87 protein-coding genes and 5 pseudogenes (1 of these 92 running past the window's edge) are annotated in these 115,343 nt (G+C 64.9%); 43 read left to right on the forward strand and 49 right to left on the reverse strand.

All coding sequences use genetic code 11. The features are described 5' to 3' along the window. Positions 1–287: 287 nt before the first annotated feature. Entirely contained in the window at positions 288–2,087 is a 1,800-nt protein-coding gene (locus AAGA68_13995; protein MEM9386172.1) for a helix-turn-helix domain-containing protein, read from the reverse strand. A gap of 173 nt (positions 2,088–2,260) precedes the next feature. On the opposite strand from AAGA68_13995, the gene AAGA68_14000 reads away from it, so the two are divergent. Beyond that, a complete protein-coding gene (locus AAGA68_14000) occupies positions 2,261–3,454 on the forward strand; it encodes a 50S ribosomal protein L11 methyltransferase (GenBank protein MEM9386173.1) in 1,194 nt (397 codons plus the stop codon). Positions 3,455–3,503: 49 nt separating this feature from the next. Here AAGA68_14000 and hutH read toward each other — a convergent pair whose 3' ends face one another. Both hutH and AAGA68_14010 read right to left on the reverse strand, forming a co-directional pair. Continuing rightward, a complete protein-coding gene (gene hutH, locus AAGA68_14005) occupies positions 3,504–5,063 on the reverse strand; it encodes a histidine ammonia-lyase (GenBank protein MEM9386174.1) in 1,560 nt (519 codons plus the stop codon). A gap of 14 nt (positions 5,064–5,077) precedes the next feature. Continuing rightward, positions 5,078–6,466, reverse strand: a complete 1,389-nt coding sequence (locus AAGA68_14010; protein MEM9386175.1) for a formimidoylglutamate deiminase — start codon at positions 6,464–6,466, stop codon at positions 5,078–5,080. 79 nt (positions 6,467–6,545) lie between these two features. Here AAGA68_14010 and hutI point away from each other — a divergent pair, with 79 nt between their 5' ends. The 4 genes from hutI to AAGA68_14030 all read left to right on the forward strand — a co-directional run bounded on the left by hutI (position 6,546) and on the right by AAGA68_14030 (position 10,638). After that, entirely contained in the window at positions 6,546–7,766 is a 1,221-nt protein-coding gene (gene hutI, locus AAGA68_14015; protein ID MEM9386176.1) for an imidazolonepropionase, read from the forward strand. A gap of 3 nt (positions 7,767–7,769) precedes the next feature. Beyond that, the gene (locus tag AAGA68_14020) at positions 7,770–8,552 is read left to right on the forward strand and encodes a UTRA domain-containing protein (protein ID MEM9386177.1); all 783 of its coding nucleotides are present in this window, start codon (positions 7,770–7,772) and stop codon (positions 8,550–8,552) included. After that, positions 8,549–10,246 (forward strand): urocanate hydratase, encoded by a 1,698-nt coding sequence (gene hutU / locus AAGA68_14025; protein MEM9386178.1) that lies wholly within the window; start codon positions 8,549–8,551, stop codon positions 10,244–10,246. Before AAGA68_14020 ends, hutU begins: the two co-directional genes overlap by 4 nt. Before the next feature lie 125 nt (positions 10,247–10,371). Continuing rightward, on the forward strand, positions 10,372–10,638 hold the full coding sequence (locus AAGA68_14030) for a DksA/TraR family C4-type zinc finger protein (protein MEM9386179.1): 267 nt from the start codon (positions 10,372–10,374) through the stop codon (positions 10,636–10,638). Positions 10,639–10,659: 21 nt separating this feature from the next. On the opposite strand, the gene AAGA68_14035 is transcribed toward AAGA68_14030, so the two are convergent. Continuing rightward, positions 10,660–11,271 carry a hypothetical protein gene (locus AAGA68_14035; GenBank protein MEM9386180.1) on the reverse strand — a complete coding sequence of 204 codons (612 nt, stop codon included), beginning with the start codon at positions 11,269–11,271 and terminating at the stop codon, positions 10,660–10,662. Between the two features lie 270 nt (positions 11,272–11,541). Here AAGA68_14035 and yghU point away from each other — a divergent pair, with 270 nt between their 5' ends. The 3 genes from yghU (at position 11,542) to AAGA68_14050 (ending at position 14,881) form a co-directional block, all read left to right on the forward strand. Continuing rightward, a complete protein-coding gene (gene yghU, locus AAGA68_14040; GenBank protein MEM9386181.1) occupies positions 11,542–12,414 on the forward strand; it encodes a glutathione-dependent disulfide-bond oxidoreductase in 873 nt (290 codons plus the stop codon). 258 nt (positions 12,415–12,672) lie between these two features. Beyond that, positions 12,673–13,650 carry a glutathione S-transferase family protein gene (locus AAGA68_14045; GenBank protein ID MEM9386182.1) on the forward strand — a complete coding sequence of 326 codons (978 nt, stop codon included), beginning with the start codon at positions 12,673–12,675 and terminating at the stop codon, positions 13,648–13,650. Positions 13,651–13,696: 46 nt separating this feature from the next. Next, a complete protein-coding gene (locus AAGA68_14050; GenBank protein ID MEM9386183.1) occupies positions 13,697–14,881 on the forward strand; it encodes a Bcr/CflA family efflux MFS transporter in 1,185 nt (394 codons plus the stop codon). Here AAGA68_14050 and AAGA68_14055 read toward each other — a convergent pair. Genes AAGA68_14055 through AAGA68_14090 form a run of 8 tightly spaced genes read right to left on the reverse strand, consistent with a single transcriptional unit; the run spans position 14,878 to position 25,636 of the window. Continuing rightward, a complete protein-coding gene (locus AAGA68_14055; protein ID MEM9386184.1) occupies positions 14,878–16,470 on the reverse strand; it encodes a hypothetical protein in 1,593 nt (530 codons plus the stop codon). The two genes, AAGA68_14050 and AAGA68_14055, sit on opposite strands and share 4 nt — an antisense overlap. Then, entirely contained in the window at positions 16,467–18,620 is a 2,154-nt protein-coding gene (locus AAGA68_14060) for a hypothetical protein (GenBank protein ID MEM9386185.1), read from the reverse strand. Before AAGA68_14060 ends, AAGA68_14055 begins: the two co-directional genes overlap by 4 nt. Positions 18,621–18,646: 26 nt before the next feature. Beyond that, a complete protein-coding gene (locus AAGA68_14065) occupies positions 18,647–19,912 on the reverse strand; it encodes a BatA domain-containing protein (GenBank protein MEM9386186.1) in 1,266 nt (421 codons plus the stop codon). Positions 19,913–19,927: 15 nt separating this feature from the next. Continuing rightward, complete coding sequence (locus tag AAGA68_14070; protein ID MEM9386187.1) at positions 19,928–20,833, reverse strand: DUF58 domain-containing protein; 906 nt, start codon at positions 20,831–20,833, stop codon at positions 19,928–19,930. Between the two features lies 1 nt (position 20,834). Then, entirely contained in the window at positions 20,835–21,830 is a 996-nt protein-coding gene (locus AAGA68_14075; protein MEM9386188.1) for a MoxR family ATPase, read from the reverse strand. Positions 21,831–21,857: 27 nt separating this feature from the next. After that, on the reverse strand, positions 21,858–22,556 hold the full coding sequence (locus tag AAGA68_14080; GenBank protein ID MEM9386189.1) for a DUF4159 domain-containing protein: 699 nt from the start codon (positions 22,554–22,556) through the stop codon (positions 21,858–21,860). Between the two features lie 50 nt (positions 22,557–22,606). Beyond that, positions 22,607–23,968 carry a TldD/PmbA family protein gene (locus tag AAGA68_14085; protein MEM9386190.1) on the reverse strand — a complete coding sequence of 454 codons (1,362 nt, stop codon included), beginning with the start codon at positions 23,966–23,968 and terminating at the stop codon, positions 22,607–22,609. Between the two features lie 39 nt (positions 23,969–24,007). After that, positions 24,008–25,636 (reverse strand): TldD/PmbA family protein, encoded by a 1,629-nt coding sequence (locus AAGA68_14090; GenBank protein MEM9386191.1) that lies wholly within the window; start codon positions 25,634–25,636, stop codon positions 24,008–24,010. A gap of 271 nt (positions 25,637–25,907) precedes the next feature. On the opposite strand from AAGA68_14090, the gene AAGA68_14095 reads away from it, so the two are divergent. From AAGA68_14095 to AAGA68_14110, 4 genes and pseudogenes are all read left to right on the forward strand, one after another. Next, positions 25,908–27,173 (forward strand): hypothetical protein, encoded by a 1,266-nt coding sequence (locus tag AAGA68_14095; GenBank protein ID MEM9386192.1) that lies wholly within the window; start codon positions 25,908–25,910, stop codon positions 27,171–27,173. Continuing rightward, positions 27,170–27,781, forward strand: a complete 612-nt coding sequence (locus AAGA68_14100) for an ABC transporter ATP-binding protein (GenBank protein ID MEM9386193.1) — start codon at positions 27,170–27,172, stop codon at positions 27,779–27,781. Before AAGA68_14095 ends, AAGA68_14100 begins: the two co-directional genes overlap by 4 nt. A 1,152-nt stretch (positions 27,782–28,933) precedes the next feature. Then, a complete protein-coding gene (locus AAGA68_14105; protein ID MEM9386194.1) occupies positions 28,934–30,910 on the forward strand; it encodes a hypothetical protein in 1,977 nt (658 codons plus the stop codon). A gap of 156 nt (positions 30,911–31,066) precedes the next feature. Then, positions 31,067–31,894, forward strand: a pseudogene (locus tag AAGA68_14110) (IS630 family transposase). A gap of 220 nt (positions 31,895–32,114) precedes the next feature. On the opposite strand, the gene AAGA68_14115 reads toward AAGA68_14110, so the two are convergent. After that, positions 32,115–33,029 (reverse strand): hypothetical protein, encoded by a 915-nt coding sequence (locus tag AAGA68_14115; protein MEM9386195.1) that lies wholly within the window; start codon positions 33,027–33,029, stop codon positions 32,115–32,117. A gap of 125 nt (positions 33,030–33,154) precedes the next feature. Further along, the gene (locus tag AAGA68_14120; protein ID MEM9386196.1) at positions 33,155–33,775 is read right to left on the reverse strand and encodes an alpha/beta family hydrolase; all 621 of its coding nucleotides are present in this window, start codon (positions 33,773–33,775) and stop codon (positions 33,155–33,157) included. A 211-nt stretch (positions 33,776–33,986) separates the two neighbouring features. On the opposite strand from AAGA68_14120, the gene AAGA68_14125 reads away from it, so the two are divergent. Then, positions 33,987–34,388: a hypothetical protein gene (locus AAGA68_14125; protein ID MEM9386197.1), complete on the forward strand. Its 402-nt coding sequence runs from the start codon at positions 33,987–33,989 to the stop codon at positions 34,386–34,388. Positions 34,389–34,505: 117 nt separating this feature from the next. Here AAGA68_14125 and AAGA68_14130 read toward each other — a convergent pair whose 3' ends face one another. The 4 genes and pseudogenes from AAGA68_14130 to AAGA68_14145 all read right to left on the reverse strand — a co-directional run bounded on the left by AAGA68_14130 (position 34,506) and on the right by AAGA68_14145 (position 37,689). After that, the gene (locus tag AAGA68_14130) at positions 34,506–35,237 is read right to left on the reverse strand and encodes a hypothetical protein (protein MEM9386198.1); all 732 of its coding nucleotides are present in this window, start codon (positions 35,235–35,237) and stop codon (positions 34,506–34,508) included. Positions 35,238–35,406: 169 nt separating this feature from the next. Continuing rightward, positions 35,407–35,592, reverse strand: a pseudogene (locus AAGA68_14135) (pirin-like C-terminal cupin domain-containing protein). 207 nt (positions 35,593–35,799) lie between these two features. Next, entirely contained in the window at positions 35,800–36,606 is an 807-nt protein-coding gene (locus AAGA68_14140) for a WecB/TagA/CpsF family glycosyltransferase (GenBank protein ID MEM9386199.1), read from the reverse strand. Positions 36,607–36,645: 39 nt separating this feature from the next. After that, on the reverse strand, positions 36,646–37,689 hold the full coding sequence (locus AAGA68_14145; GenBank protein MEM9386200.1) for a DUF3187 family protein: 1,044 nt from the start codon (positions 37,687–37,689) through the stop codon (positions 36,646–36,648). 11 nt (positions 37,690–37,700) lie between these two features. Between AAGA68_14145 and AAGA68_14150 the strand changes: the two genes are divergently transcribed. Continuing rightward, positions 37,701–37,949: a GlsB/YeaQ/YmgE family stress response membrane protein gene (locus tag AAGA68_14150; protein ID MEM9386201.1), complete on the forward strand. Its 249-nt coding sequence runs from the start codon at positions 37,701–37,703 to the stop codon at positions 37,947–37,949. Between the two features lie 57 nt (positions 37,950–38,006). On the opposite strand, the gene AAGA68_14155 is transcribed toward AAGA68_14150, so the two are convergent. The 3 genes from AAGA68_14155 to AAGA68_14165 are packed head-to-tail and all read right to left on the reverse strand — an operon-like array spanning position 38,007 to position 41,287. Then, positions 38,007–39,359 carry a M24 family metallopeptidase gene (locus AAGA68_14155; GenBank protein MEM9386202.1) on the reverse strand — a complete coding sequence of 451 codons (1,353 nt, stop codon included), beginning with the start codon at positions 39,357–39,359 and terminating at the stop codon, positions 38,007–38,009. A gap of 32 nt (positions 39,360–39,391) precedes the next feature. Continuing rightward, entirely contained in the window at positions 39,392–40,339 is a 948-nt protein-coding gene (gene rarD, locus AAGA68_14160) for an EamA family transporter RarD (protein MEM9386203.1), read from the reverse strand. Positions 40,340–40,399: 60 nt separating this feature from the next. Further along, on the reverse strand, positions 40,400–41,287 hold the full coding sequence (locus AAGA68_14165; protein ID MEM9386204.1) for an alpha/beta hydrolase: 888 nt from the start codon (positions 41,285–41,287) through the stop codon (positions 40,400–40,402). Positions 41,288–41,376: 89 nt separating this feature from the next. Here AAGA68_14165 and AAGA68_14170 point away from each other — a divergent pair, with 89 nt between their 5' ends. Further along, the gene (locus AAGA68_14170; GenBank protein MEM9386205.1) at positions 41,377–43,404 is read left to right on the forward strand and encodes a UvrD-helicase domain-containing protein; all 2,028 of its coding nucleotides are present in this window, start codon (positions 41,377–41,379) and stop codon (positions 43,402–43,404) included. A 4-nt stretch (positions 43,405–43,408) separates the two neighbouring features. Here AAGA68_14170 and AAGA68_14175 read toward each other — a convergent pair whose 3' ends face one another. The 4 genes from AAGA68_14175 to AAGA68_14190 form a co-directional block, all read right to left on the reverse strand. After that, positions 43,409–45,277, reverse strand: a complete 1,869-nt coding sequence (locus tag AAGA68_14175) for an AMP-binding protein (protein ID MEM9386206.1) — start codon at positions 45,275–45,277, stop codon at positions 43,409–43,411. 45 nt (positions 45,278–45,322) lie between these two features. After that, complete coding sequence (locus AAGA68_14180) at positions 45,323–47,059, reverse strand: hypothetical protein (protein MEM9386207.1); 1,737 nt, start codon at positions 47,057–47,059, stop codon at positions 45,323–45,325. Positions 47,060–47,213: 154 nt separating this feature from the next. Next, positions 47,214–47,849 carry a hypothetical protein gene (locus tag AAGA68_14185; protein MEM9386208.1) on the reverse strand — a complete coding sequence of 212 codons (636 nt, stop codon included), beginning with the start codon at positions 47,847–47,849 and terminating at the stop codon, positions 47,214–47,216. Between the two features lie 36 nt (positions 47,850–47,885). Beyond that, positions 47,886–48,215: a DUF2834 domain-containing protein gene (locus AAGA68_14190; GenBank protein MEM9386209.1), complete on the reverse strand. Its 330-nt coding sequence runs from the start codon at positions 48,213–48,215 to the stop codon at positions 47,886–47,888. A 111-nt stretch (positions 48,216–48,326) separates the two neighbouring features. On the opposite strand from AAGA68_14190, the gene AAGA68_14195 reads away from it, so the two are divergent. The 12 genes and pseudogenes from AAGA68_14195 to AAGA68_14250 all read left to right on the forward strand — a co-directional run bounded on the left by AAGA68_14195 (position 48,327) and on the right by AAGA68_14250 (position 65,317). Further along, positions 48,327–49,154, forward strand: a complete 828-nt coding sequence (locus AAGA68_14195) for a helix-turn-helix transcriptional regulator (GenBank protein ID MEM9386210.1) — start codon at positions 48,327–48,329, stop codon at positions 49,152–49,154. A gap of 465 nt (positions 49,155–49,619) precedes the next feature. Next, a pseudogene (locus AAGA68_14200) lies at positions 49,620–51,592 on the forward strand (thiamine pyrophosphate-dependent enzyme). A 21-nt stretch (positions 51,593–51,613) separates the two neighbouring features. Beyond that, positions 51,614–51,832: a hypothetical protein gene (locus AAGA68_14205; protein ID MEM9386211.1), complete on the forward strand. Its 219-nt coding sequence runs from the start codon at positions 51,614–51,616 to the stop codon at positions 51,830–51,832. Then, on the forward strand, positions 51,829–51,993 hold the full coding sequence (locus AAGA68_14210; GenBank protein MEM9386212.1) for a hypothetical protein: 165 nt from the start codon (positions 51,829–51,831) through the stop codon (positions 51,991–51,993). Before AAGA68_14205 ends, AAGA68_14210 begins: the two co-directional genes overlap by 4 nt. Then, the gene (locus AAGA68_14215; GenBank protein MEM9386213.1) at positions 51,986–53,062 is read left to right on the forward strand and encodes a Rieske 2Fe-2S domain-containing protein; all 1,077 of its coding nucleotides are present in this window, start codon (positions 51,986–51,988) and stop codon (positions 53,060–53,062) included. Before AAGA68_14210 ends, AAGA68_14215 begins: the two co-directional genes overlap by 8 nt. Next, positions 53,059–53,814, forward strand: coding sequence for a hypothetical protein (locus tag AAGA68_14220; protein ID MEM9386214.1), 756 nt, complete (start codon positions 53,059–53,061; stop codon positions 53,812–53,814). The genes AAGA68_14215 and AAGA68_14220 overlap by 4 nt, the downstream gene beginning before the upstream one ends. Positions 53,815–54,319: 505 nt before the next feature. Continuing rightward, positions 54,320–57,286: a TonB-dependent receptor gene (locus AAGA68_14225; GenBank protein ID MEM9386215.1), complete on the forward strand. Its 2,967-nt coding sequence runs from the start codon at positions 54,320–54,322 to the stop codon at positions 57,284–57,286. 673 nt (positions 57,287–57,959) lie between these two features. After that, positions 57,960–59,957, forward strand: a complete 1,998-nt coding sequence (locus tag AAGA68_14230; protein ID MEM9386216.1) for a nucleoside-diphosphate sugar epimerase/dehydratase — start codon at positions 57,960–57,962, stop codon at positions 59,955–59,957. Beyond that, positions 59,954–61,504, forward strand: coding sequence for a capsule assembly Wzi family protein (locus tag AAGA68_14235; protein ID MEM9386217.1), 1,551 nt, complete (start codon positions 59,954–59,956; stop codon positions 61,502–61,504). The genes AAGA68_14230 and AAGA68_14235 overlap by 4 nt, the downstream gene beginning before the upstream one ends. 110 nt (positions 61,505–61,614) lie before the next feature. After that, a complete protein-coding gene (locus AAGA68_14240; protein MEM9386218.1) occupies positions 61,615–62,829 on the forward strand; it encodes a DegT/DnrJ/EryC1/StrS aminotransferase family protein in 1,215 nt (404 codons plus the stop codon). Positions 62,830–62,961: 132 nt separating this feature from the next. Further along, positions 62,962–64,257, forward strand: coding sequence for a homogentisate 1,2-dioxygenase (hmgA, locus tag AAGA68_14245; GenBank protein MEM9386219.1), 1,296 nt, complete (start codon positions 62,962–62,964; stop codon positions 64,255–64,257). A gap of 466 nt (positions 64,258–64,723) precedes the next feature. Then, positions 64,724–65,317: pseudogene (locus AAGA68_14250) on the forward strand (sugar transferase). A 4-nt stretch (positions 65,318–65,321) separates the two neighbouring features. Here the strand turns inward: AAGA68_14250 and AAGA68_14255 are convergent. Next, positions 65,322–66,257, reverse strand: coding sequence for a hypothetical protein (locus AAGA68_14255; protein ID MEM9386220.1), 936 nt, complete (start codon positions 66,255–66,257; stop codon positions 65,322–65,324). A gap of 219 nt (positions 66,258–66,476) precedes the next feature. Between AAGA68_14255 and AAGA68_14260 the strand changes: the two genes are divergently transcribed. Then, the gene (locus AAGA68_14260) at positions 66,477–67,097 is read left to right on the forward strand and encodes a putative 2OG-Fe(II) oxygenase (protein ID MEM9386221.1); all 621 of its coding nucleotides are present in this window, start codon (positions 66,477–66,479) and stop codon (positions 67,095–67,097) included. A 51-nt stretch (positions 67,098–67,148) separates the two neighbouring features. Here the strand turns inward: AAGA68_14260 and AAGA68_14265 are convergent, their stop codons facing one another. Then, complete coding sequence (locus tag AAGA68_14265; GenBank protein ID MEM9386222.1) at positions 67,149–67,931, reverse strand: methyltransferase; 783 nt, start codon at positions 67,929–67,931, stop codon at positions 67,149–67,151. A 106-nt stretch (positions 67,932–68,037) separates the two neighbouring features. Then, positions 68,038–69,024 (reverse strand): FAD-dependent oxidoreductase, encoded by a 987-nt coding sequence (locus tag AAGA68_14270; GenBank protein MEM9386223.1) that lies wholly within the window; start codon positions 69,022–69,024, stop codon positions 68,038–68,040. Between the two features lie 368 nt (positions 69,025–69,392). Here AAGA68_14270 and recQ point away from each other — a divergent pair, with 368 nt between their 5' ends. Beyond that, positions 69,393–71,255 carry a DNA helicase RecQ gene (gene recQ, locus AAGA68_14275; GenBank protein ID MEM9386224.1) on the forward strand — a complete coding sequence of 621 codons (1,863 nt, stop codon included), beginning with the start codon at positions 69,393–69,395 and terminating at the stop codon, positions 71,253–71,255. Positions 71,256–71,696: 441 nt separating this feature from the next. After that, a complete protein-coding gene (locus AAGA68_14280; GenBank protein ID MEM9386225.1) occupies positions 71,697–72,362 on the forward strand; it encodes a hypothetical protein in 666 nt (221 codons plus the stop codon). Positions 72,363–72,451: 89 nt separating this feature from the next. On the opposite strand, the gene AAGA68_14285 is transcribed toward AAGA68_14280, so the two are convergent. Next, on the reverse strand, positions 72,452–73,681 hold the full coding sequence (locus AAGA68_14285) for an alpha/beta fold hydrolase (protein MEM9386226.1): 1,230 nt from the start codon (positions 73,679–73,681) through the stop codon (positions 72,452–72,454). 137 nt (positions 73,682–73,818) lie between these two features. On the opposite strand from AAGA68_14285, the gene AAGA68_14290 reads away from it, so the two are divergent. The 5 genes from AAGA68_14290 to AAGA68_14310 all read left to right on the forward strand — a co-directional run bounded on the left by AAGA68_14290 (position 73,819) and on the right by AAGA68_14310 (position 81,514). After that, on the forward strand, positions 73,819–74,955 hold the full coding sequence (locus tag AAGA68_14290) for a transporter substrate-binding domain-containing protein (protein MEM9386227.1): 1,137 nt from the start codon (positions 73,819–73,821) through the stop codon (positions 74,953–74,955). Positions 74,956–75,176: 221 nt separating this feature from the next. Then, positions 75,177–76,103, forward strand: coding sequence for an ABC transporter ATP-binding protein (locus AAGA68_14295; GenBank protein ID MEM9386228.1), 927 nt, complete (start codon positions 75,177–75,179; stop codon positions 76,101–76,103). Beyond that, positions 76,100–76,861 carry an ABC transporter permease gene (locus AAGA68_14300; protein ID MEM9386229.1) on the forward strand — a complete coding sequence of 254 codons (762 nt, stop codon included), beginning with the start codon at positions 76,100–76,102 and terminating at the stop codon, positions 76,859–76,861. The genes AAGA68_14295 and AAGA68_14300 overlap by 4 nt, the downstream gene beginning before the upstream one ends. Positions 76,862–76,966: 105 nt before the next feature. Continuing rightward, positions 76,967–79,321, forward strand: a complete 2,355-nt coding sequence (locus AAGA68_14305) for an Ig-like domain-containing protein (GenBank protein ID MEM9386230.1) — start codon at positions 76,967–76,969, stop codon at positions 79,319–79,321. Between the two features lie 282 nt (positions 79,322–79,603). Beyond that, positions 79,604–81,514: an Ig-like domain-containing protein gene (locus AAGA68_14310; GenBank protein ID MEM9386231.1), complete on the forward strand. Its 1,911-nt coding sequence runs from the start codon at positions 79,604–79,606 to the stop codon at positions 81,512–81,514. Between the two features lie 30 nt (positions 81,515–81,544). Here the strand turns inward: AAGA68_14310 and AAGA68_14315 are convergent, their stop codons facing one another. From AAGA68_14315 to AAGA68_14330, 4 genes are read right to left on the reverse strand one after another with little or no spacing between them, the layout of a single operon-like run. After that, positions 81,545–82,981, reverse strand: a complete 1,437-nt coding sequence (locus tag AAGA68_14315; GenBank protein MEM9386232.1) for a M20/M25/M40 family metallo-hydrolase — start codon at positions 82,979–82,981, stop codon at positions 81,545–81,547. Positions 82,982–83,003: 22 nt separating this feature from the next. Beyond that, entirely contained in the window at positions 83,004–84,173 is a 1,170-nt protein-coding gene (locus tag AAGA68_14320) for a lipocalin-like domain-containing protein (protein ID MEM9386233.1), read from the reverse strand. A gap of 12 nt (positions 84,174–84,185) precedes the next feature. Beyond that, complete coding sequence (locus AAGA68_14325; protein MEM9386234.1) at positions 84,186–86,735, reverse strand: FtsX-like permease family protein; 2,550 nt, start codon at positions 86,733–86,735, stop codon at positions 84,186–84,188. Then, a complete protein-coding gene (locus AAGA68_14330) occupies positions 86,732–87,427 on the reverse strand; it encodes an ABC transporter ATP-binding protein (GenBank protein ID MEM9386235.1) in 696 nt (231 codons plus the stop codon). The genes AAGA68_14325 and AAGA68_14330 overlap by 4 nt, the downstream gene beginning before the upstream one ends. Positions 87,428–87,487: 60 nt before the next feature. On the opposite strand from AAGA68_14330, the gene AAGA68_14335 reads away from it, so the two are divergent. Genes AAGA68_14335 through AAGA68_14345 form a run of 3 tightly spaced genes read left to right on the forward strand, consistent with a single transcriptional unit; the run spans position 87,488 to position 91,340 of the window. Beyond that, positions 87,488–89,446, forward strand: coding sequence for a DUF3604 domain-containing protein (locus AAGA68_14335; protein ID MEM9386236.1), 1,959 nt, complete (start codon positions 87,488–87,490; stop codon positions 89,444–89,446). Positions 89,447–89,452: 6 nt separating this feature from the next. Further along, a complete protein-coding gene (locus AAGA68_14340; GenBank protein ID MEM9386237.1) occupies positions 89,453–90,316 on the forward strand; it encodes a peptidylprolyl isomerase in 864 nt (287 codons plus the stop codon). Continuing rightward, positions 90,303–91,340, forward strand: coding sequence for a HupE/UreJ family protein (locus tag AAGA68_14345; GenBank protein MEM9386238.1), 1,038 nt, complete (start codon positions 90,303–90,305; stop codon positions 91,338–91,340). The genes AAGA68_14340 and AAGA68_14345 overlap by 14 nt, the downstream gene beginning before the upstream one ends. A gap of 21 nt (positions 91,341–91,361) precedes the next feature. Here the strand turns inward: AAGA68_14345 and queC are convergent, their stop codons facing one another. The 13 genes and pseudogenes from queC to AAGA68_14410 all read right to left on the reverse strand — a co-directional run bounded on the left by queC (position 91,362) and on the right by AAGA68_14410 (position 101,114). Next, positions 91,362–92,057, reverse strand: a complete 696-nt coding sequence (gene queC / locus AAGA68_14350; GenBank protein ID MEM9386239.1) for a 7-cyano-7-deazaguanine synthase QueC — start codon at positions 92,055–92,057, stop codon at positions 91,362–91,364. Beyond that, positions 92,054–92,746 (reverse strand): 7-carboxy-7-deazaguanine synthase QueE, encoded by a 693-nt coding sequence (gene queE, locus AAGA68_14355; protein ID MEM9386240.1) that lies wholly within the window; start codon positions 92,744–92,746, stop codon positions 92,054–92,056. The genes queC and queE overlap by 4 nt, the downstream gene beginning before the upstream one ends. A gap of 8 nt (positions 92,747–92,754) precedes the next feature. Next, positions 92,755–93,528 carry a tol-pal system protein YbgF gene (ybgF, locus tag AAGA68_14360; GenBank protein ID MEM9386241.1) on the reverse strand — a complete coding sequence of 258 codons (774 nt, stop codon included), beginning with the start codon at positions 93,526–93,528 and terminating at the stop codon, positions 92,755–92,757. Then, positions 93,518–94,078, reverse strand: coding sequence for a peptidoglycan-associated lipoprotein Pal (gene pal / locus AAGA68_14365; protein ID MEM9386242.1), 561 nt, complete (start codon positions 94,076–94,078; stop codon positions 93,518–93,520). The genes ybgF and pal overlap by 11 nt, the downstream gene beginning before the upstream one ends. Before the next feature lie 110 nt (positions 94,079–94,188). After that, positions 94,189–95,520 carry a Tol-Pal system beta propeller repeat protein TolB gene (gene tolB, locus AAGA68_14370; GenBank protein MEM9386243.1) on the reverse strand — a complete coding sequence of 444 codons (1,332 nt, stop codon included), beginning with the start codon at positions 95,518–95,520 and terminating at the stop codon, positions 94,189–94,191. A gap of 12 nt (positions 95,521–95,532) precedes the next feature. Further along, positions 95,533–96,468, reverse strand: a complete 936-nt coding sequence (tolA, locus tag AAGA68_14375) for a cell envelope integrity protein TolA (GenBank protein ID MEM9386244.1) — start codon at positions 96,466–96,468, stop codon at positions 95,533–95,535. Between the two features lie 19 nt (positions 96,469–96,487). Next, complete coding sequence (gene tolR / locus AAGA68_14380; protein MEM9386245.1) at positions 96,488–96,949, reverse strand: protein TolR; 462 nt, start codon at positions 96,947–96,949, stop codon at positions 96,488–96,490. Continuing rightward, entirely contained in the window at positions 96,939–97,658 is a 720-nt protein-coding gene (tolQ, locus tag AAGA68_14385; GenBank protein ID MEM9386246.1) for a protein TolQ, read from the reverse strand. The genes tolR and tolQ overlap by 11 nt, the downstream gene beginning before the upstream one ends. After that, positions 97,658–98,062 carry a tol-pal system-associated acyl-CoA thioesterase gene (gene ybgC, locus AAGA68_14390; protein ID MEM9386247.1) on the reverse strand — a complete coding sequence of 135 codons (405 nt, stop codon included), beginning with the start codon at positions 98,060–98,062 and terminating at the stop codon, positions 97,658–97,660. The genes tolQ and ybgC overlap by 1 nt, the downstream gene beginning before the upstream one ends. Beyond that, the gene (gene ruvB / locus AAGA68_14395; protein MEM9386248.1) at positions 98,059–99,108 is read right to left on the reverse strand and encodes a Holliday junction branch migration DNA helicase RuvB; all 1,050 of its coding nucleotides are present in this window, start codon (positions 99,106–99,108) and stop codon (positions 98,059–98,061) included. Before ruvB ends, ybgC begins: the two co-directional genes overlap by 4 nt. Before the next feature lie 37 nt (positions 99,109–99,145). After that, positions 99,146–99,739: a Holliday junction branch migration protein RuvA gene (gene ruvA, locus AAGA68_14400; protein MEM9386249.1), complete on the reverse strand. Its 594-nt coding sequence runs from the start codon at positions 99,737–99,739 to the stop codon at positions 99,146–99,148. A gap of 110 nt (positions 99,740–99,849) precedes the next feature. Continuing rightward, a pseudogene (gene ruvC, locus AAGA68_14405) lies at positions 99,850–100,335 on the reverse strand (crossover junction endodeoxyribonuclease RuvC). A 38-nt stretch (positions 100,336–100,373) separates the two neighbouring features. Continuing rightward, positions 100,374–101,114 carry a YebC/PmpR family DNA-binding transcriptional regulator gene (locus AAGA68_14410; GenBank protein ID MEM9386250.1) on the reverse strand — a complete coding sequence of 247 codons (741 nt, stop codon included), beginning with the start codon at positions 101,112–101,114 and terminating at the stop codon, positions 100,374–100,376. A 242-nt stretch (positions 101,115–101,356) separates the two neighbouring features. On the opposite strand from AAGA68_14410, the gene AAGA68_14415 reads away from it, so the two are divergent. Both AAGA68_14415 and AAGA68_14420 read left to right on the forward strand, forming a co-directional pair. Then, positions 101,357–103,528: a bifunctional (p)ppGpp synthetase/guanosine-3',5'-bis(diphosphate) 3'-pyrophosphohydrolase gene (locus AAGA68_14415; GenBank protein ID MEM9386251.1), complete on the forward strand. Its 2,172-nt coding sequence runs from the start codon at positions 101,357–101,359 to the stop codon at positions 103,526–103,528. Positions 103,529–103,618: 90 nt separating this feature from the next. Beyond that, complete coding sequence (locus AAGA68_14420) at positions 103,619–104,071, forward strand: YHS domain-containing (seleno)protein (protein MEM9386252.1); 453 nt, start codon at positions 103,619–103,621, stop codon at positions 104,069–104,071. A 10-nt stretch (positions 104,072–104,081) separates the two neighbouring features. Here the strand turns inward: AAGA68_14420 and lpdA are convergent, their stop codons facing one another. Genes lpdA through AAGA68_14435 form a run of 3 tightly spaced genes read right to left on the reverse strand, consistent with a single transcriptional unit; the run spans position 104,082 to position 109,667 of the window. Continuing rightward, a complete protein-coding gene (lpdA, locus tag AAGA68_14425; GenBank protein ID MEM9386253.1) occupies positions 104,082–105,512 on the reverse strand; it encodes a dihydrolipoyl dehydrogenase in 1,431 nt (476 codons plus the stop codon). 58 nt (positions 105,513–105,570) lie between these two features. Further along, a complete protein-coding gene (gene odhB / locus AAGA68_14430) occupies positions 105,571–106,788 on the reverse strand; it encodes a 2-oxoglutarate dehydrogenase complex dihydrolipoyllysine-residue succinyltransferase (protein ID MEM9386254.1) in 1,218 nt (405 codons plus the stop codon). Beyond that, positions 106,785–109,667, reverse strand: coding sequence for a 2-oxoglutarate dehydrogenase E1 component (locus AAGA68_14435; protein ID MEM9386255.1), 2,883 nt, complete (start codon positions 109,665–109,667; stop codon positions 106,785–106,787). The genes odhB and AAGA68_14435 overlap by 4 nt, the downstream gene beginning before the upstream one ends. Before the next feature lie 246 nt (positions 109,668–109,913). Here AAGA68_14435 and AAGA68_14440 point away from each other — a divergent pair, with 246 nt between their 5' ends. The 3 genes from AAGA68_14440 to AAGA68_14450 all read left to right on the forward strand — a co-directional run. Further along, positions 109,914–111,284: an MFS transporter gene (locus AAGA68_14440; protein ID MEM9386256.1), complete on the forward strand. Its 1,371-nt coding sequence runs from the start codon at positions 109,914–109,916 to the stop codon at positions 111,282–111,284. A gap of 320 nt (positions 111,285–111,604) precedes the next feature. After that, positions 111,605–112,492 (forward strand): hypothetical protein, encoded by an 888-nt coding sequence (locus AAGA68_14445; GenBank protein ID MEM9386257.1) that lies wholly within the window; start codon positions 111,605–111,607, stop codon positions 112,490–112,492. Between the two features lie 235 nt (positions 112,493–112,727). After that, positions 112,728–115,343, forward strand: part of the annotated coding region (locus tag AAGA68_14450) for a cadherin domain-containing protein (protein MEM9386258.1) (this coding region is incomplete at its 3' end). 1,325 nt of the annotated region lie beyond the right edge of the window; 2,616 of its 3,941 annotated nt are in view.

Here is a 115,343-nt window from a genome sequence, read left to right on the forward strand (position 1 = left end):
GACCCCAACACTCGGAAAACGCCGGCCTCAACCCTGAGAACGCCTCACAGGCACTCGCTCAGCTGCGGTCAACGCCCTACGATCTCATCTCAGGGGCTCAACGCCACACCTCATGAATAAAGCAGGCTAGTGTCCTGAGTTGGAAGTTCGTTGATGAATTCACACGCGAGTTTTTGTGCCTGAGCGCGGCGCGAGGACGAGCGTGGCAGGTCCCACGGGAGGAGGAGCAACGTGTTCAGGGGCGAAAAGGTGCCGCGAATTCATCAACGAACTTCTAACTCAGGACACTAGGCACTTTGATCGACCGCACCCTTGCAGCTAGCGTTCGCGTAGCGCGCCCTGCGCGCATGAATGCCTGCCGTGATGCGGGGATCGTCCACCCCTTGCAGGAACATCTCGTCGATCGTCTCGTTCAGGCGCCGCAGGCCCTCACCGCATTCGCCGAGCTCGATCAACACCGCCCCGTACACGCTATTGGCTCTGTAGCGCAGCCAGTCCGGGGCATCCCCGCGCTGCTCCAGTACGGCCATGGCCTGGCGCACCTGCGCATGAGCCGCTTCGGGCTGGCGCGCGCTGATCAGCGCATCCGATAAGTTGAGTCTGAGGGTACTCAGACCGAGCACATTGCTCGCGTCCTTCGCTCGCACGTGTTCGATCACCTCGGCATAGAGCGCCGCCGCCGCGGCTGAATCCCCTGCGCTCTCCAGCGATCCGGCTAACTCCACCCGGGCGTGAATAAGCTGCGAATTCGCATCTGGGTAGTGCTGCTCGAGTAGGCTCACGATCCGCGCGTACACACGACTGGCAGCGTCGTGGTCGCCGCGCTTCGAGAGCAGCAAGGCGCGTTGGGTGAGCACGGGCGCCAGGCGCCGATCTCCCTCGCCGTACAGGCGTTGCGCGCTGGCGAGCAGGGAGGCGAGCAGCGCCTCGGCTCGCACGTATTCGCCACGGGCGGTAGCGACCCGGGCCGTCGCGGTTTGCAAGGAGAGCACAAATGCCTCATCGCGCGCGGATTCGCTCGTCGCCAGACTCAGTGACTGCTCGTACAACGCTGCCGCTCGGCTGAGGTCGTTGCCGAACTCCATCAAGCCACCGTGGATACTCAGGATTTCCGCCCGCTGCCGATCGTCGATACGCCTGTTGCGAAGCCACTGCGCAGCCTCGATGAGCATAGCTCGCGAATCGTTGATGCCCTGGCCGACCATGCTGGTCACCCGCGCCAGTCCCGTGAGCGCTTGCGCCATCGTCAGCGGATCCGGTGTTGGAAGCGATGCTCGCTGTAAGCTCAAGCTCTGTTCGAACGCGCCGCCAGCCCCCTCCCAATCTCGCAGGCACATCAGTGCTTCCCCGATCGCGAAGAGCTGGCGACTCTTCACATGCGGCGCCAAGCTGGGGTCGTCCCACACCTCCTGGCGCCGCCGCGCGAGCGCTGACACGCCCCCGTCGGGCTCCTCTGCAGTCGCGCGAAGGGCCTCCATGAAGATGGACGCTGACCGGTCGTCGGTGGTGTCGCGCGTCGCTAGCTCGCGACGATCACCCTGCAGAGCTTGACCGATCGCCAGCAGAGCCAGCACGCAGGTCAAGGCCGCCCTCATCACAGGCGCGCCGCGCCACCCGGACAAACGCCATCCATGCGGCCTCGGCACGGTCGCCGCCCCGGGCACATCGCTAGCCGCCACACCGACGGCGGTGATGATGGACGCCACGGCGTCGGCACCTTCTATCGGCTCGAGAAGCGGCGGCTGCATGAGGCAGTAGCCTTGGCCGCGAACGGTTCGAATGTAGCTAGGGTGCTTGCTCGAACAGCCCAGGGCGCGGCGAATGCTGCCGATGTGGTGGGAGAGCGCAGCGCGATCGCGATGCCCCTCCTGCGCCAGGCAGAGAATCTCGTGCATCCGTGCTCGCGACACCACCTGTCCGAAGTGTTCGGCTAGCTCGACGAGCGCCGCGATTTGACGCTTCGAAAGTTCGGTGTGCGTGCCATCGGCGGCTACTACGCGTAGGAGGGCCGGTTCTATCCAGCACTCACCAATAGCGAACGAATGATGTGCGAGTGCATCGCGCGCCGACCGCTGCTGCCTTACCATGCCTTAGCTCCAGTGCGTCTCAATCGACGATACCGCACAACTCAACGTGCGCTCAAAGTATCTAAGCCTCTTGCTAGGCATCGGTTGAGCTGAAGTTGAGAAGTTGCTGAAAAGGGTGGAGTGCATATTGCTGAGGGCCTTCCGCCAGCTCTAGCGTGTGGAGGGTTGTCGCCTTGCAACCGGAAGTTGTGCGCTTGGATACCAGTCCCCTGCAGCTGGCCACGCCAGCATGGTCAGCGCCGTCACCATCCTGTGCAACCCCTGACGAGGCGGTGGCGGCCCTGCACCAGTACGTCGCCAACGGCGACACCGCAAAAGCGCTCGCCGTGGCTGATCAGGCGGTGCGCACATGGCCGGCCCACGTTCCCCTGTTGCTCGCGGCGGCAAACCTCGCGAAACGCGTGGGGCGCAGCGTCGCGGCCTACCACCTGTTGCAAGCCGCGGAGCGCTCGGGCAGCGCGCAGGCGGCGACGGAACGTCGCATCCTCGTCAACCAGTGCGCCCCGCACTGGCACTTTCGAATGATGAACGACGAGGTCCGCAACCAGGCCTACGATCGCGCCCTGCTCCACTACGTCAACGACGACTCGATCGTGCTCGACATCGGCTGTGGCGCAGGGCTGCTGTCGATGATGGCGGCCCGAGCCGGTGCTCGCCACGTTTACGCTTGCGAAGTGTCCGAACTGATGGCCGACCAGGCCCGGGCCATCATGCGCAACAATGGCTTCGCCGAGCGCATCACCGTGATCAATCGCCTGTCGAACCACCTGAAGGTCGGACGAGAGCTGCCAGAGAAGGCTGACATCGTCGTGGCCGAAGTGTTCGATACGGGGCTTCTCGGCGAGAACGCCCTGCGCACCTTCGACCACGCGCGGGAGCACCTGCTCAAACCCGACGGTCGCATCCTGCCACTGAGCGCATCGGTGCAAGCGGTGCTGCTGGAGAGTGAGCTGCTGCGCAAGGAGGCCGTGACCACGCGTTGCTGCGGATTCGACGTCACCTCCCTCAACGCACTTGCGCCACCCTACGTACAGGCCCGCCTAAGCGCATTCCCACATCACGTGCTCAGCGAACCACTCACGGTGGGGCACTATGGATTCCAGCGTTCGATCGACGCCAACGACTCCCGCCTCGTCGAGTTCGAGGCCACGCGCGCAGGCACCTGCCATGGCGTCGCCTTCTGGTTCACGCTGGATTTCGGCCAGGGGATCACGATGTCCACGGGGCCGGAGAACCGGTGGAACTGCTGGATGCAGGCGGTATCCGCGTTCGAGTCACCGGTCAGAGTACAGGCGGCGGAACGAGTGCGGGTACGCTACGCCGAACTGAGCAATCAGCTCCTGCAGTTTTCACCCGCATCGTCTTGAGCCGCGAAGGGCACTTCTCCGCGTGCTGAGGATAGGCTCGGCGAGTGACTTAGCGTAGCGCCGGCAAGCAAGCAGCCAGCGCCTCGATACGGAGCAACGCACCCTCGCGCACGAGTTCGCCCACCGCGCCGATATCACCCGCAAGGTACCTATCCTCTTCCAGCCGAGCGGAACGGCTGCGCACGCAAGCCACCACCTCGCGCAGGGAATCGCTGGTGAGCACGGGGGCACGGAACTCTACCCCTTGGGCCCCTAGCATTAGTTCCACAGCGATGATATTCGCTAGGTTTTCGTTCATGCGCTGCAGGCGGCGTGCCGCATGGCAGGCCATGGACACATGATCTTCCTGATTTGCGCTGGTCGGTGTCGAGTCGACGCCGCAGGGGTTCGCCAAATGGCGGTTCTCCGCCATCAGCGCGGCGCAAGTCACCTCGGCGATCATGAACCCTGAGTTCAGGCCCGGCGCGGGCGTGAGGAATGCGGGCAGTCCAAAGCTCTGCGCGGGATCTACGGTGATTGCGATCCGGCGCTCCGTGATCGCCCCGATCTCGGCGATCGCGAGCGCGACCTGATCGGCCGCCAGTGCCACCGGCTCCGCGTGGAAGTTACCGCCAGAAATGATGCGATCTTCCTCGACCACTACGATCGGGTTGTCGGTGACCGCGTTCGCCTCGACTTCCAGGGTCTGCGCCACCTGGCGCAGCTGATCCATCGCCGCCCCCATTACCTGCGGCTGGCACCGAATGCTGTAGGGGTCCTGCACGCGGTCGTCTTCTTCGCGGTGCGACTCGCGAATGGCCGACCCGGCGAGCAGAGCACGCAGGCACTGCGCCGCATCGGCCTGTCCCCGCAGGCCGCGCAGGGCTTGGATCGTCGGGTGAAACGGGGACGTGGAGGCCATCAGCGCGTCCGTGACCAGGGCTCCGGAGATCAACGCCGTCTGCGCCAGATGCCATGCATCGAACAGTCCTGCCAGCGCCAGAGCCGTGGATACTTGGGTGCCGTTAATCAGCCCAAGGCCCTCCTTAGGCCCGAGGACCAGGGGCGAGAGGCCCACGGACGCCAGGGCCGCGGCGCCCGCCATGCGCTCGCCGTCCACCCACGCCTCTCCCTCGCCGATCATCACCGCCGCCAGGTGCGCCAACGGCGCCAGATCGCCAGACGCCCCCACTGAGCCCTGAGCGGGGATCACCGGCAGAAGATCTCGACGCAGGAAGGCCTCCAGCATCTCGAGCATTGCCCAGCGCACACCCGAGGCGCCGCGGCCGAGAGAGATGAGCTTGAGCGCGACGATCAGGCGCACCACGGGCGCTGACATCGCCTCGCCGACGCCGCAGCAGTGGGACAGCACCAGGTTTCGCTGCAGCTCGGCGGTCTGCTCCGCGGGAATACGCACGCTGGCCAGCTTGCCGAAGCCGGTGTTGACGCCGTACACGGGCGTGCTGGCCGTAGCGGCGCGCTGCACGATCTCGTGCGCGGCCTCGACGGCGGGGCGGGCACGCTGATCGAGGCCTCGCACGACCGCAGGCTCGCGGTAGATACGCTCCATCTGGGGCAGGGTCGTCTCGCCCGGCTTCAGCACGATCGCGTTGAGTGCGGTGGAAGACATCGGCGCGTTCTACCTTACGTCGTTGCAAGCTCGGCCATCACCGAGCGAAAGCGATCGGCAATTGGCTCCTCATCAGCATGGCGACCAGCGCTTACGACCTGGCGACCACCTACCCAAACGTCCATCACGAGCGAGTCATTGCCCGAAAACAACCAGCGATCCAGCCAGAGATCGCCGCGAGCGCCGGCCAGTCGCGGATGATCCCCGTCCAGGGCGACGAAATCGCCACGCATCCCAGGCGCGATCGCGCCGGCCAGGCGACCGCACGCCGCGCTGCCATCGCGTGCCGCCTGGCCGTACAGCGCCGCGCCCGTACTGCTGCCCTCCTGCGCCATCACATTGCGCGCCTGCAGGCGCAGGCGTTGCCCGTACTCGAGCCAACGCAGCTCCTCCACGGGATCGACGCAGATGTTGCTGTCCGAGCCGATGCCCCAGCGGCCGCCGGCCCCCTGGTAGGTGGGCGCGTCGAACATCCCGTCACCGAGGTTGGCCTCAGTCGTGGGGCACAGGCCCACGCGCGCGCCGGCGGCCGCCAGCGCTTCGCTCTCGGACTTGATCATGTGGGTGGCGTGGATCAGGCACCACTGCCGATCGACGGGATACCGCTCTAGCAACCACTGCACGGGCCGTTCGCCGCACCAATCCACACACGCGCGAACCTCGGCCTGCTGCTCGGCAATGTGCACGTGCACGGGCCCATCACCGAGCGCTTGGCGCGCCTCCAGCATACGGGTCAGCAGTGCGGGAGACACCGCCCGTAGGGAATGTGGCGCTAGCCCAAAGTGGGCGTCGGCATCGTGGATCAGCGCCCGGCGAGTCTGTTCGACCAGCACCAGGTAGTCGTCCAAGCTGTTGACAAAGCGCGCTTGCGCGCCGCTTGTCGGGGCTTCGGCGAACCCGCCGTAGCAATAGAGCACCGGTAGGGCGCAGAAGGCGATGCCGGCGGCGCGGGCCGCGCGATAGCAGCGCAGCGTCATCTCCGCGCGTTGGGCGTAGGGCTGACCGTCGCCAGCGTGGTGCACGTATTGAAACTCCGCCACGCACGTGTAGCCGGCCTTCAGCATCTCCACGTAGAGCTGGGCAGCGATCGCTTCCAGCTGCGGCGGGGTCAGGCGCCCGAGGTAGCGGTACATCGCCTCACGCCAGGTCCAGAAGCTGTCCTCTGCGGCGCGGTCCCCTTGCGCGCGCTCGGCCATGCCGGCCATGGCGCGCTGATGGGCGTGGGAGTGGAGGTTGGCGATGCCGGGCAACAGCACGTCCACCGACCAGGTGGCCTGGGCCTCGCCCGGGGCTTGCCCGGTGGTCACCTCGGTGATCGCGCCGGCATCGTCGAGCCTCACCGACACGGCGCAAGCCCAACCGTCGGGTAGGAGTGCTTCGCCCGCCCAGATCGTCTTCGCCACGATGCCCTTCAACGTACGTTGCCCAGATTGCGAGATGAGCGTACAGTAAGTTGTATATACATGTACAGCCCACGTGCGGATGCCCACTCTGTTACTCACAAACGCCACCTTGGCGTGCTTAGATACAGCCGATGGCTACGGCCTCGCCGCGCGTGGGGCACTGCTGATCGAGGATGAGCGGATTGCCTGGGTAGGCGCCTCAGACGGCGCCCCATCTGCGGATGAGATCCTCGACTGCGAGGGGCGCCTGCTCAGCCCCGGACTGATCGACTGCCACACACATCTGGTGTACGCCGGCGATCGCACGCGCGAGTTCGAAATGCGCCTCGAGGGCGCGAGTTACGAGGCGATCGCCCGCGCTGGCGGCGGCATCGCCTCCACCGTGGCCGCTACCCGTGCAGCGAGCACCGATGAGCTCATCGCCCAGTCCCTACCGCGCCTAAGGGCACTGATAGGCGAAGGCGTGACCACCGTCGAGATCAAGTCGGGCTACGGCCTCGATCGGGAAACCGAGCTACGCATACTGGAGGTGGCGGGACGCCTCGGCGAGCGCGCCGGCGTGCGCGTGCAGCGCACCCTACTCGCCGCCCACGCTGTGCCCCAGGAGTACCGCGGTCACCCGGACGCCTACATCGACTGGGTCGCGGGCGACCTGTTGCCCGAGGTCTTGGCTGCAGGACTTGCCGACGCCGTCGATATCTTCATCGAAGGCATCGGGTTCAACACAGAGCAAGCCGAACGCCTCTTCAACGCCGCCGCCCACCTCGGCGTAGCGGTCAAGGCGCACGCCGAGCAGCTGAGTGACCAGGGCGGTGCGCGGCTTGCCGCAAGGTATCAGGCGCTGTCTGTCGATCACCTCGAGTACCTAACGGAAGAGGACGTCGCTACACTCGGCCCTGGGGGCCCCGTCGCCGTACTTCTGCCCGGCGCCTTCCTCACCCTTGGCGAAACCCGTCGCCCCCCGATCGACGCCCTGCGTCGCCACGGCGTGCCCATGGCCGTGGCGACCGATGCCAACCCAGGCTCGTCACCGATCTTCTCCCTGCTCGACGCCATGCACCTCGCCTGCGCTCTGTTCCGCATCACCCCCGCAGAGGCCCTGCGCGGGGTGACGGTCAACGCCGCCAAAGCGCTTGGGCTAGAGCAGGAGGTCGGCGTGCTGTGCGCTGGTCACCGCGCCGACCTCGTCCTGTGGCAGGTGACTGATCCCGCTGCCCTCAGCTACGGGCTTGGGATGAATCCCGTCGACGGCATCGTGCAGAGCGGGCGGTGGCGTCAGCGGCCGCGGAAGGCCGCGTAAGCCATGCATCCCGCGCAAGATCTCCTCCGCGCCGTCGACAAGAACGCGCCCGCCCCGATCTACCGACAGATCAAAGTGGCGATCGAGGACAAGATCCGCAACGGCGCGTGGCGCGCCGGTGGCAAGCTGCCGTCGGAGAACGAACTCGTGCTGCACTTGGGCGTTAGCCGCATGACCGTCAATCGGGCCCTGCGCGAACTTGCCCTGGAGGGGTTGGTCACCCGCGTACACGGCGTCGGGTCCTTCGTCGCGGACGTGCCCCGCCACGCCAGCCTGATCGAACTGCGCGACATTGCCCATGAAAGCGCGGACCGAGGCCACGCTCACAGCACGCGCGTCGTGGCATTGGGTGAGCGGATCGCCTCGGCAGAAGTCGCCCAGCAACTCGAACTCAGCGCCGACGCCTCGCCTGAGTTGCACTATCTGGAGGCCGTGCACTTTCAAGATGGGTTGCCCATTCAGCACGAGGCGCGCTACGTAAACCCAGCCCTCGCCCCGGGGATGCTGGAGCAGGACTTCACGCGGATCACCAGCACCGCCTGGCTGCTGGCCGGTGGCCAGCCCGATGAGATGGAGCACGTGGTAAGCGCCACCCAAGGCACGCCTGCCCTGCGTGAGGCTCTCGGTCTCGCCCCCGAACACGCGCTGCTTCAGCTTTCCCGTCGTACCTGGCGCGCGGGGCAGGTGGTGACTTGGGTCACCCTCACCTACCCCGGCGATCGCTACCAGCTCGCCGCTCGCTACGCGACCAATACCTTCCGCAAGATCGAGGAGTCTCCCCAATGAGCACCGGTGCCCATCCCTCAAGCAGTGCCCAACACCCGGCCCGCGTGGTGCGCGCTCCCCGCGGCAGCGAACTGACCTGCCGAAGCTGGCTCACGGAAGCGCCCTATCGCATGCTGCAGAACAATCTGGACCCACAAGTGGCGGAGAACCCGGACGAGCTCATCGTCTACGGCGGTATCGGGCGGGCGGCGCGCAACTGGGAGAGCTTCGATCACATCCTCGAGTGCCTGCGCAATCTCGCGGATGACGAGAGCCTATTGATTCAATCAGGTAAACCGGTCGGGGTCTTCCGTACGCATGCGGACGCCCCACGGGTGCTCATCGCCAACTCCAACCTGGTGCCCCAATGGGCGAACTGGGAGCACTTCCAGGAGCTCGATCGCAAGGGCCTCGCCATGTACGGGCAGATGACCGCTGGCTCCTGGATCTACATCGGCAGCCAGGGCATCGTGCAGGGCACCTATGAGACCTTCGTCGAGGCCGGTCGCCAGCACTTCGGCGGCGACACGCGAGGGCGTTGGATCCTCACCTGCGGCTTGGGCGGTATGGGCGGCGCGCAGCCCCTCGCCGCCACCATGGCCGGCTATAGCATGCTGTGCATCGAGTGCGATGAATCCCGTATCGACTTCCGCCTGCGCACGGGCTACCTGGACCGCCGCGCCGGCTCCGTCGACGAGGCCCTCCAGCTGATCGACCAAGCTCGCGCCAGGGGTGAGCCCGTCTCCGTGGGCCTCGCCGGCAACGGCGCCGAGCTCTTGCCGGAGCTGGTCGATCGCGGCGTGAAGCCGGACCTGGTGACCGATCAGACCTCGGCCCACGACCCCGTGAACGGCTACTTGCCCGCGGGGTGGAGCATGGCCCAGTGGCAACAGATGCGTCGCGAGCAGCCGGAGACCGTCGCTCGCGAGGCGCGTCGCTCGATGGCCGTGCACGTGCGCGCCCTCCTCGCCTTCCACGACCAAGGCATCCATACCGTTGACTATGGCAACAACATTCGCCAACAGGCCTTCGACGAGGGCGTGCACAGCGCCTTCGACTTCCCGGGCTTCGTCCCCGCCTACATCCGCCCCCTGTTCTGTCGGGGTGTCGGGCCGTTCCGCTGGGTGGCCCTATCCGGTGATCCCGAGGACATCTACCGCACGGATGAGAAGGTGAAGGAGCTGATCCCCGACGATCCGCACCTCCATCGCTGGCTGGACATGGCCCGCAAGCGCATCCAGTTCCAGGGCCTACCGGCGCGCATCTGCTGGGTAGGCCTCGGCGATCGCGATCGCCTCGGCCTCGCCTTCAACGAGATGGTACGCAAGGGCGAGCTCAAGGCGCCGGTGGTGATCGGCCGCGACCACCTGGACTCGGGGTCCGTGGCAAGCCCGAACCGTGAGACCGAGGCCATGCTCGACGGCTCCGACGCCGTGTCCGACTGGCCCCTACTCAACCTGATGCTCAGCACCGCCAGCGGCGCCACCTGGGTGTCCCTGCACCACGGCGGCGGCGTCGGCATGGGCTACTCGCAACACGCGGGCCTGGTCATCTGCTGCGATGGTACGGAGGCCGCGGACGAGCGCCTGCGCCGCGTACTGTGGAACGATCCTGCCTCGGGTGTGATGCGTCACGCCGATGCGGGCTACGACATTGCCAAACGTTGCGCACGCGAGCACGACTTGAAATTGGGCGCGATCGACCTGACGTCCTGAGTACCAGGCGGCGGCCGAGGGTCCGCCGACATCCCTGCTCGCAACTGCGTGGCGAGAGGGAGACTGATTGGCGCCAAGCGCGACTTGCGCTTGGGCCACTTCGAGACGAACGAGAGGTAAGCCCAGTGGCCGGTGGATGGGCGCGAGATGGCGCCGAGCAAGAACAGATCGACGCCACCGTCAACGACGCGATCAAGCGCGCGCGCAGTGAGCTCAGCCACGGCGTGAGCGCCACCCATTGCGAAGACTGCGGTGATGCCATCCCCGAACGTCGCCGGGAGGCCATCCGTGGCGTACGGCGTTGCGTGCGCTGCCAGGAAGAAGAGGACCAGCGCCGCGGCGCTACGAGCGGCTACAACCGCCGCGGCAGCAAGGACAGTCAGCTGCGGTAATCAGCCACCCGCTGCCCACGGCTAGTGCGCGCAGCGGAATCCTCGCTCGCCAATCTTGTCGCTACCGAACGTCGCCACGTAGTTCCATTGCGCCTGGCGGCAGATCGCCTCGCCCGGCACCTGACGGACGGCACCGCGACGAGTGGCAGGACGCGTGTCCTGAGCGGCGTTCTGCGCCCACTCCCACGTGCCTTCTATCGTCTCTAGCTCCGCGCGCTCGGCGTGTCGACAGCTCATCTGCCATTCGATCACACGTGGAAGGCGCATGCCCACGTCACCGCAGATGGCCTCTGCCTCGCGCCATCCACTTGGCGCAAAGGCCTCTCGAGCGATGACCCACCCGGGATCGCCGGGCTCACAGTTGCCCCCTCGCGTGTGGTCGTCCGCATCGTGCACGTCGAACGCGACGCTGCCGCGAACGAGACACACCTCGGTAAAGTTCAGCGGAAAACTTCGCCTCGGAATGACATTGCGATAGCCCCCGATGGTGGCGGCGGCCAGGTGAATCTCCTGCGGGGCAGAAGCGGTAGCTGGCAGATCGCCAGCCGAAGCGATGCTAATGGTCGCAAGCGCGAGCCACCAGCGCGCACGCCGGCCATGCCGACGTCCTCCATCGAGGGGGATTTGCAGCATTGTTGTTCTCCTTGGGGCACCCCGTTGCACTGTCACAAAAGTGTAATATTTGTAGCCCCGTTGCCGTTCCCTGTCAAGGGACCGCGCCGAATTAGCTGTAAAATTAGGGTTTTCCAGGAGTCACCGAGTGAAGTCCATAGGTCTATCGACAGCGTCACAATTCCCACATGTGAGCACCCGATCCCTCGACGACTGCCGAAGCGCTTGCACTTGCTGCAACCGCACCCTACTTATGCATGACCTCTTCAGCCCCCTCAGGAGCCCCCTGCGATGAGCGACACCAAGCCCTACACCCCTGCCGCCGTCTGGACCTGGGATCAACCGAGCGGCGGCCAATTCGCCAACATCAATCGCCCTGTCGCCGGCGCCACGCACGAGAAGGCGCTGCCGACCGGCGAGCATCCGCTGCAGCTGTACTCCCTGGCCACACCGAACGGCGTCAAGGTCACCGTGATGCTCGAGGAACTGCTGGCGCGGGGTCATGCAGGCGCCGAGTACGATGCCTGGTTGATCCGCATCACCGAGGGCGATCAGTTCTCGAGCGGCTTTGTGGAGGTCAACCCGAACTCGAAGATCCCCGCTCTTCTCGATCGCAGCACGGACGCGCCCACCCGCGTGTTCGAATCGGGCGCGATTTTGCTTTACCTAGCCCAAAAATTTGGTGAGTTCCTCCCCAACGAGGCGGCGCCCCGCGCGGAGACCATGAACTGGCTGTTCTGGCAGATGGGCAGCGCGCCGATGCTCGGCGGCGGCTTCGGGCACTTCTACAGCTATGCGCCCGAGAAGTTCGAGTACCCTATCGATCGCTTCGCCATGGAGGTGAAACGGCAGCTCGATGTGCTCGACCGCTGCCTTGCGCAACGCGAGTACGTTGCGGGTGGTGAGTACACGATCGCCGACATGGCGATCTGGCCCTGGTACGGCGCGCTCGCGCGCGGATTGCTCTACGACGCCGCGGAGTTTCTGCAGGTGCAGGACTACACTCACGTGCAGCGCTGGGCTGAGCAGATCGCCGCACGACCGGCTGCCCAACGAGGGCGTATGGTGAACCGTACGTGGGGTGAGCCGAGCTCGCAGCTGCACGAGCGCCACGCCGCCTCGGATTTCGAGCAGCGCACGCAGGACAAGCTGGAGGGCGCCTAGTCGCTCGACACCCGGCGAGGCTCGGACAGGACGCCCATGCGATTGATGACCTGCTGGAGGTCGAACTCGCGGCGTGGCCACTGGAGGTTGTCGACCGGGCGTCGCCCTTTGTGAGGGTCCTCCCGCCATGGCGCCGTGCCTCGCTACCGGACAGGACACTAGCTCACCGGATTGGACGCTAGCACGAAACGCCGCCGCAGCATGCGTCTTCCACCCACATCCGCCACACTGCGCTCGGCACGGTCGAGGGAGCGAATCATGGGGCTGCTAGTCGATGGAAAGTGGGTGGACCAGTGGTACGACACCAAGGCCTCGGGCGGCCGCTTCCAACGCGCTGAATCTGCCTTTCGCCACTGGGTGACCGCCGACGGCTCTCCCGGGCCCACCGGCGACGGTGGCTTCCCTGCGGCCAGCGGCCGCTATCATCTTTACGTCTCCTACGCCTGCCCCTGGGCCCATCGCACCCTGCTCTACCGCGCCCTCAAGGGACTCACGGCGCACATCGATGTATCGGTAGTACACTGGGTGATGCGCGAGAACGGCTGGACCTTCGCTGAGGACGACGAGGGCATCGTGGGCGACCGCCTCTTCGCCAGCCCCTTCCTGCGCGACGTGTACTTGCGCGCGCAGCCGTCGATGACCGGTCGGGTGACCGTGCCGATCCTCTGGGACACGCTCGGCAACACCCTCGTCTCGAACGAGTCCGCCGACATCATTCGCATGTTCGGGCGCGCCTTCGACGGCGTAGGTGCCAACGAGCGTAACTTCTACCCGCCAGCGCATCGCGAGGAGATCGATGCCCTGAACGCGCAGATCTACGCCACGGTCAACAACGGTGTTTACCGCGCCGGCTTTGCCACCACGCAGAGCGCCTACGAGGAAGCCGTCGGCCCGCTCTTCGACACCCTCGATGCGCTGGAAGGCCGCTTGCGGCAGCAGCGCTACCTGCTGGGGGCCGAGATCACGGAGGCTGATCTGCGCCTGCTGCCCACGCTCCTACGCTTCGATCTGGTCTACCACGGCCACTTCAAATGCAACCTGCGCCGGCTGGTGGACTACCCGAGTCTGTGGGCCTACACGCGCGACCTCTACCAAACACCAGGGGTTGCCGGGACCTGCAACTTCGACCACGCCAAACGCCATTACTACGAGAGCCACGCCTCGGTAAACCCGACGGGCATCGTGCCCATGGGCCCCCTGGTCGACTTCCAGGCGCCTCACGGCCGCGATGGGTGAGCCCGCCAACGCAGAGCACACAGGTTCCCAACCTCCCGGGCGCATAATGGCCCTGGGGATGCTGATCGCCACCTCGGCCCTGTCGATCGACATCCTACTGCCCGCGATTCCCGCCCTTGCGGAGCACTTTCAGATCAGCGAGCACGCCTCGCAGTACGCTGTCACCGCGTACTTGGCCGGCTTCGCCCTCGGCCAACTGCCGATGGGACTGCTCGCCGACCGCTACGGACGCCGCCCCGTGATCACCGCCGGCATCGGCGTGTTCATCATGACCGGTCTCATCGGCGCGCTGGCGAGTTCGGCTGGCGTACTCTTCGCAGCCCGCTTCGTGCAGGGTATCGCTGGCGCCGTGGGCCCCGTGGTGGCGCGCGCCATCGCTCGCGATATCGGAGGTGAGGACCACGGGGCGCGCCTGCTGGCCACGCTCGTCACCATCCTTGGGCTCGCTCCTCTGCTAGCGCCGTTGATCGGCGGCGCCATGACCGAGTGGGCAGGCTGGCGTACGACCCTCCTCGCTATTCCCTGCTACGGCTTAGCGACTCTGCTCGCGATCTGGCGTCTGGTCCCGGAGAGCCTTCCCCCGAGCGAGCGCCAGCGGCAGCTGGGCGCCGCCCAAGTGCTCGAGAGCCTGCGCGCCCTCGGCGCTCACCCCGCCGCCCTCGTGGCCGTCGCCCTGGCGTGCGCCCCCTACGGCGGATACTTGGCGATGATCACCAGCGCCTCGACGGTGTTAATCGGTGACTATCACCTCTCGCCCGCGACCTTCGGCGCCATCTTCGCCACCGGTGCGGCGGCCTACACGGCGGGAGCGGCCACCTCACGCCAGCTCATGACCAACCGATCATCCCGCTGGGTGCTCTGGCTCGCCATCAACGTCTTCGTCGTCAGCGCCTTGCTGATGGCGATCATCCTGATCGCGGGGCCCGTGCCGCTTTGGGCCTTGTGGGGGACAGTCGCGGTCTTCATCTTCGCCGTGAGCCTAATCACGCCGATCGCCACGGGCTTGGCGCTGGCGCCACTCCCGGGATCCGCCGGGTTCACGGCGGCGATCATCGGCACCGGAAGCATGGCGGCGGGCACGCTGGGCTCCCTGCTCACGGCCACGTTCTACGCGCCATACGGCGTCAGCATGCTGGGCGTCATGATCGGCAGCTCAGCGGTGACGGTGCTGACCTACACACTCGGCCGATCCGCCTTGGGGTACGCGCGAGAGCAGGAGCAGACTCGCTAGGCGGCCGCCGCAGCCTCGGCGCCACGACCCGCCCTCTCGCGCCACCATAGGGCACCGGCCAGAAGCGCGAACGCGACTAGGAAGGGTCCGCGAGGCACAGGCCCCGCGGCGCGTGGGACGTTCTCGCTCGAGGCCAATGCGATTTGGGCACTCGCGTCCTGCGCGCGTTGGGCCGCCACGCCGCGCCAGGGCGTGGACCGCGCCACGTAGAGCGAACGACGCTCGGCCCCATGGGCGACCGTCTGCCACCCCGCCTCCCGGGGCCAATAGAACCCGCACGCCCGGGCGAGGTCGTCCTGCTGCAAAGCGACGGCCACCGCGCCGCCTTGCGCCCCCGCCGAGACGGTAAGCGGTGCCGCTGGTGCTCCCCGCACGCACAGCATTGCCCGTTCGTCCACCACGGCGATCGCAGGCAGTTCCAGCGTCGCCCCCGCCCGCGGTCGCGCGACCGCCCGCAGGAGCGAACGCCAGAAGCGCGCGTGCACCTCGGGATGCCCCGCCGTCACCCATCGATGGGTGCCGGTGACGACCAGCCAGCCAACGCGCCCCTGGCCTTGATCGCGAACGCTCGCGAGGGGCTCCCCGGCATCGTCGGCTAGCAGTACGTGCACGTTCGGATCGGCGAGCAACCTCCGTCCGGTCGGTGCCAAGGTGGACAGCGGCTCGTCGCTGAGGTGCTTGATGAGCACCTCGTCCTCGAGCCAACGCGAGCCCAGCGCTGGCAATACGAGCGATTCTGAGCGCCAATTGGTTTCATTGACTGCGTCGTCGCCCAACATCACCAGTCCCAGCCCGGCCTCCACAGCCTGGGCGATACGCTGGCGCTGGGCATCGGACTGCGATGACCACGCCGTCGCGTCGATCAGCAGCACATCCGCATCGTCGTAGGCCAGTGGCTCCTCACGATTTACGTACACGCTCGAAAACCGCTCTTGCGCGATGCGTACGCGCTGGGAGAGCTGCGCGCCGCTGCGCGACGCCCAGTGCCGCAGGCCCTGCAGCTCGAAGGTCGGCGAGGAGGCTTCGATCAGTATCCGCAGGGGCGAAGGGGCCCGCACGGTCACTGGGATCGGTCCTGCATCGAGGGATACGCCTTGCGCATCCTCCAAGCGGAGCCTCGCCACGTAGCGCCCAGTCGCCCGCGGGGTCAGCTTCAGGACGAAGCTCGGCGCATCTGCCGTGACCACCGCCCGCGCCGCCTCGGCACCGAAGGGGTCCTCCAGCACCACCTGCGCTCGGGCCGACACGGCCACTCGTCCGCTCACCAGCAGGGCCTCCCCGAGGGCGATCCGCCTCGGCCAGTGGAGCGCCACGACCTGATCGTCGAGCTCAGTCGGGTCGAAGACCACGGACGTCAGGCGCAGATCCCGCCAGCGTTCCGGTGATAGGCCAGGCGCGGCGATCTGCACCGCTGCCCGCGATCCCCGCGCCGCCAGGTGGGCGCTCACCGCCTGCACCCCCTCACTGGCGCTCTCCCCGACGATCGACGGCGCCCCCGCGCCAGGCCTAGAGGTTGGCCAAACGGCGAGCAGCAAGGCGACGGTGGCCGCGATTGCCAGCCCTCGCTCGGCCCCTGATGCTCGGGTCACCGGCGCGCTCCGGTGCGGGGACGCGCGTAGGCCCGAGCGACCGGGCCGCGCGGCGCCTCCCGGGCCTGTGCCGGCGGCAGGGGCGCCGGCACGAGGCGCAACAGCCCCTGCGCGAGTTGCGCCGCGCAGTCTTGGCAACGCGGGGACGCGCGAAGGGACTCGAGAGCACCTATCGCACTCAGTAGCTCGGACCGCCCTTCCTCCTGCGCTTGCAACAGCTCGCCTACCGTGTCCAGCAGTTCGGTCGGCAGGGTGACGGCATCCCCGGCGATCACTTGCGCAAGGTTCGCTAGCGCCCGCTGCGCGAGCACCTGGTCCTGTGGCGTCGCGGCAAAGCGCCGCTGCGTCGACACTGTGAGGTCAGCCAACTCGCCGCTGAAGCGTCGCCCCTCGTCCGGTGGCGTGGTGCGAAAGCCAACGCGCCGCAGGTAAATGCGTGAGCGCTGCTGCACGCGCTTGATCAGGTCCAGGGCCTCGTACTCGAAGGGCAATGCCGCGTCGGGCGTCGCGAGGCGCAGGTGCAGCTCTGCATCCCACATCTGCGCCAGGGCCGCCTTCAGAAGATCACGGGTCTGCGGGTCGAAGAGCGTCGCTTGCTCCGCCGTATCGTGGGTGTGGCCAAACTGCTGCAACACCGTATCCAAACGCCCAAAGGTCGGCGCATCCACCGGACCGAAACCTCCGATGTCGGCACTGTGGTCGTGGCCGTCGCCCGGATAGTGCAGCGGTGGATCGTCCTCGTCCGGCATGACCCCGGGACCGATGTCGGTCACCGCTTCCTCGCCAAGGAACGTACCGTAGCGCAAGCGCAGCGCCTTCTGGTCGACGGCGATCGCCTGCGCTCGGCCCGCGAAGGCCTCGGCGCTGAGCTGCGCAGCGTCCGCCACCAGCGCCTGCGTATCGATGATGATCTGACGCTGACTGCGAAAATACTCAGGCATCACGCGCATCGCCATCACCCCCACCTCGTCTTGCTCAGCGTAGCGTTCAGCAGGCCAGCGCACGATCCAAGTCCGGCTGGTGGCGAGGTTAGGCTCGGGCGCTCGATTGTCGCTCGCTTCGAGGTGCACGTAGAGCTCATCGCCAGGCTCCATGGCCAAGCTGCGCAGATCGAAGCGGTGGCGATAGCGGCGCTCTCGGTCCGTGCCGCCGGCGAGGGCCTCCAGAGGTATCCGTTGCTCGCGAAAGCGCACGTTCTCGCCGCCGCCACTGGCGAGCGTGAGGCGAGCGACCACCTGCTCGAGGCCGTAGTCGTCGGACACCGCGACGTCGAGGGCGACGGTCGGTTGCGGATCGATTCCGTCGAGCTCGGTGACCGTGCGCGAAGGCAATGAGAACGTGAACTGTGGAGGGCGATCGGGCCTGATTCGCAGCAGCCTGAAGCGATCGTCGCGCGCCCAGGGCACGTCCGTCGCTACCCGGTAGACGCTCGCCTCGGCGGCGCGAGGTGCACTGCGCCAGCGGCCCTGTTCGGCGGGCCACAGTGGGAGGCGCTCGCCGTCGTCGAACAGCAGATCCACACCGTCGACGGCGCCCTCGGTCCGTATCTCCCAGATGAGCTGCGACCCTTGGGGCACGGTTACCTCACGGGAGTCTTCGGTAAACGCCTCCAGCTGGGTGTAGGCCGGCGGCGTCACCTCCACGCTTACCCCGGTAAGTGACGGCGACGCCGCGAGCACACTGGCGGGGCTGCCGGCAGGCATGGGCCTCGCCAGCGGCAGCGCCAGGAGCACTGCGCCCAGCGCTCCTAGCCCGGCCAACCACGGCGGGGCGCGATGCCGGGGGGCGGGAATCGCGGCGACCAGGGTCGCCTCGTCGAGCGCTTGCAACCGCTCAGCGATACGCGCGCGCTGCAGCGCGCTGAGTCCATGAGCGTCGGCACGCAGCACAAGCGCTGCACTGTCCTCGAGGCTGGGCACCGATCGATCCAACCAGCGTACCATCTCGGCACGTCCCACCAGGCGCCGCTGCACCACCGTGGCGTCCCGCCAAAAGAACCAACAGACGCCAAGGGCAAGGCCGAGCCCTACGCTGGCGCCACTGGCGGCGACGGCCGCCGCCCACAGCGCGGCAGCCCCTGCCAGCGCCGCGGCTTCCGCCTGGTGTGCGCGCCGCTGGCGCCGGCGCACCAAGGCCAATCCCTGATCCAATCTTTCGCGGGCGCCTAAGAGTGCTGTCATGCGCTTGCCCCGGCCGTCGCTGAGCGCCATTGCAGGACGCGGTCGACAGCCCACAACAGCAGCGCGGCGGCGAGCAGATACGCCGCCAGTGGATGGCGCAAGGGGATAGGCGCGACGCTGACATCGCGCGCGGGCAGCGCCTGCCCTTCCGTCACGTCCAGCCCGCCGGGGAGGGGGGCGCGCCAGCGCGCTTCCAACCATTGCAAGAGCAGGGTCGGAAAGCTCCCGTGACCCAGAAGCCCGTCCCGATCGTCCTTCAGGGCTCCCAGCAATCGCAGCTGGCGCGGCGAGGGTCCGCGCACGAGCACCGCCTCGCCCGTGAGGGCTCGCCAGGCGGGCACTTCCACGATACTGGGACGTCGCACGAGATCGAAGCGTCGGCCATCTTCGCCGTCCAGGGGCAAAGCGACCGCCGCCATCGTGTCACCGGGCGTGTCGCTCAACACCGTGGCACCGCCTGCCAGCAGATCTGCGACAGAGGCCGGCAAGCCCTCGCCGGATCCCAGCCACACGACCCAATCGGCGACATAGGCGGGCGGCAGGTCTTGCAGAGCGTAAACTCTCACCTCGTCGTCCACCCGCGCCCCGCCCGCAGCCCACGCCTCCACGGCAGCCGCGATTCGGGCCGCGATCGTCGGACGACCGTCGTGTACCACGGCAACGGATCGCGCCGGGGTGGCGGGCCCCGCCCTCCCCCCCTCGGCACTGGGCAGCGCCACCCATTCGACCGCACGCGCAAGGCTGGGACGCCGCCACCCCAGGCGATGGGCTTGCGTGCAGGCGAGCACCACCAGGGGCCCTGGGGCCAGGACGCCGTCGGCCGCAGAAAGCAGATCGTACAGCGGCACGTCATCGTCTGGAGGCGAGTCATCCCACGGGGGAAACTCCGCGGCCAGCCAACGAATCGCTAAGGTGTGAGCAGTCGCCCGCGCCCTCAACTCGGCCACCGCCTCACGCACGGCGGTGGGCTCTGCCCGAGGGTCCACCAGCACGTGGGTTTGCACCGGTGGTGAGGCAACGGTCCACTCCGGTCGCGCCAGCGCCAACGCCAGGGCACCGACCAGCGCGCAGCGCAGCGCCATGCGCCAGGGATCGCGCAGCAGCAGACGCGACCAGCGGGGGCGTTGCCGGGAGCGCAGCCAACGCAGGGACCCCACCGGTACCACCTGGTAGTCGCCTTGGGCCAGCAGATGCACTAGGACGGGCACGGCTAGCAGGCCAAGCAAGGCGAGCGCCGCGGGATTGGCGAAGCTTAGCCCCATCCTCGCCGGTGCCGATCAGGAGGCCGCTCGCACCCGGCGCGGGTCGAGACACCGTGCCAGGAACGGTTCCATGGGCGCTTCGATCGTGGTGCTGAGCAAGACCACGTCGCGAGCGGCGAGCGAACGGCGCTGGGCGACGAATTCCTGCTCGCGCAGCGCCTGGTACACCTCGCGATGGGCGCTGGCGTCGACCAGCTGGGTCTCACCTGTCTCGCGGTCTTGGAACATCATCCGGCCGCGCCAGGGAAACTCGCGCTCAGCCTGCGTGAGCAGCTGGACCACCAACACGTCCTTGCCCGCTGCAGCGAGCTTGCCGGCGAGGGCCGTGATTTCCCCGCCGTCCTCGAACAGATCGGTGATCAGTATCGCCAACCCGGGCGAACGCAAGGGTTCCCACAGGCTTCTCAGCGTGTGCTCTCCCGGCCAGCGGCCTTGCGCCTGCAAGCGATCCAAGGCCACGGTGTACCGCTCGAAGTGGCGACGTCCACGACGGCACGGCATATAGGCCAAACGCTCGGACGCGAGGCCAATGAGACCGAAGGCATCGCCCTGGCGCATGGCCAACCACCCCAGGCTCGCGGCAAGCGCTTTGGCGTAGCGCAGCTTGCTCCACTCGGCGAGTTGCTCGCTCTCCAACCCCATCGATCCTGACAGATCGATTAGGCACCAAAGCGTCAGCTGGCTCTCGCGCTGCGCCTCGCGCACGTAGTAACGATCGGAGCGGGCGAAGAGCTTCCAATCGATGCGCGAGGGATCGTCGCCCGGTTCGTAGGCACGATACTGGTTGAATTCCAGCCCCGCCCCGCGCTGGCGACTCACGTGAATCCCGCTCAACATGCCCTCGACGACGCGACGCGCCAGCAAGCGCAGGTCACGCAGCTGCGCCAGGGAGCGGGGATCGATGAGATTCTCAGCCGCCATCCTAGAGGGTCGGTGCGGCGGGCGCGGGCAGGGCCTCGAGCAGGGTGGCGACCACGTCGGTGACGTCCTTGCCCTCTGCCTCCGCGTGGAAGTTGAGCAACACGCGATGGCGCAACACGGGCAACACCATGGCCTGCACGTCCTCCAAAGTAGCGCCGTAGCGCCCGCACAGTAGGGCCCGCGCCTTGGCCGCGAGCGCCAGGGCCTGACCGGCCCGTGGTCCAGCCCCCCACTTGATCCATTCGTTGACGGCGGCGACGGACGAGTGTTGGGGGCGCGTCGCCCGCGTGAGGGTCACGATGTACTGGAGCAACGCATCGCTCAGGTTCACCTCTCGCACGAGCCCCTGGAGCCTGATCACGACCTCCCGCTCGAGCACCGCGCTGACCGATGCGTCGCTGCCGTCCGTGGTGCGCGCGATGATCTCGCGCTCCTCGGTCTCGCTGGGATAGTCGATGTGAACGTTCAGCAGGAATCGGTCCAGCTGGGCTTCGGGCAAGGCGTAAGTGCCCGCCTGCTCGATCGGGTTTTGGGTGGCCATGACGAAGAAAGGCGCTTCCAGCACGTGACTCTCGCCCGCGTAGCTCACGGACCGCTCCTGCATGGCCTCGAGCAACGCCGCCTGGGTTTTCGGCGGCGTGCGGTTGATCTCATCCGCGAGCAGCAGATGCGTGAACACGGGCCCGCGCTGGAACGTGAACACGCGCCCACCGGTCGTATGGTCTTCCTCGAGGATCTGCGTACCGATCACATCTGAGGGCATCAAGTCCGGCGTGAATTGGATGCGCCGGAAGTCAAGCGAGAGCGACTGGGCGAGGGTCTTCACTAGCAGCGTCTTGGCGAGCCCTGGCACGCCCTCGAGCAGGCAGTGACCGGCGGCCAGCAGCGTCACCAGGAGCTGTTCAACCACCGCCTCCTGGCCCACGACCACCCTCGCCACGTTCTCGCGCACGCCTTGCAGCTGGGCGAGGAGCGTATCGATCTGTTCCGCGCTCAGGCTCCTCGGATCACTCATCGGCCAGGCTCAGCGCATCAGGGCGTACATGGCGATGTTCACGGCGAAGCGTGTGTTGTCTTCCGCCAGCCAACGCTTGTTGCGATAGTCGTAGTCCCATTCGCAGCCGTAGTCCTTGTTGCTGTAGAGCACCCCGACTCGACCGTCGATCTCGATCGCCTTGAGGTAGTCGTGTACCAGGTCATCGCCCCACCCGTTGAGCTCGAAGGTGGTGGTCGGCGGGCCGTCCTCGAAGGTGAAGAAGCTTCGGTAGAGGTCGTGATCGTTGGGCAGCTTGGTGAGCGCATCATCACCGAACAGACGTGCCATTTGCGCTTCGAAGCTGCGCGCGAAGAGGCCGTCGATGTCGTGATTGCAATCGTCGACGAAGACGAAGCCGCCGTTGTGCACGTACTGCTCGAAGTGGTGCGCCTCGTCGGTGCTGAACTCGACCAGGCGATGCCCCGCCAGGTAGCAAAATGGCGCCGCCAGCATCTCCGGGTCCGCGAGGGGCAGCACGTGCTCGTCGGGATCCACCCGCACGCTGGTGTACTCGATCATGGAGTTCAGGAAGTTCGCGGGCATGCGCTGGTCGACGTCCCAGTCGCCGGACTCGTACATGAGTCGGGTGAGGGAGAAATCGTAGGCGCGGCGTGCGAAGGCGCAGGCCGCGGGCACGGCGCTCGCACCGAGTCCGCAGAGCGCTTCGAGCAGCTGGCGTCGCGTCATGCGGTGGCCACGGCGCGGGGGCGCCCGTTCTCGCGCCCGCGCCGCCCGCCTCATACGGCGTCCGAGAGGGAGGAGAAGGTGAACTCGCGAATCTTCATCGGCGGCATCATCACCGGCGTCGTGCTGATGCCGAAGCCGCCAAAGATGTTGCCGCCCCCCATCGTGACCCGCTCCGGCCGCCCCAGCTCTTCGAGGTTGTTGAGCATGATCACAGGGCTCTCGTTGAAACGGAAGTTCTTCACGGGATAGCGGATCTTGCCGTTCTCGATGTAGAAAGTGCCATCACGCGTGAGGCCCGTGTACAGCTGAGATTGGGGATCGACCGAACGAATGTACCAGGTGCGGGTGACGAGCACGCCGCGCTCCGTGTCTTCGATCATCTCGGCGAGGGACTTGTCCCCGCCGGTCATGATGCCGTTAGTAGGGTTGGGGACCGACGGGTAGTCGTGCTCCCGCGCCCAGTAGCGCGAGCACACTACGTTCTTGACCACGCCGTCCTCGATCCACTGCACCGGCTCTACGGGACGACCGTCCCCGGACCAGGTCCCCGCGGGGGCGCCGCCGTAGCTCGGATCGGAGTAGAGGTTCACGCGCTCGTCGAAGAGCTTCTGGCCGATCTTGGTCTTGCCCTCACCGGCGGAGAGAAAGCTGCGCCCCTCATCGGCGAGGCGCGCATCAAAGGCCCCGATCATGTTGCCGATCAGGCCTACGCTCGCGGCCGGCTCGAGAATCACCGTGTACTTGCCCGGCTCCAACGCCTTGGCGCCCCGCGAGCGGACCGCCTTGTCGAGGGCCACCTCGGACGCGCCGGCCGCGTCCAGCCGCGCGATATCGTTGGCATCGCGCGTGGCCCATCCCGAGCCCTGCCCGTCATCCGTGCGCATGGTCACGGTGAAGTTGGCGTTGGTGGCGCTGTGGTAAGCGAAGAGCCCCTTGTGGTTCATCATCGCCTGGAAGAAAGCGGTGTCGTTGAGAAAACCCGCTGCGGTGGCCTTCTGCTTCACCGCGGGATTGATGCTGCTGGCCGCGGCCTCGGCACGAACCGCCGGCTTGATGTTCGCCGTGCGCTCGACGAACGCATCGCTCTTCTTGAACTTGCTCGGCCCCTCGACGCTCACCCACTCAGGATTCTCCGGGGCGAGGCGTGCCAGCTCCTCGGAGCGGCGCACGGCCTTCTCCAGAGACGCGTCGTCGAACTCGTTAATCGTAGCGCTGCCAAGCTGCTTGCCGTAGCTCGATTGCACCACCAGCTGCACGTCGTCGACGATGCCCGAGGTGGTGACCTTGTTCAGCGCGTAACGGATGTTCCCGGCGACGCCACCGGAGAGATTGGCTTCGCATTCCTCAGCCTGGGAGAGCGTCATCACCCGCTCGAGGATCGCCCGCGCTTCGCCTTCGCTAATGATTGCCATGTCCTTGTCGTCCTCTCGAATCTGTTGCGACGGGGCGCGTTAGCCGAGCTTGCGCGCGGTGTTGATGACGTTGACACCGTCGAAGCGGGCCGTGGAGCTACCGTGGGAGACGGCGCTGACCTGCGAGGGTTGCCCCTTGCCGTCGAAAAAGGATCCGCCGAGGCGATAGTCCGACTCGTCGCACAGAGCCGAACACGAGTTCCAGAACTCCTGCGTGTTCGACTGGTAGGCCACGTCCTCCACCTGGCCAGCGATCTCACCGTCCTTGATCTCGTAGAAGAGCTGGCCGCCGAACTGGAAGTTGTAGCGCTGCTGGTCGATCGAGTAGGAGCCGTTGCCGACAATGTAGATGCCGCGCTCCACGTCCTTGATCATGTCGCCCGCGCTGTACTTCTTCTCACCCGGCTCCAGGGAGACGTTGGGCATGCGCTGAAACTGTACCGAGGACCAGCTGTCGGCGTAGCAGCAGCCGTGCGAGCTCTTCTCGCCAATGATGTGGGCCTGATCGCGAATCGCCTGGTAGTTGACCAGCACGCCGTCGCGCACCAGATCCCATCCACGCGTCTTCACGCCCTCGTCGTCGTAGGCGACCGCGCCGAGCGAGCCTGGCTGGGTCTTGTCCGCGACGAGGTTCACCAGCTTCGAGCCGTAGTTGAACTTCTTCGTCTCCCACTTATCGAGGGTGGCGAAGCTGGTGCCGGCGTAGTTCGCCTCGTAGCCGAGCACGCGATCGAGCTCCAGTGGGTGACCGACCGATTCGTGGATCGTGAGCCACATGTGCGTGGGGTCGAGCACGAGGTCGTACTTGCCGGGCTTCACGGAGGGCGCCTTGAGCTTGGCCTGCACTTCCTTCGCGGCGTTGCTCGCATCCTCGATCATGTCGTAGGAGCGGTTGTAGGTGGTGGTGACCACGCGCGTCTTGTCCTCGTCGCGCCCGTCGAGGTACTCCCAGCCCATGCCGACGGGGGTCGACAGGCTGTTGCGCGTGCGGAACTTGCCGGTCTCACGATCGACGCCGGTGGCGAAGAAGGGCGCCCACAGGCGATGCACGTCCTGGTCGACGAAGGAGCCGTCGGTGGAGGCGAAGTACTTGCGCTCGTTGACCAGGAAGACGATGGAGTTGATGAAGCTGGCACCGTTACTCAAGGCAGCGTCGTTCACCTCCATGAGCATATCGACCTTCTCCTTGATCGGCACCTCCATGGCGTTTTTCACAATCGGCGTGCGCCACTTGACCTCACCGGCACCCTTGACCGGTGCTAGCTGCACAGGCTCGGTCTGGTACTTGGCGTTAGCCTTCGCGATCGCCACCGCGCGCGTAGCCGCTTCGGCGACGGCGCCGGGACTGAGCTGGTTGGTGGCTGCGAAGCCCCAGGTGCCGTTGGCGATAACACGAACGCCCACGCCGACGGATTCCGTGTTCACGATGTTGTCGACCTGACGCTCGCGCGTGACGACGAACTGCTGTCGGTAGCGACCGATGCGAGCGTCGGCGTACGTGGCGCCGCCCTTTCTCGCGGCCGTGAGGGCAGCTTCGGCGAGCGCAGCGGCGCTGACGATCTCGTTGTTCGAGGTCAACTCCTCCGCCTCGACGGCCCGACCGCGCACCGGCAACATCATCGTCGCCACGCCCGCGCCGGACACCTTCAAGAAGTCCCGCCTCTCCATATCTCCTCCCGGTTCGATGACGTCCGTCTCATGCGGCGCCGTTCGTGAATAGCGCTCGCGCCACCGCCGCCCCGCAGACCCGGCGCGGCGACGATCCGCGTAAGCTGCGAGCACTGTTGCTGATCTTGCCCGCGCTTGCCAGTGCTGGCGCAGTGGGTGCGACAGGCTTCCCGACCTCTCGCCCCGATGACTCGCTCTTCCATGATGCCGCGCTGGCCGGATTGGACGCGCCGCCCCCGCCGGCGCACTCGCAGAGGGTATGGTGGGGACGATGCTTCAGGTCGATCGAGTGTTCCTGCGCCTGCTTGGCGTGCCGCTGCAGCGCCGCTTGCTGCCAGCCCTTGCCGCCCTGCTGTTGAGCGTGGGTCTGGCCGACCCGATGATCGACTGGTCACTGCTGCGCGCCCAACTGCGCGCACAGTCGGCCCTGGCGTCCACGGTGCAGATTGGCGTGCTCAGCGCGCTCTGGTCCGTTACCGTCGCGGCGGCACTCGCTCCGGCCTGGAGCGGAGCGAGCGCTCCGTACCTCATGCGCCAACCGATCAGCAGCGTGCGCTGGGTGCGCTACCTGCTGCCGTCACTGGCCCTGGCATTGTTCCCAATCGGCGCTCTCTGGTGGCTGATGCCGCTCACCACGATGCCGTCACTGCTCGCCTTGTTGTGCGCGTGCGCCGCGATGATGGTCAGCGGGTCGGCGTGGCGTGTCTACTCGGCCGGCATCGGCTTGCTCGCCTTCCTGCTCAGCGCCGTAAGCACTTACTGCACCTTGACGTCGATGCCAGCGAACACCGCCCTCGCTCTCACCTCACCCGCCTTACTGCCCCTCGCCTGCAAGGGCCTGCAAGCGCAGCGGGGCCGCGAGCGCGCCGCCAAGGACCCAGATCACCGCCACCTGCGTGACGCCACGCCGTGGCGCACGGTTCTGCGACGCGACCTACTCTGTCTCGTACGCCGCGCCCCGGGGGCGCTACGCCAACTGCTCCTGTTCACGATACTCGCGAGCGGGTTCCTGGTCGCGCTGCGTCTCAACGGCGGGCTTTCCGGTCGCGCCCTCTTCCGCGCTGCTTGCGTGCTGCAGATGTTGGCCCTGCTACCGCTCTACAGTCTGCTGGTGAGTCTGCAGAGGCACCTCGGCGGTGAGCTGTACCGCCGGCACTGGCCCCTGTGCGCGGCGCAACGCGGTGCCAGCCTATTCGCGCTCGGGATCATCGCCTGCGCCCCGAGCAGTGCAGGGCTGAGCTTCGCGGGCCATACCCTGGGATTCACTTCGCTATCGGTTTTGTTGATATTCACGGCGACGCAAGTCCTCGTCCTAATCGTTCTATTCACTCATGCCACTCCCCGCGCGGAGACAGCGCACGGGTGGAGCCTGTGGCTCTGGCTGGTGCACACAATCGTGGCGTGCGTGCTGTCACCGGTCGCCTATGGCGCACTAGCATCCGTGCTGATGCTCGGCCTCTGGCACCTCACGCAGCGAGGACTCCGCAGAGTGGCCGAACACAGCGCACAAGGCCGCCTGCGAGCGGTGACCCAATGAACACGCCACGCCTCCAGGTCCGTCAGCTCACGGTTCGTTTCGGCAGATCGTTTACGATGGGGCCGCTGGACCTGGAGGCGGATCGCGGCATCATCCACCTCGTCGGCCCCAACGGCAGCGGCAAGACCACCGCCCTGCGCGCGATCTGCGGGGAACTCCTGCCTGCCTCCGGTCAGGTGCTCATCGACGGCGAGAACGTACACCGCGTACCGCCTGCACGGAAACGCATCGCTCTAGCACCCTCGGCACCGGAGCTTCCCCCGTTCCTGACGGTGAGCGAGGCATGGCAGTTCACCTGCTCTCTGCGCGGTGCACCCGCGTGGGATGGTGGCAAGTACTGCGACGCCCTGGCCCTGCCACCACTCCTGCCCCTGGCGCACGCCAGCGCCGGGCAGCGACGCAAGGCCGAGCTGGTCTGCGCCCTGGCCGGTGATCCGTCGGTGCTGCTGTTGGACGAGACCTTCGCCCATCTGGACGGGGACGCCGTGCGCTGGCTGGCGACCCATCTCACCGACTCGGCGCAGGAGCGTTTGGTGCTGCTCACGCATCACGGGGAACCGCCCGTGCCCGTGGCGCGAGAGGTCGAGCTGATCAGATCCCGGCCGTGATACAGCCGTAGCCGAAGAGGCGAAACAGGAGCATCTGATCCCTTGGATCAGCACGGATACGCCCTCTCGCGGCGAGGCTCCGACCGCCATCTCCTTGTGCCACACCCACTCCTGCAGGCTCTCACAGACGTGCCACCTGACCTTGATGAAGCTGCGTCGACACCTTGCGGCGCGGGGGGTCGATGCACTCGCGCATCGACGGGGTGATTGAGGGGTGGCGGCAGCAGCTCAGCGCTGTTGCCGATGAGCCGGCGACCGCGCAAGGCGACGCTCACCTCAGCGCGCAGGCCGTAGAGCAACGGCGGATCGCTGGCCGGATCGGTGCCCCGGCATCGCCCAGGAGTGTGCATATCCTGCACCCGTCCGTCCTCACCGACGCTGATGCAGGGCATCCACTCGAACGGTTCGGGGCTGGCGCGAGGATTGCCGCCCTCCTCGCCCGCGACACTGCCGTAGGCGCTCTGCGTCCACTGCTCGAACCACGTGCTGGCACCGGGCAGCACCTCCTGGCGCGCCGCCGGCCAATGCCGCTACCACGCGACTACACCCCGACTAAACCGCAGCGCACGATTAGCGGTAACGCACGGCGCAGCCGCGCGCTATCCAGCGGTCCAGTGCGCGAGAAGCGGGTCGCCACCCCGAGCTCCGGATCCGCGATACGATCCCCGGCAACAGCGTTCGCCACGCCCGGCGAGCTGCGTCGTACAGACGAGCACCAACGATGTGCGCGCCATCGGAAGGCTGCCGCCGACACGGATCCTACGCACCGGTCACACCACTTCGTTCATCTGCTCACCCACGCGCGACCCGTACCTCCTCCCTAGATGCACCTTTGCGGTGTCGAGCGACTTGGTGCCTGGCAACGATTGCTGCGTTTACCATCTTCATTATCGCTGCGATGCAAACCATCGTCCGCTGGCCCTCGACTAGCGCTTGTCCAAGTGCTGGCCATGCCGACCGTTAGTCATCCTGGTGGCGCTACCCAATTGCTGCACTAGCGTTACTGGGTGAGCTGAAACGCGCAAGCATTCAGCGATATGTCCCCTACGTGCGCATAGGCGTATAGTGGCGGAGCCCGATGTGCTATCGGCATGGGCGAAGATGCCAACAACCAATGTTCCGTCCCCCAGGGACTGAAGGGGAACACTCTCAATGACAATTAAACTACGCAATGCAATCGGCAGTGCGCTCGCAATCGGTCTGCTCTCGGCAGGCGCGCAAGCGGGTGATGCCGTTTACGGAACCGCCAATAAGTCAGACCACACCAACCTGACCGCCACCGAGCTGATGCGCCTGCTTCCGGCAGACGCCAGGCGAGGGGGCACAAGTGAGATCCCGAACCGTCTCAACAATCGTCTGGAACGTCGTGCACCCATCGATCTCGAGCGCGATCCGCTCGTAGACGCTGGCGTTAACGACCTCTCATCACCCACCGCAGGTGTCGACTTCCTCGGCCCAACAAGCGACGACAACTCGGAGCAGCTCGGCTTCCGCGTTCAGCCGCCTGACACCAACGGCGACACCGGCCTCGAAAACGTGGTGCTGTACATCAACCTCGTTTGGCAGGCCTACGACAAGATGGGTAACCCCGTCAGTCCCGCCATGCCCGGCAACACCTTCTGGGCAGGCTTCGGTGGTCCCTGTGAGTTCAACAACAACGGCGACCCCGTCGTGCTGTACGACGAAGAGGCCGGCCGCTGGGTGTTCAACCAGTTCTCACCCAACGAAGGCATTCAGTGCTTCGCGATCTCCGACGGCGAAGATCCCTTGGGCCCGTACACTCGGTACGAGTTCGAAGTCTCGCCGAACGAGTTCAATGACTATCCGAAGTCTGGCATCTGGCGTACCGCGGATGGCTCTCAGAGCGCCTACACGTACACGGGTCGCCAGTTCGGCCTGCCGAACTTCAACGCCCTCGGCATCGACGCCGTGCTGTTCGATCGTGACGCCATGCTGGCTGGCGATCCGGGCGCTGGCTTCCTCCGCGTCGCTCGCGTGCCCGGTGGCTTCCAGACCTACGACGGCCTGATGCCTGGCCATATGGACAACGACGCGGCACCGGCCGGTGCCTGCCCACTGTTCGCCGTGGCCGAAGCGCCGACGCGCTATCGTTTCTACGAGTACTGCGCCGACTTCGCCAACGACTCCGGCTCGTTCCGCGAGCTGCCGTCAGTCGCCACCGACCCGTTCGATGACAACCTCGGTGACGTGCCCCTGCCGGGCGGTGATAACGTCGACACGCTGGCGTTCTTCACCTACTTCTCTGCCAACGCTCGCAACCTCGACGCGGGCGGTCACACGATGGCCCTCGGCCACTCGGTGGACGTCGGCTCGGACCGCGCGGGTATCCGCTGGGCGACCTTCGATATCAACGACTACGATGCCATTAGCATCAGCGAGACCGGCACCTTCGCCCCGAATGATGGCCGCGAACGCTGGATGGGCTCGGTGACCATCGATGACGCCGGCAACCTCGGCCTCGGCTACACCGTGGCTGGCGGCGGCACCCTGCCGGACGTGGCCTACACCGGTCGCGAGGTCGGCGATCCCCCGGGTCAGCTGCAGGATGAAGTGATTTGTGAGCCCGGTTCGGGCGCCCAGACCGGCGGTGGCGGCCGTTGGGGTGACTACTCCAGCACCACCATCGACCCCGCCGATGGCTGCACCTTCTGGACCTTCCAGGAATACGTGGTGCAGACCGGCAGCTTCGAGTGGGATACGCGCGCCTGCTCGTTCTCCTTCGACAGCTGCACGGGCGGTGGCGGCGGTGACGACCGTCAGTACTGCATCACCTTCGACAACTTCTGCGACTCCATCAGCGTGGTCAACGGCGTTGGTCAGTGGGACTACACCTGCGACGGTGTGACCCTGGCAGAAGGCGAGCAGCGCTCCCTGACCCAGGCTGCCGAGGCGTTCATCTGCACGGGCGAGAGCTGCCCGTTCGGTCCCGGCGCGGCGGAGGACTGGTCCTTCGTCTTCCGCGGTGGACTGACCGGCGGCTTCAACCTGTTCAACCTGACCCAGGGCATCCAGTTCCAGGACAACTCGCCCTACACCGTGTTCCCGGGCCAGACCTGCCCGTTCGGTGCTCGTAACAGCAAGCCCAGCATCCTTGAGCAGGGCCAGTAACGCGTAGGCCTTCGGGTCTTACGTACTAAGAGGGCCCCGGTGGAAACACCGGGGCCCTTTTCTGTTGCCGACCCGCTAGTGTGCTGAGTTAGAAGTTCGCACATTATGTGGGTTCTGTTGCCTAGCGTGACGCCGTGCCCCCAAGTAGGTCTCAGCATGGGAAAAGGCCGACCAGCGGCGCCTGTCATTCTCAGTGGTGCTGAGCGGTCTAAGCTGACAGCATGGACTGGTCGCCGGAAGACCGCTCAGGCGCTTGCATTGCGCGCCAAGAACATCCTGGATTGTGCCAAGGGATTGGATAATGGGACCGTCGCGACGAGTCACAAAGTGACTCAACAAACGGTGTCGAAGTGGCGATGCCGCTTCGCTCGGTTTGGGCTGGATGGACTGACCGACGCGCCTCGCGCGGGCGCGCCTCGCTCGATCGACGACGCTACCGTTGAAACAGTCATCGCGCGCACACTCGAGACCAAGCCGAAGGACGCTACGCATTGGAGCACCCGGTCGATGGCCAAGGAACTGGGCTTGTCGCAGACGGCAGTCGCTCGAATCTGACGCGCCTTCGCACTGCAGCCGCATCGACAGGAGACCTTCAAGCTTTCGACGGACCTGATGTTCGTGGACAACGTGCGCGATATCGTTGGCCTTTACATGAATCCGCCGAATCGCGCGGTAGTCTTATGTGTCGATGAGAAAAGCCAGATTCAGGCGTTGGATCGCACCCAGCCTGTATTGCCACTCTCGCCTGGTGGGCCAGCGCGGCGCACCCACGACTACAAGCGTCATGGCACGACCTCATTGTTCGCAGCTTTCGACGTCGCGACGGGCAAAGTGATTGGCGAAGTACATCGCCGTCATCGCAGCCAGGAGTCCATCAAGTTCCTACGTACCATCGACAGTAGCGTTCCAGAGGAACTTGACGTTCACGTTGTCCTGGACAACTACGGCACACACAAGACGAAGAGCGTACGCAACTGGTGGGCCGCTTGGTAAATAAGGTAACGCTCAGTCTGCGCAGGGGCAGCGTCAGCAAGGCGCGTCGCGCAGCCAATGGCATCGCCATTGGCAAGCGATGCAACGCCGCGGACGCTGCCCCTGGGCAGACCCGAAGGGCGAGTAGCACCTTTTTTGCCAAGCGGCTCACTAGGTCATCGGGAGAGCGCCCGAACGAGACGCGTCCGACACCGCCGCGGTGATCAGCTACCTATAGGCTAGGTGAGGCACGACCGGCACGCAGTAACACGATCTCGATAGACTCGATCGCTGCGCGCACGACCTTAGGCGCGTTCGAAGCCAAAAACGGGACCATGGCTTGCACATCCTCGGCGGCGCCGTGGTCGGCCATCGCCACTAACACGGCCGTGGCCAGCTGAGGGCCGTGGGTCTCCAGGGCAAAGTCGGGTTCTAGCGCGGCGATCACCTGACGGCAGGCTTCGCGCAGCCAGCGCTGGGAGCGATCGGGGAAGGCGACGGCCGCCTCTAGCAGAAACGCACGCAGCTCTTGAACCACCTCCGGATTGCTCACCACCTCAGCGACGCGCTCGGCCTGTGGTGGCAGCACGCTCGCGTGGAGATCCCGTCGCAACAGCAGTTCCACCACCACCAGCGACTGGGTGCGTGGATCCGGACGCACCATCTGCCGGGTCAGCGCTTCCAGCACATCGCGAGGATCGGGCTGCGCCTCGCCACTCGCGGACTCGAACAGAAAGCGCGTCTCAGGCGTGTCCTCGAATAGGGCACTCGTGCCGAGTCCCCGCAGGCGAATCATCCTTGGACCCTCCGGGTCCTCGTACTTCGATTCGCGGAACTGAGGGTCGCTAGTGAAGTACGAGAAGGCGATTATGTAGGACTGCCCCTCGCGGACCTCGGCGAAGGTCTCCTCGTCCTCTATGCGCAGGATCACGCTCGCCGCGACGTCACCTGCGTAGGCCACCTGGCGCTCCAGGCGCACCTTGTTCGGCGCGATCTTCTCTACCACCCGGCCAGCCATCACCTGGTTGTAGGGGTTGGTGGTGAATTCCGTCAGGGGCGGCTGCACGGGGCGCGCTGCATAGGCGTGCGGGAGCGAGACGAGGCCGAGGATAGCGATAAGGGCGGCGATGGGAATGAGTCGAGTCACTGCGTTCTTCTCCGAGATTATTCGTTGGGCAGCAGCTGCCGTCGGGGGCCGCATCATAGCGAGATGCGCCGCCGCCAGCATGAGGCGCTGCACCGATGCCGAGCCCTGGCGATGCGACGGCGGCCTCAGCGGAGTTGGTCGATGAATGCCTCCACGGCGTCGAGCGCCGAGGCTAGGTTGGCCTGCTGGGTTGTACCGCTGGCTTTGCGCGGCTTGAGGTCGTGATCGCCATCGCAGCACCAGTGCAGGCGGATGGCCGACGACAGGGCATAGCCCTCTACCTCCGCTCGCTTGCCCAGGGGATCGCGCTCGCCCTGGACGATTAGCGTGGGCGTGCACAAGGCCTCGAGGTGTTCGGTGCGCAGGCGCTCCGGCTTGCCCGCGGGGTGAAAGGGGTAGCCAAGGCAGATGAGACCGGCTACGCCGAGCTCATCCGCCAACAAGCTCGCCATCCGCCCGCCCATGGACTTGCCTCCGATGATCAGCCTCGATGCACGTCCCGCGGCGGCGGCGACGGCCTCCCGCCACGCCTCCAGGAGGCAGGCCTGCGGGTTTGGGGGGCGGCGCCGGCCGTCCTCTCGGCGAGCCGACATGTACGGGAACTCGAAGCGCAAGCACCGATGGTCCCGCTCACCAAGGCACACCGCCACGGTATTCATGAATGGGCTATCCATGGGTGCCCCCGCACCGTGTGCCAGCACCACCGTCCATTCAGCCTCACGTGGGCCGTCACTCAGCAATTCCATTGAACCATTGTGCCCCCTCCGCGCTACCTACAGACAGTAGCGATTGGCCTGCGGGCACGTCGAGCTGGCGCCGCATCGCGCCTGAGGCGAAAGCGATTGCCACGCCGGACGGAGCTTTTTGCCGTCGCGATGGTCTACCTAAGGAGCCTGCAGCGTCGGGCAGGTCGGTTGGGCGAACGGCTGTTCGCTCCGAAACGAAAGGAACAAAACGATGCGGATATCAACTAGTTTCGCAACCGCCATTACCCTGGCGACGGCGCTCGGCGTCTCGATCACGGCAAGCGCCGTCGACACGGCGACCGAAGAGGTCGTCTCAAGCGCTACCTTCGACACCACAGGCGATGAGCTGCAGTGTCTCACCCTGCGCACGATCCGTGATATCCAGTATCCGGGCGACGACAAGCTCGTGTTCGAGATGCGCGGTGGAGCACGCTACCTAAATGAACTTAGCGGTGTGTGCAACGGTCTGCAAAAGGAGCGGCGTTTTGACGCCAACGGCGCCAACGTCGGTCGCCTGTGCAAAGGCCAGGTGATCACCGTCACAGATCAGCTAGGTATCGTCCGCGGCTCCTGCGGCCTGGGCGAATTCCAGGAGCTCGTGTCGAGCCGCTGAGCGCCCCTCAAGTATCCCCTGTCCCCCCTGGCGAAAGAAGGCGGGCGCGTCTCTCCGACGCGCCCGCCCCGAGCGGGCTCTCACCCACATGATGGGGGTATCACTCGCAGCCGATGATCACTCGCCGACGCGGGTCTCGATCACCGCCTGCACCGCGTCACCATTGCGGGTCAGCACTGCGCGGGCGCCCACCAGAGGACTCGCCGGATCAGCGAAGCTGTAAACGCTGTCTGCACCGGACTCCCCCGCCCCGAATACGGCAAACTGAACGTCGGCACACAGGTTGTCGCCGGCGAAGTAGCCGAGGTTGGGATCGGAGCAATACGGATCGAGGAAGTTCGCCACCTGCGCGTAGGCGTCACCGCGCTCAACATCACCGTGGGTACGCACGATCAGGTGCACCTCCGCATCGGGGTTGTCCAGGGCGCGGCTGAGGCCCATCGGATCGATCAGGCTCGGGCCCGCCAAGTTGAGGGCGACACCGGCTTCACTCTTGTACAGGGTAGCCACCAAGCGCACGTTGCCGCGCGGGCTGGTCACCGCACCCGTGCCGTGAACGACGGCCAGGCCTGCCTCCAGGTTGGGGCTGATCAGGGCCGGATCGGGACTGCCGTTGGCCAGCGAGTCCAGGTACGCCTGACCGAACACATCCACGCTGCCGCACTGCTCGAGGCCGCCGGCGTTGAAGGTGCACGCGTCGGGGTTGTTGAAGATCACCCACCACATGGTGAGGGCCTGGGGCGTCTGCGTCGGCACGGGCACGGCGGCGTCGGCCATGAAGGGCACGAACAGAGCCACGGACGAGGCGAAGGCGGCGGCAGTGAGAGAGATGAGCTTGTTGGCACGCATGATGTACTCCTATCGACTAGCGTGTTGACGGTTGATTCAGCGAAGCTCGTCGCTTCGTGAGGCCAGTCTCCACGCCAGCCGCTGGGCACACTTGACCACGGCATGATCATCCCCTGACGGTTTCCTGACCGCCGGATCTAGGATTTTAAAACAATGAGTTAGCGTGAGCTTAGGCGATGAACCTGCCGTTGCTGAAGTCCTCGACGACCTCCATCAGCCCCTCCCGCGAGTTCATGACGAAGGGCCCGGAGCGCGCCACGGGCTCATTCAAGGCTTGGCCGCCCTCGACAAGACACCTCGCGTCCGCTCGTGCACTCAATCGGAGAGTCTCGCCGAGGCTCAGCAGCCCAATTTCGCCCCGCGCGAGCGAGGCGCAGGCACCGCCGCCGTGTCACTCGAGGTGACCCTCTAAGGGATAGACCGTGTGCTGCGCAGGAACAGGAGCGGATCCACATGATCGAGCTCAGGGGCGCCGAACACCCGCATCATCCGCACCCCAGCGCCGTCCGACGCGGGATGGCCACGCAGCTTGTGGGCGAGTCCCGCGGACCCGGCGCAACGCTCACCTCCGCGCTCCTTTGCCCTCAGCGCCTCCTTCCCGCGGGTAGCGACGCAGCCCGGTCAACTCCAAGGCGAGATGAAAGAGAAACTGTGGTCCTTGGATCAGCGTGCGCCGCCAGAGCTTGCGAGGCTCCACGGCCAAACGCCAAACCCACTCCAGCCCCAAGCGTCTCACCCAGGCAGGTGCCCGGGACACGCGACCGCTGGCAAAACCGAAGGCCGCCCCCACGCCCATCGCCACCGGCACCCGCAAGCGCTCACGGTGTTCGGCGATCCATCGCTCCTGCTTTGGGCAGCCCAACCCCACCCACAGCACGTCTGCCCCGCTGGCGTTGATCGCTTCGATCATGGCTTGGGTCTCCTCAGCGGCCAGGGGGCGAAACGGTGGGGAGCAGGTGCCGGCGACCACGTGCCCTGGGTACTGGTGCTTCAGGTTGTCCTCGAGCGCGTCGAGGGTCTCCTGCGTATCACCGAAGAAGTAGCTTCGGTAGCCGCGCTTATCCGCAGTGGCGAGGAAGGCGCGCAGCACATCCGGCCCTGGCACGCGCTCGGGGATAGGTTCGCCGCGCAGGCGAGAGACGACTACTGGAGCAATGCCATCGGCGCAGGAGATGTCGGCGCCGTTTATGACCCGGCGGAAGCCCGCATCGCGATGCCCCTCCCAAATCCCATGGAAGCCCGTGGCGACCACGTACCGCGCGCCCTCATGGCACTCGCGCTCGGTGATCCAACGCTCCATCTCATCGACCGTTTGCTGCAGTGTCAGTCGGTCGATCCCCGAACCAAGCACGTAAGCGCGCTCTGCCATTCTCTATCCTGTCCTCGTAAAGTTGATCGACCTGCCGCCCTAGCGCGCGGTGGCGCCCGCACGGCTCCACTGCAGGCGGAAAATGACGTCCGGGTGACTGGACACCAGCACATCCTCGCTGAAGCCGAAGCGTACGGTATGACGGGGTGTAAGGGTCAGCGCAACACCCACGTGCAGGACGCCCGCCAGCCCCTCGAGGTCTGGCACGGTCGCCTCCACCACTGCGCTGCGCAGGTCCAAGCCGGCGCCGACGCTCACCCGCGGGCCGACGCGGAAGTCTACTGCGCCGCCGCCGAAGCCGACCCACGACTCGAGCTCGGCGCCGAGCACCTGGCCATCGCTTAGGCGGGCGATCCCGGTGTGCGCTTGCAGACGCAGGCGGTCAACGGCGAAGGGCGCCTGGCGATGCCAGTGGGCGGTGAGCGAGACATCCACGCTATCGCTGCCGGTGAGGCGTTCGGGATCTCCCGTGGGCAGCTCGCCGCGTAGGCTCAGCCAGGTCTCCCCTCGACCGTCCTCGCGCGCGCCCAGTCGGCGCGCCAGCATGAGGCCGATATCACCGATCCCCGACGCGTCCTCGTCGAGGCGGCCGACGGCGATGCCCTGGCGTGCATACTCCACGCTGAGCTGACCGCGCGGCACGTCGTCGCGTATACCATCGGGCAGGCCGAAGGCGCTGTGCCAGGTGTCGATGACAGCATCGAGCACGCCGCCTCCCCAGCTGATCCACGGCACCTGCGCACCCACGCGCCAGTCCTCGTTCAGGGCCCATAGGCCGACCAGCTGCAGCTGCGTGCTCTCGCCGTCGAACAGGTAGGAATCCACCTCACTCGACTGGGTGGATGCATGGCTGGCGATGGCGAGGCAGGTACTGATACCCGGATCACTCGGATCGAGCGTATTAGGACCCGCTACGGCGACTAAGCTCGCGAAGGGCCCCATGGGCGTGCGACAGGTGAGGGCGCCCGCGCGAGCCAATGGCCCAACCATCAACAACAGTGACAAAGCGACAATGGCCCCGCCTAAGCGAGCTAGCATGATCATCTGGGACTGTCGCTCACGCTGGCGGCATGCGTTAATCAAGGAGGAACACCATGGGTATGCTTTCCTGGGCCCTGCTCGGGCTGATCGTCGGCGCATTGGCCAAGTTCTTGATGCCTGGGAAGGATCCCGGCGGCATCTTGGTGACCATCGGCATCGGCGTCGCCGGCGCCTTCGTGGGCGGCTACCTCGGCACCTTGCTCGGCGTCGGTGGCGTCGGCGGCTTCGACCTCATGAGCATCGCCATCGCCACCGGCGGGGCGATGTTACTACTGTTTGCTTACCGTAACTTGAAGGGCTGAGACTCCTCGACGCCAGCGGATGGTGCGGTCGCGGAGGGCCGCACCGATCCGTGCGCCCTAGCGCACCACGTGCCATTCGGTCTGCCGACCGGCTAGGTAGATCACCCGCTCGCCGTCGAAACAGGCGTCCTGCTCCAACTTGATCTGCACGAACTGCTCTCCCCAAGCCCCGATTGGACTCTTGATGTTGCCTTCGATTGCGTAGCAGGTGTTCTCATGCAGGGGCCAATCCCCGCGGATCGGCGTGCCGTCCTGATCGTCCCACATGCCGATCGTCGGTCCCGGCGCGTGGCCGAAGAAACCGATCGGGTGGGTATACACGCTGCAGATAATGCCCCCGCGATCGCAGGCGACGCGCGTCTGCGCCAGGATCTCGTTCCCCGTTCTTCCGCTGACGAAGGCATCCGTTAGCATGTCCTGCCAGCGATTTCCCGTCGCCAGAGCATTCACCAGTGCTGACGGTACGCCCTCCTCGCCTAAGCGAGGCACGTAGGCCATCTCCTGCGTGTCCGTGCACAGCTTGAGGTAGCACACGCCGACGTCGGTATGGAGCACGTCGCCGGCCTCGATCACACCGCCGCTACCACAAAAGGGCGACTCTGCCTCGCACGTCTGACCGGGCCGCTGGATGTTGACGTAGGGCATAAACCAAGGCGCGAGGTTGAGGTCTTCGAAGCGCTGGCGGATGTACCACGCAACATCGGCCGTTGTGGTGGCCCCGGGAGTAATGACTTCGGTCGAGAAGGCCTCCGCGATCACCATGCGCGCAAGGCTCACGGTGTGCGCGTAGGTCTCCAATTCCGATTGCGTTCGGGTCTCTGCCCAGCGCACCACCAGATCCTCGGCCGAGGTCAGCCGCGCAACGTACTCGGGCGGCAGCACGGCCACCAAACGCTCGTACAAGGCGTGGGAAAGGCCGTCGGCCACGGGCCAGTCGCGCGACATGTCGATACCGATACGCGCAGGATCGCGCTCGGCGATCAGCTCCCCTAGTGCTTGCCACTGGGCATCCAGATCCCCGCCTTCCCAAGCTGACTCGTAAGGCTCGCCCAGGGGGTAGCGATTCACCGTGAGGCGATCGACACCGTCCTCCGTCCGGTGGAAGATGATCATCGTGGTACGCCGGGCGGCGAAGGTCGGCTGCGGCACCAAGGAGAAGTAGATCGGATCCTCCGCATACTCCCGCGAGAGCACCAACCACATATCGAGGTTGGTTTGCGCCATGAGCTGCGGCAGCAGCGCGGTCAGGCGCTCGGCCAGGTGGCGGTTCTCGATCTCCGGCCGCGCACGGAAATCGAGGACGGCTCGCGGCCCGTCTACGACGCGGCCCTGAGAGGCGTCCGTGGCGACGGCCAGGCCGCCCGCGAGCAAGAGCATTGGCAGCAAGATCAGCTGCGGTAAGCGACCCATGGCAATTCCTCTCAATTCCATTTCCTGGATCATTATCGCGAAGAGAGCGCCGCCTGCGGACGGCGTTGCCAGGCGTCAAAGGCAAACAGGCAGACGGCGGACCAAATGCACGCGAAGCAGATCGTGAACGGCAACGTAAGCGACTCGCCGTAGAGCAAGCCCATCAGAAACTGAAGGGTGGGCGCCAGGAACTGCACAAAGCCAAGGGTGGCCAGGGGCAGGCGGCGCGCCGCCAGGGCGAAGAGCAGCAGCGGCAATACCGTGATAGGACCTGCCAGCAGCAGCAATAGGACCATTCCCGGTGCCTCGGGGGTCAAGGAGGCGGTACCGGCAGCCACCAGACTCGCCAAATAGATGCCCGCCACCGGCAACAGCACAAGCGTCTCTACGAAGAGCCCCGGCATGGCGCCCACCGGGATGGCTTTTCTAATCACGCCGTAGACCGTGAAGGTCAGCGCTAGGGTGATGGAGATCAGAGGGAAGCCACGGCCTACGGTAGCAAGCACCAGCACCCCCACGGTCGCCAGTCCCACGGAGATCACCTGTGTGCGATTCAACCGCTCCCCGAAGAACAGAACCCCAGCCAGCACCGACACGAGTGGATTGATGTAGTAGCCAAGGCTGGCCTGGAAGATATTGCCGCTCAGCACCGCGCGAATGTAGACGAGCCAGTTGATCGCGATGAAGGCAGCGGAGGTGGCCAGTAGCGCTAGCGTTCGTGGGTGGCGTAGGGCGTCCCAGACGGCCTGGCGTTGGCCTCGGAGGCTAATGATCAACACACCGAAGGGGACTGCCCAAACAATGCGATGGGCGAGGATCTCGAGCGCGTCGACCTTGGCTACGAGCTTGAAGTAAACCGGCAAGATACCCCACATGAGGTACGCGCAGAGGGCGGCGGCAAGCCCCTCGCGCCCGCGGTCCCCCGAGGCAGCGGCGTCAGGGCGCGCTGGGGAGGACGTTGGCGGGTGGGCGGCGCTCATGACGCGGCATGGTACGCGCCCTGCGCCCGGTGTCGAGCACCGGTTGTCTCGCTTCGCGACTCACGCAACCCGCGTACCGGTCGCAGCGGCGCAGAGCGGTGCCGCACTGTCCAAAAAATCGGCCAGTACGCGAGCGTAGTTCTGCGTGTGCTCCACCTGTACGCTATGGCTGCCGCGCTCGAACACGTGCAGCTGTGCGTGCGAGAGCTGCCGCGCCGTCTCGCGCGCCAGCGTCAGTGGCACCAGCTCATCCAGGGCGCCGGCCATCACGAGCGTGGGCGTGCGAACGGTGCGCAAGCGCTCCATCACATCGTAGCCGTCGATGGCGCGCAGGGAGCGCGCCAGGTCTGTGCAGCGGCGCCGAAGATGCACGCGCACAGCCGGCCAGGTAGTGCACGCGAGAACATCGTTGAACCAGCGAGGGCGCTGCGGATAGCTCTGGTGAACGACGGCGCGAGCAAAGGCCAAGTACTCACCTCGATCGAGTTGCGCCATCCACCGTCGAGCCTCCTCCTGCTTGGCCGGATCGCCGCGAGCCGCGCACTGCTGAAGCACCAAGCGGCGCACCAGGTGCGGATGATCGAGAGCGAACTGCATTGCGACACACCCGCCGAAGGAGGCGCCAGCGATATCGATGCGCCCCTCAACCACCCCTTCTTGCTCGATTATCCAGCCCACTGCCTGCGCGTAGTCCGCCGCCATCTGCTCCATGGCCCAACCCTCGGGGATGGGTCGTCGCCTGCTGAGCAGGTAGACCGTGCGCGACGCGGCCCACGGACCGAACAACCTCTGTCGGCGCTTGATCAATTCCTTGGGTGAGAAGGTGGCGTCGATCAGCCCGGGAAAATAGACCAGGGTCGGCGCTGCCGCCCCCTGTAGGCGCAAGTACTCCAGCCCCGATGGGGTCATCCCGAGCGTACTTGGTGGCACGGACTTCCCTCGCTTCATGGGTGGTTCTTTACTGCATCGTTGGATCGGACGCAAGGCGTCGTCGGCGCAGTGAAATCCGATTCGGCTGCTGTACAATCTCGGCCCCTATGGCCTCCCCCCTCTCTGATCTCAACCCCATCCAACAGCGTGCCGCGCGCCACACGCGGGGGCCCTTGCTAGTACTGGCCGGCGCTGGATCGGGCAAGACCCGTGTCATTACACGCAAGATCGCCTGGCTGATTCTGAATGACGGCCTGGCCCCTGAGCAGGTCACCGCGGTGACCTTCACCAACAAGGCCGCGCGGGAGATGCAGGAGCGGGCTGGTGCCCTCCTCGGCCCCCGGGTGGCCGGCGCCGTGCGCATCAGCACCTTCCACAAGCTAGGTCTCAACATCCTGCGCCGAGAGTGCTCCCGCCTGGGCTACCGCCCAGGTTTCAGCATCTTCGACGCGGAAGACTCGGCCACCGTGGTGCGCGAACTGGTTCGGCGGGCCGGCGGAGATCCGAAGAAAAACGCCGCCCCAATGCAGTGGCGCATCTCTGCCTGGAAGAACGACCTGGTCCGCCCAGAGCAGGCCGTGGCGAGTGCCGAGGAGGGTCTCGACACTGCTGCCGCCAAGCTCTTCGCCGACTACGAGCGCAGCCTCAAGGCTTACAACGCCTTCGATTTCGACGACCTGATCGGCCTGCCCGTACGACTGTTCAGCGAAGACGCCGGCGCTCTCGCCGCCTGGCGCGAACGCATCCGATACCTCCTGGTGGACGAGTACCAGGACACCAACCTCGCCCAGTACCGGATGATGCAACAGCTGGTCGGCGAGGCGGCGCGCTTCACGGTGGTCGGCGATGACGATCAGTCGATCTACGCCTGGCGCGGTGCGCGTCCCGAGAACCTGCAGCAACTCGCTGAGGACTTTCCTGCTCTAGAAGTTGTCAAGCTCGAGCAGAACTACCGCTCATCTCGGCGCATTCTCGGGGCGGCCAACCAACTAATCGCTAACAACCCGCACCTGTTCGAGAAGCGACTCTGGAGTGACCACGGCCTGGGCGAGCGGATACGCATTTTGGCTACCAACGACGGCGACGACGAAGCCCTGCGCGTGGTTGCCGAGCTGGTGACCCATCAGGTCAAGATGCGCTCGCGCTACAGCGACTACGCCATACTCTACCGTTCCAACCATCAGGCTCGCGCCTTCGAGAAAGGCTTACGCCATCATCAGGTGCCCTACAAGGTCTCCGGGGGCACCTCCTTCTTCGAACGCTCCGAGGTACGCGATGTGGTGGCGTACCTCAAGCTGCTGGTCAACCCCGACGATGATGCCGCCTTCCTGCGCGTGGTTAATGTTCCCCGTCGCGAGATCGGCGCGACCACGATCGAGCAGCTTACGGCGCTGGCTACGCAGGAGCGCGTCTCTCTTTTCAGCGGCGCGGAGCTGCCCGGCCTAGATCAAAGCCTGCGCCCGCGCCAAGCCGCCTCCGTGGGCGAGTTCGTGAAGCTCCTGCGTGAGAAGGCGCGCGTGGCCGATGCCGATCCCGTGCTCGCGGCACGTGAACTGGTGGACGAGGTGCGCTACGAACACTGGCTGCGCGAGACCACGGATGATCCGGTGCGTGCGAACCGCCGTCTGGAGAACGTGGCCGAGCTGGTCGGCTCGATAGAACGTATCGCCAACAAGCACGCGGGCGAGGACGGCGAGGGCTGGAGCCTCGCCGAGATCTTGGCCCACATGAGCCTCCTCGATATGCTCGACAACCGCGACGAGGACGACGGCAACCAAGTCACACTGACCACTCTGCACGCGGCCAAGGGCCTCGAGTTCCCCTTCGTGTTTTTGGTCGGCATGGAAGAAGGCATTCTGCCTCACCAGAACTCCATCGACGCAGGCACGATCGAGGAGGAGCGCCGCCTCGCGTATGTCGGTCTCACTCGCGCCCAACGCGAACTGATGATCAGCTACACGCGAGCGCGACGGCGCTTCGGTGAGACGGTCCTTACCGAACCAAGCCGTTTTTTGGAGGAACTGCCGATCGATGAGCTCGATTGGGAAGGGCGCTCGGAGAAGCCCCCGGAGGAGGTGCGCCAGCAGCGCGGCGAGGACGCCCTAGCCGCTATACGGGCCCTCCTCGACCGATGACCAGCTACGCCAAGCGCTCAGCGATATCCTCGAGTATCTGCGGATCGTCGATCGTGGCGGGAATGTCATAGGGCTCGCCGTCGACAATGCACGCCAGCGTGCGGCGCAGGATCTTCCCCGATCGCGTCTTGGGCAGGCGAGCCACCACCACCGCGCGCTTGAAGGCCGCTAGGGCCCCAACCTGCGCCCGCACCAGGGCGATGCACTGTTCGACTATCTCCAGCTCCGAGCGCGTGCAGCCAGCACGCACACAGATGAAACCGAACGGCAACTGGCCCTTCAGGTCATCGCGAACACCCGTCACGGCGCACTCCACGACATCCTCATGAAGGGCGATCGCCTCCTCCAAGGCACCCGTGGACAAGCGATGACCGGCGACGTTGATAATGTCGTCGGTGCGGGTCATGACAAACACGCAACCGTCCGCGTCGAGGTAGCCCGCATCGCCGGTCTCGTAGTACCCCGGGAAGGTGCTCAGGTAGGCCTGGTGAAAGCGATCCTCGGCTTGCCACAGGCCGGCCAGGGCGCCTGGGCCCAATGGCAAGCGACAGACGATAGCGCCGATCGTCCCGGGCGGCACCGGGGTGCCCGCCTCGTCCATCACGGTGACGTCCCATCCCGGCATCGGTTTGCCCGCGGAACCGGCAGGCACGGCCTCTAAGCCAAGCCCCAAGGTGTTTCCGGCCACGGACCAGCCGGTCTCCGTTTGCCACCAGTGATCGATCACCGGCACCCCGAGGTGCTCTCCCGCCCACCGCTGGGTGGGCGGATCACAGCGCTCACCGGCCAAAAACAAGGCCCGGAGCGCCGACAGGTCGCTGGCTCGCACATGCTCGGCATGCGGATCCTCGCGACGGATCGCCCGAATCGCCGTCGGCGCCGTGAAGAGGGCCTTGACGCGGTGCTTTGCGAGCAGGCGCCAGAAGACCCCAGCATCCGGCGTACCCACGGGCTTACCCTCGAACATGAGGGTAGTCGCGCCACGCAGGAGCGGCCCGTAGACGATGTAAGAATGGCCCACCACCCAACCGATGTCGGAGGCAGCCCAGAACACCTCGCCTACGTCGATGTCGTAGATCGCCTTCATCGACCAGTGCAGGGCCACCGCATGACCACCGTTGTCGCGCACGATGCCCTTGGGTTGTCCTGTGGTGCCAGAGGTGTAGAGCAGGTACAGAGGCGCCTGTGCGTCTAGCGGCACGCAGTGCGCGGGCTCGGCGCCATCCAAGAAATCCTGCCAATCGCTATCGATAGCTGCGTTGAGGTCGGCCGCGTAGGCGTCTCGCTGCAGCACCACGTGCTGACGCGGCGCGTGCTCACACAGGCGAAGGGCTTCATCGAGCAAAGGCTTGTAGGCCACCACGCGGCTAGGCTCCAGAGCGCAGCTCGCGCTCAGGATGAGCTTTGGTCGCGCATGGTCGATGCGGGTCGCGACCTCGCGTGCCGCAAAGCCGCCGAACACCACCGAGTGCACCGCGCCGAGGCGCGCGCAAGCGAGCATCGCCAGCACCGCCTCGGGGATCATCGGCATGTAGATGAGGACCCGATCGCCGATGCTGACCCCTGCACGGCGAAGCGCGCCGGCAAGGTGGGCGACCTTTCGCTTCAGGTCGTGGTAACTGAGGGTTTCCTGACGACCTGTCATGGCCGACTCGAAGATCAGCGCAGGTCTATCGCCGCGCGCACCGTCGGCGTGGCGGTCGACTGCGTTGTAACAGGTATTGAGACGAGCGCCCGGGAACCAGCGACCTGCGCCCGCAGCCGCATCGAGCACCTGATCCCAGGGACGATCCCAGACAAGGCCGGCAGCGGCCTCGGCCCAGAACCCCTGCTCGTCTTGCGCCCAGGAGGCGCGTGCCCGCGCGTAGCTCACGTCATCGCCACTCGCCAGACCGTCCTGACACCTGCTGTCCTCCGGCTATCGGCAGGCCTCTGGCACCGCGCGCAGCGGCTCTCCCACGGCGTAGCTCAGCACTTGCGAACGCTCAAAGTGATCGCCGCCATCGGTCACCCCGCTAATCGTCAGCGCCACGTTGTAGATGCCAGGTTCGGCCAGCGGCAAGCTCAGGTGCGATACGCCCTGCGCCGAAAAGGTGCCGACGGCTACGGCCGGACCTGCAGTCGAAATGCGCTTGACGCGGGCTTGCGTGCGCAGCGCGTGCCCGTCGCTAGCCACGGCCACCTTCAGGTCGCCTGGCACGGCCAGCGTACTCGCGGCGGGCGAGACGACCGCCACCGAGAGCGGACTGGCGACGTTGATCAATACTGCGTAGGCATCCTCAGCTGTGGCTGTGAAGCGCAGCAGCCAATCCCCAGCACTGCGGCGCAAGTCGCGGCGCTCCGCCCGAGCCCCGCTAACGTAGCTACCCGCGAAGAGCTCGCTCTGCGACGGCGCAGGGGCGCTCAGAGTATGCACGCGGCCACTTGGGGCCACTAGCTCTACGCGCGTATCGGCACGCGCCGTAAGTACGCGCACATCCAAACCAGTTACCCCCGCTTCTAAGGGAAAGTTTACGGTAGTCATACCCGCCCCGAGCGCACCGCCACGCAGGATGTTGCCCGCCGCTACCGAGCGCTGGCCTTGCGCTACCGCCGCCGGTGTCGACGCTAGCGGTGCCTGCAGCCGATTCGCGTTGAACTGTCCCGCGTAAGGCTCGATGGAGTCAAACACGGGTACGTAGCAGTCATCCGGTTCCCAAAACCAGAAGAAATCGAAGAACCCGTTGCCCCGTTTGATCTTGTCATGATCCACCTCGAAGTCCGGACTGCTCACATCCCACACCAGCCGGTGGCTGCCCGAGACACTACCCGACGCGTCGCGCGACAAGGGGTGGCGCGCGTGCTCCAGGCACACCACGCCGTCGTTCTCACCCCCAGGACACTGGGTGAACAGGTACAGGCCACCGAACTCCAGAGCGCTCAAGAAGGGCCCCCAACCGGTTCCGCCCGCCGTGTAGTAGTGCATCCTATTGTTGACGGGATTCGCGTCGAGGAAGCCGCGCACGAGCCCCATGCACGCGGTCTGCATGAACTTCGTACCCGCATCATTGAAGCCGATCAATTCCGATAGCCACTCGAGCCAATCGGTCTGCGCCAGGTCGGCTAGAGGGGATCCGTAGTGGGCACCGCCCAGGGTAACCACGCTGTCGATAGGAGCGCCAAAGAGCGCGGCGAAGTTGGCGTCCGGGCCACCCTTGCTGTGGGCGATGATGTTGACCACATCCACCCCCCAGTAGCCAATAATTTCGCTGATCTGCTGGCGTAGCAGAACGCCGTTAGTGATCGAGGTCTCCGCCTCCGCACCCACGTCGTAGAGATCGACGAAGAATGTCTTGTACCCTGCCGCGTATGCGGTGTCGTACATGTCGTTGCGACCGTAGTACAGGGTCTCACCGAACCAACCCTCACCCGTGCCGTTCAGACCGTGCACGAACACGAGCACCGGACGATCGGCATCCAAACCCGCCGGAGTGGCGCCCTCGTAGATCGCCCGCGGCAATCCGGTAGCTAGCACCTGCGGCGCCGGCGCGACCGGCGGCGGAACGAAGTCGTCCTCATCGATGCAGACGACGGGATCAGTGGCGAAGGCCGTTTGGACCACGCTGAGCAGGAGACTTAGGGCGATGAGCGAGGGTGTATGGCGCAGGTGCAGCATGGATGATCCTTCCCCAAGGACAGGCCGACGTGCGCGCAGCGACAGAAATCGCCCCGTCGCATCGGCAACGATACAGCGATTGCTAGCCTATAACGAATGATTGAAAGGCGGGAGGGCCGCGCGTCAGTTGCTAGTGCAACGCACCGCGGGAGTGTCAGTACGGTTGCACGTCGATAAGCGTGTACCAGGACGGCGGGGCGGACGCGTCGATCAGAGGTGCGATCGCTGCGAGCGCAGCATCTTCGGCGTAGAGGGTGTCGGCGAAGGCAGCGCTTGTCAGTCCGTAAAAGTCACGCCCGCCCACCGCCAACCCCACCTTGTAGCGATCGATAGTCGACAGGACGGCCGCCACTTGCTCGTACGCGTAGGCGATGGCCGCAGACTCCTCGGGGTCGACGCGCGCGAACAGTGCCGCGCTCAGAGCCGTCTCGTAGGCTGCGCGAGTCACCGGCGGAGTGCCGAAGCCGCGATACTTCGGCAACGAACTGGGCACATCACTCGGCCCATCTTGCGCCGCCGCATCACGCGCCGCATCACGCGCCGCCACGATCGTGGGGAGCAACTCGATGTGGTACGCACGACTCTGCTCGATGCGCGAGAAATTCTCCCTGAGCTCGGCTCGCATCACTTGCTGACTGCGCGCTACAAACTCCGCCAGCTCATGATCTTCGCGGCGCTCATCCAGCCATAGCCCCAGCAGGATGCCGAGCACGATCAGCGCGACTTCGGCGATCAAGACTGGTAGCTGACGTGCGCGAGGTGCCTCTCCTGCCGTCTCGCCTCGGGGCATCTGGGCCGTTCTCCTCCACCTGACCAGCAGGCAGACTCACACGGCTGGTGCGGCCTTGTCGAGCGCCGCACTCGACTCACGAGCGGCGCACGAATAGAGGTAGGCAGGCAGCGCGCAGGACAAGCCTATCGCCAGATTGACCACGACGAAGGGCGCCGGGTGAGCTTCGCGACGCGAGAGCATGAACGCCCAAAAAGTGATCGAACTCAGGATGAGATCTGCGCTGAGCCCGCTCACCGCGCCGTTTGCGAACCATGCGGCGACGAAACCGCCCAATGCCACCCCATCCGACTTCATGAACTCGATGAACCCCAAGTAGGGTACGATCGCCCCAACCACTGCAAGCAGCAGATACACTCGTTTCATGGCGCTCTCCTTGACGCGTTGCGCAAATGGCACACGCTACCGGGGGCGCGAGGCCAGGCCAATAACCTCCCAGGTAATGCCCCGTAGCGCTGCCAGCACTAGGAGACGCTGATGGCAGCCCCCCGCGCACGCCCAGAACCCACCATCGACTTCGGCGCCCTCCTGCGCGACTGGCGTCGACACCGACAGCTAAGCCAACTGGGCCTGTCGAGCGCTTCGGGCATCTCCCAACGGCATATCAGCTTCCTGGAGAACGGCCGAGCGCGACCGAGTCAGGGCATGGTGGTGGCCCTAGCCGATGCGCTCGACGTGCCCCTGCGCGAGCGCAATGCGCTGCTCCTGAGCGCCGGCTTCTCGGCGAACTACGCAACTCAAGCGCTGCAAGGCGCTCAGCTCGCCGTGTTTCGCCAGGCGATCGATGCTCTTTTAAGTCAACAGGAGCCCTACCCCGCCATCGTCCTCGATGGACGCTGGAATCTGGTTCAGCTGAACGCGGGAGCCGAGCGGTTCTTCGCCCAATTCGTCGATCTGTCCGGCCTCCAAGTGCCAGCTGCCAGCGAATTCCAACTCGTGCACTTGTGCCTGCGCGATGACGGCCTGCGGCCGGCGTTGAGCAACTGGGAGGAGGTCGTGCACGCGTTTTTGCAACGTGCGCGGCGTGCCCTACTCGTCAACCCTAGGGATCGGGCGCTGGGCGCACTGGTAGAGGAAATCCTCCATCATCCCGCCGCACCCGAGCGCTGGCACACACCCGACTGGGAGGGGGAATCGGCACCGGCGATTACGCTGCGCCTCGAGCACGACGGCGGTCGTTTCGAACTGCTCACGATGCACGCACACTTCGCGGGCTCCCAGCAGGTATCGCTCGAAGAACTCACCGTGGAGCTATTTTTCCCCGCTGATGCCACGACCGCCGCCTGGTTCGCAGGAGCCGAGTAAACGCCTGCGCTCACCTAGCAGCTACATTCGCTCATACCTATTAGCCCCACGGACGCTTCAGGCGTCATCGAATGGCCAGTATCGTGTGGAGTTGTAACCGCTAGTCCTCGCTGGAATACTGACAATACGTGACCCACAAGGGGGTATGGGGAGCGATGACTGAGGTGTCCGCCTACGCCGCGACGGCCAGTGAGACGGCAACCATCACTACACTAGCAGCAGGCGTGCTGCGCCGGGCCGCTTTGACTCGGACGGCTATTCGAAGGCGCGTTTGCCATCACGCTCGGAGCACCGCGACGTGGCGGCGGTCAAAGGTTGCCCCTCGCCGTGGGGGCGCTCATCGTCGCGAACGCCACCGATCCGCCCATCACCGCCCCCACCTCGAATACCCTAGGCGTGCTCGTCTCGAAGCGAAACTTGCCCAGCGCTTCCTGAGCCCTGTTTCAACCACCTCAGGAGACTAGCGTGGCCCTTTCCTGGACTCGTGTCGCCGCCCCCAATGAACTGCCCAATGGGCGCGCGAAGACCGTCACCGTGGGAACGCGCTCGATGGCACTGGTCCACTTCGACAATCAGTACGCTGCAATGGACAATCGCTGCCCGCACCAGGGCGGCCCCCTCGGCGAGGGATCGATCGAACGCGGGGTGGGCGGCGAGTGCTGGCTTCGATGCCCCTGGCACGGTTGGGACTTCCACCCCCTCACGGGACAGCCGCCCGGCGGCCACGAGGACAGCGGGCAAGAGATGTTCAGCGTGGAGATCCGCGAGGACGGCGTCTACGTTGGCGTCGACATCGAGCCCCCCCACACTCGCACGGTCACAGACGTGATGGCCGAAACGATGGTCAACTGGGGCGTCAAGCGCGTTTTCGGCATGGTCGGCCACTCCAACCTAGGACTCGCCGATGCCCTACGGCGCCGCGAGGTGGCCGAGGAGCTCTCCTACGTCGGCATCCGCCAGAAGGCGCCGCATCCTTCGCCTGCTCGGGTTATGCGAAGCTCTGCGGCAAGCCGGCCGCCTGCCTGACCATCGCTGGCCCCGGGGCAACCAATCTGATGACTGGCCTGTGGGACGCCAAAGTGGACCGGGCGCCGGTGTTGGCTCTGACGGGGCAGGTCCAGGTGCAAGTATTTGGGCCCGGCGCCTTCCAGGAAATCGATCTAGCGACCGCCTTCGCCCCCGTGGCGCGCTTCAGTCAGGCCGTCCTACACAGCTCCAATCACGCCGAACTCATGTCCCTCGCCTGCAAGAACGCCATCGTGGAGCGGGACGTCGCCCACCTCATCTTCCCAGATGACGTGCAAACCCAAGCCGCTGGCGAGGGCACGCCGGCGGGATCTCCGCAAGGGCGATTGGGTGATCTTGCGATCGCACCTGCCCCCGGAGCTCTCGATCAGGCAGTGCAGCTGATCAGCCGCGCCGAGCGGCCAATGATCGTGGTCGGCTACGGGGCACGCGATTGCATGGCGCCCATTGTGCGCCTTGCCGAGCGGCTGCAGGCACCGGTGGTCACCACCTTCAAGGGCAAGGGTCAGATCCCTGATTCGCACCCGAACGCCGCCGGCGTCCTCGGCCGCTCGGGCACCCCCATCGCGAGCTGGTTCATGAACGAATGTGACCTGATCGTTGCCTTAGGCTCGTCCTTCTCCAATCACACGGGCATCGAAGCTAAGAAGCCGATCATTCAAGTCGACTTCGAAGCGATGCAACTAGGTAAGTTCCACCCGGTGGAGGTGCCCGTGCTCGGCGAGATTGCACGCACGACGGAGCTAATCCTGGAGGCCCTACCAAACACACTGGCGGCCCAAGACCAGCGTCCCGAGCTGGCTCAGCGCTGGGCCGCGTGGCGGGAGGAAAAGAATGCGCGCGCCCTGGATGACAACTGCCACGGCGTCAACTCTGCGGCTATCTTCACCGCCCTCACCCGCCTCGCGCCGAAGGATGCGGTGATCGCCGTAGACGTAGGCAACAACACCTACTCTTTCGGGCGCTACTTCGAGTGCGCCGGCCAGTCTGTGCTCATGTCCGGCTACCTGGGCTCCATCGGCTTTAGCCTACCGGCCGCAATCGGTGCCTGGTGTGCCACCCAGGATTTCGCTGAGCACCGCGGCCGCAAGGTGATCTCCGTCTCCGGCGACGGCGGCTTTGGCCAATACCTGGCCGAGTTCACCACGGCAGTCAGGTACGGCATGAACATCACCCACATCCTGCTCAATAACGGCGAACTCGGGAAGATCTCCAAGGAGCAGCGCGCTGGGGAGTGGGAAGTGTGGCAAACCACCCTACACAATCCCAGCTTCGCAGCCTACGCAGAGCTTTGCGGTGGGCTTGGCCTCGAGGTCCATGCCCTGGCGGATCTAGACGCCGCCATGAGCAAGGCGCTCACGCACGAGGGGCCAGCGCTGCTGGAAGTCCTGACCGACGCAGAGCTTGTGTAGGCCACGCTGATGGAGCTCCTCGTGCGCACCGCGCTTCTCGGCCTCGCCATCTACGCGCTCCTCGGCTGCCTGTTCGCGCTCTGGTTCGTCAGCTTGGGCCACCGCCGCTTGGATGCCGCAGCCATGAGTCTCTGGGGACGCGTCATGATCTTCCCCGCAAGCGCAGCGCTCTGGCCCTTGTTGCTGGTGCGAGCGATCACCGTACAAGTACCCTTAAACGCCAGCGATCCCAGCCCATGATGCAAGCTCACCGCCACTGGCACCTCTTCCTGTGGATGCTCCTTGGCCCCACTATGCTCGTGATCGTGTGGTTGGCAGTCACCCTGCGACCGCCCGCCGCGATCAATGACTCCCTTCCACAGGCCCTCACGCCCCCCGCTGCGCAGGCCATCGATGAGTGAGGGTTACGGCGCCGTTGGATGGAACGCCTTTAAGCGTCGCTACGACCTGTGGATAGTCGGCGGCACCCTCACCTATCTCATCACCTTCGTGGTGGTCACGGTCCTCACGCGGCCCAACGACCAGCCGATGGCAGAGCTGCAGCTGTTGATCCGCGCCTTCGGCAGCCTGTCGTTTCTCATGCTGACCCTGATCCTATGTATCGGCCCCCTCGCCCGATTCAGCACACGCTTCAAGCCTATGCTCTACAACCGCCGGCACTTGGGCGTGAGCACCTTTTTCATCGCCCTCATCCACGGCGTGTTGGTACTGATCTGGTACCACGGGTTCGGTGTGATCGATCCGATCACATCCCTATTCATCTCGAACCCTCGCTACGACTCGATCGCGGGCTTCCCCTTCGAAAGCCTCGGCGCCCTGGCGCTTTCCATCTTGTTCCTGATGGCAGCCACCTCCCATGACTTCTGGAACGCCAACCTTGGCCCCGCCCTGTGGAAGGCTCTGCATATGGGCGTCTACCTCGCCTATGCGGCGCTGGTCGGACATGTCGCGCTAGGCGTGATCCAGTTTGAGAAGAATCCCCTCTACGCGGTCGCCCTCGGCGCTTCCGTGGCCTTGGTCACAGCACTTCACCTGGCTAGCGCCTTCGCCAGCACTCAGAGCAGACGCACACCCGCCGCGGACGGTTGGCTCGATGCGGGACCCGCCCTGGGAATTCCAGATACGCGAGCGGTAATCCTGACACCGTCGAAGGGCGAACGTATCGCTGTGTTCCGTGACGGCCAGCGGATAATGGCCGTGTCCAATGTGTGCCGCCACCAGGGTGGCCCCCTCGGCGAGGGCCGGATTGTCGAAGGCTGTGTGACCTGCCCTTGGCACGGCTTTCAGTACGACCCGGCGAACGGGCGTTCACCGCCACCGTTCAACGAACGCATCGCAACCTACCAAACACGCTTGGTCGACGAACGCGTCTGGGTAAATCCCAAGGGCTGCCCCCCCGGCACGCGGGTACCCCCGTCTGTCCTGCCGGCATCAGCGGCAGATAGCCCCACTGCGGAGCCCGCGCCTTGAGTGAGAAGGACTACTTCATCGGCTATTGCGCCGATACGCCTGCGCGGGACCGGCGCTTCATGCTGCGCCTCGGCCTGAGCCTCACGTTGAGTTGCGGCGCCCTAGGCGCAGGCTTGGCCGCTTTGCAGCGATCGCCGGGAAACGGGACCTGGGATCTCGAAGATCGTGACTGGCGCGGGGTCGTTCACGCAGATCCGTTCCCGATGCTTCGCACGCGGGACATCGACGGCATTGCGCGCAGCCTCTGGTTGGTGTGCCCGGGCAAGTGTGGCGTACGCACGATCATCGACGCCTACGCCGGGCAGGCCGTCACCCTACGCGGCAGCCTCCTCGCCCGCGACGGCTTCCACATGTTATCGGCCGCCCAGGGCTCTGACTGGATCGCACACTCCCCAACCGCCCCCGAGACTGCCCTGCGTCTGCCCGCTGCAGAGCCACTTGAGCACGTGTCCCTGGTGGGGGAGATCCTGGACATGAAGTGTTTTGCGGGTGCCATGCGGCCCTCCACTGGCAAGCCACACAAGGCCTGCGCCGCGCTGTGCATTCGCGGCGGCATTCCGCCTGCGCTGTTCGCACGCGATCGCCAAGGCGCGTACCGCCCCCTGCTGTTGGTCGACGAGCACGGCGCGGCCCACCTCCCGGAGCCTCTACTGCCACTGGTGGCCGACTCAGTCAGAGTCGAGGGTCAGCTCTTACGCCGTGACGACACGCTGTTTCTCGCTTCACCTACCAATAACATTCGTCGAACGTAGACACGTTCTCAGCGGGCTGATTGCCGCCCCTGGATTCGAGTGGCGCACCTGGCCAGGCGAGCATGGCCAGCGACGCGACGCCACCCCACCTCAGTCGGGCGCCTTGCGCATTCCCACCCCGCGCTCGTCGAAGCGTTGACCCGACCGCACTGGCGGGCCTCGAAAGCCGCAGAGCGCCCCCTACTCGACTTGAGTTGCGCGAATCCCGCGAAGGACTTGCAAAGCCCTGCAAGGGCACGCATTACCAAATTAACAACATTTTATACTTTTCAGCAACATAGATTCATAGCCGCAACGAATTAGGCATAAAAGTCACAATTCGCTTGCATAACCACAAAGTAGCTCCATAGACTCCGAGCTCACTGGACTTTGTTGCGAAAAAACAGCGATTCTGCCATTCAATACATCGGTGCTGATAAATTATCGTTGCTTTTTTGCAACCATTTGTTCCAGCGTCTAACCACGTCATATCCCATCGCCTCGGTGGGAGCTGGAGGAGTCTGAGATGCAACGACTGAACCTAACGAGAGCGGTGCGCTACAGCCTGTTTTCCGCGCGTCGCGCGGCCGTGCTGGCCGGCGCGGTACTGGCGTCAGCCAGCGTGCTGGTCCCTGCGGCCGCTCAGGAGGCGCCCACAGAAGTAGAAGAGGTGGTGGTCACCGGATCGCGCCTCACCGATCCGAACCTGACCCAATCGAGCCCCGTCGCCACGGTCACCTCTGAGCAGGTGGAACTGCGCCAGGCCAATTTCGTCGAGGAGTTCATCCGCGAGATTCCGGGCGTGGTGCCCAGCATCGGTGCCCAGGTCAACAACGGCAACGGTGGCTCGACGTTCATCAACCTTCGCGGCCTAGGCTCGAACCGCAACATTACCCTGCTAAACGGCACACGCGTGGTGCCGGCCGACCTGCAGGGCAGAACCAACCTCGACATCATCCCCATCGCCCTCGTCGAGCGAACGGATGTGCTCACCGGAGGCGCAGGCTCAACCTACGGTGCTGACGCCATCTCCGGCGTGGTGAATTTCATCACCCGCCAGAACTTCGAGGGCTTCGACCTTCGTGTGACCGGCGCTCGCACGGCGGAAGGCGACGGCGATACGCTGCGCATCGATCTGACCACAGGTGGCAACTTCGACGGCGGTCGCGGCAACGCCGTGTTCAGCGTTGGCTATACAGACCGTGAGGCGATCCTCCAGGGGGACCGAGACTTTGGCGTGGAGAATCTCTCCTCCGCCACCGGTGCGCCGGGCGGCTCGAGTACGACCGTCCCAACGGTGCTCACCTTTCCCGGGAGCGGAGGCACGGTGCAGGTGGCGCCGGATGGCGAGTCGGTGATTCCGTTCTACCAGCCTTTCAACTTCAATCCCTTCAACCTGTTCCAGCTGCCCCTAGAGCAATACCGTCTGTACGGCTCGGCCCGCTACGAACTCGACAGCGGCATCGAGATGTATACAGAAGCGTTCTACTCCCAGAGCACGAACCGAACGCAGATCGCGCCCTCTGGCACCTTCCGCAACGTGTTCACGACGCCACTCTCCAACCCCTTCCTCCCGGCAGGGATTCGCAACCAGATCTGCGGCGCAGACTCGGACGCCGCCACCGATGGGATCCAGCCGAACTTCTCTCAAGCGGAGTGTGACGCCGCCGCACTGGCAACAGACCCGGATGACCCGAACTATCGCACGATCGATCTCGACTACGGGCGGCGCTTTGTAGAGCTCGGCACACGCGATAACGAGCGGCAGACCCGTGTCTGGCAGCTGAAGGCCGGGGCCCGCGGCGATCTCGTCTCCAACCTCTCCTGGGACGCCTTCTTTGCCTACGGCGAGAGCGACCTGCGCGGCTCCCAGTCGGGCAACGGTACGCGCACTCGCCTGCAGCAAGCCTTACTCGCCACAGACCCCAACGCCTGCCTGGACCCATCCGGCGGTTGTGTGCCGATCGATCTGTTCGGCCCACTAGGCAGCATCACCAACCAAGTCGGCGCCTTCCTGGATGTGGGCAACACGGCAAACCAGTTCACCACCTTGCTCCAGGGTCAGGCGCTGGTGAGCGGTGATGTGAACACCTCCATGCCGTGGGCCGAGTCGCCGATCGGCTTCGCCGTTGGTGCGGAGTACCGCGACTACGAAGCGGGCTTTGCCAACGATCTGCTGACGCAGACCCCGGGTGAGGTGCTGGGCAACGGTGCTGCCGCACCTAACGTGACCGGAAGCTACGATGTTCGCGAGGTCTTTACGGAGGTGAACGTGCCCCTGGTTCAGGGCGCTGCCTTCGCTGAGGAGGTCAGCCTGCAAGCGGGCGCCCGTCTCTCCAACTACAGCACCACCGGGGACGAGAGCACGTGGAAGGTCGGCGGTACCTGGAGCCCCGTGGGCGGCCTCCAGATCCGCGGTAACCTGCAGCGGGTGACGCGCGCGCCGAACATAAACGAGCTGTTCGCCCCCCAGGTCACGGGCCTCAACAACTTCGCCACGGACCCCTGCACGGGCAACGCGCCACTCGAGAACGAAGACCTACGCCAGATCTGCCTGGCCCAAGGCGCACCGCTAGGCACCATCGGCAGCATCATCGTCGACCCTGCCGGTCAGGTAAATGCGACCACCGGCGGCAACCCCAATCTCGACGCGGAGGATGCAGACACGTGGACCGTCGGCATGGTGTTGCAGCCGGACTTCGCACCCAATCTGGCGCTCACCTTGGACTACTACAACATCGAGGTGAGCGACGCGATCACCAACCCGAACCCGGGCGATGTGTTCGCCGCTTGCTTCGGGCCTGACTTCGAGGATGGGACCCTTGCGATCAGCGGCGCCTCAGCCTCGGATCCCGCCTGCACTGGCATCCGTCGCAACCCAGCCACGGGCAACCTGTTCGGTGATGTGTCGACAACCGCGGGATTGCCACTGGTGCTGAGTAACCAGGGTGCCCTCGCCACCAGCGGCATCGACGTGTCCGTGAACTGGCAGGGGGATCTCGGATTTGCCCGCGTCTCCAACAGCTTCAACGGTAACTGGACCCAAGAGTCCGTCTTCAATGCCAACGTCGACAATCCCGACTCTATCGACCGTGACTGCACGGGCTTCTACAGCATCAACTGCGCCTCGATCCAACCGGAGTTCAGCTTCTCCAACCGGGCGACACTGAGCTTCGACGGCATGGACCGTCCGGTGGACGTGTCTGTGTTCTGGCGCTGGATCGATGCCGTGGAAGCTGAGCCCGAAGTGGCGGACACCTTCTTGGAGGAGTTCCGAGAGATCGATGCGGAGAACTATATCGACCTCACCGCACGCGTGCAGCTGACGCAGCGTCTGCAGCTGACCGGCGCTGTGCTGAACGTCTTCGACAACCTGCCGACTATCGTCGGCAACAACATCGGCACCACCGCGTTCAACTCGGGCAACATCTACCCGAGCACCTACGACCCGCTGGGCCGGCGCTTCTCCATTACGGTGCGTCACACCTTCTAGGCCGCCTCTGGCGCTTGGCCAGCCCTTGCGGCAACTGCCTAGGGCCCGGGACCCTACCCGGGCCCTTCTCTTTATCGAACGCTGCCCTTCCTCCAGCGAACGTCTCCCACCTCAAGTGGGAGTATCCGGCCCCCGAGCGCACTTTCCCTTAATAGAAGAGGCTGGCAGACCGTCACCGCGGCCACGGTGCCGGCCAATTCGCGACAAGCGACCAGGGTTGCCCGCCGACCAGGCGAGTGCCCCGGAAACCTAACGACCCTCGCGAACACAGGCCTGCGCCTCCCGCACCCGGCGGCGGCCTGCCGCATGCGCATACCGTAGGTAAACGAACCGCGACCGAGCACGTTACGCAAAGACGGAATCAACAAACGGGTCGGACGACACGGAATGTTAAGTGAACTGGTCCACAGATCTTATGCAATGAGGCGCAAAGTCGCCGAGATACGCCCCAACCTTCTGATTTTCCGCGATTCACCTCTAGGCAACCCCCGTTCGAGGAGTTACCCTGTGCACCTTCCGGTGGGGGGTGCTATGCAGCAAGTCACTACGTCGGTGTCGGCACCGCGGCTGCGAACCTCCCCGGCGAGCCGGTCTGACTCCCTGGGCGCAGCCCACCGCTCTGCCAGCTGCACACTGGCACAGCCCCGAATTTTGTTTGGATTGGAAATCTAAGATGCTGGACGATCGGCTCCTCGCGACGGCCACAACCAAGGCACGTCGCCTGGCCCTAGGCATGCCGCGCTCCCTGAAGCGCACGCTATTAGGGCTGGTGGACATGTGCCTTGTGACCGCAGCCTTTCTGGCCGCCTGGTGGATCGTCTACCGCGACACCGAGAACGCGGCGCTGCCCTGGGCCCTGCTCGTAGCCGTCGCCGGTACGACGCTGGTGTTCTGGGTACAGGGGCTGTATCGCTCGATAACCCGATTCGTTGACGCACGTCTCGCCGTTCGCATTTTGCGCTCACTCTTATATGTGGGCATCGCCGGAGCGCTGCTGGCGAGCGTCCTCGGCATCGGCAAGCCGATCGAAGCCGCCGCTCTGGTCGCCGTCTTCACTGCCTTTACCGCCATCAGCTCCAGCGCGGTCCGGCTGGTTGTTCGCAGCTTCCTACTACGCCCCCGCAGAGGCAGCGAACGCGTCTTGATTTACGGTGCTGGGCAGGCGGGAATCGCCCTCGGTACCAACTTGATGCGCCAGCGGTCCTTCTTCCCCGTGGGCTTCGTCGACGATGACCCGCGACTGCAAGGCAGCTTTATCAGCGGACTGCCCGTCGTGGCGCGCAACGACATCCTGCGCGTCATCCACCGTGAGGGCGTGCGACGCATTCTCCTCGCACTCCCCACAGCCACCCGCGACCGACGCCGAGAGATCCTAGGCTTCCTCGAAGATCTCCCCGTGCGCATCCAAACCATGCCAAACATCCACGACCTGATCTCGGGTCGCTCCCACCTGGCGGAGCTTCGCGACGTGTCGGTCGGTGACATCCTAGGCCGCGACCCTGTGGAGGCTGACCGGGACATAATGCGAGCGCACGTCCGCGGCAAGACGATCCTGCTGACCGGTGCTGGCGGCTCGATCGGCTCGGAGCTAGGGCGCCAGCTAGTCGTGCACGAGCCGAAGCGGATCCTTTTGTTCGAACAATCCGAACTGGCCCTGTACAACGCCGAACGCAGCCTGCGGAAGTTGGCAGACGGGATAGGTGCACAGACGGAACTCGTTCCGCTCCTCGGTAGCGTGCAGGACGTTCAACGCGTCGACTCGGCGCTGACCACCTACACGGTTGACACGGTTTACCACGCCGCTGCTTACAAGCATGTCCCGATCGTGGAGCGCAACATCTCAGAGGGGATCCGAAACAACGCACTCGGCACTCGCGTGGTCGCCGAAGCAGCACGCCGTCACGGCGTCGGCGTTTTCGTGCTCGTCTCGACAGATAAGGCGGTCGCGCCAACCAGCGTCATGGGCGCCACCAAGCGCTTCGCCGAACTCATCCTGCAGGGCATGCAGAAGCTCGAGGGCAAGACGAAGTTCTGCATTGTGCGTTTCGGCAACGTGCTGGAGTCCTCTGGGTCCGTCGTTCCCCTATTCCGCGAACAAATCCGATCCGGTGGACCGGTGACCGTTACACACCCCGAGGTAACTCGGTATTTCATGACCATCCCTGAGGCCTCGCAGCTGATCATTCAAGCCGGAGCTATGGGGCGTGGCGGCGACGTGTTCGTACTGGAGATGGGACGCCCCGTCCGTATCGCTGACCTAGCGACGCGCATGATCCGTCTCATGGGGCGCACGGTGAGGGATTCCAACAACCCAGAGGGTGAAGTCGAGATCCAGTACACGGGCCTACGCCCTGGCGAGAAGCTACACGAGGAGCTGCTCATCGGTACCGCCGTCGAACATACGGATCACCCGGAGATTATGCGAGCGATGGAACGGTCCTTGAGCTGGGAGCGGATCAGTGCGGTCATTGAAAAAATGCAAGAAGCGCTAAACGCCGAGACCCTTGACGAGGTTCAGAGCCTGCTCGCCTCGGTCGTCGACGGCTACGCGCCCGAAAAACTCGACGACTACCTCATGGGCACCGCTCACGCCTCGAAGCCCGACGGCGCCTCGATCACCTACATGTCCGGAAGCTCGCAGCTACGGGTGGTAAACGCCCCGCCTGAATGATCAAGCGGTTAGCTTCCTACGCCGATATCACCCGATACCCACGCCGGCGCGTGGGGCTCATCTCGGCAGTCTACGCAGCTTTTCTCCTGGCGCAGTCAGTGCTCCTTGGCGCCACGGCGGGTCCCCTTATAGCAGCCGGCGATCTCACCCTACGCCACGATATCGAGCTGTTAGCCGACGCAGGTGTCATCACAGGCCCGATCAGCACCTGGCCTCTGGCCTGGGGCCCGATTCTTCAGGACGTCCGCTCCGCGAACACCTCCGGCTTGACCTTGAGCGCACTCCACGCGCTCGGTCGGGTGCGCGAACGCGCTCAGTGGGAGACTCGAAGCAACGAACTTCTGCTGTCCGCAAGGACCGCAGTCGCGGTCAACCCTACGCGAATCCGATCCTTCCAATACACCCCTCGCGGTGAAGGCGAGGTATCCCTGGCAGCGGCCGCCACTTTCTCCTGGGCAGCACTCGACTTGAACCTCCAGTACGTGGGAGGCGACGGCGACAGCCAACGCGTTCGCTTCGATGACAGCTACGCAGCATTGGTGCTAGGAAACTGGTCGCTAGGCCTGAGCACGCAACAGCGGTGGTGGGGGCCGGCCTGGGACGGCAGCCTTATCCTATCGAACAGCGCTCGCCCCTTTCCTGCGATCACGATCGATAGGGTGTTTACGGACCCGTTCGATGTTCGCTGGCTGCGCTGGATCGGCCCCTGGGATCTGTCCGTGATGTTCGGACAACTAGAGTCAGACCGGGATGTCTCGAATCCGTTGTTCTTTGCCGCTCGCGCCACCTTTCGACCTCACCGAACCCTCGAGATCGGTATCTCCCGATCGGCGATGTGGTGCGGTGATGGCCGCCCTTGCAGCGCCGGCACCTTCGTCGATCTTCTGCTTGGACAGGACAACGTCGGCGATGAGGGCATCAATGAGGACAACGAACCCGGCAATCAGCTCGGTGGATTCGACGTGCGCTGGACGCCACCCGTACTAGGTCGATCCGTTTCCCTGTACGGGCAGTTCATCGGCGAGGACGAAGCCGGTGGTCTGCCGAGTCAGTACCTCGGTCAGGTCGGCGCGGAGTGGTCCGGCACTGTGGCTGAACGCTGGTCCACACGTTTGTTCGGCGAGTACAGTCGCACCAGCTGCGACTTCTTCGGGGCGAGTGACTTCTTTGCCAACGGCGGCTTCAACTGTGCCTATAACTCAGGCGTGTTCCCAACCGGCTATCGCTTCCGCGGGCGATCCATTGGCCATGGTGCCGACAACGATGCCGATCTGATCACGGTCGGCGCGATCCTGGTCAATAAGGAACAGACACGTTGGCAGGCACACGTGCGCAGCGGCCAGCTCAACGCCAACGGCCCGCCGGATTCCCGAAATACACTGACCCCTACCCCCCAAGACCTACTGAGCGTAGATGTTTCCCACAGCCGCAGGTTTCGCTACGGTACCTTCGAGATCGGCGCCGGTATCGACTTTATCGACGATGAAGTAAGCGGTGAGACGACGCAAGAAGGGCGATTTTTCCTGCACTTCAGGACGGGATTCTAAGCGCGAGCGCCATCCTCGTGCGCAAAACAAGAATCGAATAGACTCTCCCGGAGGGCGGCACCTCGCTCGCCTTCCGCGCCAGCCGCTACGAGATAATCCACGGTGAGGTCATGCTGGATACCGCGCTAGCGCCATGGCCCTCATATACCGAGGAAGAAATCGACGCCGTTCGCCGCGTGCTGGCTTCTAACCGCGTTAACTACTGGACCGGCGAGGAGACCAGGCGCTTCGAGGAAGAGTTTGCCACCGCGATCGGCAGCGATCAGGCGATTGCCGTCGCCAACGGCACGCTGGCACTAGACTTGGCACTCAGAGGCTTAGGCGTCGGGCCCGGTGACGAGGTCATCGTACCCGCGCGCAGCTTTATCGCCTCGGCGTCCTGCGTGGTTGCGGCGGGTGCTGACCCCGTGTTCGCCGATGTGGATCCGGACTCAGGAAACCTGTCGACTGGCACCATCCAGGCGGTGATCACACCACAGACCAAAGCGATCATCGCGGTGCATCTCGGCGGTTGGCCCTGCGAGATGGACGCCATCATGGCCCTCGCCCGCGAACGTGGACTTCTCGTGATCGAGGATTGCGCCCAGGCGCACGGCGCCAGACACAACGGCCGATCCGTCGGCACCATTGGCCACGTTGGGGCGTGGTCATTTTGTCAGGACAAGATCATCACGACCGGTGGTGAAGGCGGCATGGTGACCACGAACGATCCTGAACTGTGGTCTCGCATGTGGTCGTACAAGGAGCACGGCAAGAGCTGGCAGGCCGTGCACGAACGCAACCACCCGCCCGGCTACCGCTGGCTGCACGAGTCCTTCGGCACCAACTGGCGAATGACGGAAATGCAGGCCGCGATCGGACGCATCCAGCTTCGCCGGTTACCGCTCTGGTCGGCGCGAAGGCGAGCCAACGCGCGCCAGCTGGACGCCACCTTCGAGCATTACGCTTACCCAGGTGGCCCGATCAAACCCCCCGTCCAACTGCGTTGCGATGCTTCAGCCACCGACGACAGCTGTTGCCTTCACGGTTACTACAAGTACTACGCCTACGTAAATCCTGATGGGCTAGGGGCTGGCTACGATCGGGACAAGATCATCGCGGACATCGTCGATCAGGGAATTCCGTGTGATCAGGGAACGTGCGCGGAAGTCTACCGCGAGCGAGCCTTCGATAACACAGCCTGGCGACCCCGTGCTCGCCTCTGCAGCGCCCGCAAGTTGGGTGAAACGAGTCTGATGTTCTTAGTCCACCCAACGCTTAGCGATCAGGACATGCAGAGAACGTGTAAGGCGATACGGCGCACGCTCACCAAGTGCATCACTTAGCTGACCTTCAGCCCGAGCCGATCCCATCGGGGAAACTACCTCCCCCTCGCACAACCGCGGTCGCCTCAGTAGTGGCGGCACCGTGTTGAGAGCTGTGCGACAATCATGCCGTCGTGAACTCAAGGGTGCCCCATGCGCGAGTATCTGACTGGCTTCGGCAACGAGCACGCGAGCGAGGCGCTCGCCGGCACCCTGCCGCGGGGCCGCAATTCTCCCCAACGCGTTGCCTACGGGCTGTACGCCGAGAAGTTGAGCGGCACCGCATTTACCGCACCAAGGGCACGCAATGCGCGCACCTGGCTCTACCGCATCCGACCTTCCGTTGCGCACCTCGGCTTCAGGCCTTACGAGGGCGCGACCTCCTGGGAAACGGCACCTCTGCACGGCGCAGCGCCCCCTGCAAACCCTTTGCGCTGGGATCCTCAGCCGCTTGCTGATGGCCCTGTCGACTTCGTCGACGGCATGTACACCATCGCAGCGTGCGGAGACGCCCTCGCGCAGACGGGGGCGAGCATGCACGTCTACCGCGCCAACCAATCGATGACATCACGCTATTTCGCCAACGCCGACGGCGAGCTGCTCATCGTTCCCGAGCTAGGCCGGCTCACCCTTCACACCGAGTGTGGCGTGCTCTCGGTGGGGCCGCAGGAAATCGCCGTCATCCCGCGCGGCATGCGCTTCCGCGTCGCCCTGGAAGACCCTGTCGCGCGTGGCTATGTCTGTGAGAATCACGGCTCACTGTTTGAACTCCCAGAGCGCGGTCCCATCGGCTCGGATGGACTCGCGAACGAACGCGACTTCGAGTACCCCACGGCAGCCTATGAAGATCGTGAGGGCAAGTTCGAGCTCATCTGCCGACTCGCGGGCACGATGCAGATCGCCCACCTGGAGCACTCACCGCTAGACGTGGTCGCCTGGCACGGAACGCTGGCGCCCTACCGATACGACCTTCGGCGCTTCAACGTGATCGGCTCAATCAGCTACGACCACCCCGACCCCTCGATCTTCACCGTACTTACGTCCCCCTCGGACACAGCGGGCACGGCCAACGTCGACTTCGTTGCCTTCGCGCCGCGCTGGTTGGTAATGACCGACACGTTCCGACCACCTTGGTACCATCGCAACGTCATGTCCGAGTTCATGGGGTTGATCACCGGCGAGTACGACGCGAAGACAGGTGGTGGCTTTTCGCCAGGCGGCGCAAGCTTGCACAACTGCATGGTCCCTCACGGCCCAGATGCGGATGCCTTCGAGCGCGCGAGTGACGCGCGCCTCCAGCCAGAGTACCTGGATGCCACGATGGCCTTTATGTTCGAGTCGCGCTACCTAATCCGTCCGAGCGCTCAAGCGGTGAGATCACCCCAGCTTCAAGCCGACTACGTCGCGGCCTGGCAACAGCTGACCCGCCACTTCCCAAAGGATATGTAACGCACCTTCGAGTATCGCCAGATCGCTCGCTGTGGTGCAGATCACTGCAATGGAGCGTGCGGTAGTCTAAGGTCCGGGAACGGTAGCGCGAGATCACGATTCCTTGAACCTCACAACACGCCATGACGTCGACACTAGACCTGGTGAAAGACAGCTGGGTTGCCCCAGCGCCTGTGTAGACTGCCTAGGGTGAGTGTCGAGGGCTCGGGCGCTGTCGCAGCACAACGACACACCCAGATCACACGGAATTGAAGCTGACGCGATGGGAACTCCGAGACTCAGGCGACTAGAGACCGGCGAGCAAGACGCTTACGCCGTATCGCGCGTCGCCGACTCCCCCTCGATGGCGATGACTGCCGCAGCATCTCACTCACCCCCGGCAGGGGTGCGCTGGGCCGTTCGGGGTGGCGACGAAGCGCGCGATCATCCCAGCGCACCGCTAGACCTAATTCCTTCACTAGGCTGGAAGCGCGTATTGGATGTCGCCGGCGCCCTAGGCTTGCTGACCGTGTTCTTCTTGCCGATGGTGATCATTACCCTGCTGACGCGCGCGGATGGGGCACCCGCACTGTTTCGCCAGGTGCGTGTCGGGCATCGGGGCCGCCGCTTCACCTGCATGAAGTTTCGCACCATGCGGCCGAACGCTGAGCGCATCCTCGAAGAACTTCTGAGCAAAGACCCGACAGCTCGCGCCGAGTGGGAACGCAGCCGAAAGCTACGCGACGATCCGCGCCTGACTCGTGTAGGCGTCTTCTTGCGCCGAACCAGCCTCGATGAACTTCCTCAGCTCTTCAACGTGCTGCGCGCAGAGATGAGCCTGGTGGGCCCACGGCCAATCGTCGAGGATGAGCTGATGCGTTACGGATCTCGCCTGCGCTGGTACGAGGCAGTTAGACCGGGTATCACTGGACTGTGGCAGGTCAGCGGTCGCAACGACACGAGTTATTCGCGCCGAGTCGCCCTGGATGTGCTGTATGTCAAGAACATGGGGCTGCGCTTCGATCTGCGCATCTTATGGCGCACGGTCGGCGTGGTTCTGTTCGGCTGGGGTGCCTACTAGGCCATCACGCCGTCGGGCACCTGCCCCCAACGAGCGCCACTGAGAGCGGCAACAATACGGCCAGCACCCAAGCGGCACAGCGTGTCACTGGCGCACGAACCTCGTGCCCCAACCCTGCCCACGCCGCGAGGGCCATCGTGCCCAGAGTCAAGCTGCTAACGGCGCCGACAACCCGAGCCTGCGCGCAGGCCACCGCCGCGGCTAGCTCTCCAGCCGACGGCTCTACCAGCGTCGAAGCCCAGCGCAAACCGAGCGTGACCTCTAAAGCGGTGAGCGCCAGATAGGCGGCGCCGATCCAAAGAAGCTGCTCGAATCGCCTGGCGCCACGCGAGCCACTCTCGCTTCTCGCGCAGCGCGCGCGGAGAATGTTGGCGCAGAAGCCCAGGGCGAGCATGAACGAGAGCATGGCAGAGCCGGTGTTTACCGCCACCACGCCAGCCGCCAAGACCCGCCCCGTCGGCCCCACCGGTAGCGCCTGCAACGCCGCGGCGAAGGGACCCGCAAACTGAACCCCCGCTAGGCCCGCACCCACCATCAGGGTCACCACGATCGTAAGGCCCACGAAGTAAAACTGGCGCATGCGCCGGCCAAGGCACGCACAGGCCCTCGTATCGATCCAAAATAGACGCAGCAGCGTAATCGCGAAGATAACCTGCACAACCCACCAACTCGCATGGGTCACCGACCAATGCAGGCGTCCGACGATGTCAACGGCCATCGCCCGAGAAGTGTCGGGCGCGAACGGACTGAACTGCCCCTCGCCTATCTCCAGCACCGAAGGATGGGCGAAGCCCACCAGCTGTGCCGCGAGCGCCATGACCATCACCACCGCCAGGTCGGCGATAGCTGGCAGGTAAATCGTGATTACGGACGGGTCAGTCGTTGATTCGGTCGACTTCTGCGTCCTCTGCGGTTCGCGCTGGCCACCGTTTCTCGTCAACTACATGCCCTCGGCCGCCCTTCTGGGCATACCCGGTGCGGATGTCTATTCATTAACAAAATCAGAACTTTATCAGCTACGTGGAGACCAACCTGCAATGCCTAGGGGAGGGGGATGCGCGACCCCCTTGTTTCGTCGCATACGGTGGTCAACTATTTGCCCTCGGGGACTACAACAACTATTCGACCGCTAACGGTCGACGCGATAGGGGATTATGCAATGGCACTGGGGAGCTACGAGGTACAACCGTTATTCGCTGAGCCGTACTTCCGCACCAACATCGCCCACGCCATCAGCGATGCGCAGGTGGCTTTCATCCGCGAGCTGTCGATGGTGCAGAACCAAGCGAACCTGATTTCCGAGAACCTCTACATCTTCGACGAGCCGGCGCTGGCGAGCGTCAAGGAGGCCGTCTCGGAGGCTCTGGCGGTGTACGCGAAGGAGGTCATGGGGATCGATCAGGAGTTGTACGTCACTCAGTCGTGGGCGCTGACCAATCCACCGGGGGTGGGCATGCACGGCCACTCACACTCGAACTCACTGGTGTCCGGTTCTCTGTACTACTGCGACCTGCCGAGCCCGGTGGCGAGCATGATCTTCGACAAGCACAACACCTACCAACAGCTCGACCTGCACCCAGGCAAAGCCAAGCGCAACATCTACAACACGCCGATGAACATGGTGACGCCGAAGCGAGCGGACCTCATCCTGTTCTCCTCAGCGCTACAGCACTTCGTAGAGACCAACAGCGCCGGCGAGCCGCGACACTCGATCGCCTTCAACAGCTTCGTGCGCGGCAAGCTCGGCAACTATCGCGACGTCTCAGAGCTCACGCTCTAGAGACGGTAAGGGGAACGCCGCCGCCAGAGCAGCGGCGGCGACTCCAAGGCGCTACTCAGGCTTGCGGAACAGCAGGGTGAAGCGATCTGTGTTGCCAGTCACGGTCTTGCGCCCCACTTCGTAGCGCAGCTCATCGTCCGCTCGGTAGTGGAGGTCTGTGAAGTCGACAAACTCAAAACCCACAGACTCGATCTCCTTGATCATGAGCACGGGGTCCATTCGACGCCAGTTCTCGCCGTCGTCCGCCTGCATGTGCCGACGGGTGTGATCGACCACACCGTAGTGGCCGCCGGGCTTAAGTGCGGCGAAGGCAGCCTCGTTCAGCTCCTGGCGGCCGTGCGCGTTGAAGTTGTGCAGGTTGCGGAAGGTCAGGGCCAGGTCGATGTCTTTGACCCCGAGCCCGAGGTCGTCGACGTCGTTGCGGCGATCATCCCGACTGAACTCGCCCGTGACGTCCACCACCTTAACCCCGGCAAAGCCAGGCTCGGTGTCTAAGTTCTGCGAGACGAAGCGAGTGCCGACGGCGACGAATAGCTCGCCCTCCTCGGCCAACACCTGAGACAGGATCTTGGTGTACCAGCCGCGGCCGGGGATGAGTTCGAGTACGCGCATGTCGGGCGTCATTCGCATAAACGCCAGGGTTTCCGCGGGCAGGCGATTCGCGTCGCGCTCTTTCTCCGCCTCCGTGCGCAACGGAGCCTCTAGGGCGGCAGCGACCTTATCCGCCAAAGGCGAGGCCTGTGCCTCCCCCTCTTGCGCTTGCGCAGGCGGCGCGAGGCAAAGTGCGGTGAGGCTCAACCAGGCCGTGGCAACAAAGCGTTCGGGCTGGAACATGGGTTCTCCTTTCCGTCGTGGTGGTGGGGTATGTGGTGTGGACCGTGCGCGCGACGCGGCGTTCGCACCATACGGCGTGGGCATGGCCGGTACCAGCCGAGAAGGCTTACGAGCTGCCTCGAAGCCAGCGGGCGGCGGCCGCACATCCGCTGCGCCAAGCCCCCTCGACGCGTGATCCGAAGGCCCAGTCGCCGCCGGCGAGCAGCGACTCCCCCGCGAGGCAAACCAACTGATCGTCTAAGGGTGACCGCGCGATCGCATAGCGCCAACGGTGCGCGTTGGCTCCTAGCACTCTCAGCCCATCGCTGAGCCCTGCCAGCGCGCGCGCCGCGTCCACCAACGCCTTCGCGGCCACTACCGGCGAAAGCTCCAGGTTGGCCTCGGACCAATCAGCAGTTGCATGCAGGACCCAGGCGTCCTGGGCTGGGCGTCCTGGGCGTTGACGCTGGGATGCCACCCAGGACAAAGGCCCCACGTTGACGAAGGCGGCGTCGTAGCCTTCGAGGAGAGGACGATCGAAGGTGGCGAGTACGGCCCAGCAGGGACGCATCTGCACCTCTGCCAGCACGCGCTGAGTGCTCCCAGCGCAGGCCGGCGTGAGGGCTGCTACTTGCTGCGCTGGGCACGTGAGCAAGACGCGCGCCGCGTTGATGGTCTCCCCGTGGGTCGCTGTCACGGACCAACCGCCATCGGTAGCAGTGATCGCTTGCGCTTGCCATCGATACTGACACTCGCGTAGGTCACCCGCGAGCGAAGCGCATACGGCGCTCATCCCCGGCACGCCGACAAAGCGTGCCGGCGAGTGCTCCTTCTCCGCGATGCCCAGCGCATCGATGACCGCTAGCCGTGGCGACCACGGCGCCACGATACCGCTCCTGAGCCATCCCTCTACCGCCTGACGGAATTGCCCGTCACGCGCCGTGAAGTACTGGGCGCCGTGGTCGAAGCGCAAGTCACCGTCCCGACGCGTACTCATGCGCCCGCCGGGCCCCCGTGCCTTCTCCACAACGCGCACGCGCCAACCTTCCCGCTCCAAGGCGTGGGCTGCGACCAGGCCCGTGAGGCCGGCGCCAACGATCAACGCATCGAGCACGCTCAGCTCCGAAGGGCGGCTACAGATCCGCTCGCGCTGCAGCGACCTAGTAGATCTAAAAGGCAAAAAAGAAGGCGGCCGAAGCCGCCTTCCCGTAGATGGGCCGGTGTCCAGCCCCTGGACGTCATCCGAGCGTCCGTGGCACGACTAGGGGTTGCCCGTCTCCGCACCACCAACACCAAGACTGAACGTACCGGCACGCAATCCACTCGACATTGGATCACCTCCTTTTCCTGCTATGAGCCCAGGTTAGAGTATGCACACGGGACCGGGTCAGCACCAGCATCCGGTTCACCGTCCAGAATTTCGCGCCAAGGACACCAGGAATGCACCGCTCGCGCCCTTGACGCTTTGCTACCATGCGGTCCATGGCTGGCCAGTTCGACGCACACTCAGTGCGCCGTGCCGAAGAGGTACTGCGCGACATTTTCGGCTACGAGGCCTTTCGACCGCCGCAGGACGAGATCATCCAACTGCTGATCAGCGGTGAGGACGCCGTGGTGCTCATGCCCACCGGCGGCGGCAAGTCCCTCTGCTATCAGATCCCGGCTATCGTGCGCCCCGGCACCGGCATCGTGATCTCCCCCCTGATCGCGCTGATGCAGGACCAGGTGCAGGCCCTGCGCCAGCTCGGCGTACGCGCCGCTTGCTTGAATTCGGCGCTGGAGCTGCCGCAGGCGGAGGCTGTCGAGCGCCAGTGGTTGAACGGCGAACTCGACCTGCTGTACGCCGCGCCCGAGCGCTTGATGACCGAACGCTTCCAGGCGCTCCTCGAACAAGCCCAGCCCGCCTTGTTCGCGATCGACGAGGCTCATTGTGTGTCCCAATGGGGGCACGACTTCCGTCCCGAGTACATCCAGCTGAGCGTGCTACACGAGCGCTTTGCGCAGGTACCAAGGGTGGCGCTGACCGCCACGGCGGACGCGCCGACACGACGGGAAATCGTCGAGCGCCTCGGCCTTACGGGCGCGCGCCAGTTCATCTCCAGCTTCGACCGCCCGAACATCTGTATCACAGTGAATGAAAGCGCTAGCAACGCGCGAGATCGCCTGCTGCGTTTCATCCGAGATCGCCACCCTGGGGAAGCGGGCATCGTTTACTGCCTGTCCCGACGCAAGGTGGAGTCCGTCGCCGAGTACCTCGCAAGCCAGGGACTTACCGCCGTGCCCTACCACGCCGGCCTCGACAAGGACGCGCGCGCCAATGCCCTGCATCGCTTCCTGCACGAAGATGGCGTGATCGTCGTGGCCACGATCGCGTTCGGCATGGGCATCGACAAACCGGATGTGCGCTTCGTCGCCCACCTCAACATGCCGAAGAGCCTCGAGTCTTACTACCAGGAGATCGGCCGCGCCGGTCGTGACGGCTTGCCATCCGACGCCTGGATGGCCTATCAACTGCAGGACGTGATCCAGCTCCGGCAGATGATCGAGGGCGCTGGTGCCGATGATGAGCACAAGCGCGTGGAGCGCGCCAAGCTCGACGCTATGCTCGGCTACTGCGAGCTCACCAAATGCCGCCGTCAGGCGCTGCTGGCTTACTTTGGGGAGCCCTTGGACGAGCCTTGTGGCAATTGTGACATTTGCCTACAGCCACCGGAGCTGTTCGATGCAACCGTGGCAGCGCAGAAAGCGCTATCAGCCGTGCATCGCACCGGACAGCGCTTCGGTGTGAACTACCTGATCGACGTGCTGCTCGGCAAACCCGATGAACGTATCTCGCGCTTCGGTCACGATCGCCAGAGCACCTACGGCATCGGCACGGAACTCGCTCCCCACGAATGGCGTGCGGTATTCCGACAGCTCATCGCCCACGGCTACCTGACGGTAGATCTCGAGGGACATGGCGGCCTGCACCTGACACCAGCGTGTCGTCCCGTCCTGCGCGGGGAGACGCAGCTATCCATGCGCAAGGCGATGAAATCGACTGCAAGTCCGGGTCGGCGCCGCCGCAGAGCGGCCGATACCCTCGATTCGAGCGCCCTTGCGCCCGAAGACGAGCGCCTATGGGAGGCATTGCGCAACACACGCAAGCGATTGGCGGACGAGCGAGGTGTGCCGTCCTACGTCATCTTCAGTGACGCCACCCTAGCGGACATGTTGGCTCGCCGTCCCACCGACGCGCGCACGCTACTCGCTGTGTCGGGCGTGGGGCAATACAAGTTGGATCAATACGGTGAGCAGTTTCTCGAGGTGTTGGCGGCACATCCGCCCGGCCTTGACCCTGCCTAGTGCAGCCCGCAGCGCGCATTTCGCGCAGATCAAATGCGCAACCGCGCTCACGCACGCCTCTCACCGGCCAGGTGATCGCAACGCCGCACGGCGATGAACGGTAGCTCCGTGCCACGATACATTAAGTAAAATAATGGCAAAAACAGAGCCAAAATACACCTTGAGGACGTATTTTCGGCCGTTTTTCATCCAAATCTGACCAAGACGCGAAATCGTTACTACCGGCGCGGAGGGCGCCGTTCACACTCGGTCACGAAAAATGGCGACCGGCTTCACATGTTTGCCAGGCCAAACTCGTTAAAGTGTCGAGGTGGTGCTCAAGACCCCTTACACTGAAGTAGAAGCATCTGATTGGCCGCTGGCTCGCGAAGAAGACGAGCGGGGCCGCCTAGGGTCGAGCACGACAAGACGCAATCAACCTGATCAAGGACGAGAAGTTTCATGCTGACGCACCGCTCCCGCATCGCGACTACCCTCGCCACCCTACTGCTCGCCGGCCTCGCGACCGCCGGTGCCAACGCGGCCACCGTGACCTACCAGACGGGTCCTGGCCTCGACCTCGACATCCCCGATAACGAGCCTACCGGCCTCTCCGTGTCCATCGACGTGGCGGACAGCGCCACCATTATCCGCGTGGGTCTGCTCGCCCTGGTCGAACACACCTGGGTAGGTGATCTCATCTGGACCCTGACCGGTCCCGACAGCACCACCATCACGCTCGCGGATCGCCCTGGATTCGACGGCGGTGGCTTCGGCGACGACTCCAACCTGACGATAGACAGCGCCATCATTTTCGGGGACAACTCCCCGCTTACCGCCGAGGAGATGGGCGGTGGCTGCGACGGCACGGACGCAGTGGTCGGCATCGACTGCATGCGCTGGTTCGCGCCGGATGATCCCCTGAGCACCTTTGCCGGGTCGGACACGCTCGGCACATGGACGCTCACGATCAGCGATAACGCCGGTGCTGATACCGGCTTCTTAGACGGCTGGCTCATCGCCTTCGAAACCGACGTGGCGACCGTGCCCGGCCCCAGCGCCATCTTGTTAATGGCCTCAGCACTGATCGGTGCTGGAGCTCTGCGCCGCCGGGACACCACCGGCTAGCGGACGAACAAGCCTCCCGGCGGCGTCGTTCTCATCACGTCCGCCCACCACGAGCCGCCGGCAGGCAATGCCTGGCGGCTCGTGTCTGTTCAGGGATTTGCCTGCTCCGTGTGGATCTTGACCACGGGCGCCTCGAGGGTGCGATGCACGGGGCAGCGGTCGGCTATCTCCAGCAAACGCCCGCGCTGAGCCGAGGTGAGGTCGCCCTCTAGGGTGATGTGACGATGGAACTCGTCCACCTTGCCCTGTCGCTTATCGCAGTCGGCGCAATCCTCAGCATGCACCTTTCGGTGACTGACTCGGACGGTTACCCGTTCCAATGCCAGCTGCTTGCGGTCCGCGTACATGCGTAGGGTCATGCTCGTACACGCGGCCAGGGCGCTCGAGAGCAGCCCGTAGGGCGTTGGGCCCGCGTCGGTACCGTTGACCGATGGTGGTTCATCGGCGCTGAGGGCGTGGCCGCCGGCGCGGATATCCGTTCGGTAACCCTCGCCCGTAACGGCCACCACGTCATGGCCTTCAGCATTCAACGCCGGGGCGGCCGACGAGGAGGCCCCCACATAGCGTATCGCCCACGCTGCAAGCACTTGCGCCGCGTACTGTGCGTCGGCCTGACGCGTGAGCAGATGATCGGCATCGTCCAGGGTTACGAAGCTCTTCGGGTGCTTCGCCGATTGGAAGATCTGCGACGCGTTGTCGATGGACACGGTGTCATCGAGGGGGGCGTGCATCACTAGAAGCGCGCGACCCAAGCGCTTCAGCCGCTCTGCGGGTGCCCCTTCGGCCATCAGGTCATCTAGGAACTGGCGTCGAATCCGAAACGGCCGGCCGGCGAGGGACACGGTGGCTTCTCCATCGCGTTCGATCTCCTGACGAGACGCATCGAGCAGGTGGGCCACGTGAGCGGGCTCGTAGGGCGCCGCAATCGTGGCCACGGCGCGCACGGACTCCAGCCTAGGCGCCGCCTTGAGCACGGCCGCCCCGCCCAACGAGTGTCCGACCAGCAACGCCGGGGCGTGTTCGTGCTCGCCCAGCCACTTGGCTGCGGCGACCAGATCGTCCACATTGGAAGAGAAGTTCGTGTCGGCGAAATCGCCTTCGCTCTCGCCGAGGCCAGTGAAGTCGAAGCGCAGCACGCCAATGCCCGCATCGGCCAACTGCCGGGAAATCACCCGCGCTGCACGGATGTTGCGCGTACACGTAAAGCAATGGGCGAACAAAGCCCAGGCGCGCACCGGCGCACCCGCCGGCGGGCGTTCCAACTGCCCTGCCAGGCGTTCGCCCTGCGCGTTGTCGAACACCACCTTCTCCGTCGTCATGATCCATCCCCTCCCGCCGCACGCGTCCAGGACGAGCGCACGCTGGCGCGGTTGTAAACACTCATGGCAGATCTGTTGCGATTCTCGGCGAATCGTTACGGTTCGGTGTAGTCCCACGCAAACCCGAGAAGCGAAACATGTCGGCGACGCAATTCATGCCCCTACCGCAACGGCCACACACCATGCTCATCCCGCTGGCCGTCACGCTGCTGGCGCTCGCTCCCTACACCGAGGCCCAGGTGGCGCAGTCGCCGGCGAGTGCAGGGGAAGTGGACACTGCGCCGCCGCTGCTCATCGCCACACGGGAAGCCCCTCCCTTCGCCCTACGCAACGGCAAGGGCGAGTGGGAAGGCATCACCGTCGCTCTGCTAAACGAGCTCGGCGTCACCCTGAAGATCGACTTCGAGCTGGTGGAAATGGACCTCTCGCAGATGCTCGAAGCGGTAGCGGCCGGAGAGGTGGACGCCGCAGGCTCCGCCATCACCATCACCGCCGAACGCGAGGGCATGGTCGACTTCACCCACCCCTTCTACTCGTCCGGACTCGGTATCGCCGTCCCTCGCAGATCATCTGGTTCGCTGTTCTCCGCGCTAGGGCGCTTCGGCTCCCTCGCCTTCCTCGAGGCCGCCCTGGCGCTGCTCGCAGTACTCACGGTGGTGGGAGTGATCGTCTGGCTAGCTGAACGGCGGCGCAACGACCAGTTCCCCGAGTCGCCACTCGAGGGAGTGGCGAGCGGTATCTGGTGGTCGGCGGTCACCATGACCACAGTGGGATACGGCGATAAGGCACCGGCCACCCTGCCGGGACGCGTGGTGGGACTGATCTGGATGTTCGCCAGCATCATCATCATTTCAGGGTTTACGGCGGCGATCGCTACCGCTCTGACCGTTGATCGACTCGAGAACACGATCAGTGGCATCGATGACCTGCAGGGGCGACGCGTGCTCACGATCACCGGCAGCACCAGCGCCACTTACCTCGACGATCACCTGATCCGGCACCGCACACGACCGACCATCGAAGATGCCATCGCCGCCCTGGCCGTTGGCGAGGCAGACGCCGTCGTGTACGACATGCCGATCCTGCGCTACATTGCAGCCATCCAAGCACACGACACAGTGCGCGTGCTGCCGAACCAGTTCGCTCATCAAGACTACGGCATCGCCCTGCCGAACGGATCGCCGCTTCGCGAAGCGATGAACCAGGAGATCTTGCGCCACACGCGTAGCGGCGAGTGGGAGCGGCTGCTCGCCACTTACCTCGGTGAAGAATAGGGGGCGAGGCGTTGCCCTGGGGTAAGGGGGCAACGCCCGCCGGGACGGCTCCTCGTGGCTCGCCGAAGCGGGCGGAGCTCTTATTGCTATAGTCGCAGCGAACGCCACCACGCTGACTGGGGACCGGGGCCTTTTTTAGCCCGGTGGCGCTCTACATGTCCTAGCGTCGGCGCCGAGCGAATTCCCTCACCGCTTCGCCATCGCGTGTACCATGCGCCGCCATGGACAACGTGATTACGATCCGAGGCCTCGACAAGCGGTACGCTTCCGGCTTCGTCGCTTTGAAATCGATCGACTTGGACATCCGCCGCGGCGAAATCCTCGCCCTTCTGGGCCCAAACGGCGCCGGTAAGACCACGCTGATCAGCGTCATCTGCGGCATCGTCCAGCCGACCGCCGGCGAAGTACGTGTGGACGGCGCGGACATCACCCGCAACTTTCGCGCCGCCCGCGCCGCCATCGGCTTGGTGCCCCAGGAGCTAGCCACGGATACCTTCGAGACCGTGTGGGCCACCGTGAGCTTCAGTCGGGGGCTGTTTGGCAAGGCGCCGGATCCTGCCTATCTCGAACAAGTGCTCAAGACCCTCTCGCTCTGGGACAAGAAGGACGCCCGCATCCTCACCCTATCGGGCGGCATGAAGCGGCGCGTGTTGATCGCCAAGGCGCTCTCCCACGAACCGACCATCCTGTTTCTGGATGAGCCCACGGCGGGTGTCGATGTCGCCCTACGCAAAGACATGTGGGCTGCCGTGCGCGGCCTGCGCGACCGCGGCGTCACCATCATCCTCACGACCCACTACATCGAGGAGGCGGAAGACCTAGCAGATCGTATCGGCGTGATCAACCACGGCGAGCTTCTGCTGGTGCAGGAAAAGGATGAGCTAATGCGTCGCCTAGGCCGAAAGGAGCTAGTGCTAGAGCTAGTCACGCCGCTAGAGGTGTTACCCGAGAGCCTACGGGGCATGGGCGTGACGCTCGCTGACGGCGGCGAACAGCTGGTTTACACCTACGATGCGCGGGGCGAACGCACGGGAATCACCTCGCTCCTCAACGCCTTGCGGGAGGCTGACCTGCAGTTCCAGGACTTACACACATCCCAGTCCTCCCTCGAGGACATCTTCGTCAGCCTGGTCGAGGACAACGCATGAACCTTCGCGCGGTGAGCGCAATCTATCGCTTCGAGATGGCGCGCACCTTACGCACGCTCATGCAGAGCGTGTTCTCCCCGGTGTTGTCAACGTCGCTGTACTTCATCGTGTTCGGCGGCGCGATCGGCTCACGTATCCAGCAGATCGACGGCGTGCCCTACGGCGCATTCATCGTGCCTGGTCTCGTGATGCTCTCGCTGCTCACTCAGAGCATCTCCAACGCGTCCTTCGGCATTTACTTTCCTCGCTTTTCGGGCACCATTTACGAGATTCTTTCCGCACCGATCTCCGCCATGGAGATCATCTTTGGCTACGTTGGCGCGGCGGCGACCAAATCGATCGTGATCGGCGCAATCATCCTGGTCACTGCCTCCTTCTTCGTGCCCATCGAAGTACGCCACCCAGGATGGATGCTGACGTTCCTCCTGCTCACGGCAATCACCTTCAGCATGTTCGGTTTTCTCATTGGCCTTTGGGCTGAGAGTTTCGAGCAACTGCAGATCGTCCCTCTGCTGGTCATAACGCCCCTCACCTTCCTCGGTGGCAGCTTCTACTCCATAGATATGTTGCCTCCGCTGTGGCAAAAGGTGACCTTGTTCAATCCAGTGGTGTACCTGGTCTCGGGCTTTCGCTGGAGTTTCTATGAGAACGCTGACGTCGGATTGACTATGAGCGTCGCAATGACTCTGCTGTTCCTGGGCCTTTGCACGGGCGCGGTGTGGTGGATTTTCCGAACAGGGTACCGCCTGCGAGCGTGAACTCGGTTCACCTTACGAAGTCGATCGGCGCGACTTCGCGCACGGCATGCCCCATGGTCGGGCGCATACACTCTTCCGAGCCTTCCGCTCGGAGCTCTCCATCACGTGAACCGGTTCACGCTTATCACGGCCCTTGCCAACGCCGTCGCTTGCCTGCGCCTTTGGCTGACCTCCCTAATCATCGTTGTCGCAGGAGCTGCCTGCGTTCCCGCCGAACAAGGGTCTGACATAGGCGGAGGCGATGTCCCGGTCGAGGAAGGGCCGGCGGACGATCCTGTGGACAACCCGGTGGAGGATCCCGTCGATGACCCTATGGACGACCCCGTCGACGATCCGATGGATAACCCCGTCGATGACCCCGCCGACGCTCCGATGGACAACCCTGTCGACGATCCAATAGACGACCCGAACCCGAACCCGAACCCGAACCCGGGGCCAGGGCCAGGCGATGACCCAGGCGATGACCCAGGCGATGACCCAGGCGATGACCCAGGCGACGACCCAGGCGACGACCCAGGCGACGACCCAGGCGACGACCCAGGCGACGACCCAGGCGATGACCCAGGCGATGACCCAGGCGATGACCCAGGCGATGACCCAGGCGATGACCCAGGCGATGACCCAGGCGATGACCCAGGCGATGACCCAGGCGACGACCCAGGCGACGACCCAGGCGATGAACCCGAGGGTGATCCACAGCCACCGGCTAACGTCGGTCCCAGTGTCACCGTGACGTCACCTGGCGAGGGCGATGAGGTGATGACACCAGGGGAGCTGTCGATCACTGCCACGGCGACCGACGAGGACGGCGAGGTTGTGTCCGTCGAGTTCTTTTTGAACGGAGAATCGCTCGGCATCTCAACCACCGCGCCGTTCAGCGTCACCGTCGAGGACCCGGCAGCGGGGGAGAGCATCGTCAACGCCACGGCGACCGACGATGATGATGTGAGCACGACGAGCGCCGACGTGAGCTTCAACATCGTGCAGAACATCGCCCCCGTAATCTCTCTGAAGACTCCGGAGGCGGCTCAGCTCTACGCCACCCCGGGGGTGATACCGCTACGGGCGGAAGCCAGCGACATGGAGGGCGAGGTCGTGCGGGTGGACTACTTCGCCAACGGAAGTCTGGTGGCTACGTCGGACGTCGGGCCCGAGTTCGACGCCGAGTGGATCGATGCGCCTGCCGGTGCTGTCCAAGTCACCGCGATGGCGATCGACGACCAGGGCGTGAGCGGCGAATCGCTGATGTCTGAAGTGCCCATCTTCTCCCAAGGCACCTTCGCCATCGACGAGGTGCAGATGGGCGATCCAGACACCTGCTACGGCAACCCCGAGTTCAGCGACGACGGCCGCTTTATGACCTGGTTTGAAGAGCTCGAAGGGGAGCGCAACGAAGACCTCTTTGAGATCGCGCAGATGTGGCATTGCGAGGTCGATCCAGAGACAGGCGACTTCATCCCCCCTGACTGCCGCGGCTACGCCAGTTTCCGCACCACCTTCGCGGGCCGTTCCTACATGGGCCGCGACGCCCAGGGAGTGATCTACGTGGGCGCCGACGAGGACTACAACCTCACCCTCGTGCGCGCCACAGGCCCTAGCACCGGCGAGACGATCACCTTTCCAAGCCTCCAGGATCCCCAGCGACGGGGCATCTACCCGAGCGTCCTGCCCGACTCCGACAAGGTGTACGTGTACTGGCTTCGCAGTATCGGCGACCTCGCCCCGGCCAATGCGACCACGGTCGAATTGCGCTACGTCGACCTCGACGATCCCGCTAACGAGATCGTTATCGCCTCCCAGGACGTGCCACAGCCCGGTGAGGGAGAACGGGTACTCCTCGCGCCCATGGACGTGACCTTCCCAAGGTGGTCATGGCGAGAACCGGTGATCACCTATGGCGCTAGGGACGCCGATGGCGACATCCAGGTATTCACCTTCGATGTGTCCGATCCAGACGCGGTGCCGGTGCAGATCACCGACGATGGGCTGCTCAAGGTCGGCCAGTTTCCGGTGGTCTACAACGGCGAGCGCTACATGGCGGCCGGTCTGTTCCCGAATACCCGCAACGTGCTCTACCGCGAACCACAGAGCGGCACGATCTGGGATCAGGTGGAGTTCTATCAGCCTCCGGCGGAGCAGACTTTCAGCGATGCCTGTCAGGCTGCGTCGAACGAACCGTTCGTGTTCGGGGGTAGGCTCTACACAACGTTCCAAGTGGCCAGCTGCTTCGACACGGAAAACGTCTTCTTCAGCAACACCAGCGAGATCTGGTTCACAGAGCTGCTGGACGGTGCCGATGTGCACTACAAACTGTCCCAGGGCGGGTCGGACATCAAGAACGAACCGGAACCCCTGGTAGGCACCTCGGACGCCTGGGTGTACTACACCCGATATCCCCTCGGTCAGGACCAGAATACCGCTTGCTTCAGCATCTTCCGCGCGCAAACGCCGGTTAACTGATCCGTGCCCAGCGGCAGATCTTGCGCCTCGAGCGAGCTGCCGCCATGCTCCGACCGACGAGTGCTTCGCGGTTGTGCACCTCAACGTGTCCACCGATGGGGCCCGAACTGCGTTGTACCCGCAAGTGCTCGAGAAAGGGGCCCGCGCGCGCAGTCGCTCAACCCGACGATGCTCGAGCACGAGCGCCCGGCTAGCGCTTGTCGCTATTTCCCGGCGGTCCGTGCGCGCTGTGCAAAGCCCCGTACAATACGTGGTTTTTCCAAGACTGGAGCTGGCCAGGACGTGAGCCCATTTAACATCATCACCGCTCGAGCCAGGGATATGGACATGCGTTGCGTCTGGCTGATCGCCCTCGTGGCCAGCGCGCTGAGCGCGTGCGGCGGTAGCGGCGGTGTGACCGGAGGCGATATCCGGGAAGACGACGATGATCCGCCGCCAGTCAATGCGGCGCCGAGCGTCACCCTCACCTCACCTGATGCGGGCGATGAGGTAACGACTCCCGGCAACCTCACGATTTCCGCGAACGCCGCAGACAGCGATGGCGAGGTTGTGTCGGTAGAGTTCTTTCTTAACGGCGTATCCGTTGGCGTATCCACCATGGCGCCCTTCAGCGTCACCCTCGTGGATCCTGCGGCCGGCGCCAGCGTAGTCAGCGCCACCGCACGAGACGATGACGGCGCTACCGGCACCAGCGCTGACCTGGCCTTCGACATCGTGCAAGGCGTTCCTGCGGTGGTCGCTCTGAAAACGCCTGAGGCCGATCAGCTCTACGCCACGCCTGGCGTTATCCCCCTGAGCGCTGAGCTTGCCGATCCGCAAACCGATGTTGTGCGCGTCGACTACTTCGCTGACGGCACCTTAATCGCGAGCTCCGACGAGGGACCGGACTTCGAGGCAAACTGGGTCGACGCGCCTTCGGGAGACTCGGATGTGACCGCGGTCGCCGTCACAGACCAGGGCATCACGTCTGAATCAGCAGTCTCCGATGTGCCGATCTTCTCCCAGGGCACCTTCGCCGTAGATGAAGTGCAGATGGGCGATCCAGACACCTGCTACGGCAACCCCGAGTTCAGCGATGACGGACGCTTCATGACCTGGTTCGAGGCGCTGGAAGGCCAGCGCAATGAGGATCTATTTGAGATTGCCCAGATGTGGCACTGCGAAGTCGATCCCGACACCGGTGACTTCATTCCCCCTGACTGCCGCGGCTACCCCGGTTTCCGTACCACCCTCGCCGGTCGTGCCTACATGGGCCGCGATGCGCAAGGGGTGATCTACGTGGGCGCCGACGAGGACTATAACCTCACCCTGGTGCGCGCCACCGGCGCCACCACCGGGGAGACCATCACCTACGCGAGCATCCAAGATCCCCAACGACGCGGCATCTACCCGAGCGTCCTGCCCGACTCCGACAAGGTGTACGTCTACTGGCTGCGCAGCATCGGTGACCTGGCCCCCGCCAACGCCACCACGGTGGAACTACGCTACGTGGACCTGGACGACCCGGCGAACGAAATCATCATCGACACGCAGGACGTGCCTCAAGCCGGTGGCGGCGAGCGCGTTTTGCTCGCGCCCATGGACGTGACCTTCCCGCGCTGGTCCTGGCGCCAGCCGCTGATCACCTACGGTGCCAACGATGACGACAGCAACATCCAGGTCTTCACCTTCGACGTGACCAACCCGAGCGCAGCGCCAGTGCAAATCACCGACGATACGCTGCTGAAGGTCGGTCAGTTCCCGGTGGTCTACAACGGCGAACGGTACCTGGCGGCCGGACTTTTCCCGAACACGCGCAATGTGCTCTACCGCGAACCGCAGAGCGGCACTATCTGGGAGCAGGTCGAGTTCTATCAGCCGCCAGCCGACCAGACCTTCGGCGACGCCTGCCAGGCAGCGTCCAACGAACCCTTCGTGTTCGGTGGAAGGCTCTACACTACGTACCAGGTGGCCAGCTGCTTCGACACGACGAACGTCTTCTTCAGCAACACCAGCGAGATCTGGTTTACGGAGCTTCTGGACGGCGCGGACGTGGAGTTTAAGCTGTCGCAGGGTGGATCGGACATCAAGAACGAGCCAGAACCCTTGGTAGGCACCTCCGACGCTTGGGTCTACTACACCCGCTACCCCTTGGGTCAAGATCAAAACACGGCGTGCTTCAGCGTCTTCCGAGCTGAGACCCCACTGAACTAATCTATTAGCTTGCGATGCCGCCGGTCGCGTTCAGTCGCGGCCGGCGCTGAAGTCCACATCCAACTCTGCTGCCAAATAGGCGAATACCACCCAAGCGGCGACATTCTGAGCCAGCTCGTCGGGATCGATCTTATCCACCGTGTCGTCCGGCGTGTGGTGGAAGTCGAAGTAATCCTCGCCGTTCTGTTCTAGCCGCATCATCGGCACGCCGGCGCGCTGCAACGGAATCATGTCCGGACCACCGTTGCCCTCGTTGTTGCCGGGGATCACCCCTAGGCGCGACAGCTCGCGACCCATCGCAGTCACGGCCGGCAGGGCATCGGGACCGACATCCGATCGCAACCGCCAGACCCTGCGCGCGCCGAAATCAGATTCGGAGCCCAGCACGTGGTCTAGCAAGGTGCCGTCCAGCTGACGCGCCGATGCGTAGGCTCGCGCCCCGAGCAAGCCGACCTCCTCCGCACCGAACATGACCACGCGAATCGTGCGCCTCGGCGCCTGCGGCAACTCACCTATCAGGCGCGCTGCCGCCACAGTGATCGCAACGCCTGCACCGTCATCCAGCGCACCGGTGCCGAGGTCCCAACTGTCCAGGTGGCCACCGATGATGACGATCTCATCCGGCTTCTCACGTCCTACGATCTCGCCGATGACATTCCCCGAGACGCCCTCACCTCGCCAGCCGGCGGGGGTCCTAATGCGCACCATGATGTCAGCGCCTTGGTCGGAGATGCGCTCGAGCTGATCTGCGTCCGGCGCGGATATGGCGAGCACGGGAATCTTAGGCTTGCGGCCCTCAGGGAGTCCGACGAGCCCGGTGTGAGGGAAGCGATGGCTGTCCGTACCCACCGAGCGCACCAGCACGGCAGCGGCCCCCATGTCCTCAGCAGCGTGCCAAGCACTGCGGCGCTTTCGATTGGCCCAACCGTAGCCCTCACCCGTGCGCGAGGCGGTCATCCGATCGTTGATGTACACCGCGCGCCCCTTGACCGCCGCTGGATCCGTGCCCACAAAGTCATCGTAGCTAGCGAAATAGGTGATCGTCGCTTCCAGGCCCTCTTTAGGTGTAGCACCGCCGCCGCCGAGGGAGGTGGCAAACAGCGGTTGCGGGTACGGACTCACGATGCTGAGTTCTTCGTGCACGGAATCGCCGCGGGTCCAAACGTCGAGGGGGAACTCCTCCACCCGCACATTGGCGAAGCCGAGGGCGCGAAGCGTCTCTGCCCCCCACTCTCGGGCGCGCGCCTCCGCCTCCGTACCTGCCAAGCGGGGGCCCACCTGCGTGGTCAAGGAGGTCACTACCTCGAGGGCGAGCTCGCTCTCTAGCGCCTTGTCCGCGAGCGCGCGCACGGTGCTGAGAACCTGCTCAGGGATCTCGTAGGTGGTGTCCTCTTGCGTCTGCGCACTCGTCAGCGGCGCGGCCGAGGTCAAGACGAGCGCCCAGGTGATCATCGTAGTCCTTCGCATCGCTACCTCGTTCCCTGGCGTGTTAGTAGCCGGCGAGTTCCAAGTATCCGCGGCCGCTGACCGCCCTCTCACCCTGCTGCCCGGCAACGGTGACGGCGCCTTCCCAGTAGCGCGTGGCGAGACGCAGCTCTTGATCCTCGAGCGCAGCCTTCACCTCTAGCACTAACGCCTGGTCGGGTAGGCGCAGAATCCAGCTTACCGGGTAGCGCACGCCGCTGGCGGGAGAACGCCAGCGGGCCACCGGTTCCAGTTGCACCTCGTCCGCGTCGAGCCGCTGCACCTGCCACTGCCCATCCCCATCGAGGGCAGCGATGGCGCCAGCGCTCCAGCGCGTTGACTCACCATGCTCTCCGCGCAGCCGATAGAACATGAGATCTCGCCCGTCGTCGAGCTGCAGGGAAAACCAGTCCCAGCCGGCGACGCCCGGGGCGAGGAAGCTGGTGCCCCATTCGCGGTCGAACCAACTGGTGCCAGCCACCTCGTAGCGCTCGCCTGCCGTGCGCAGCGCGCCGGTCGAGCGTAAGCGCGTGAGCGAATAGTACGCTGACGCGTTCGACGGGTCGTCTCCCTTGCGGCTGTAGCCCCCCGCGCCCTGGCGCAGGACTGGTCGTTCGGCGACCAGGGAAAGATCGATACCGATCGCGCGATCCTGGAACCGCAGCCGAACGCTGAAGGGTGCACCGCCGGCGCTGGGGTCATCCGCGATCGACCAGTCTTCCACCCACACCTTTAGGGGCTCAGACTCGGCACCTGCCAAGCCCAAAGCGCCGCGCGCGAACCGATCCGCCGCCGTGAATCGCCCAGCCTCGATGTCGGATACGGCTAGATGTGCCATGTACAGTTGCCCCGTGCGCCAGGCCGACGCTGACTCTCCTTTGGCCGTATCGCCGCCAGTGCCGAGCGCGAAGCGGAAGATGGTGGCCTGGTAGCCGAAGCGACGCCCCTGCGCAGTGCGCAGGTTGCCCGTGAAGTACCACCACTCCTGGCGGTAGTTCGGGTGCGCGCCATGGTCCCGGGGGAACTGAAGATCGGGCGCCTCCGTGACCTTCAGAAACGCCCCATCGCCAACCTGGGCGCCGAGCGCGCGATCGAGGGCGAAGCCACGGTCGGCATCAGCACCAGGACTGCTCGGGGCACACCCCGCCAGCAATAGGCAGAGGCCAAGGCCTAGGGAGGTAAGGACCACTCTCACTGCATCAACTCCCTATGCGCGCCCAGGCGTGAGGTCGCTCGCCTGCAAGCGCTGGCGAAGACGCCAGGCTGGCCACACCGCCGCGAGCACGGATGCCAGCACGGCGAGTACCAAGGTGCCAAGCATGGGGGTAACGGCGAAATGGGGCGTCATCGTCCAGCCGAAGGAACGTACGTTCACCACGTAGATCAGCATTAGCCCTATCAACAAGCCGGCGGGAATCGCGCACAGCCCCGCAAAGGCGCCTAGCGCACCGCTCTCCGTTAGCAGCAGACGAGCGATTTCATTGGGTGTGACGCCGAGAGCCCTCATGACAGCGAACTGTGCATATCGGTCCAACAGCAGCGCGAGCAGTGCGTTGACCGTGCCCGCGAAGGCGACAAGAGCAGCCAGCACGCGCAGTACTTCGGTGATCGTGAAGGTGCGGGCGAACACCTCGAGAGAAATGGCGATGAGCGATTCGCGCGAACGCAAGAGCACCGTTCGGCTTCGCTGCTGATCCTCGACCCAGGCGGTCAAGGCGGCCTCACTCACGGCCCGATCAGCTCCAGGGTCGAGGTAGATACCGATACCCTCCACCGTCTCGCGGGTGGGAAAGTGTGCCGCGAAAGTGGCTTCGCTCATAGCGATGGTGCCGTGTTCCGATCCGTAGTCGCGATACACGGCGCCGACCTCGAACGCGCGCTCGCCGGAACCCGTGCGCAAGGTGATCCTATCCCCCACTTTGAGCCGACGCTTGTAGGCTAGCGTCTGCGTGACCATCACTACGGGCGCGGAGACGAAGCGAGGCCAGAAGCGCTCCGCCTCTCCCTCGATGAGGATGAAGCCTCGGCGGGCGCGATCGTTCAAGGCGTAGGCAACGATGCGATCGTGCCCCGTCGCGGTCTCGACAGAGTTCCAGCGCACGGTACTCACCTCGGCGACACCGGGCAGCTCGCCAAGCGACGCCACATCCTGTTGGGTGATCACCCGCGGCTGCTCGCCTGCAACGTAGTAGTCAGCGGCGAGTACGCTGTCCAGCCAGCTTACGACGGCGCGCTCGAAGCTCGCGATCATGAGGGTGATGCCAAGACTCGTACCCAACGCTACGATTAGGGCAGCGAGGGCGGGCGCCGAGCGATGCAGGTGCGCACCAACATTGCGCACCGCCAAACGCTGCAGGCTGAGATCGGCAGCCCTGGATGAGGGTCGCGAGAAAAGGCGTTGGGCGAGCAGCGGCGCCTGCGCCGTGAACCCGAGGAGCAGCAGAAAGAGCCCGACGAAGGCGGCCGTGACCTGACCCGGGGTGGCGAGCACCAGCATCAATCCAAGGGCGATAGCGGCTAGTCCGCTCATCGCGAGGCGCGCCCAAAGCCCCTGCGCCTCACGTGGCATCGCGTCGTGATTGCGCAGGTGCTCGACGGTCGCCCCGCGCACAGCCTCGCGCGCAGGTAGCACGGCCGCTAGCACGCTCACGCCCACGCCCAGAGCGCTCAGACGCGCGAGTTGGCCCCAGCCCATGGACGGCAGGGACGCGCTGACCGTGGTGTATAGGTCGGCGGACGTTCTTCCCATCAACCCCATCATGAGCTGGGCGAGCGCACTCCCGGCGAGCAGCCCGAGCAGGGTGCCGATCACACCGAGCGCACACGCCTCCAGCAGCACGGCGACGAAGATCTCTCGCGAGGTCACCCCCATCGTCCGCAGGATCGCTAGCTCGCGTCGGCGTCTCACCACCAGGAAGGTCTCGGTATTGAAGATCAACATCGCGCCAACGAGCAGCGTGAGCAGCGACAGGGCGGTCAAATTCAGATGGAAAGACTGTGAGAGGTCCAACAAGTTGGCGGCACGCTGCTCGCGCGTTAGCAACTCCGTTCCCGGAGGCAACAGGCCCCCATCGCTCAGCGCTTGCAGCTGTGCAGCATCTGGTGAGAGATCGACTCGGGTGAGTTGCCCCTGCCGCCCGAGCACCTCCTGGGCGGTCGCGATATCGGCAAGCAACAGACCGTCCCAGGCGGCAGCCTCGCGCGCCGGAACCTCAAGCACAGCTGCCACCGTGGGCGCGTGGGGCCCATCACCCATGAGTGGCAAGCGCTCACCCGCAGCCACGCCGAGACGCTCGGCGGACGGCTTACTCAAGACGACGCTGCGCGCGCCCGGGAGCAACGGTGCACCCTCGAGGGCACCGCTGCCGAACTCGCTCATCCACGGGGGAGTAGGCCCATCACCTGCGAGGGAAGCGGTCAGGTCGACACCCACTAACCGTGCGCGCTGGCCGTCCCTCGCAAGGGTGACAGCTCCTTCCACCACGGGCATGGCCCGGCGCACGCCAAGCTCCACGCGCAGCACTCGGTACAGGGCCTCGTCCACGCCGCCGACGCCGCCAACGACGTGATGGGAGAATGGCCCGGCGAGGAGATCGACGGAGGCCTCCAGATTGCGCCTAGAGGCATCGATCGCTCGATCGACAGCGGTCACCACTGCCACGCCCAGCGCGACCCCCAGCACCGCGAGCACACCAAACACAGGTTGGCGCAAGCCCGACCGGGCGAAGCTGCGCAGCTGTAGGGCGAGCGCGCTCAAGCGGGCACATCGTCCACGATCTGCTGATCCTGTAGGTGGCAGACGCGATCAGCCCGCCCCATCACTTCAGCGCTGTGGGTGGCCATCACCAGCGCCACGCCGCGCTCGCCCACCAGCTCTTGCAGGAAGTCCAGCACCTGCCGGGCCGTTTCCAAGTCGAGGTTCCCTGTAGGCTCATCGGCGATGACCAACGCTGGCTGGTGAATGAGTGCGCGTCCCACGGCAACGCGCTGTTGCTCACCACCGGAGAGTTCCGACGGATAGCGCGGCCCCTTGCTATGCAACCCAAGGCGATCGAGCATCGACGCCACCCGCTCTGCTCGTTCGTCGACCGCAGCGTCGTTCAGGGCGAGGGGTAGCATCAGGTTCTCCGCCACGGTTAAGGTGGGAATCAGGTTGAACGACTGGAACACGAATCCCAGCTGCGCTCGGCGCAATCTGGCGCGCTGCTGCTCGTTGCCCTGCCAGAGGGCATGCCCGGCTAGCTCCACCTCACCGCGATCTGGCGGCTCGAGTCCGCCGAGTACATTGAGGAAGGTGGTTTTGCCCGAGCCGCTGCGCCCTAGGAGCACCACGAACTCGCCCGCGCTGGCGGTGAACTTCACGTCACGAAGAACGGCTACAGGAGACGCTGAACTCACGCCGTAGGTCTTGTACAGTTCCTTACAGCGAACGGTGATGCCTGTGGCCAAGGAGGCCCTCCCGTGATCGCGAATACACGAATAATGAAAAATACAATCAGTGAGTTACGGATGGATCCTAGCAGAGACGGTGAGCCACCCAGAAGGGCCTTCATGGTCCTGATGGCGCTATTTGCCGGGACCGACGGCAACGCCCAGGACGATGACCCCTGCATCCTCGATGCTCCCGGCCGAGAAGCCTTCTTCGGCGACGTGCACGTGCACACGCGCCTCTCCTTCGACTCCTACATCTTCGACAACGCGCTCGGACCCGATGATGCCTACCGCGCCGCCCGCGGCGAGATCGTGTTCCTGTCGCCGGCAGTTCCCGATGAGCCGCCGCGCGAATTCCAGCTGCAAGGTCCACCGTTAGACTTTGCTGCGGTCACCGATCACTCGGACCTACTCGGCGAGACCAATCTGTGCACAGCCCCGGGCAGCGAGCAGGACACCTTTATCTCAGACGCAATCGGCCAGGACTTCATCGACCTTGGTCTGATCGAACAGGGCACGCGTCTGATCGAGAACTGCGCGGCCTTCCGCGCCACGCGTGAGCGCATGGACAGCATCTTCCTGGCAGCCCTGTGCACGTCAGAACCCACTGACAGGCAGCTTTGCAGCGTGACCAACGCCTACCTGAGCTCTGCTTGGCGCGAAACCGTGGAGGCAGCCGACGACGCCTACGCGCCGTGTATCTTCACGACCTTCGCCGGCTATGAGTACACGGGCAACAACGCGGAGAGCGGGCGCATCGCGCGCAACCACCGCAATGCGATCTTTCGCGACACGGCGCCGCTGATTTCCGAGGCCGGCGAGATCAACCTGCTGCCCGTCTCGCGAGACGATGTCTTCCTGGCCTCGCGATTTCGCGAGATTCTGCGCGAGGAGTGCATCGGGATCGAAGGCGATCCGGAGCATCCCGGTCTGCCCGACTGCGACGTCCTAGCCATCCCGCACACCACCAACGCCAGCCTCGGCACGGCCTTCCAACTCGCCGATGACGAGAGCGAGTCGGCGCGGATCGCGATGGAACCACTGATCGAAGTGGTTCAGCATAAGCAGAGCAGCGAGTGCTCGCCGGACAGTCACCCACAGGATCCTGGCTGTGACTTCGAGCCTTACGTGCCAGCGCCCGACGAGTGGGCCATCGCTGCTACCCAAGGAATGATCAGAAGCGGCCTGAGCAGAGGCATGCGCGATGCCTTTCTGGCCGGTGGCGAGAACCCCTTTACCTACGGCTTTATCGCCGGCACGGACACGCACAACAGCACCCCGGGCGCGGTAGCGGAGAACAACTTTTTAGGCCACGTGGGCCTGCTGGACTCGACCCGCACCAAGCGTTTGTCCTCCAGTAACGTCACCTTTAATCCCGGTGGACTCGCGGGCGTGTGGGCGCAGAGCAACACTCGCGAAGACATCTTCGACGCCTTGCGCCAGCGCGAGACCTTCGCCACGAGCGGCCCGCGCATCTCCTTGCGCACGGCCGCTAATTGGCGTTCCGGCCCGCCCCTGGAAGAGAACCCCAGGAGCCTGTGCCGCCAACTGCAACGCGATGAGCTCGCTAACGTCACTCCGATGGGAAGCCACCTGCCGGCCTTGCCCGAACCGACGGCCCGCCCCCAGTTGCTCATCGTGGCGGGTGCAGATCCCAACAGCGCCAACCTCGCTGACGTGCACATTGTCCGCGCGCGACTCAATAGCGCCGGTAACATCGAAGAGAACACGATCGTCCTGCCCTCTCCTGCCGATGGGGTGCGGCAGATCTGTCGCGCCTGGATGGACCAGGAGTTCGACCCTCAGCGTCCGGCCTACTACTACGTGCGCGTCCTACAGGAGCCGACGGCGCGCTACTCAAAGCGCCAGTGCAACGTGGTCGCCGATCAGTGGAACTGCGAAAACCCGGAAGACCTCGAAGGCCCGTACGCGGCATGCTGCGACGATGACTACTTCCGCGACATTCAGGAACGTGCCTGGGCTTCACCGATCTACTTCGACCCGAGCGTGACCGCAGCCGTGTCGCACTTGCCCTAAGTCCTCGTGCGTAAGCGGAGCAGCATCTGGCGCGACCCCTTCGTGCTGTTTGCCATCGGCGGTGTCGCCCTGTTCCTGATAGCCGCTGCCGTTGAGCGCAGCGCTGAGGAAGGCGCCACGAGGCTGCCGAGACAGCTGCTTATCACCCACGCCAAGCAAGAGGAGCTGCGCACGCAATTCGAGCGCGCCAACGGCCGTGCGCCGACCGCAGAGGAACACGCGGCAGCGGTCGAGCGCCACGTGCGAGAGCGCATCCTCTTTGAGCAAGCCGTGGCCTGGGACATGCACCGCAACGATGTGGTCGTACGTCGTCGCCTGGTCGAGCGCGTGCGCATGCTATTTGGCAACTACGCGCCAACCGATCGAGATGAGACCGATCTACAAGCCACCTACGAGCAGTACAAGGAGCGCTTCCTGGCGCCGGCCAGCATCGGGTTTCGCCAGATCTTCATCGATCGTGACGTACACGGCGAGGACGCCCTCGAGCACGCCCGAGCCCTTAAGGAGACGCTGCGGGAAACTGGCAGCGCCGAGGGCGACCTGTGGTACCAAGCGCCGACCGAACCCCCGCGCAGCCTGCCGCGAATCAGCGCTCTCATGGGGCAGGACTTTGCGGCGGCCTTGGACTTACTGCCGGCGGGTGAGTGGTCCCCTCCTGTCGCCTCGAGCTACGGCTACCACCTAGTGTTCATCGAGGAGAAGACCCCGGCTCGCCAAGTGCCACTGGAGGAAGTGCTAGAGCAGGTTTGGGTGCTCCATCGCAGGGAGCGCGAGCGCGCTAGCTTCGCGACTTTCAGCGATCGTCTGAGGGCTCGCTACGAGGTTACCATCGAGCCGCCACCAGCGAGTGCCTCCGATGGCGCGCGCTAGTTCGATGCTGCTTCGCTGGTGCTCAGCCTTGCTCTTCGTGCTGCTTGCGCTGGGCGCAAGTGCGCACGGTTTCCGGCCGGCGGAGCTGGAGATCGACGAGGTAGGTGGTGGGGTCTTTCTCGTGCGATGGGCGCCCAACGATGCAGCAGAAGCCACCGAGTTTGTGGGCATCGATCCCCTCCGTGTCACCCTCCCTGAGCACTGCGAGCGAACCCGCTTTCTCGGCGACGGCACCGCCGATTACTACCGACTCGATTGTGGCGCTGAGGCACTAGACGATGCATGTGTCCGTGTGCAGGGTTTCGCCAGCTCCAATGCGCAAGCGATTGCGAAGCTGCGCCTGAGCGGCGGCGGCTCGAGCAGCCGCCTGCTCACCTACGGCGATGATACGTGGTGTCTGGACTCGCCGCCGGGATGGAAGGACAGTTCAGCCAGCTACCTCTCCGCCGGCCTAGTGCACATTCTTGGCGGCTTCGACCACCTGCTCTTCTTGCTCACGCTGGTGCTTATCTTCCACCACACCACCCTACGTCTCGCGCTGATCACTGCCTTCACGGCCGGCCACAGCTGCTCGCTGGCTCTGGCCACGCTCGGCTGGCTCACCCCACCGATGGCAGCAATCGAGATCCTCATCGCCTGGACCGTCGCCTTTGCTGCTTATGAAGCTTATCAGGCTACCGACCGTCGCGGTGCCGGCGCCGAATCGATCACGCAACGACTACCCTGGCTGGTGACTGGCGGCTTCGGGTTCGTGCACGGCTTTGGATTCGCGTCGGCCCTGCGAGAGATAGGCTTCACCGACGGCCAGGAGCTGTTCCTGCCCCTACTCTCCTTCAACCTCGGAGTCGAGGTCGGACAGATCCTCGTGTTGGCGGTGGTCCTGGTAGCGGAGTCCGCGCTGCATCGCCTTGCGCTGGCGAGCACCAGCGCGCGTCACCTGGCGAGAGCGGGCAGTTTGGCCATCGGCAGCATCGCGATGTACTGGGTCTTGGAGCGGGGAGCTGGGCTGTTACTCAAAGCGTGACCCCTAGTAACATCGATGTGATCAGGCGAAGTAGCGCGTCGGATCAGCAACGCCGGCGGCTTCAAATCCCTCGCGTCGAAGATGGCAGGCGTCGCAGCGGCCACATGCGCGACCGGCCTCGTCGGCACGGTAGCAGGACACGGTCATCGCATAGTCCACCCCCAGCACTTCACCCGTGCGAATGATCTGCGCCTTCGAGAGCTGAATCAGGGGCGCCTTGACCTGCATGGTGCTCCCGCTGACACCCGCTTTGGTGGCAAGCTTGGCGAGCCTCTCGAACTGCTCGACGTACTCAGGGCGACAGTCTGGATAGCCAGAGTAATCCACCGCGTTCATACCTGCGAAGAGGTCCGTCGCGCCGATTACCTCCGCGTAGGCTAAGGCGAGCGATAGCATGACGGTATTTCTGGCAGGCACGTAGGTGGGAGGTATCTCATCGGTGCTGGTACCCGCCTCGGGCACTTCGATCGCCTCGTCGGTCAGAGCACTGCCGCCCAGGCTTCCAAGCTCAACCCGGACCACACGATGGGCCACGGCGCCTAAGGCGCTCGCTACTCGCTCGGCGGCCTCGAGCTCCGCCCGATGGCGCTGACCGTAGTCGACGCTCAAGGCATGGCAGGCGTAGCCGCCTTCGCGGGCGATGGCCAACACGGTGGCCGAATCCAAGCCCCCCGAGAGCAGTACCACGGCGCGCGGCCTATCCACGACTTCGCTCATACGCCCGGCATGTCACCCCAAAGGTACTTATGCAGCTGTACCTGCAAGCGCACCGGCAAACGGTCGGCGACGATCCAATCGGCGAGCTCGCGAGGCGCAAGTACTTCGTGGCTTGGCGACAGAAAGACTGGACAGCGTTGGGCCAGGGCGTGCTCCGCGATAAAGCGCCGACTCCATTCGTAGTCGGCTCGATCGGTGAGCACGAACTTTACCCGATCGTTGGCGCCGAGCAGCTCCAGATTGCTAGCGAGGTTTCGATGCACCTCTCCCGAGGCCGGGGTTTTGATGTCCACAACGCGAACCACGCGTGGATCGACCTCGCCGATGGCGAGAGCACCGCTAGTCTCCAGCGACACGCGGTGGCCCTCATCGCACAAGGCACGCATCAAGGGCAGCACGGATCGCTGAGCCAAGGGTTCGCCACCCGTAACGCAGACGTGCTCGACCCCGTTTGCTGCCACCTGCGATAGGATCTCCTCCACGGCCATCACCTCCCCACCGCCAAAGGCATAGGCCGTATCGCAATAGACACAGCGCAGTGGGCACCCCGTCAACCTAACAAATGTTGTAGGTGCACCGGCGGTGTCGGCCTCGCCCTGTAGGCTCAGGAAGATCTCACTGATGCGCAAGCGGTGGGCGGCGCGCGGAGACTCGAAAGACGAGCGCTGCGTAGGCGAGGTGGCGCTCAAGGCCCGCCCTACCGGCCTTCCTGCTGCATACGGTCGAGGCGGTCCGCGGCGAGCCGTGCAGCAGAGCTGCCGCCGTAGCGCGCTAGCACCTCTTCGAGGGTGGCGCGGGCCTGCCCCCACTGCTGCAGTTCGTAGTGGCAAAAGCCTAACTTCAGCTGGGCGTCGGCGGCCTTGCTCGAGCGTGGGTATTCGGCCAGCACTCGTGCGAAGGCATCACGGGCAGTTTGGAAATCGCGCCGCACGTAGAAGGTCTCGCCGTACCAATACTGGGCTGCGCCGGCAAGGTTGCTCTGGGGCTGTGCGCGTACAAGTTCCGCGAAGACCTCCCGAGCCTGCTCGTACTGCTGGCGCTTGAGCAGGTCGAAGCCATTGTCGTAAAGCTCCGAGTCGCTAAGCGGCGTGGCCAGGGCGTTAGCGGGATCGGCAAGAGGCGCCGAGGCAGCACCGCCAACGCGGGGCGCGGACTCTACGGCACGCACTCGATCCTCGATCTGCACGAACATGTTTCGCTGGTTCTGTTCCAGCGTTGCCATGCTATTGCCCGTGACCTCGACATCTCCGCGCAGGAGTCGCACCTCCTCCTGCAGGCGCTGCAATTCGCCAACCATGCTCACCATGCCTTCGTTGTCGAGGCGCGACTCAAGACTGCTCAGGCGGGACTCGAGCTCGCCGATCTTCAACAACACCGGATCATCCTCGGGCGGAACGGTAACGCACCCCGCCGCGACCACCCCGGCAATGGCCACTAGCGCCACCGCATAGGTCCGAGCGCTAACGGCCATAGACGATCTCCACGCGACGGTTTGCAGCGAAGCTTGCATCGTCCTGCCCGAAGACAGCGGGCCGCTCCTCGCCGAAGCTAACGGTGGCGAGGCGCGTGGACGGCACGCGTAGGGAAAGCAGCGCCTGGCGCACTGCTTGCGCCCGCCGTTCGCCTAAGCCGATGTTGTACTCGCGCGAGCCACGCTCGTCCGTGTGCCCCTCGAGGCGCACGGACACTACGCCGTTGTCGACGATGTAGCGGGCGTGGCGGGCGAGGAGCTCGGCGTACTCGGCACGTACGTCACTGCGATCGTAGTCGAAGTAGATGACCGTCTCGCGGGGCGGCGCCGGGCCGCGTCCGGCGCTGCCGTCGACGGTGCCACCGCTGATGCCCTCGCCGCTACCGGTGCCGTAGGTCGCGCCCCCGTTCCCCACCAGGGCGCTGCTGTCCGCTCCATCGGACCCCTCCGCAAACCCCCCGTTGCTACTGCCGGTGCTGGCACAACCGGTGGCCAGGACCAGCGCACCGAGCGCTGCCAAGGTCATCGCGACCTGCCTGAACTTATGCATAGATGCTCCTGTTTGCTGGCCCGACGTCGCCTACCCTGGCCGTGCCGTGCCCCTGCTGATCGCGAAATGTTACCTGTTGCGGCGGTTGCGCGCTCGTGCGCGCACGCAGGTCACCGCCGGGCCGCCAAGGGCCCCCATACGGGCTCACGCACATCGCGGCCTTGGGAGGCGAGTCGCTGCTGCACGGAACCATCGACGGCCACCGCCGCCAGCACCCCGGCACCCTGCTCCTGGGTGGCGTAGATGATCATGCTCCCATTTGGGGCGAAGCTCGGGCTCTCGTCTAAACGTCCGTCGGTCAGTACCTGTAACGCGCGGCTGCGCAGATCGAGGACCGCGATCCGATAGTTACCGCCGTCGTTGTGCACCATGGCCAAGCGTGACTCGTCCGGCGACAGGCGTGGGCGAGCGTTGTAGGCGCCCTCGAAGGTTACCCGCTCGGTCTTGCTCGTATACACATCGGTACGGTAGATCTGAGGGCCACCCGCGCGGTCGGATGTAAAGTAGAGCGTCCGTCCGTCGCGCGACCACACCGGCTCGGTGTCGATACCGCGGCTTCGGGTCACCTGCTGCAGTTCCTGGGTATCCACGTTGAGTACGTGAATGTCGAGGTCCCCGTTGCCGTCGGATAGGGCCAAGGCCAGCTTGTTGCCGTCCGGTGACCAAGCCGGTGCGCTGTTCACGCCCTGGCGGGAAGACACGCGGGTCTGCTCCCCTGTGGCGAGCTCCTGCACATAAATCGCGGAGCGATCATCCTGGAAGGAGACGAAGGCCAGGCGGTGCCCCGCTGGCGACCAGCTCGGTGACATGATGGGCGCCGGAGAGTCGAACACGGCCAGCGCGTTCTCGCCGTCTGCGTCGGCCACGAACAAGCGATAGCGCTCGCTGCCCGCCCCACCGTCCTTGGTGATGTAGGCGATCCGCGTCGCGAATACACCCGGCGTTCCGGTCAGGGCCTCGTAAACCTGATCGGCTACCAGGTGGGCGGCCGTGCGCAGCTGGGCCCGCTCCGCAACGATGCGGTACGCGAGCAGCTGCTGAGCCCGGACCACGTCGAAGACTTCGAACTCAATCTGCACCGAGTCTTCGCCGCCACCAGTGAGGCGGCCGACCACGATGGCGTCGACGCCGAGCAGACGCCAGTCGCCAAAGTCGACCTCGGTGCCGGTGCTTGGCCGCGCCAACATGTCCGCGCGGTCGATCGGCGCAAAGCGTCCGCTGCGGGTGAGATCCGCATCCACCACCGCCGCGACGTCCAAGTTCATCGCCACGCCATTAGTTGCGAAGGGCACGACGGCTACCGGGGTCGCGTTGGCCTCTCCCTTGGTAATCTCGATGACCAGCTGAGCGTTAGCCACCATCGACGTGCAACACAGCGTTGCTAGCAGCGCTGCGCAGAGCGCCGTCGGCATAAAAAGGGTCGTCGTCTTCCGTGTGTCCATACGCTTAACGCTTCACTCCGGTTCGAAGATGAATACCAGGTACTCGTCGAAGAGGCTGGGATCGGGCGGTGGCGGCAGGGGAGACGCGCGATTCACGGCCCCTTCGATAGAGCGTTTCACGGCATCGTTGCCGTTGCATCGACCGAACTCCACCTTGATGACTTGACCGTCGCGCAGCTGGCGTACGTTCACCTCGCAGGAGAGGCCTGCTTCGGCATCCGGCGGTCGCGCCCAGTTGCGCTCTACCTTTTGCTTCACTTGGGCCTTGTACTGGGCCAGGAGCCCAGCATTGACCTTGGCTTGCCGATCTTCCTCTTCGGCGAGGGCAGCGAGCAGCAGCTGCTCGGCCTCTTTCTGCTGTTGCGCGGCACGCGCCTGCTCGGCTCGGCGACGCTCCTCGGCCTGACGCTGCTCTTCGCGCCGCTTCTCCTGTGCGCGGCGTCGCTCCTGCGCCAAGCGCTGCTCTTCCTTACGTCTCTCTTCGGCCAATCGCTGCGCTTCGGCCTCCGCTTCTGCCTTCGCCCGCGCCTCCCGCCGGGCCTGCGCCTCGCGAGCAGCCTGTTCCTGTGCAGCGCGTTTGGCGTCAGCTTCGCGTTGCAGTTGCACTAGTCGAGCCTGCTCGGTGCGCTGCGCCTGCTCGCGCGCGGCCTGTTCGGCCCGCGCCTGGGAGTCGCGGATCGCCTGCGCCTCGGCGGCCTGCGCGCGAAGGCGAGCCTGCTCGAGATCGGCGAGGCGTCTCACTTCTGCATCCAGCATCGCTGAATCCACCACCACCGCTTCGATCGCCTCGATCGTCGGTCCTCCCGACGCGACCGCTGGCGTGGCCTGGTGTCGCCATCCCAGGCTGAAGACCAACGCCACCAGTACCAATGCATGCACCGCCACCGCGCCTAGCCACGGCAGGACTGAATCTGATAGGAAGCGGATGAAACGTGGGTACCAGCTCATGGGGCGCCTGTAGGAACGCTCAGGTTCCCGCGTCAGGATCGGCCAGTGGTGTTTGGGGCGCGTCAGTCACGAAGCCAATCTTGGCCGCTCCCGCCTGCTGCAGGAGAACCATCCCGCGCACCACGTTGCCGTACGGCACGGCCTGGTCGGCGCGCACTAGGACTGGCGTTTGAGGACTGCGCCTGAGCACGGCAGTGGCGCGAAACAGGGCGGTTGACTCGTCGATCGCCGCATCTTCGTTCTCGCCGACGTTGAGGTAGATGAGCCCATCGCGATCGATCGAGAGCACCAGCGGTTCCTGGTTATCGAAGTCCTCGCTGTCCAACGGCTCAGCGCCCGCCTGGGGAAGGTCTACTTCGATGCCCTGGGTGAGCAGCGGCGCGGTGACCATGAAGATCACCAGCAGCACCAGCATCACGTCGATGTAGGGCACTACGTTGATCTCACCGAGGAGACGACGCCCTCGAGATCTACGGCCCACCGTTGGAAGTCCCCTTGCCGCCAGCGTTCGCCGCGTGACGTTGGAGGATGTTGGAGAACTCCTCGACGAAGGCCTCGAAACGAGTCTCCAGGCGATCGACCTGATCGGCGTAGCGGTTGTAGGCGATTACCGCCGGGATCGCGGCGAACAGGCCCATAGCGGTGGCCACCAGAGCTTCGGCGATACCCGGCGCCACGGTAGCGAGCGTGGCTTGCCCAGCGTCGCCTAGCTCTCGGAATGCGTTCATGATGCCCCACACGGTACCGAACAGTCCCACGTAGGGGCTAGTCGAACCGATCGTTGCTAGGGTCGACAGATTGGTCTCCAGGCGATCGAGCTCCTTGTTCTGATACACGCGCATGGAGCGGCGAGCATTCTCGAGCAGCTTGTCACCACCCAAGGTGCGATCGCCGCGAAGGCGTCCGAACTCGCGGTAGCCAGCTTGGAAGATGCTGCCCACTCCTTCACGCCCGTTGTTCGTATCCTGCAGGCGCTTATAGAGCACGTTGAGATCGCCGCCAGACCAGAACTGGTTTTCGAACTCCTCCGTGTGCGAACGGGCGCGCCCGATGACACGCCAGCGATTGAAGATGATCGACCAAGACATGAGCGAGGCGATCACCAAGAGCAGCATCACCAGCTTCACGGCCAAACTGGCCTGGAGGATGAGCTGGATAAAGGTGAGATCCGGAGAAAGCAATTCGGGCATCAAGTGTTCTCTACGATGGCCGTGGGGATGGCACGGGGGCGAAAGCTGTTCACGTCCAGGCAGGCGCCGCGAATCGACCCTTCCACCAGCAGTTCGCCGTCAACGCTGTCGCGGTAGACATGTTGACCGAAGCGGACGCTCGTGCGCGTGCTGTCGTCTATGCTGACCGTCACCGCCAGCATGTCATTGAAACGCGCGGGCTTGCGAAAGGTCACTTCCGCCTGCACGACCACGAAGATCACGCCCTCCTGCGCCATGAGCGCGTCCTGTTCGAAGCCCTTCGCGCGCAGATATTCCGTACGCGCCCGCTCCATGAAACGCAGGTAGTTGGCGTAGTACACGACGCCACCGACGTCCGTGTCCTCGTAGTACACGCGCACGGGCCAGGCGAACACCTCACTCATCGATCGTTGCCCTCGAACAGGTCCGCAGGTGGCGTGCCGCTGCCGGGGGGTGCGGCTCGCCCTAGCACCTCCCATGCCTTTCGCGTCGCGACGCGCCCGCGCGCCGTGCGCATGAGATATCCCTGCTGGATCAGGTAGGGCTCCAGCACGTCCTCGATCGTACCCCGCTCTTCGCCGAGGGCCGCGGACAGGCTATCGACACCCACGGGGCCACCGTCGAAGTGCTCCACGATGATGCTGAGCAGGCGACGGTCCATCACGTCGAATCCACGCTGATCCACCTCGAGCATGCCGAGGGCCTCTTGTGCCACCGCCTCGTTGATCTGCCCGCCAGCACACACCTGAGCGAAGTCGCGCACACGCTTGAGCAGTCGGTTTGCGATGCGGGGCGTGCCCCGGGAGCGCGCAGCAATCTGTCGAGCCCCCGGTCCGTCGATGGCGACGTCGAGAATCCGAGCCGCGCGCGAGACGATGCTCGTCAGATCATCGACCTCGTAGAACTCGAGTCGTTCCATGATCCCAAAGCGGTCGCGTAACGGCGACGTTAGGAGGCCGGCGCGGGTTGTGGCGCCTACGAGGGTGAACGGCGGCAGGTCGAGTTTGATCGCCCGCGCACCCGGGCCCTCGCCGATCACGATGTCGATCTGGTAGTCCTCCATCGCCGGGTAGAGCACCTCCTCCACCACGGGGCTGAGGCGGTGGATCTCATCCACGAAAAGCACATCGTGGGACTCTAAATTGGTCAGCAAGGCCGCCAAGTCACCCGCCCGCTCGAGAACGGGACCGGAGGTTTGGCGCAGGTTTACGCCCAGCTCGGTGGCGAGGATATTGGCCAGGGTGGTCTTGCCAAGGCCAGGCGGGCCGAACAGGAGCACGTGGTCGAGCGCCTCTCCGCGCCCCCGGGCAGCCTGTACGAAGATATCGAGCTGGCGACGTAACCGGGGCTGGCCGACGAAGTCGTCGAAGCGGCGCGGCCGAATGGCGCGCTCGTAGGCGTCCTCCTCTACACGCGCACCGGCGCCGATGACCCGCTCGTCTTCCTCCATCGGGAGCTCCTCCTTGAGTGTGCTGCAACCGCGCGCGTCAGCCGCGCAAAGCCAATCGCACGATCTGCGCCGTATCCAGGCCGTTCACCTTCAGGTCCTTCAGCATCCTTGATGCCTCAGCGTTCTTGTAGCCAAGCGCGAGCAAGGCCTCGAAGGCCTCGCGACGTCCATCTGCGGGCAACGCCTCGCGCCCCGCAAGGTTGACCCCGAAGGTGCTGCTGGTCGCCTCACCCTGCAGGCGATCGCGCATCTCGACTACAAGACGCTCAGCAGTCTTTTTGCCGATACCTGGTAGGCGGGTTAGGCGGCTCGTATCGCCCTCCTCCACGCAGTGAGCGAAGTCGCTCACGCTGATGCCGGATAGAATCCCTAGGGCCACCTTGGGGCCCACTTTGGAGACGCGAATCAGCTCGCGAAACAGTCCCCGTTCTGCCTCCGTGGCGAAGCCGAACAGCACGTGGGCATCATCGCGCACCACCAAATGGGTCAGTAGGTGGATCGACTCGCCCGTCGCCGGCAGATCGGCGCAGGTGGACATGGGGGCTTCCACCTCGTAGCCCACCCCGCCCACATCGATGACCAGGTCCGGAGGCCGTTTTTCCGCCAGGCGACCGCGAAGGAAGCCGATCATCGCCGTCGTCCCCGGCGTCCACGGGTGGCCCAGGCCTCGCGCAGTAACGCTTGAGCTTCCCCGCGTGAATCTGCCCCCGCACTTGCGCCTGCGGCTTCGACGGCCAGCCCCAATCGCCGCTCCGTACGGCGCACATAGGCGCGACACAGGGCAGCGGCCAGTGCGTCGGCAGCATCCGCCTGAAGGGGACCTTCCTCGGCGAGGAGCAGGCGCACCATCGCCTGCACTTGGCTCTTCTCCGCACCACCACGCCCAGCGACGGCTTGCTTGATCTCCCGCGCGCTGTACTCGTAAACCTGCGGGACCGCATCGACGACGAAGGTGGCGCAGAGCGCCGCGCCGCGCGCCTGGCCCAGCTTTAGGGCGCTATCGACGTTGCGCGAGACAAACACGCGCTCGACAGCAACTTCCGTGGGTTGGAAGCGCACCACGAGCTCGGCGACGGCCGTGTAGATGCCACGCAGTCGCGTGGAGAACTCACCGTTACCGACGCGAATACATCCGTTCGCCACGTGAACCGGATCGCTGTTGGGCAGGGCATCGACGATGCCGTATCCCGTGACGCGTGAGCCTGGGTCGATCCCCAAGATTCGCACGCGTTGCGTGGTCGCCGTCGACTTATCGCGCAGCTCGCTCAGAGTTTCTCCAGGATTTCGTCGGGAATGTCTGCGTTCGAATAAACGTTCTGAACGTCGTCCAGGTCTTCCAGGGCGTCGAGCAACTTGATCATGGTGCCTGCTTCGCCTTCTTCGAGCGTAGCGTTGGTCGAGGCGCGCATCGTGACTTCGGCGTCCTCGGGGGTGAGACCGGCGGCGTTCATCGCCTCGTTCACACGCTCGAACTCGTTCGGGTCCGTGAGCACGTCGATGGAGCCGTCCTCATTCGTCACCACGTCCTCCGCTTCCGCTTCGAGGGCAGCATCAGTGATCGTGTCTTCATCTGCGCCCGAGGCGTAGCTCAGCACGCCGCAGTGATTGAACAGATACGCCACCGATCCGTCCGCCCCGAGGTTGCCACCGAACTTCGAAAAGGCGTGGCGCACCTCAGCCACGGTGCGATTGCGGTTGTCGGTCATGCAATCGACCATCACGGCGACCCCGCCGGGACCGTAGCCCTCGTAGCGAATCTCATCGAGGTTGCCTTCGCCGCCGCCGCTCCCGCGCTTGATCGCACGCTCGATGTTGTCCTTCGGCATGCTTTGCGCGCGGGCCTTGTCCATCGCCAAGCGCAAGCGCGGATTGGAGGTCGGATCGCCACCGCCGAGCTTCGCGGACACGGTGATCTCGCGCGCCAACTTCGTGAACAATTTGCCACGCTTCTTATCCTGTGCACCCTTTCGGTGCTGAATGTTGGCCCACTTACTGTGACCCGCCATTTCGCTCCTCTCGTGCCATTGGCACTCACGGGCTCCGCTACGGCCGCGGGCGCCCTGAAAAAGTTCATGATTTCGCCATTGTAGTGCACTCCGCGGGAGTCTCGCGAGCCGTTGCGCGCTGCCCATCGGCGAATCGATTGCGCGGCACCGAGGCTTGCCCTCGGCGGGCCACGCTGGCGTATCATTCGTCCCGCTGGGGCGTTTCCGCCCCAGTACACTTGCGTACCGCGAGAGCGTCCTCCTTGGTCACGATCACTCGTCCAGACGAAAGCAACGGGCCCGGCACCGCCTCGCGCAGCCGCGTCGCCGCATGGACTGCCGAGGTGCTCGCCGACGCAGAGCGCACCCTCACCACGGACGGCTTCCTGGACGACCTGCGCGAACGCTGCGCACGCGCGGACGCCGTCTCGCAAATCGTGGGCCAGCTCGGGGTGGCTGAGGAGATTGCCCTCGCGACCATGATCCGCCCCTTGCGCGAAGCGGGACTGTGTAGCAACGCCGGCATCGAGGAGCAGTTTGGCACCGAAGTTGCGCAAATGGTCGGCGAGCTGGAGCGAGCCGGGCGCTTCGTGCTGCCCCCGGAATGGTCCCCTGGCCAGGCCTTGGGTGCGGATCAGGCCGAATCCCTACGCAAAATGCTGCTGGCGATCGTGGACGACGTACGCTTGGTACTGGTCTTGCTCGCAGAGCAACTCCACCGCCTGCGCTCGCTTAAGGGAGCGCCAGCCGATGAGCAGGTACGCTGTGCCACGGAGACGCGCGAGATCTACGCACCGCTCGCGAGCCGCCTCGGCATCTGGCAGTTCAAGTGGGAGATGGACGATCTCTCCTTCCGCTACCTCGAACCGGACACCTACAAGCAGATCGCCCGCTGGCTGCGCGAGCGACGCGCTGATCGCGAAACCTATCTATCCAATGTGGTGGAAGTTCTCGGCGGCCGTCTCGAGGAGGCCGGCATCGAATGCCAGATCGCGGGCCGGCCGAAGCACATCTACAGCATCTGGAACAAGATGCTTCGCAAGGGCCTGGACTTCGAGCACATATTCGACGTGCGCGCGGTGCGCGTTCTAGTGGGCTCGCAGACCGAGTGCTATGCCACCTTAGGTATTGTCCACGGTATGTGGCGCTACCTGCCCGGCGAGTTCGACGACTACATCGCGGCACCTAAGGAAAACAACTACCAATCCCTGCACACAGCGGTGATCGGCCCCGAGGGCAAGACCCTCGAGGTGCAGATTCGCACCCACGAGATGCATCGCCACGCCGAGCTCGGTGTCGCCGCCCACTGGCGCTACAAGGAGGGTGGTGAGGATGATAGCGCCTACCGCAACAAGATCAGCTGGCTGCGCCGCCTGCTTGACCCGGACGAGGACGATCCGGATCTGGACTTCCTGGACCGCGTGCGCACGGAGATCCTCGACGAGCGCGTGTACGTGCTGACACCACGCGGGGACGTGGTCGATTTGCCGAGCGAGGCCACACCCCTCGATTTCGCATACCACGTTCACACCGAACTCGGCCACCGCTGCCGGGGTGCGCGGGTTAACGGTCGCCAGGTCTCCCTCAATCAAAAGCTCGCGAGCGGCGACCAGGTGGAGATCGTCACGGCCAAGGAGGCCAATCCATCGCGTGATTGGCTGATTCCCCAGCTGGGTTTTCTGGCCTCGAGCCGCGCGCGCGCCAAGGTGCGCCTGTGGTTCCGTCGCGAGGCCGGCGAGGGCAACGTCGAGCAGGGGCAGAGCATGGTCGAACGGGAGTTGCAGCGCTTGGGCTGTGAGATGTCGCTGGTGAGCGCCATGGTTCGTCACCTGCGCCTCGACAGCGCGAACTCCCTGTACGCCGCAGTGGGCGCCGGCGACCTTACGCTGGCAGATATCGACGTTGCCGTGCAGAAGCTAACGGCGCCCCAGGTGGAGCCGCAGTTGCTACCCGTCGCGCGACGGCGCCCTCGTCGCACTCCGCAGCGCTCGGCGATCGAGGTAGGCGGCGTGGATGACCTGTTGCACAACTTCGCCCAGTGCTGCAAGCCGCTTCCCCCCGATCCCATCTTGGGCTTCATCAGTCAGGGCAGGGGTATCAGCGTGCACCGCGCCGACTGCCCGAACCTGCGCAAGCTCATGGAGACCCAGCCCGAGCGCGTGGTGGATGTGGATTGGCACGCAGACGCAAGCCACACATTTACCGCGGACATTCGCATCGAAGCGGCTGATCGCCGCGGCTTGCTGCAGGAGCTCTCAGGCGCCTTCGCCAGCGCCAACGTGAACATCACCGCTACCCAGACGGTGACGGACCGCACCACCGGCAGCGCCGTCTTCAACCTAACGGTGGAGATCACCGGGCTGTCGGAGTTGAGTCGAGTCCTGCACCGACTGTCCTCGGTGCGCGGGGTGCATGACGTGCGCCGCGTGCGCTAGCCCGATCGCCACTGGAGTGCCCCGTCAACCACGGGCGCGCCCGCTCGTTCTATTCGATTGACTTGCCAGATCAAACCGCGGAGTTGCGCCATGGTCATGTTCAGGGCCCTCGAGTGGTTGACTGCCTCACCCCTAGCCGCTCTCTATCTGATGCTGTCAGCGACCGCGGCAGCCGGTGACTACCACGCCCCAGGTGGGGTGGCACTCGAAGGATTTGACGCGGTGGCCTACTTCACCGAAGGGCGCGCCGTACGCGGGAAGGCCTCCCACGAGGTCACCTGGGATGGCGTAAGTTGGCGCTTTTCGTCGGCCGAGCACCAGGATGCGTTTCTCGCGGCCCCGGATCGCTACGCGCCGCAGTACGGTGGCTACTGCGCCCTTGGCATAGCGGTAGGAAAGCGGCGGCGAGGCGACCCGCAAGTGTTCGCGGTGGTCGACGGCCGGCTCTACATCAACTTCAACCGCCGCATTCACCAGCGCTGGGAGCAGCGCTCGCGCGGGTTCATTCGACGCGCCAACCAGCAGTGGACCGGCGCGCCGTAAGCGAGGTTCGCTACTTCTTGTTGATCCCGTGGAGCGCCCGTTTGTCCACGGCGAGTGACGCCTCGTGGACCGCCTCGGACAGAGACGGATGCGAGTGTATCGTGCGTTGAATGTCTTCGGTACTGGCCGAGAACTCCATCGCCAACACGGACTCGCTGATCAGCTCCCCCGCCATCGGCCCGACGATGTGAACGCCGAGAATTTCATCGTCCTCTTCCGCTGAGATGATCTTTACAAAGCCCGCCGCGGCTTCCAAGGCCTTGGCGCGCCCGTTGGCCGCAAAGCTGAAGCTGCCCGTCTTGTAAGCCTTTCCAGAGGCCTTTACCTGCTCCTCGGTCTGACCGACCCAGGCGATCTCCGGCGCCGTGTAGATCACAGAGGGGATGACGTTGTAGTTCACCTCACCGTACTTGCCGGCGATGAGGTCGGCGACCATTACGCCCTCTTCCGAGGCCTTGTGCGCCAACATCGGACCGCGCACGCAGTCCCCGACAGCCCAGACATTAGGTACGTTTGTGCGGCACTCGTCGTCGACGAGGATGAAACCGCGCTCATCCATTTTGATACCGGCATCCACGCCGAACAAATCGTCCATGTAGGGGCGACGGCCCACGGCAACAACGACCTTGTCGACGTCGACGGACTGCATGCCCTTAGCATCCTCGTAGGAGAGCTTGATGCCGTCAGCGGCGCGCTGTGCACCTTGCACTCTAGCGCCAAGTCGGATGTCCAGGCCCAGCTTCTTAAAGTGGCGCTGCGCCTCCTTGGCCACTGCACGATCGGCGGCGGCGAGGAAGTCCGGCATCGCTTCGAGGACGGTCACCTCTGTGCCCAAGCGACGCCAAACGCTGCCGAGCTCCAAGCCGATGACGCCGCCGCCGACGATGCCGAGTCGGGCCGGCACGGCCTCGAACTCGAGCGCCCCCCAGGAGTCAACGATGTGCTCGCCGTCGAAGGGCACCTGCTTGAGTTCTACGGGCGCCGAACCGGAAGCGAGGATCACCGTCTTGGTTTCGAGCAACTCGGGCTGGCCACCATGAGCGGTGAACTCCACCCTACCCGGCCCCAAAAAGCGGCCGTGGCCCTTGAAGCCCGTGACGCCGTTCGACTTGAACAGGGCTTCGATCCCGCTCGTGAGCTGGCGGGTGATGCCCGACTTGCGCGACTGCATGGTGGCGAGGTCGAAGGACACACCCTCGAGTTGGATTCCGTGCTGGGCGAACTCACCGTGGGTGCGGTGATAGAGCTCAGAAGACTCGAGCAGCGCCTTGGAGGGAATACAGCCTGCATTGAGGCAGGTGCCACCGAAAGCGTAGGTGCCATCGTAGTTCTTCCACGCATCTATGCAGGCAGTCTTCAGTCCGTTCTGGGCCGCGCGGATGGCGGCGACGTACCCCGCCGGGCCGCCGCCGATGACGACGACGTCGTAGGTGTTGCTCACGCTTATCTCCTTAGGCCGTGAGGCGTAGGTGGGGATCCCGAACCGTGTTCACAAGCGATCACACCTGCAACATTAGGCGTGCCGGATCCTCCAGCATTTCCTTGACAGCGACGAGGAACAGCACGGCCTCGCGTCCGTCGATGATGCGATGGTCGTAGGAAAGCGCGATGTACATCATCGGCCGCGGCACCACCTGACCGTCCACTACCACGGGACGTTCCTGGATCTTGTGCATACCGAGAATCGCACTCTGCGGGGGGTTCAAGATGGGGGTCGACATCAGCGAGCCGAACACCCCGCCATTAGTGATGGTGAAGGTCCCCCCGGTGAGCTCCTCTAAGGTGATCGCCCCCTCACGGGCGCGGGTGGCGTAGTCGACCACCCCCTGCTCGATCTGAGAGAAGGCCATATGCCCCGCGTCGCGCAGGACGGGGACCACCAAGCCGCGCTCTGTCGACACGGCCACGCCGACATCTTGGTACTCATGGAATACGATATCGCCGCCTTCCACCGAGGCGTTCACGACCGGGTAGCGACGCAGGGCTTCCACCGCGGCCTTGACGAAGAAGGACATGAAGCCGAGGCGAACACCGTGAGCCTTCTCGAAGCTCTCCTTGTAGCGCTTGCGCAAGGCCATCACTTCCATAAGGTCCACCTCGTTAAAGGAGGTGAGGATGGCGGCGGTCTGCTGCGCTTCGACCATACGCTCGGCGATACGCGTCCGTAGGCGGGTCATCGGCACGCGACGCTCCGCACGGGATCCTAGCAAAGGCAGATCGACGGCGGGCGCGGCGTCGTTGGCCGACCCGGAGTCACCCGAGCTGATAAAGGCCTGCACGTCGCCCTTGGTCACGCGGCCTGCCCGCCCGCTCGCCGGCACGGACTGCGGATTCACGCCGTGCTCGCCGGCGAGGCGCCGAGCCGCGGGGCCCATGCGCGGAGCCTCAGAGGGGCCAGTCGCCTCGGCGGCAGGCACCGCTGGCGTCTCAGCGGCAGCGGGCGCCTCTGCGGGCGCCGGTGCTGGCGCGGCTTGCGCCGTGGCAGTCTCGTCCAGCAGGGCGAGTATCTCGCCGCTGGTCACGGTGGCACCGTCCTCCACCTTCATCTCCACGAGCTTTCCGCTCGCGGGCGCCGGCACCTCGAGCACGACCTTGTCGGTCTCTAGATCCACCAGGTTCTCGTCACGTGACACGGCGTCACCGGGCGCCTTGTGCCAGGCGATCAGCACGGCGTCGGTCACCGACTCGGGCAACTGTGGGACCTTTACCTCAATCACGTTCGTTTTCCTTCTTTCCTGCGATCTACGTGTTCCGTGGGTGATGCGCCGAGGGCGGCAGAGACCAGTGAGCTCTGCTCGTCGACGTGGCGACTGTAGTAGCCGACGGCTGGGGCAGCCATCGGAGCACGCCCGGCGTAGGTGAGCGTGATCTCACTACCCTGAATGGCTCGCTGCAAGCGGTGGCGGATCTGGTAGAAGGCGCCCTGGTTGCGCGGCTCTTCCTGGCACCAGACCAGCTCCTTCGCATTCGGGTAGCTGGCGAGCAAGGCGTTGAGTTCCGGGTCCGGAAAGGGGTAGAGCTGCTCGAGGCGCACCAGCGCCACGTCGCCGAGCTCCATCTCCTGGCGAGCCTTGAGTAGGTCGTAGTACACCTTGCCGCTGCACATCACCACGCGGCGGATGCGCTCGCGCTCCACCAACTCCGTCTCCTCGATCATCAGCTCGAAGCGGCCCGCGGACAGCTCCTCGAGAGAGGACACGGAGAGCGGATGGCGCAGCAGGCTCTTGGGCGTCATCACGATCAGGGGACGACGCATGGGCTGGCGCATCTGTCGGCGCAGCATGTGGAACATCTGCGCCGGAGTGGACGGTACGCACACCTGCATGTTGCCCTGAGCGCAAAGCTGCATGAACCGCTCCAGGCGTGCCGAGGAATGCTCCGGGCCCTGCCCCTCATGGCCATGGGGCAGGAACAGGACCAGGCCGCAAAGACGGTTCCACTTTGCCTCGCCGGAGCTGATGAACTGGTCGATCACCACCTGCGCGCCGTTAGCGAAGTCGCCGAACTGAGCCTCCCAGATCACCAGCGTATTGGGGTCCGTCGTGGAGTAGCCGTACTCGAAGCCGAGCACGGCCTCTTCCGAGAGCAGCGAGTCGTACACCTCGAAGGTGCTCTTGGGCCCATCGAGGTGTTGCAGCGGCACGTGCAGCTCGTTGTTGGTCTGGTGATGGAGTACGGCGTGGCGGTGGAAGAAGGTGCCGCGGCCGCTGTCCTGCCCGACCAAACGCACGTCGTAGCCCTCGTTGAGGAGCGTGGCGTAAGCCAAGGTCTCGCAGAAACCCCAGTCCAGCGGATGATCGCCGGCCAGCATCTTGCGCCGGTCGTCATAAACCCGTTGCACGCGCGGGTGCAGCTTGATGTGCTCCGGCACGCTCAGCATCTGCGCGCCAAGGGACTGCAAGCGCTCCGCGTCGGCAGCGCTCTGGGCCGCCCGCTGCACCTGCGCAGTCTCCTCCTGACCACCCTCGGCGAAGTAGGGACTCCAATCGACCGTATGCTCGTTGCCGACCATCGCGCGCGGGGAGATGAGCGCGATGCGCCCCTCATCGAGGCCCTGACGGTACTCGTCCACCTGGTCGCGCACGAAGTCCTGATCCACCACGCCCTCTTCCATCAGCTGCTCGGCGTACATTCGACGCACTGGCTTGAGGTCGCGGATCGCGCGATACATTACCGGCTGAGTAGCAGAGGGCTCATCAGCCTCGTTATGGCCATGTCGGCGGTAGCAAACCAGGTCGATCACAGCGTCGCGTCCGAAGCGATTGCGGTAGTCGAAGGCCATCTGGGTGACCAGGTGCACCGCTTCGGGGTCGTTGCCGTTGACGTGGAACACCGGGGCCTCGAGCATCTTCGCGACGTCGCTGGCGTACGGCGTGGAGCGCGCGTCGGCGGGGTTACTCGTGGTGAAGCCAATCTGATTGTTGCAGATCACGTGCACCGTGCCGCCCACCTGGAAGCCAGGGGTTCGCGACATCTGCAAGGTCTCCATGACCACGCCCTGGCCGGAGAACGCCGCATCTCCGTGAATCAGCACGGGTAGTACCGCCTGACCCTCGCCGTCTTTGCGCCGATCCTGCCGGGCGCGCACGGAGCCGGCCACGACGGGGTTGACGATCTCCAGGTGCGAGGGGTTGAAGGCCAAGACCACATGCATGTACTCGTCGCCGGCCACCGGCACGTCGGTGGAGAACCCGAGGTGGTACTTGACGTCACCGGTGCCGAGCTGGCTGCCAGCCTGGTACAGGCCCTCAAACTCGCTAAACAACTCCGCCGGCGACTTACCGAGTACGTTCACCAGCACGTTGATCCGACCCCGGTGGGCCATCCCTATCACCAGCTCCCGGACGCCGCTTTCGCCGGCCTGGTCGATCAGGCTGTGGAGCAGTGGGATCAGTGACTCCCCACCCTCGAGGGAGAAGCGCTTCTGGCCTACGTAGCGGGTGTGCAGGTAGCGCTCGATGCCCTCTGCGGCCGTGAGCTGGGCAAGCAGACCGCGCTTGCGCTCGCCGCTCAGCTTGGCCTCGACGGTGCTGATCTCCACGTGCTCGCGCAGCCATTGGCGCTCGACCACGTTGGAGATGTGCGCGTACTCGATGCCGATGCGACGGGTGTAAATACGCCGGGCCAGGGCCAGGATCTTACGCAGCTTCAGGCGCGTAGTGCCGGCCAAGCCCTCCGTGAAGAACTCCGTGTCCAGATCAGACTCACCAAGGCCGTGCGCAGCGGGGTCCAAATCCTGCGGGGAATCAGACTCGAGCAGGCCCAGCGGATCGAGCTCGGCGAGCTTGTGGCCGTGCAGGCGGTAGGCCCAGATCAGTCGTAGCACGGCCGACTGCTTCTCCAGCGCCACCGAGGAGGTGCCCGCCGCCCCTGACCCAACCTGGGGTTGGAGCGCGCGCGCGGCCAGGGCATCACGGATCGGCCCATGGGGAATCTCCCCATTGGCGCCGTTCGCAATGCCGGCAAAGTAGGCTCGCCACGCGGGATCTAGCTGCTGCGGATCGGCCAGGTATTGTTCGTAGAGAGTTTCGACCAGGGGCGCGTTGGCGCCGAACAGGGGACTGTTCTTGTATCGCTGTTGAAGGCTGTCGCTCATTGCTCACCCAGTTGCACGAGCGCCGCTGGCGACGGGTTGTGCGGGGGCTGTGGACGTCCTGACGTCGGTCGGAAAAGGGTTCTGTTAGTGCCTTTGAAAAGCAGCCTTCGGGGCCACCGGCGCTAAGGCGACAGAAGTATAGCCCCCCCAGGCTCCGTAAGAAACGCTTTGTGCCTCCATTGGTGAAGCTTATGCAGGAATATCGACGCGGTTCGCAGCTTGGCCGGTTGGGCGACGTGACGGGCGGTGACTACACTGCCCACCGGACCCTTCTTCGCGCACACCCAGCACTGCCCGATGAGCGACCACGGCGACCACCCGAGCTCCCTCGATCCCGCCCTCGAGCGCGTCTACGCCGCGCTGGTGGACGAGGAGGACGCCCGCACCTGCCGCGACATCTCCGAAGCGGCTTGTCGCGTGGTGCCGCGCGCCTTCCTGGCCAACACCACCGCCCAAGCGATGACCGGGTTTGGCGATGCCATCATCAGTCCTAAGACCACCCTGCCGTGGTTGCTCACCGCCCTCGGTGCCCCTGCCTGGGCCGCCGGTTTGCTCGTGCCCCTGCGCGAAGCCGGGTCGCTGCTACCGCAGCTTGCCATCGCCGGATGGCTGCGCGCCCTACCGCGACGCAAGTTCGCTTGGATGGTGGGGGCGGGCCTGCAGGGCGCCTCGGTGCTGGGGATCGCCGGCGCCGCCCTGGCGCTGGAGGGCCAGCCATTCGCCATCGCCGTGCTGAGTTTGGTCGCCTTATTCAGCCTGTCTCGCGGCATCTGCTCCGTGGCCGCCAAAGACGTGCTCGGCAAGACGGTCGCTAAGCGCCGCCGCGGCCAGGTCTCCGGCTACGCTGCCTCCGTCGCCGGCGCGGGCACCCTCATCCTCGCCCTGGCGCTCTGGTGGCTCGGCGATCCCGAGCGCATGCCCTACGTGCCAATGCTCTTGCTCGGTGGCGCCCTCTGGCTAGTTGCCATACCCGTGTACCAGCTAATCCCCGAGTATCCCGGCGCGACCGAAGGCGGTGCCAACGGACTGCGCGAAGCCGCTCGGCGAATGCACGTGGTGGTGGAAGACGCCGCGTTTCGCCGCTATCTCCTCGTGCGCTTCGCGCTCATCTCGACGGCGCTGATCGGACCCTTCGTCGTCGTGCTCGGCCGCGAGCGCACAGGCCTCACGCTCGCGTACTTTTTGTTCGCTCAGGGCTCCGCCTCCTTGATCGCAGGGCCGATATGGGGCCGCTTCGCAGATCTTTCGAGTCGACGCGTGCTCATTATAGCGGCCGCGGGCGCCGCCACGGTGGGCATCGCGACGGCCATGGCGGCCTGGCTCGCCCCGTCTCTGCTCAGCACTAAGTGGATGCTGCCGACGGTCTTCCTGGCCCTCGCAATCCTCCACGACGGCGTAAGGCTTGGACGCAAGACCCACATCGTCGACCTCGCCGGAGGCAACAAGCGAACGGACTACGTGGCCGTCGGCAACACGCTGACCGGTGTGGCCCTACTCGCGGTAGGCGCGCTGCTAGCGTTGGTTCCCCTGGCAGTCGGCGGCAAGATCTTGATGCTGGCGAGCGTAGCTGGCCTCGGCGCTGCCCTCGCCGCCACGCTCAGCGACGTTCAAACCTGAGCACCCATCGCCGGCCTAAGCTAACACTATTACTAGCATTCCCGCGGCACGGTAGGCGGTGTTGACCGCCGGGTATGACGCATTGCGACTGCCGAGGGCCCTTAGATTGGGATTTATCTCCCTAGGAATTCAGTCTCAAACGCGAACCGTACTGCTATATTTCGCCCTGATCACTTCAGTAGATTTGGGCGAGCTAACTGCCGTTGATGGGCTATCAGCTGATTTTATTGTGCGCGTTACTGGCGGCGACGACGTGTCCTCCTGCAGCAGCCGCTCTCTGCGACGTTCCCCTGCTTCAGTTGAGCGCTGGCGGCCAGGTGATGGCCGGTAGCCGAGAGACGTTGATTGCACACGTCAACGGAGGCGGGCGCGTGCGCATCGGCTGGCAGCTCGACTGGAACGTAGACGGCCACATTGACGTCAGCCATTGGTCCGACGGCAGCTTCCTTACGGTCTTCGAGGGAGAGGTCTTCGCTCAGTTCAATGACATCCATCGCCAGATCCCACTGCCCGGTACGGGCGAGATCGCCCTTGCCGAAGGCGAACAGGCGGCGCGCTGGACGGGGAAGCTCGGCAGCGATGGGGTGCTCGAGGGCATCTTCTACGGCGGCAGCGCCCACCGCTGGAGCGTCGCCAGCCGCTGGTGTGACGCCGAGAGCGGGGCCCCGAGACCAAACCATGCCGAGCCAAGGCCCGCATCGTGTGACGCGCGCTGGCGGGAACGCTTTCGCAACACCTCGGACGGCGCGACGGAGCGCGGAGATCGGCGCGCGCTGGTCGATGCGCTTCGCCGCGGTGATCCCCTGCGCGTGGCCTGGGGCAGCACCTACGCAGATGGCACCTACACGATGGAGCACGTCGCCGAACCGGTGTTCTTTTCCATCGTCGGTGGCGACCACGTCGTGGCCCAGCTGCCCGAGCACATCGGGCAGATCACCTACGTGCGTTTAGACGATGCCCGCTTCGGCGCCGACCCTCAGGTCATGTGGCGCGGGCTGCTGCGCACCGACGGCCTTTTCGACGCCGTGTGGGTTGATCGAGGCGATGGCCAGGTGGTGCGCCGCTTACCCCAGCGAGCCGCCGTGTCCTGGCTCACCCACAGCACCCCTGCGCAGACGGACTGCGCCCGCTCCCCGGCGCTGCAACTCGCCGTCCCCAACGGGGTAGTTCCCGATTCCACCCGCCAAGGCGAACGCGTGCCCCGCTAGGGCGCGCTCGGGGCGTTTCGTGACCGACGGATAGCCACCCGGTCCACCCGACTCGGCACAGTTCTCTTAATCTCACTGTAAAGCGAAAAACCTCCCCTCGTTATGCAACGAGCGGCTGTGGGTTTTCTCGATGCCGCCCGATAGCCGAACACTGAGAAGAAGCGAACGACCCCCAAGGGCTCGCTCGCCCAGCACATTCGGCCATCCGTGATGGCATGACGCATCGAGAAGACGTATGAGCGACCAACACGACGCGCAATCCGAGGCGACGCCCGGCCCGAAGACGATCGATTCCGCCCTCGACCGAGAGGTCCGCCAGGGAGAGGATCGCCGGCGTGAGGACGTTGAGGAGTTCAAAGTCGATGTGGACAACGCCGAGCAGGCCGGTCAGGCGCCGCGCGCCGGCGGCTACGGCTCGCCAGACTTCGCTACGGACACGCGCGCCGAAACCTCCGGCGACCCGAGAAGCGAGGCTGACAGCATAGAGCAGGCGCGGGTAGGCGCACGCACGGTTGAGGTGGACAGCGCAGATGCAGCCACCGAGACCGGCCAGGCGCGGCGCGGTGATCTGGAACAAGCCGACACGCCAGCGCGAGATGGAGAAACGGGCGCGAGCTCATCGCCACCCTCATCTCCCGCGCAGTCTCCCGAGACCTCGGCAGGGGAAGGCGTCCGCACGCAACAGGGCGACGTGCAAGCACCGACGCCCGTCAGCACGCAGGATGGCGAAGAGGGTCCGGCGCTCACCTTCGTGCCCATCGACCCCAGCGCTGCTGGCGGGGATACGCCCGAGGCATCGGGCCCCGCCCCAGGCGCGGATGGCGAGCAACCCCAGGCCGAAGAGGGCGGTGCGGATTCCGCGCCGGCACCGGGCGCCGGCGGTGGCATGGTCATGGCCGATGGCGATGGGGCCCAAGACCAGGTCAGTGAAGATGCCGCCAACGGTGACCGGGTTGGCGTGGTTGCTAGCGCCGTTAGCAGCGACGGTTCAATGGTGACCTACTCCCTCGCCGACGACGCGCAGGGGCGCTTCGCCATCGATCCCGCCACTGGGGCCGTGTTCGTTCGTGCCCCCGAACTCCTCGACTTCGAGGCCGACCAAAGCCATGAAATCGTCGTCAACGTGGTCTCGGCAAACGGCTCTATCAGCACGCAGAGTTTTGTCATTCGCGTGACGGACGACGACGAGTTCGACATATCCCCGATTGTCGACGGCGACGCCCGCGACGAGCGCGTGTCCGAGAATGCCAGCGCCGGCGAACAGGTGGGCGTGGCGGTCAGCGCCATGGACGCAGACGGCACCGAGAATGCCGTCACCTACCGCTTGAGCGACAACCCCAACGATGCCTTCGCCATCGACCCGGCGAGCGGCATCGTCACGGTCGCATACCCGAACGGCCTAGACTTCGAGGCCGCCCAGACCATGCAGATCGAGGTCACCGCCACCTCGGCCGACGGGTCCAACAGCAGTCAACGCTTCGCCATCGCGATCGACAATCACAACGAATTCTCGATCTCACCTACCGGCGATGCAGATGCGAGCGCCGACGCTGTCGCCGAGAGTGCTCGGGTCGGTGATCTGGTCGGCGTCACGGCACTTGCTGACGATAGCGACGGTGTCGATGGCGTCACCTACAGCCTGAGCGACAACCCAGACGGTGCCTTCGCCATCGATGCCCAGAGCGGCGTGGTGAGCGTGGCGGAGCCATCGGCCCTAGACTTCGAGTCGTCCCAGGCCATGCGCATCGAGGTGACGGCGACCTCCGACGACGGCTCCACCTCCACTCAGGCCTTCACCATCGCGATCAATGATGAAGATGAGTTCGACGTCTCTGTAGCCGTGGACGGCGACAGTGCGCAGGACACGATCGCCGAGAGCGCGGCCGTGGGCGACCCCGTGGGTATCACCGCATTCGCCGAGGACGAAGACGGCACCGGCAGTGCCGTGCAGTACTCGCTCAGCGAGAACCCGAACGACGCTTTCACCGTCGATGCGCTGACCGGCGAGGTGACCGTAGCCCGTCCAGCGGGGCTGGACTTCGAGTCGGCACAATCGATGCGCATCGAAGTGACCGCCACGTCGGAGGACGGCTCCATCTCGACCCAGTTCTTCGACATCGCCGTGACAGACACGAACGAGTTCGAAGTATCCCCCGTCGCCGACCGCGACGGTGCACGCGATTCGATCGCCGAGGCCGCCGAGGTTGGCGATACGGTTGGCGTAACGGCGTTCGCCGACGACCAAGACGGCAGCGACAGCAACGTCCAGTACTCGCTCAGCACCAATCCGAACGATGCCTTCGCCATCGATCCGCAGAGCGGCGTGGTCACGGTGGCGGATCCTGACGGTCTCGATTTCGAGTCTGCCGAGTCCGTGCGGATCGAGGTCACCGCCACCTCGGAAGACGGCTCCACGTCCGCGCAGAGCTTCGACATCACGATCACCGACGACGACGAGTTCGACGTGACCGCGACGGTCGACTCGGATGTAGGCGCCGACACCGTTGTCGAGAACGCCAGCGCTGGAGATGAGGTCGGTATCACCGCCTTCGCCAGCGACGATGACGGCTCGAACAACGGCGTCGAGTACTCGCTTAGCACCAACCCCAACGACGCCTTCGCCATCGACGCCGAGTCCGGCGTGGTGACCGTCGCCGATCCGTCGGGCCTGGACTTCGAATCCGCCCAAACCATGCAGATCGAAGTCACCGCCACCTCCGACGACGGCTCCACCTCGACCCAGACCTTCGACATCGCCATCACCGACGATGACGAGTTCGATGTCTCCGCCGTTAGCGATAGTGACGGGGGTGCGAACACGGTCGCGGAGAACGCCTCGGCCGGCGATACG

This window comes from Pseudomonadota bacterium (genome assembly GCA_039193195.1).
GTDB lineage: Bacteria > Pseudomonadota > Gammaproteobacteria > Steroidobacterales > JBCBZW01 > JBCBZW01.

Bases quoted from the DNA above. Each gene is read 5' to 3' on its own strand.
- yghU (MEM9386181.1), top strand. From the start codon at position 11,542: ATGAGCGACACCAAGCCCTACACCCCTGCCGCCGTCTGGACCTGGGAT.
- hmgA (MEM9386219.1), top strand. From the start codon at position 62,962: ATGCGCGAGTATCTGACTGGCTTCGGCAACGAGCACGCGAGCGAGGCG.
- AAGA68_14435 (MEM9386255.1), bottom strand. From the start codon at position 109,667: ATGAGCGACAGCCTTCAACAGCGATACAAGAACAGTCCCCTGTTCGGC.
- hutH (MEM9386174.1), bottom strand. From the start codon at position 5,063: ATGTCTTCCACCGCACTCAACGCGATCGTGCTGAAGCCGGGCGAGACG.
- AAGA68_14125 (MEM9386197.1), top strand. From the start codon at position 33,987: ATGCGGATATCAACTAGTTTCGCAACCGCCATTACCCTGGCGACGGCG.
- AAGA68_14285 (MEM9386226.1), bottom strand. From the start codon at position 73,681: ATGACGACGGAGAAGGTGGTGTTCGACAACGCGCAGGGCGAACGCCTG.
- ruvB (MEM9386248.1), bottom strand. From the start codon at position 99,108: ATGGAGGAAGACGAGCGGGTCATCGGCGCCGGTGCGCGTGTAGAGGAG.
- AAGA68_14215 (MEM9386213.1), top strand. From the start codon at position 51,986: ATGAGTGAGGGTTACGGCGCCGTTGGATGGAACGCCTTTAAGCGTCGC.
- AAGA68_13995 (MEM9386172.1), bottom strand. From the start codon at position 2,087: ATGGTAAGGCAGCAGCGGTCGGCGCGCGATGCACTCGCACATCATTCG.
- AAGA68_14100 (MEM9386193.1), top strand. From the start codon at position 27,170: ATGAACACGCCACGCCTCCAGGTCCGTCAGCTCACGGTTCGTTTCGGC.
- AAGA68_14445 (MEM9386257.1), top strand. From the start codon at position 111,605: ATGGCCGGTAGCCGAGAGACGTTGATTGCACACGTCAACGGAGGCGGG.
- AAGA68_14170 (MEM9386205.1), top strand. From the start codon at position 41,377: ATGGCCTCCCCCCTCTCTGATCTCAACCCCATCCAACAGCGTGCCGCG.
- hutU (MEM9386178.1), top strand. From the start codon at position 8,549: ATGAGCACCGGTGCCCATCCCTCAAGCAGTGCCCAACACCCGGCCCGC.
- AAGA68_14150 (MEM9386201.1), top strand. From the start codon at position 37,701: ATGGGTATGCTTTCCTGGGCCCTGCTCGGGCTGATCGTCGGCGCATTG.
- AAGA68_14130 (MEM9386198.1), bottom strand. From the start codon at position 35,237: ATGCGTGCCAACAAGCTCATCTCTCTCACTGCCGCCGCCTTCGCCTCG.
- AAGA68_14290 (MEM9386227.1), top strand. From the start codon at position 73,819: ATGTCGGCGACGCAATTCATGCCCCTACCGCAACGGCCACACACCATG.
- AAGA68_14410 (MEM9386250.1), bottom strand. From the start codon at position 101,114: ATGGCGGGTCACAGTAAGTGGGCCAACATTCAGCACCGAAAGGGTGCA.
- tolA (MEM9386244.1), bottom strand. From the start codon at position 96,468: ATGAGCTGGTACCCACGTTTCATCCGCTTCCTATCAGATTCAGTCCTG.
- AAGA68_14195 (MEM9386210.1), top strand. From the start codon at position 48,327: ATGGCAGCCCCCCGCGCACGCCCAGAACCCACCATCGACTTCGGCGCC.
- AAGA68_14190 (MEM9386209.1), bottom strand. From the start codon at position 48,215: ATGAAACGAGTGTATCTGCTGCTTGCAGTGGTTGGGGCGATCGTACCC.
- AAGA68_14345 (MEM9386238.1), top strand. From the start codon at position 90,303: ATGGCGCGCGCTAGTTCGATGCTGCTTCGCTGGTGCTCAGCCTTGCTC.
- AAGA68_14080 (MEM9386189.1), bottom strand. From the start codon at position 22,556: ATGACGCGACGCCAGCTGCTCGAAGCGCTCTGCGGACTCGGTGCGAGC.
- AAGA68_14065 (MEM9386186.1), bottom strand. From the start codon at position 19,912: ATGGGGCTAAGCTTCGCCAATCCCGCGGCGCTCGCCTTGCTTGGCCTG.
- AAGA68_14070 (MEM9386187.1), bottom strand. From the start codon at position 20,833: ATGGCGGCTGAGAATCTCATCGATCCCCGCTCCCTGGCGCAGCTGCGT.
- AAGA68_14240 (MEM9386218.1), top strand. From the start codon at position 61,615: ATGCTGGATACCGCGCTAGCGCCATGGCCCTCATATACCGAGGAAGAA.
- AAGA68_14260 (MEM9386221.1), top strand. From the start codon at position 66,477: ATGGCACTGGGGAGCTACGAGGTACAACCGTTATTCGCTGAGCCGTAC.
- AAGA68_14315 (MEM9386232.1), bottom strand. From the start codon at position 82,981: ATGCGAAGGACTACGATGATCACCTGGGCGCTCGTCTTGACCTCGGCC.
- ybgF (MEM9386241.1), bottom strand. From the start codon at position 93,528: ATGGCCGTTAGCGCTCGGACCTATGCGGTGGCGCTAGTGGCCATTGCC.
- rarD (MEM9386203.1), bottom strand. From the start codon at position 40,339: ATGAGCGCCGCCCACCCGCCAACGTCCTCCCCAGCGCGCCCTGACGCC.
- AAGA68_14120 (MEM9386196.1), bottom strand. From the start codon at position 33,775: ATGGAATTGCTGAGTGACGGCCCACGTGAGGCTGAATGGACGGTGGTG.
- ybgC (MEM9386247.1), bottom strand. From the start codon at position 98,062: ATGAGTGAGGTGTTCGCCTGGCCCGTGCGCGTGTACTACGAGGACACG.
- AAGA68_14020 (MEM9386177.1), top strand. From the start codon at position 7,770: ATGCATCCCGCGCAAGATCTCCTCCGCGCCGTCGACAAGAACGCGCCC.
- AAGA68_14155 (MEM9386202.1), bottom strand. From the start codon at position 39,359: ATGGGTCGCTTACCGCAGCTGATCTTGCTGCCAATGCTCTTGCTCGCG.
- AAGA68_14210 (MEM9386212.1), top strand. From the start codon at position 51,829: ATGATGCAAGCTCACCGCCACTGGCACCTCTTCCTGTGGATGCTCCTT.
- AAGA68_14265 (MEM9386222.1), bottom strand. From the start codon at position 67,931: ATGTTCCAGCCCGAACGCTTTGTTGCCACGGCCTGGTTGAGCCTCACC.
- AAGA68_14185 (MEM9386208.1), bottom strand. From the start codon at position 47,849: ATGCCCCGAGGCGAGACGGCAGGAGAGGCACCTCGCGCACGTCAGCTA.
- AAGA68_14225 (MEM9386215.1), top strand. From the start codon at position 54,320: ATGCAACGACTGAACCTAACGAGAGCGGTGCGCTACAGCCTGTTTTCC.
- AAGA68_14085 (MEM9386190.1), bottom strand. From the start codon at position 23,968: ATGGCAATCATTAGCGAAGGCGAAGCGCGGGCGATCCTCGAGCGGGTG.
- AAGA68_14095 (MEM9386192.1), top strand. From the start codon at position 25,908: ATGCTTCAGGTCGATCGAGTGTTCCTGCGCCTGCTTGGCGTGCCGCTG.
- AAGA68_14295 (MEM9386228.1), top strand. From the start codon at position 75,177: ATGGACAACGTGATTACGATCCGAGGCCTCGACAAGCGGTACGCTTCC.
- AAGA68_14050 (MEM9386183.1), top strand. From the start codon at position 13,697: ATGGCCCTGGGGATGCTGATCGCCACCTCGGCCCTGTCGATCGACATC.
- AAGA68_14300 (MEM9386229.1), top strand. From the start codon at position 76,100: ATGAACCTTCGCGCGGTGAGCGCAATCTATCGCTTCGAGATGGCGCGC.
- AAGA68_14105 (MEM9386194.1), top strand. From the start codon at position 28,934: ATGACAATTAAACTACGCAATGCAATCGGCAGTGCGCTCGCAATCGGT.
- queC (MEM9386239.1), bottom strand. From the start codon at position 92,057: ATGAGCGAAGTCGTGGATAGGCCGCGCGCCGTGGTACTGCTCTCGGGG.
- AAGA68_14335 (MEM9386236.1), top strand. From the start codon at position 87,488: ATGGATCCTAGCAGAGACGGTGAGCCACCCAGAAGGGCCTTCATGGTC.
- hutI (MEM9386176.1), top strand. From the start codon at position 6,546: ATGCCCACTCTGTTACTCACAAACGCCACCTTGGCGTGCTTAGATACA.
- pal (MEM9386242.1), bottom strand. From the start codon at position 94,078: ATGCATAAGTTCAGGCAGGTCGCGATGACCTTGGCAGCGCTCGGTGCG.
- ruvA (MEM9386249.1), bottom strand. From the start codon at position 99,739: ATGATCGGCTTCCTTCGCGGTCGCCTGGCGGAAAAACGGCCTCCGGAC.
- AAGA68_14045 (MEM9386182.1), top strand. From the start codon at position 12,673: ATGGGGCTGCTAGTCGATGGAAAGTGGGTGGACCAGTGGTACGACACC.
- AAGA68_14090 (MEM9386191.1), bottom strand. From the start codon at position 25,636: ATGGAGAGGCGGGACTTCTTGAAGGTGTCCGGCGCGGGCGTGGCGACG.
- recQ (MEM9386224.1), top strand. From the start codon at position 69,393: ATGGCTGGCCAGTTCGACGCACACTCAGTGCGCCGTGCCGAAGAGGTA.
- AAGA68_14420 (MEM9386252.1), top strand. From the start codon at position 103,619: ATGGTCATGTTCAGGGCCCTCGAGTGGTTGACTGCCTCACCCCTAGCC.
- AAGA68_14230 (MEM9386216.1), top strand. From the start codon at position 57,960: ATGCTGGACGATCGGCTCCTCGCGACGGCCACAACCAAGGCACGTCGC.
- AAGA68_14180 (MEM9386207.1), bottom strand. From the start codon at position 47,059: ATGCTGCACCTGCGCCATACACCCTCGCTCATCGCCCTAAGTCTCCTG.
- tolQ (MEM9386246.1), bottom strand. From the start codon at position 97,658: ATGCCCGAATTGCTTTCTCCGGATCTCACCTTTATCCAGCTCATCCTC.
- AAGA68_14280 (MEM9386225.1), top strand. From the start codon at position 71,697: ATGCTGACGCACCGCTCCCGCATCGCGACTACCCTCGCCACCCTACTG.
- AAGA68_14165 (MEM9386204.1), bottom strand. From the start codon at position 41,287: ATGAAGCGAGGGAAGTCCGTGCCACCAAGTACGCTCGGGATGACCCCA.
- AAGA68_14235 (MEM9386217.1), top strand. From the start codon at position 59,954: ATGATCAAGCGGTTAGCTTCCTACGCCGATATCACCCGATACCCACGC.
- tolB (MEM9386243.1), bottom strand. From the start codon at position 95,520: ATGGACACACGGAAGACGACGACCCTTTTTATGCCGACGGCGCTCTGC.
- AAGA68_14035 (MEM9386180.1), bottom strand. From the start codon at position 11,271: ATGCTGCAAATCCCCCTCGATGGAGGACGTCGGCATGGCCGGCGTGCG.
- AAGA68_14140 (MEM9386199.1), bottom strand. From the start codon at position 36,606: ATGGCAGAGCGCGCTTACGTGCTTGGTTCGGGGATCGACCGACTGACA.